The organism is Hymenobacter saemangeumensis (assembly GCF_039541835.1).
GTDB classification, from domain to species: Bacteria; Bacteroidota; Bacteroidia; order Cytophagales; family Hymenobacteraceae; genus Hymenobacter; species Hymenobacter saemangeumensis.
Genome location: NZ_BAABGZ010000013.1, coordinates 461,373 through 573,997, shown reverse-complemented (window position 1 = coordinate 573,997; position 112,625 = coordinate 461,373). Strand labels below are relative to the sequence as shown.

The window sequence follows — 112,625 nt, the reverse complement described above, 5'->3', positions numbered from 1 at the left end:
CATTATTAACGATAGCGGGCTTTTTCCTGCCGCGACAGGTACACGTAGAACGCTCGCTGACGATAAAGGCCGCACCGGCAGCAATTTTCACGGAAATCAACACCGTGCGCAGCTGGCCCCGCTGGTCGCCCTGGCACGGGCTCGACCCGCAGATGCAGGTTATCTACAGCGGACCGCCTTCCGGGGAAGGCGCGGGGTACTCCTGGACCAGCGCCAACTCTAATGTGGGCAACGGCACGCTGACGGTAACGCGCAGCCAGCCCTTTGAGCGCATTGACATCAGCATGGACTTCGATGAAAACGGCACAGCCACCGGCAGCTACCTGCTGCGGCCTGCGGGCCAGGGCACCCGCCTTACCTGGACCATGGATACGGACCTCGGGGCCAACCCCCTGGAGCGCTACCTGGGGCTGTTTCTGGACAAGCTGGTGGGCGCCGACTTCGAGAAAGGCCTTGCCAACCTGCAGAAGCTGGTTGAGGCTCCGGCTGCTACGGCGCAGCGCTAGCCCATCCGCATTGCCTTTAAGCCAACTGAGTTGCTGGCACTCCATACCCGGAATAGCGCCCCTCTGCTTTGCCCCCATCTATCAAGCTTTTGCACTGCAACTTAGCGGGGATGGCCGGGCAGGCAGCGCCGCTGCTCTATTTTGCTGCTTCAAACCCTGATGCAACCCCGCGGGGCTCCGATACGCAGCTGCGCTGGCGCTCCTATTGCTTCCTTACCAAACAGCTATGTCCGACAAGCGTACCGCGGCCCTGGGCTTCATTTTCGTCACCATTCTGATTGATGCAGTTGGCCTGGGCATCATTATACCGGTGCTGCCTACCCTCATCCAAAAGCTCACCGGCGAAGGGCTGAGCCGGGCCTCGCAGTACGCCGGGGCGCTGATTTTCGCCTATGCCGCGGCTCAGTTCTGCTTTGCGCCCGTGGTGGGCGCGCTTAGCGACCGGCTGGGGCGGCGCCCCGTGCTGCTGACCTCGCTGCTGGGCCTGGGCCTCGACTATGTATTCCTGGTGTTTGCCCCCAGCATCGCCTGGCTGTTTGTGGGGCGCATTATTGCCGGCATCACCGGGGCCAGCTTCACCACGGCCACGGCTTACATCGCCGACATCAGCACGCCGGAGAAGCGGGCCCAGAACTTTGGGCTGGTGGGCGCGGCGTTCGGGCTGGGCTTCATTATCGGCCCGGTCATCGGCGGCTTCTTTGCCGGGTACGGGGCGCGCGTTCCATTCATGGTAGCCGCCGGCCTGAGCCTGCTCAACTTCCTCTACGGCCTGATTATCCTGCCTGAGTCGCTGACGCCGGAGCGGCGCCGGGCCTTTGAGTGGCGCCGGGCCAACCCCATCGGCACCTTGCTGCAGCTGGGCCGCTACCCGGCCATCCTGGGGCTGGTGGCGTCGCTGGTGCTGGTGTACCTGGCGGCTTCGGCTACGCAGTCGGTGTGGACGTTCTACACCATGCTCAAATTCGGCTGGACGGAGAAGCTGGTGGGCTTGTCACTGGCCATGGTGGGCCTGTGCACTGTGGTGGTGCAGGGCGGCCTGGTGCGGGTGGCCATTCCGCGCCTGGGCGTGCGACGGGCCATTCTGGTGGGCATGCTCTGCTACGCCGCTGGTTTTGTGCTGTTTGCGCTGGCCACCCAGGGCTGGATGATGTTTGCCTTTACCGCCCTCTACTGCCTGGGCGGGCTGGCCGGCCCGGCACTGCAAGGTACCATCTCGGGTCAGGTGCCGGCCAATGAGCAGGGCGAGCTGCAAGGAGCCCTCACCAGTCTTATCAGCGCAACTGGGGTTGTGGGCCCCCTGGTGATGACCAACCTGTTTGCCTTTTTCACCAAGCCGGGCGCCCCGGTGCACTTTCCAGGGGCTCCGTTTATGCTGGGTGCCATGCTCACCCTGCTGAGCGTGGTGCTGGCGTTGCGCTCGCTGCGGCGGCACCCGCCGGTGGCCCCGGCGCTGGCTCCGCTGCCGGAAGATGCCGAGCTGGCGCTGACGGCCGGGCACTAAGGCGGCCTGTCGCGCAGTACAGCGAACGCTGCGAGTCCGCGCGGCTGAACGTTCACACGGGCGGACTCGCAGAGTCCACCCTACCCGAATCGTGAGCCCCGAAGCCACTTGGAACCAACCGATTTACATCCCATGCCCGACTGGCTCGACCTGACCTACCTGCAGCGGGGCAGTCCCCGGCAGCAGCACACCTACGCCGTGTTGCAGCGCCTGAGCCTGTGGCCCACGCTGCAGGCCTACGGCCCGGTGCTAACCGGCACCATTCCGCTGGGTATAGACCTGCCCGGCAGCGACGCCGACGTGATATGCGAGGTAGGCCCCCCGGTCCAAACGGAATTTGCGCGGCTGGTACAGGAACGGTACGGCCAACAGCCCGGCTTCCAACTAAGGCAGAAAAACATTGGCGGGCACGACACCATCGTGGCCGGCTTCGTGGCCGACGGCCTGGCGGTGGAGCTGTTTGGGCAGCCGCTGCCTGCCCTCCAGCAGAATGCCTACCGGCACATGCTGGTAGAGCACGCCATCCTGGCAGCGGGCGGCGCGCCCTGGCGGGAAGCGGTTGTCAGCCTTAAACGGCAGGGGCTGAAAACCGAGCCGGCCTTCGCCGCTTTGCTGCAGCTGCCCGGCGACCCCTACCAGGCCCTGCTGGCGCTGGAAAGCCTGTCGGCATCAGCGCTAGCCGCGCGGCTGGCCGGCCGCGAGCTGCCGGCCGGCTAATCCTTTCGACCCACTGGCGCGTAGTGACCAGGCTCCACCTGCCCAACCTGCCATGCCCCTGCACGCCCAGCTCGACGCTAAGCTCCGCAAGCTTTATGAGCCTTCCACCAGCATCGACGACGTGTTTCGGGGGCACGACATTACCTTCGTGACCAACGAGGCCGGCGAGCCGGTTACCCTGTTTATCGGCCAGCGCAAGCCCAACGGCCACATTGCCGGGCAGCGCTACGTGCGCACCATCAAGCGCGCCCCTGATGGCGGGGTGCTGTCCAGCCACTGGGACCTGAAAGGCACTTCGCGCGGCTAAAAAGCAGGGAACGAGGCCCGTCGAAAATATGCTTCGCCTGGTAAACCCTTTCGGGCCAGCCGAACTTATTCGCTTATCCACGGGGTTAAAATCCCTGCTACTCTCTTTTTCCCACCATTACCGTCTTCTATGACCAACCGCAAGTACTTGTTGCTCGCTGCCGGCGCCTTCGCAGGGCTGTTCAGCGGCTGTGCCACTAGCTCGGCACCGACCACAGCTACGGCCCCGGCCCCTCCCTCAACTCCCGTGGCTGCCGCCCCCGCCAGCATGCCCGGCATCGGCCTCGACCCGGAAAACATCGACAAGTCGGTGTCGCCCTGCGACGACTTTTTCCAGTACGCCTCCGGCACCTGGCTGAAGAACAACCCCATTCCAGCGGCGGAGTCGCGCTGGAGCTCCTGGAACACGCTCATCAACCAGAACGAGGCCGTGATGCGCGGCATTCTGGAGGAATCGGCAGCTGAAACCACGGCCCCCAAAGGCAGCAACCTGCAGAAGGTGGGCGACTACTACGCCACGGCCATGGATTCGGCTGCTATCGAAAAGGCGGGGCTGAAGTTTCTGCAGCCCGAGCTGGCCCGCATTACGGCCGTGAAAGACCTCAAGAGCCTGCAAAGCCAGCTGGTGCGCCAGCAGCTGCTGCAAACCCGCTCGGTATTCAACATGGGCGTGGCCCAGGACCGCAAGAAGAGCGACGAGTACGCGCTCTACCTGTCGCAGGGCGGCCTGACGCTGCCCGACCGCGACTACTACCTGAAGGACGATGCCCGCAGCCAGAAAATCCGCACGGCCTACACGTCCTACCTCACCAACATGTTCCGTATGCTGGGCGACAGCGAAGCGGCTGCTTCGAAAAATGCCGCCGCCGTGCTGCGCCTCGAAACCCGCCTGGCCAAGGCCAGCAAGGACCGCGTGGCCCTGCGCGACCCGCTGGCCAACTACAACAAGATGAGCGTGGCCGATGCCCACAAGCAGTACCCCAACCTGGGCCTGCCCGGCATGCTGACGGCCCTGGGGCTGAGCACGGCCAAGCAGGTGATTGTGCGGCAGCCCGAGTTCCTGAAGGAAGCCAGCGCGGCCCTGAAGCAGGAGCCGCTGGCCGACTGGAAAACCTACCTGCGCTGGCACGTAGTATCGTCGCTGGCGCCGGCCCTGCCCAAGGCCTACGTGGATGAGTCGTTCCGCTTCAGCCAGGTGCTGAGCGGCGCCAAGCAGCAGCAGCCTCGCTGGAAGCGCATGCTGCGCTCGACCGACAGCGCCCTGGGCGAGGCCTTCGGCCAGCTGTACGTGGACAAGGCCTTCACGCCCGAAACCAAGGAAAAGGCGCTGGTGATGGTGAAGAACATCAAGGAAGCCATGGGCGAGCACATCCGCGGGCTGGAGTGGATGAGCAAGGAAACCAAAGCCGAAGCCCTGAAAAAGCTGGACGCCTTCACCGTCAAAATCGGCTATCCCGACAAGTGGAAGGACTACTCGGCCCTGAGCATTTCGCGGGAGTCGTACCTGAAAAACGTGCTGGCCTCCCGCGAGTGGGAAACCCGCGACAACCTGCAGCACCTGGGCAAGCCCATCGACCGCACGGTGTGGGGCATGACGCCGCCCACGGTGAACGCCTACTACAACCCGAGCATGAACGAGATTGTGTTCCCGGCCGGCATCATGCAGCCGCCGTTCTTCGACCCCAAGGCCGACGACGCGGTGAACTACGGCGGCATGGGCGCCGTCATCGGCCACGAAATCACCCACGGCTTCGACGACCAGGGGCGGCAGTCGGATGCCGAAGGCAACCTGCGCGACTGGTGGTCGCAGCAGGATGCAGCCGAGTTCACGAAGCGGGCCGACATGGTGGGCTCGCAGTACTCGGCCTTCCAGCCCCTGGACTCGGTGTTTGTGAACGGCAAGCTCACCATGGGCGAAAACCTGGCCGACTTCGGCGGCCTGGCCCTGGCGTTCTCGGCCCTGCAAAAGCAGCTGGCTAATACCTACGGCAACGGCCCCCGCCCCATTTACGACGGCTTCACGCCCGAGCAGCGCTTCTTCCTGGCCTGGGCCCAGGTGTGGCGCACCAACGCCCGCCCCGAGTACCTGCGCCAGCAGGTGCTCACCGACCCGCACTCGCCGGCCCAGTTCCGCACCAACGGCCCGCTGATGAACATGCCCGAGTTCTACAAAGCCTTTGGCTGCCAGGACGGGCAGAAAATGGTGCGCAAAGACGCGGAGCGCGCCAAAGTGTGGTAGGCTGCCCGGTTATTTTTTAGTTAAAAGTGAAAAGTGAAGAGTTAAAAGGCAGAACGTCTTTTTAACTCTTCACTTTTCACTTTTAACTCACTACCCTACTCCTGCCAGCGCCCGAACAGGCCGGCCTGGTAGTCCCGGTACGCCTGCTGTATCTCGGCTTCGCTGTTCATCACGAACGGCCCGTAGGACACCACCGGCTCATTGAAGGGCAGGGCGTGGCCCAGCAGCAGCACGCTGTCGGCCAGGGCTTCAATCGGCAGCGCGTCGCCGTCGTTATTGAACTCGACCAGCTGCCGCGACTGGGCCTCGGTGCCGTTCACGCGGAGCTTGCCGGCCACCACGTAGAAGAAGATATTTCGCTCGGCTGCGATGGGCAGGGTGATAAGGCTGTTTGTGCGGAACTCCAGCCAGGCCAGCTGTACGTCGGCCAGGGGCTGAATGGCTCCTGCGGCTCCCTCCCACTGGCCCGAAACGGCGTGGATGACCACGCCCTCCTGGGCCCAGACGGGTATGTCGTCGCGCTGCAGGCCAATGTAGCGCGGCTCGGTCAGCTTGTCCTTGGCGGGCAGGTTCACCCAGAGCTGCAGGATTTCGAGCGGGCCGCCTTGCCGCTTAAAGTTGTCGGAAGACACTTCGGCATGAATCAGGCCCCGGCCGGCCGTCATCCACTGAATGCCGCCGGCCTCGATAACGCTTTCGTGCCCGCTGCTGTCTTTGTGCAGAATGTCGCCCTCCAGAATAAAGGTGACGGTTTCGAAGCCCCGGTGCGGGTGGGGCCCGAAAGGCAGTCCATTGTTTTTCGGCGGGTACGTCTGCGGCCCGTGGTGGTTGAGAAACAGAAACGGGTCGATGTGCTCGACGGAGGCCGTGGGCAGCGCCCGGTAGGTAATCAGGTCGGCAATGGGGGCGCTGATGGCGCGGTGCTGCTTCTTAACGGTGCGCATAAACGGCAAAGGCTGGTACGGTACTTTGGTGAGGATACGGATTACGGAGAACTTTAACCGGGAAAACGCGACGGATTCATGCCAAGCCTGCTGGCAAAGTAACTGCCGCCGGCTGCCGGCAGTACCACCTGCTGCCATAACTCGTACCACCATACCGCAGTTTAGCGTTTCTACTCGTTTGCTACCCCTTCTATGTCGGCCCTTTTCCAACCCCTTACCCTGCGCAGCCTGACGCTGAAAAACCGCATCTTCGTGTCGCCCATGTGCCAGTACAGCAGCGTCGATGGATTTGCCAACGACTGGCACCTGGTGCACCTGGGCAGCCGCGCCGTGGGCGGGGCGGGCCTCATTATCTGCGAAGCGGCGGCCGTATCGCCCGAAGGCCGCATCAGTCCCGACGACCTGGGCATCTGGCAGGACGCCCACATAGGCTTTCTGCAGCGCATCACCGCCTTTATCGACGCCCAGGGCAGCGTGGCCGGCATTCAGCTGGCCCATGCCGGGCGCAAGGCCAGCACCTACAGCCCCTGGAAAGGCCGCGGCGCCGTACCCGCCAGCGCAGGCGGCTGGCCGGTGGTAGGCCCCGGCCCCCAGCCTTTCGACACTTCCTACCCCCAGCCGCAGGCCCTGACCCTGGACGGCATCCGGCAGGTGGTCGACGACTTCCGCGCGGCAGCTCGCCGGGCCCGGCAGGCCGGGTTTCGGGTAGTGGAGCTGCACGCCGCCCACGGCTACCTGCTGCACCAGTTTCTGTCGCCGCTCAGCAACACCCGCACCGACGCCTACGGCGGCTCGTTCGACAACCGCACCCGCCTGCTGCGGGAAGTGGTAGCGGCTACCCGCGAGGTGTGGCCGGCCGAGCTGCCCCTGCTGCTGCGCCTCTCCGCTACCGACTGGACCGAAGGCGGCTGGACCGCCGACGACTCTGTGCGGCTCTGTGCCCAGCTGGGCAAGCTGGGGGTCGACTTTATCGACTGCTCCACGGGCGGCAACGTGCCCCAGGCCTCCATTCCGGTGGGCCCCGGCTACCAGGTGGCCTTTGCCGAGCGCATCCGCCGCGAAGCCGGCCTGCCCAGCGGCGCCGTGGGTATGATTACCAGCCCGGCCCAGGCCGAAGCCATTGTGGCCAGCGGCCAGGCCGATGCCGTGCTGCTGGCCCGGGAGTTTCTGCGCGAGCCCTACTTCCCACTGCTGGCGGCCCAGGAGCTGGGCGAGGAAATGCCCTGGCCGGTGCAGTACGAGCGGGGCCGGCCGCGGTAGCCGGGCCGGGTAGCGACGGGGCTTTACGGGGCGGCCTGCAGCACCCGCACCGTTACCAGCAGCTGGCCTACGTGGCGCATGGTGTGCTCGGCGGCGTGCGTGAGCAGGCCAATGTGCGTGGACGGCACCTGGGCGCGACCCACGCCCCGCACTTCGGTGAGCGTGGCCTCGGAAGTGCCGCGCAGCTGCGCCAGCGCGGCTTCTACCTCCCGGCTGAAGCGCTGCACCAGCTGCGCCCCCGCGTCGGGGCCGGCTACGGGCTCGTTTTCGGCTTTGAACTGCGTGAGCTGCGCTTCGCTGAGCGTCTCAGCCCGGGCATAAGTCAGCAGCCGGTTGAGCACGCCGCTGAGGTGCTGCAGGTGAAAAGCCGGGGATGCCAGCCCGGCGGGCTGCTCGTTGAGCTTTTCCTCGGGGAAGCCGGCCATCAGGGCCTGCACCTCTTCGCGGGCTTGCAGCAGGGCGTGGGCAACGGGCTGGAGCAGGGGCGGCACCGCGGGCACCGGCCCGCGCAGCCATACTTCGAGAAGCGGAGCAGAAGACATGAGAAGAGCAGAATGGACTGAGCCTGCGGCTAACAATCCGGCGGCTGGTAATGATTTGCAGCCAAAATAAGACCGCGGAACACTCATCTGCACCCTCCGGTTTTTTACCCCATGATTTTCCTTTTGTACGCGCCGGCTAGTGTTTGTACTCCCTATTGAACTTTTTATACCATCTGGACAGAGTATAACTAGAGCTGGGGCTACGGCAAGGGCGGTTTCGGCCCGTGCGCACATGGGCTGGCAATGATGCTGCCCTCGCCTTTTTTGCCGAACAGCGGGGGCACTAAACCGCGCCGGTTTTGTTTATAGCCCTCCGGCCGGTGGCCGGGGCTACTTTTGCGCTATGAATTCACCTATTGCTCAAGCCCTCCGGGACGCAGCCGCGCAGTTCGGCACCCCGCTTTATGTGTACAATGCCGAGACAATAACGGGTCAGTATAAAAAGCTGAAAGCGGCCTTCGGTGGCCACCCCACCCGGTTTTTCTACGCCTGTAAAGCCCTGAGCAATGTGTCCGTTCTGCGCCACATGCGCGCGCTGGGCGCGGGCCTCGACTGCGTGAGCATCAACGAAGTGCGCCTGGGCCTGCACGCGGGCTTTGCACCCGACGACATCATCTTCACGCCCAACGGCGTGGGATTCGACGAGCTGCTGGCCGCCAAGGAGCTGGGCGTCAACCTCAACATCGACAACATCTCGCTGCTGGAGCGCTTCGGTGCCCGGTTTGGGGGCTCCTACCCGGTGTGCATTCGCCTCAACCCCCACATTGAGGCCGGCGGCAACTACAAGATTTCCACTGGCCACATCGACAGCAAGTTTGGCATCAGCATTCACCAGCTGCGTCACCTCGAGCGCGTGGTGAAGGGCACCGGCCTGCAGGTGCGCGGCCTACACATGCACACAGGCTCCGAAATCAAGGACGTGGGCGTGTTCCTGCGCGCCCTCGAAGTGCTGTTCGACGCCGCCGGCCGCTTCCCCGAGCTCGACTTCCTGGACCTGGGCTCGGGCTTCAAGGTGCCCTACAAGCCCGGCGACCCCGAAACCGACGTCAGCTCCCTGGGGGAGCAAGTGGCGGCGGCGTTCAAGGGCTTTGAGCAGGAGTACGGCCGGCCGCTGGAATGCTGGTTTGAGCCCGGCAAGTACCTCGTCAGCGAGAGCGGCTGGCTGCTGGTGCAGGTGTCGGTGGTGAAGCAAACCACGGCCACGGTGTTTGCCGGCGTCAACTCGGGCTTCAACCACCTTATCCGGCCCATGTTCTACGACGCCTACCACCACATCAGCAACCTGAGCAACCCCGACGGGCCGGAGCGACTGTATACCGTGGTGGGCAACATCTGCGAAACCGACACCTTTGCCTGGGACCGCCTGCTGCCCGAAGTGCGCGAGGGCGACCTGCTGGCCTTCCACAACGCCGGCGCCTACGGCTTCGAGATGAGCAGCAGCTTCAACTCCCGGCAGCGCCCGGCCGAAGTACTGCTCGAAGACGGACAAGCCCGCCTCATCCGCCGCCGCCAGACCTTCGAAGACCTGCTGGCCGGGCAGGAATAATGTTTTTCAGTGAACAATGAGCAATGAACAGTAAGCAAGGCCTCTCTGCTTGCTCACTGTTCATTGCTCATTGTTCACTCAATTACTTCTGCGCCAGCAGCCAGGCGATGGCCTCGTCTTCTTCTTCAAAGTTGTGATACTGGTGCTTTAGGTCGCGGGTGGCCAGCACCACCTTGCTCATGGCCAGCCGGGCAAATACGTCGTGGGCCAGCAGCACGGCACCGTAGCGGTAGCCGTTCTCGTTTACCGCCGCCGGCAGCCATTCATTTACCATCCATTCGGTTTCGCGGGGCGTGAAGCTGCTCATCAGCCGCTGGTTGACCAGGGCCCGGTTCCAGCCGCGACGGCTCATGGCCTGGCGCAGGTGGTTGAGCAGCGCCCGGAAGTCGGCTTCGGCGCGGTGGCCGGGGTTATAGTCCAGCCGCAGGTAGCCGGCCGGCACTTCCCAGATGCGGCCTGCGCCATTTTCGAAGTAAACCGTGCGGGGGGACTCGGCCATCAGCAGCTGCGCAATATAAAATAAATGGGACCCGGTGGGTGCGGCCGGACGGTGGCAGCGCCCGCCTGCCGGGCAGTTGGCGCTAGCAACCGCTATGCCCGGTGGGATGTTTTTGGCTGGAAAAAAGTGAGGCCGGCACTTATGCGCCAGCTGCCGGGTTTGGGGGCCGCTGGCGATTACTGCCGCTCTGGTAGCTTTGCCGCCCTTGTTCCCACTTTTTTCACGCGCGCTCTTGCTTCGACTTCTTCCCATCTTACTGCTGGCCTTCTCGGCGGCCTCCCCGGCCTTTGCCCAGGCTGTTACCCCCATTGGCACTATTCAGGGGAGCGGCGGCACGGCCACGGCCGGCCCCTACACCATTGAAGCGGTGGTGACCGGCGTGTACCCCGACCTGAGCCCGGCGGGCTTCTACGTGCAGAACACTGCCGCCGACTCCGACAACGACCCCAGCACGTCCGATGCCCTGTTTGTGGTGCTGTCCACGCCCGGCGTGGCGGTGGGCGACCGGCTCAGCATCTCGGGCACGGTACAGGAAAACGGGGCCGCTCCCTCCTACGGGCAGGCAGTGCTCCACAGCCCCAGCATCACGCTGCTCTCCAGCGGCAACGCCCTGCCGCCCTTTGCGCTGCTCAGCAACCCCACGCTCACCGGCCTGGCAGCCGAGCGCTACGAGGGCATGCTGGTGGAGTTTGCCAGCCCCCTCACGGTGGCCAACGTGGACGGCCTGCGCAGCCGCGGCGAAGTGACCTTATCCACCGATGGACTGGTGTACCACCCCACGCAGGTAGTGGACCCCAACGACGACCCGGCCAGCGGCACCGGCAGCAGCGGCAGCAGCAACGTGCCGGCCGTGGTGGCCTACGCCACCGCCAACGGGGCCAAGTCCATTCTGCTCGACGATGGCAGCTCGCTGCCCCTGCCCTTCCCTGTTCCTTACCTCGACGCCGCTACCCAGACCCTGCGGGTGGGCAGCACCACCACGGGCCTGCGCGGCATCCTGGGCTATGGCTTCAGCCGCTACCGCCTGCAGCCCCTGCCGGGGGCCAACGCTCCGGCGTTTCAGGTGCTGCGCCCGGCGGTGCCCACCTTCAGCGCCATCGATGTGAAGCTGGCCAGCTTCAACGTGCTTAACTACTTCAACGGCGACGGGGCCGGGGGCGGCTTCCCCACCTCGCGCGGGGCCGCCACGCCGGTCGACTTCGAGCGGCAGCGCAGCAAAATCATCACGGCCCTCACCCAGATGAACCCCGACGCTGTAGGCCTGATTGAGATTGAAAACGACGGCGTGGGCCCGGCTTCGGCCATTCAGGACCTGGTGAACGGCCTGAACCAGGTGCTGGGCGCGGGCACCTATGCCATCATCAACGACGGCGCTGCGCGCCAGGCCAACACCAGCGACCTTATCCGCTGCGCCATCGTCTACAAGCCGGCGGCGCTCACGCCCGTGGGCAACGTCATGCTGGGCTCCGGCCCGTTTGAGCGGGCCCCCATTGCCCAGCTGTTCACCGTGAACCGCACCGCCGCCCAGGACACCTTTGCCCTGGTGGTCAACCACTTCAAGTCCAAGGCCAGCGGCAGCGGCCTCAATGCCGACCAGGGCGACGGCCAGGGCCTGTCGAACTACCGCCGCAAAACCCAGGCCACGGGCCTGCTGCAGTTTATCAACACCATGGTGCTGCCAGCCGGGGTGCGCCACGTGGTGAGCGTGGGCGACTACAACGCTTACTTCGAGGAAGACCCCATGGACATCCTGCGGGCCGGCGGGCTGATGGTGATGGGCAGCGCGGCGGGCAGCTCCTACGTGTACGACGGCCGCAGCGGCTCGCTCGACCACGCCGTGCTCTCGCCCAGCCTGCTGGGCCACGCGGCGGTGGAGAAGTGGCACATCAATGCCCAGGAGCCCAGCTTCCTGGAATACAGCGTAGCCGGCGCGGCCACCGATGTCAACAGCCCCTTCCGCTCCTCCGACCACGACCCGGTGCTCATTGGCCTGAACTTCCGCACCACCGTAACCGGCACGGGCCCGGCAGCAAGCCGCCCCAGCCTGGCCGTGTACCCCAACCCCGCCGAGGGCGGCTTCGGCCTGCAGCTGAGCGGCATCGCGGCCGCTGCTCCATTAGCCGTGGAGATACTATCAGCCCAGGGCCGGCCGGTGCTGCGGCTGCAGGGCAGCGCCGCTGAGCTGCAGCACGAGCTAACCCGGCGTTCGGCCACGCTGACGCCCGGCATGTATCTGCTGCGCCTCAGCGGCGCCGGCCATCGGCTGAGCCAGCGGGTAGTGAAGCTGTAGCTTTGGGGTTGCTGGCTTCTGGTTTCTTGTTGCTAGTTTCTTGTTGCTGGTTGCTTGTTCTTGATTATTGTTTTTCTACGTTGACCTGCTGCTTTTTTCATTAAGCATACTCACCCCACGTGAAGACCATCACAGCCACCATTCAGCACAACCAAAAAAACAAGAAACCAGCAACCAGCAACAAGAAACCATCCCCATGAAGCCCCGCCGCAAAACCGCCTTTGCCGCCCTCACCAAGCCGTCGCGCTTTCCGGCCAGCCAGGAAGTGGAAGGCTGGGACACGGCGCGCCTGCTGGCCGAGGGCAGTGAGTTTGAGCAGTACCGCTTCGTGGGCTGTGACTTCGGCGACGCCAACCTGTCGCGCTTTCTGTTTGCCGACTGCCTGTTTGAGCGCTGCAACCTTTCCTCGGCCCAGCTGAGCAATGCGGGCTTGCAAAACGTGGCTTTTGCCGAGTGCAAGCTGCTGGGCGTGCAGTTCAGCGCCTGCCGCGACATGCTGTTTGGCGTGCATTTCGACCACTGCAACCTGGGCTACACCTCCTTCGCGGGCAAGAAGATGCCCGGCACCCGCTTCGCCCACTGCAGCCTGCCCGAAGCCGACTTCACCAATGCCGACCTCAGCGAGGCCGTGTTCGCGCATTGCAGCCTGGCCAACGCCACCTTCCACGACACCCAGCTGACGGGGGCCGACTTCAGCACGGCCGGCGCCTTCACCATCGACCCTGAGGCCAACCAGCTGCTGCGGGCCCGCTTTGCCCTCAGCGGCCTGCCCGGCCTGCTGGCCAAGTACGGCCTGATAGTAGAATAGCCAGCCCGGCCCTCACCAGATAAGCCACTGGTCGAAGTCGAGGCAGTGGCATTTTGCCTCGCCCATGCGCATGCCCAGGTACATGCCGGGGTTGGAGCTGTAGGTGCCAATAAAGGCGGTAGCCGCCGCGCAGATATCCATGCCGGCAAATAGCTTCAGGTGCTGCCGGTACTTATGCTGCGGGCTCTGCCGCACGAAGTCGCGGTGAAAGTAGCCGCGCTCCGTCGGCTCGCACAGCGTGTGAAACTGCCAGCCGGGGTACTGGGCCCGCAGCTGCTCCAGCACGGTGTAGTCGTCGGTGAGCACGAAGGCCTGCCGTCCGGGAGCCAGTTCGGCCGCCGGCCCCATGTACTCACGGAAGTCGTACAGCTGCGCCTCCGTGAACTTGTCGCCGGCCCGCACGTGCAGGGCCACGTACGCCGCCGGCAGCGCGACCGACTCCCGAAATTCGGCCACCAATGCCGCACTCTGCGCATTGTAGCGCCAGAACGCCCGGATAAGGTCCTGCGCTGCCGCCAGCAGGGGCGTATCCTGCCAGCCCAGCTCGGGCAGGTCGAAGCGCGCCTGCGCAAAGGCCGGGTCGCGGTGAAAGGCCCACAGGTCCTGGGTGAGGTAGTCGACCCTGGCCAGGGCCTTATAGGCGGCCACGATGCCGCGGTACTTCACCAGCTTCTGCAGCCGCGGCTCGGTGCTCTGCCCGATGATGTAAGGGCGCAGGTTGTAGTCGCGGTGCAGCCGGAAGGTGGTGGCGGCGGGAAAGGCCTCGAAAAAGTCGTTCCAGCCGTCGCGCAGGGCAAAGTGCGTGCGGTCGGAGTAAAGCACGAACCGGATGCGCTGCTGCAGGCAATACAGCATGGCCAGCACCATGTTGTTGTACTCCGAGAAAAAGCCCGAGTCGACGCCCAGCCGGAACACCAGCTGGGGGCTAAACGAATTATTGAGCTTGGTATAGGCTTGCCGCCAGGCCTCGTCCGTCATTGCTCGGAATGGTTAGGCCTGGTTAGCGCATCAGCTGCCATTTCGTGCGGGTGTAGGCCACCCGGAAGCCCTGCTTCTCGGCGTTGCGCTGCGACTGCGAGCCGGGCAGGGCGCCCATGCAGGCGATGCCGCAGCCCCGGGCCGCCGCGTGCCGCAGGCGCGCGTCCAGCAGGGCCGCCTGGGCGCCCTGCCCGCGGGCTTCGGGCACGGTGCTGGCCCCGGCCAGCAGGGCCACGCCGTCGTGCATAATCAGGGCGCCGGTGGCCACGGGCCGGCCTTCGTGCTCGGCCAGAAACGACAGGGCGCTGCGGGCGCTTATCTGGCCGAAGTCGAAGATGAACTCGGCCAGGTCGGGGCCTTCGGTGCTCCAGCCGGCCGCGGCGGTGCGGGCCCACAGCTCGGCCTCCTCCGGGCCGGCGATGCGCGTGCGCAGGGCAGCAGCTTCGGGCACGGCGGCCATTTCGGCCGCGCTGATGGACTGAAAAAGCAGGGTGGTGTACTCGATGGGCTGGTAGCCGCGCGCGGTCAGCAGGGGCAGCAGCGAGGGGGCGGCCAGCGGGCTTACCTCGTGCAGCACCGGGGCGCCCCGCTCCTGAAAAAAGGCCTCCAGCTCCTGCAGGTGCCCGGCCGTAACTTCCTCAAACACGCCCAGCCCAAACGTCTGGGTCAGGGGCGAGTCGGGGCCGTCGAACATGGCGTAGGCCCCGGCCACTTCCCGCCAGCAGGCGCCGCTTTCAGGCAGCAGGCGGGCACGGGTTTCTACAAAAGCCGCGTTGCCACGGGCTTCGGTGCGCTCCAGTTTTTGGGCTAAGCTCAGGTCGGCATACAGCATCGCAGTGGCGCGGCCGCTTGGTGAGGCCGGCGCAGCGCAAAAGTAATGGGCAGGCCGGCCGCTGGCCGGGCTGACTTGGCCGGCCGGGGCATGCCGAAACGCATTAGCAAGAAAAGCTAAAATTATTAGCCGCCATAAACCGGTTTATTCGTATCTTTCGCGCAGGTTTTACTCTTCTGTTCCGCCCGCTATGACAGACGCCGCCACCCTGGTTCGCAACTACCTCACCCTGCTCGAAACCTGCGACCCCAACCCGGCCCGGTACTCCGACCTGCTACACCCCGAAGTAGCTGAAAGCGAGTACGCCTACCAGCTCACGCAGCCCGAGCGCCATGGCGTGCAGCTGGCGGCCCAGGCGTTTAGCCTCGAGCACCTGCATACCTGCGCCAACGACACCGTAGTAGTAGAAGCCCGCTGGTGGGGTGAGGTGGGTGCCGATGCCGCATCCTTCACCCGCGGCCAGCAGCTCACGGCCCACTTCTGCATGGTGTTCGAGCTGCACGACGGCAAGATTTACCGCCAGCGGCAATACGATTGTTGATGAGGTGATGAGGTGATGAAGCAATAGAACGTCATGCTGAGCTTGTCGAAGCATCTTGCCTGCGGCAGTAATCCTTTTTGTTTGGGTTTACTGCTGCGGGCAAGATGCTTCGACTTCGCTTTGCTCCGCTCAGCATGACGTTCTTCTTTTTACTTCTTCACTCCATCACTTCCTCACCTCATCACCACATTGAGACTCACGGATTCGTCGACCACATGCCGGCTTCTTTGATGAAGATGCGGCGGTTGAGCTTGAGCTGGGCGACGATGATTTCGGCCAGGTCTTCGGGCTGCATCACCTTGTCGGGGTTGCCGTCGGTGAGGTTGTTGCTGATGGCCAGCTCGGTGGCCACAGTGCTGGGCGTGAGCGCCGACACGCGGATGTTGCTCTTGCGCACTTCCTGCATCAGCGACTCGGTGAGGCCCATCAGGGCAAATTTGGAGGCGCTGTAGGCGCTGCTGCCGGCGGCCGCCCGCTGCCCGGCCGAGGAGGAGATGTTGATGATGTCGCCGGTTTGGCGCACCAGCATGCCCGGCAGCACGGCCCGCGTCACGTAGTACACGCCAAACAGGTTGACGCGCACAATCTGCTCCCAGGTGGCCGGGTCCATGTCCAGGAACTTGGCAAAGGTGCCAATGCCGGCGTTGTTGATGAGGATGTCGATGGGCCCTAGCTCCTCGGCTATACGTGCCACAGCCCGGTTCACGGCTTCCAGGTCGGCCACATCGGCTGCGGCGACGGAAGCCTTTACGCCCAGCGCGGCCGCTTCGTCGGCCACGGCCCGCAGCTGGGCTTCGTTGCGGGCCAGCAGCCCCACGTGTACGCCTTCCTGGGCCAGGGCCAGTGCCACGGCCCGGCCAATGCCTTTGCCAGCGCCCGTAATGAGGGCCGTTTTTCCTTTCAGGTTTTCCATGCGCATCTGTTTTTAAGAGGTAGTAAGGAGGGTTGGCGGTATTAACTGCCAACCAGGGCCTGGGGTTGGGCCGGGCAGCCGATTTCCGCCGCTCTCGCCGGGTCCAATGACTGCATCGTCGCTTTCGTTCACCTACAATAACCCTCGCGTTCGTCGGCGAAAGCCGGTCGCTGGGCCAGAAGCCGGGGAGGGCGTTGGAGGGGCCTTCTACTTTTGAATCATCAACGCCACAGCAAGCCGCCTGACCTCCCCAAAACCCGCCTCTTCCCTCGCCTTTTTTACAATACGCTCCCTCTTCACCACTCTCGCTTCCCTCCTCTTCTTCTGCCTGCTTTCGTTTGGCCACGCCACCTAGACCCGCGGCATCAAGCCCGCTGCCAAGCCGGTGGTAGTGGCCAAGCCGCTGCCGTAGTGGCCCCGGTTGCGCCCAGCGCCCCAAGCTGGTAACTATCAAGGGCATCGTACTGGGTCAGAACGGCCTGGCCCTGCCCGGTGCCAGGGTGTTTGCCGCCGGCACGCTCACCTTCGCCTACGCCGGCCTCGGCGACTGGCAGGTGGGCATGAAAAAGGCCCGGCACGACCCGCTGTTCGTTACCCTGCTTCCCAAAGGCATCTAGGTTCCACCCCCTCCCTGCCTCCTTGAGCCCCGGTCACCCAGCCGGGGCTCTTTTTATGCGCCCGGCTCAGGCACCGGCGGGGGCACCGGAAAAGCAGCGCTGGAAGCCCGACCATGCGGGCTTTTTTGGCGTTGCCGGCCGGCTAAGCTGGGCCCGGGGCGGCATCGGGTGACGGCGCCAGCCGCGCGTACACCAGCGTATCGAAAAACTGCCCGTTGAAGCAGTAGTTTTCCCGCAGATGCCCTTCGCGCTGGAAGCCGTGCTTTTCCAGCAGGCGGCGCGAGGCGGTGTTGTCGGGACTGAGGTTGGCCTCGATGGAGTGCAGCCGCAGGGTGCCGAAGCCAAAGTCCAGCACGGCGGTCAGGGCCTCGCTCATGAAGCCCTGCTGCCAGAGGGCCGGGTGCAGGTCGTAGCCGACTTCGGCCCGGTGGTGGGCCGGCTGCAGGTTCCAGAGGCAGATGCTGCCAATCAGCTGGGGGTGGGGGGGCCGGCAGATGCCCCAGGTGATGCCCTGGTTGCTGGCCAGCTGCTTGTCGAGCAGCTGCAGGTGCTGCTGCACCTGCTCCAGGGAAGTATCCGGCGCCTTTTGAAGGTAGCGCATCACGGCCGGGTCGGAGCGCAGAAAGAGCAGCTCGGGGGCGTCGGTTGGGCTGAGCGCCCGCAGGTGCAGGCGCGGCGTGCGCAGCTCCTGCAGCGGCGTGAGTTGAATATCCAGCATACGGTGAAAACTCTAAATTAGAAGGTTACGGAACGGGCGGGCCGCTCCATCATCAGGGTGGGCTCGCCCTTGTAGGTGGTGCGGGCAAACTCGCGGTAGCCGAACTTCTCGGCCACGCGGCGTGAAGCCAGGTTGTCGGGGTCCATGATGCACACGGTGCGGGCCCCGCCAAAGTGCTGGTCGCCCCAGGCCAGGGCGGCGGCCACGGCTTCGCTGGCGTAGCCCTGGCCGTGGGCCGCGGCTGCCAGCACCCAGCCTATCTCCGGCACGCCCTTGATGGACGGCTCGATGTGGCGCTTGCCGTCGGCAAAGCCCACGGCGCCGATAAAGCGGCCGCTGGCTTTTTCCTCTACAGCCCAGAAGCCAAAGCCCTGCAGGGCCCAGTGGCCCACGCTGCGCAGCATCATGGTCCATACTTCTTCCTCCACCATGGGGCGCGGGCTCAGGTAGCGGTAGAAAGCCGGCGCCTGCCAAATGGCCAGGTAGGCGTCGAGGTCGGCCAGCTGGTAGCCGCGCAGGCACAGGCGCTCGGTTTCCAGAACGGGCGTTTGCTGGTACGGAGGAGCAGGCATAGCGGGCAAGGCGGAGTTGAAAACCAGGCGGTAAAGGTAGGCACCGCCGCAGGGGCAAGCCAAGCGGCTGGGGCTGGCAACGTTCCCGGCAACGTTTGCACAAATAAACCTATGTAGGCGCATCTGAGAAGCCGCCAACAATGCCGAAATATGCTGAATATATGTCCAGAATTCATGCTTATTAAGTTGGAAACCAGCTCTTCTAAAACTGCTTTCGCTGCTGAGCAGCCGCGCTGAATTCTCCTCGGCCAGGGCCGGACTACGCGCCCATTTCCCCTGGCTGCCGTGGGCGCTGCCCGCCGCCCGGCCTTGGCCCCCCCTACGCAAGCCCCGCCGGCCTACGGCCCGCCCCAACGCCTTAAACTCCCACCTACTTCAGCAACAACATGTTTGTCTTTACTTCCCTGCCCGCAGCGGGACTTACCCGCTGGCTGACCGGCAGCTGCCTGGCCCTGGGCCTGCTGGGAGCTGTGCTCCCAGCCCAGGCCCAGCCCACCGTGCTGGGTACCGACCTGCCCGGCGGCAGCTACGGCACCTTCAACCTGAACCCGGTAGGCGGGTTCCGGCAGTACCGGCTGCAGGCCAGCGCCAGCAGCCCGGCCGGCAGCTGGCAGTGGCAGTTTGCCCAGGGCACGGCTGGAGCCGAAGACTACAGCACAAACTGGCGCCCCTATACCAGCGACCAGACGCTGGCAGGCTACAACCAAGTTGTTGACCCGGCCACGCAGGCCGCCTCGGCGCGTTTCAACTCAGGCTTTGGGGGGCAGCCGGGCAAGCTGCCGGCCGTGGTAAGCGGACGCTATTATACGTTTAACGTGACCAGCCTCGGAGCCGGCAGCAACAACAGCATGGCCGTGCTGGAAACGGTGTACAGTCCCGTAGCCATCAGCACGGTGAGCCAGAGCCCGGCCACGCCGGGCCGGCAAAGCCAGGTGCGGGTGACAGCCACGCTGGCGGCCGCGCCCCACGCGGCCGAGTACTTCTACCTGCGCTACTCCACCGACAACTTCGCCACGTCGGCGGCCGTGGCCATGGCCGTGAGCGGCAGCACGGCCACGGCCCTGATTCCCGGGCAGGCGGCCAGTACGGCGGTGCGCTACTACGTGTTCAGCTCGCCCATTGCCACGGTGGCTGGCCTGGGCTCGGGCTACGACATGCTGACCCTGAACCTGAACAACAACAGCGGCGCCAACTACAGCTATACCGTGGCCACGGGCATTGCCGGCAGCTACGGCATCGACAACGTGACGGGCAGCGCGGCGGGCAGCAACGGCGTGTTCGACAGCTTCGCCAACGCCATTACCTTCCTCAATGCCACCACCGTAACCGGCCCCACCACCTTTAACGTGACGGCCGGCCAGACATTTAGCGAAGGCGCCCTGACCGTGCTGCGCACGGGCACGGCCAGCAACGGCATCGCCTTCAGCAAAGCCGGCACGGCCGCCAACCCCGTTATTCTGACCACCGCCACCGGGGCCAGCTCCGCCGCCGTCGACCTGCACGGGGTCAGCTATGTTACCTTCGACGGCATCGACATTGGGCTGGCGGCGGCCAATGCGGCGGGCCCCATCTACGGCTACCGCATCCGCAACCGGGCGGGCACGCCCATCCTGGGGGCCGGCAACAACCTCATTCAGAACGCCACTATCTCGCTGAACCGGGCCACCGGCGGCAGCTACGGCGCCGCCATCAGCAGCAACACCAGCTTCAACGGCACGGCGCCCACCACGACCGGCGGCGGGGCCAGCGCCACCTGCAGCAACAACGTGCTGCGCAACCTGAGCATTCGCAACAGCCAGAACGGCATCCTGCTGGCCAGCGCCAACACCTCGGCCACCCTCACGCTGTCGGACTATGGCAATGAGGTGGCCAACTGCACCGTGGGCGAAGCCGGCACGGCCGACGACCTGGGCGGCAACGGCAGCACGGCCGCTAACTATGGGATTTACAGCCTGAACGAGTACCGCGTCAGCATCCACGACAACACCATTCAGAACGTGACGGGCCGCCAGAACTTCGGGCTGGCCGCCCTCTACTGCTACGGCACCGGCGCCGATGCCAGCACCATCTACAACAACCGCATCAGCAACATCCGCAGCGTGGGGGCCAGCACCAGCAACTTCTCCTACGGCGCCCGCCTGGGCGTGGCCGCGGCATCGGCTTCTACGGCCGCCACGCTCAACTTCTACAACAACATCATCAGCCGCGTGACGGGCAGCACCACCAGCGCCACTACCAGCCGCTCCAGCGTGGGCATCTCGGTGGTAGGCAATGGCTCCAACCCCGCCAGCAGCCAGGTGGTCAACCTCTACTACAACACCGTGGTGATTGACCCCTCCGACGTGTTTGTGTCGGCCACCAACAACGGCACGCTGGGCAGCAACGCCTGCATTGAGCTGGCCGCGCTGATTCAGCCCACCAACATCGTGAATAACATCCTGGCCAACCTCACCAACTACACCGGCACCAGCACCAGCGCCCGCCACTTCTGCATCATCACGCCCGCCAGCAGCGGGCCGGTGGGCGGCGTGGGCTCGGTGTGCAACTACAACGACCTCTACATTCAGTACCTGCAGAACGGCACGCCGGCCAGCAGCGGCTTTATTGGGCAGTACGGCAGCAGCAACTTCCAGACCCTGGCCCAGTGGCAGGGCACGGCAGGTACGCCCGACCTCAACTCCGTGGCCGCCGACCCGGGCTTCAACGCCGTGTTTAAGCCCACCAACACCTCGGCCCTCGACAACAAGGGCACGCCCCTGGCCGGCATCAGCACCGACATTGCGGGCCTGACGCGGGGCGCGGGCGCAGCCGGCAGCAGCACGGCCCCCGACCTGGGAGCCTACGAGTTTGTGCCGGCGGCCATCAGCATCCGGCCCACGGCCCTGACGGCGCCGGCCAGCACCGGCTGCTACGGCACCGACGAGGCCGTGAGCGTAAGCGTGCAGAACAGCGGGGCTGCCACCCTCGACTTCGCCGCAAATCCGCTGACCGTGACGGTAAACGTCACAGGGGCCGTCACGGCCACCGTCAGCACCACCATCAGCACCGGCACCCTGGCGGCGGGCGCCAGCCAAAGCGTGGCCGTGGGCACGCTGAACATGAGCGCCGCCGGCACCTACACCTTCGCCGTGGCCGCCACGGTGAGCGGCGACCAGAACACCTTCGACGACGTGCTGACGCCGGCGCCGGCCGCCATCACGGTTACCCCGCCCAGCATCGGCTCCATTGCCGCCTCCACTACCACGCTGTGCCAGTCGGGCAACGTCACGCTCACGGCCACGGGCGCGGCCGGCGGCACAGTTACCTGGTTCTCGTCGGCCGACGGCTACAGCACGGCTATTGGCACTGGCACCCCTTTGGTAGTCACCGGCGTGGCGGCCACTACCTCCTACCAGGCCAGGGTGGTTTGCGGCGGCAGCGTGCAGTCGGCCTTTTCGAATACGGTGACGGTAACCGTCAACACCCCGGCCCTGACGGGCACCAGCTCGCCGGTGAGTGCCGGCTGCGCGGGCGGCACCGCCACGCTGACGGCCACCGCCAACGCCGGCGCCACCATTTACTGGTACGACAGCAGCAGCTCGGCGCTGGTGCTGGCCACGGGCAGCACGTACGCGCCCACGGTAGCGGCCAGCCGGCAGTACTTCGCAGCCGCCACCGTGCCCGGCGCCGACCAGACGGCCGGCCGCAGCACGGTGCCGGCCTCCACGGCCACCAACGGCAGCCTGGGCAACACCGGCCTGCAGTTCAACGCCCTCAGCGACTTTGTGCTGAAAACGGTGACCGTGTACCCGACGGCCAGCACGGCCACCACCACGACCTTCTACCTGAGAAACAGCGGCGGCACGGTGCTGGCCAGCAAGGAAGTTAACCTGCCGGCGGGCAGCAGCACGGTGGTGACGCCGGTAGTAGTGACGCTGGACTTCGCCATCGCGGCCGGCACCGGCTACCAGCTGCTGCAAACCACCAACCTGAATAGCCTGCTGATTCGGGAAAACACCAGCGTGTTTCCCCTCACCACGGCGGGCGTCGTCACGGTTACCAACGGCATCAACCCCGCCGTGACTACGGGCAGCTACTACTTCTTCTACAACTGGGTGGTGGCCCCCATCTGCAGCAGCCCCCGCACGGCCGTGCAGGTAAACGTGAGCCCCCTGCCCACGGCCACCCTGAGCAGCAGCGGCCCGGTCTGCGCCGGCTCGGCGGCCACGGTGAGCATTGCCCTCACCGGCACCGGCCCCTGGGACTTCACCTACACCGATGGCAGCACGCCCGTGACGGTGACCGGCAGCACTGCCAACCCCTACACGTTTACGACGCCGGCCCTGAGCAGCGCCACCACCTATACCCTTACCAGCCTGAACGATGCCAGCTGTGCCGGGGCCGGCGCCGGCCTGGGCAGCACCACCATCGCGGTAAATACCACCACCACCTTCACCGGGGCGGTCGACGGCAGCTGGCACACGCCCGGCAACTGGAGCAACTGCCTGCCCTCGGCCCTGGTAAGCGCCATTATTCCCAGCGGCGCCACCGTGGAGCTCAGCAGCGGCACGGGCAGCACCAGCAACCTCAGCATTGCCGGTACGGGCAGCCTCACCCTGGCCGGCAGCGCGGTGCTGGACATCAAGGGCAACTTCGCCACGGCGGGCCTGGCTTCGTTTACGGCCGGCCCCGGCAGCACCACCAGCTTCTCGGGCCCGGGCACGCAGAGCATCGGCGCCGGCACCTACTACAACCTCGTCGTGGCCGGCAGCGGCAGCGCGGCCAAGTCGCTGAGTGCCGACATTGTGGTGACCAACAACGTAGACCTGACCAATGGCATGCTCAACAGCAACGGCAACGAGCTGCAGATGAACAGCCTCAGCGGTGCCTTCCTCGGGGCCGGGGCCGGGCACTACGTGGTAACCAACGGCAGCACGGGCCGCGTGCGCTTCAACAACGTAGGGGCCGGCGGCCGCGGCAGCGTCACCTTCCCCATTGGCACCATCAGCTACACGCCGGCCACCCTCGCCAACACCGGCACGGCCGACTACTTCGTGGGCACGGTAATGGACGGCATCAGCCGCCAGGGCACGGCCATCACCTCGCATGTGGTAAACAAAACCTGGAACATCAGCGAAGGCACGGCCGGCGGCTCAGCGGCCGCCCTCACGCTGCAGTGGAACGCCAGCGATGAGCTGGCCAGCTTCGAGCGCAGCAACGCCACCATTGCCCACTACGAAAATGGGGAATGGAACGCGCCCTGCTTTACCTGCTACGGCCCCGCCGCCGGCAGCAACCCCTACCTGCTTACCCGCACCGGGCTCACGTCCTTTTCGCCCTTCGGCGTGGAGGATGCCACCATGCCCCTGCCCGTGGAGCTGACCCGCTTCGACGCCCGCCGCCAGGGCAGCCGCACCGAGCTGAGCTGGGCCACGGCCAGCGAGAAAAACAACCGCGGCTTTGACGTACAGGTCAGCAGCAATGGCCGCGACTTCCGCGCCCTGGGCTTTGTGGGCGCCGCCGGCACCGGCAACCGCCCCCAGGCCTATGCCTACACCGACGACGAAGCCGGCAAGACCGGCCTGCGCTACTACCGCCTGCGCCAGGTAGACCACGACGGCACGGCCAGCTTCTCGCCCGTGCGCAGCGTGCTCTTCGACCAGCCGCTGCTGGGCCTGAGCGCGGCCCCCAACCCCTTCCGCCAGGAGCTGCAGGTAAGCGTGCAGCTGCCCACGGCCCAGGCTGCCTGCCGGCTTACCCTCAGCGATGCTGCCGGCCGGGTGCTGCGCAGGTACCAGCTCGACCTGCCGGCCGGGCTGAGCCAGCAGCGCCTCACCGGGCTGGAAGACCTGCCCAAAGGCCTGTACCTGCTGCGCGTCGCCTTCGATAGCAAGCCCCAGCACCTGAAGGTGGTGAAGGAATAACCCGTACTGCCGTGAATGAAAAGGCCCCGCCGTTGCAACGGCGGGGCCTTTTTGCTGATGCTGTTTTGTCGAAAGTCCGCCGACAGCGCGCCATCACCCGGCAGGGTGAGCCTCAGGAATTGCAGCGCTCAGCTGCCTACCAGGAGCCGCTGTTGTCGTCGCCGCCGTCGAAGCCGCCTCCCCCGCTGTCGCCCGACGACAGGTCGTCGTAGCTGCCGCTGTCGGAGAAATAGTCGTTTGAGGAGTTGTTCAGGGCATCATCGGAGAAATAGTCGGGCGCGGAGCGGTAGTCGCTGCCCTCGTCGTTCAGGGCCGGGAAGCCCGTGCCGGCGCCCCCACCAAAGCCGGCGCCGCCTGCGCCGGCGGCGCCGCCCAGGTGCGAAGGGGGCGTGTCGGCGCCGCCCAGGTTGTGGCCCTGGCTGTCGTGGTCGTGCCCCGACGAGGCCATGCGGTTGCCCAGGTAAGCCCCGGCGGCCGCGGCGGCGCCGGTCATCAGCACGCCGCCCATGCCGCTGCCCATACCGCCGCCCGGCGCCGGGCCATAGCCCGGCCCGGGCTGCTGGTAGCCGCGGCCGTAGCTCCCACCCGGCCCCGGGCCGGGCCCGCCGCCGTTGCCATAGAAGTCGGGTACCGGCGCGGCATTAGCGGAGGCGGCGCTGCGCCGGCGGAACATGCGCAGCAGCAGCCACAGGATGCCCACTACCACCAGCGCCCCCACCAGCAGCGTGCCCATGCCCGGGCCGGAAGGCTCGGGCGCCGAAGCGGGCGCATACGCCGGCTCCGACGCGTAGCCCGGGCCAGTGCCGGGCTCGTTGCCCAGCGCGCTGCTGCCCGCGCCGGAGCTCAGCCCGTCGGCCGGGGCGGTGGCGCCGGCGGCCGCGGTGCCCGCCGTGGCGTCCTGGCTTTGCTGCGGGCGGGAATCGGGGTTGGCCGCCAGCATAATGCTGCTCAGGCCGGTGCGCAGGCCGGCGAAGTAGTTGCCCTGCTTGAAGCGGGGCGTCATTTCCTGGTTGATAACGCGGCTGACCAGCTCGGGCGTGATTTTGTCGCGCACCCCGCTGCCGGCCTGCACGGTCACCTTGCGCTCCTCCTTGCTGAGCAGCACCACCACGCCGTTGTTCTTGTCGCGCTGGCCCACGCCCCAGGCGGTGCCCAGCTCCCGGCCGTAGTCGGCCACGTCGCGCCCGCCCAGGCTGGGCACGGTCACCAGCACTACCTGCGTGCCGGTGTTGTCGGCGTAGCGCCGCAGGCCCGCCTCCAGCTTCTTGGCATCGCCCGCGCTGAGCAGCTGGGCCTGGTCGTTTACAAATTGAAACGGGCTGGGCCGGGGCGGCAGGCCCTGGGCCGAAGATTGAGCCAGGAGCGGGGCCGGGGCGGCCAGCACCCACAGCCATACGAGCAGCAGCAAGCGATACATAGCGCGAAAGGTGAAGTGAGCAAAAAGTTGGAATTGCTACACTTCTACGGCCCCCACCCCGATGTGGCTATGCCGCTCCCGTCCCGGGCCGCTCCAGCAGCACAATGGGATTGTCTTTGTACGTGCTGCGGGCAAACTCCCGGTAGCCAAACTTGGCGGCCACGTTCAGCGAAGCCGTATTGTCGGGGTCGATGATGCACACTGTGCGGGCGTCGGCAAACTGCTCCTGCCCCCAGGCCAGGGCCGCGGCCACGGCCTCACTGGCGTAGCCCTTGCCGTGCGCCGCCGGGGCCAGCACCCAGCCAATTTCCGGTACGTCGTCCATGCGCGGGTCGAGGCCGCGCTTGAAGTCGGCAAAGCCGATGGAGCCGATGTAGGAGCCGCTGGCTTTCTCCTCTATGGCCCAGAAGCCGTAGCCCAGCAGCGTCCAGTGCCCGATGGTGCGCAGAAACTTGCCCCACACCTCCTCGGCCGGCATGGGGCCGGGGCTGAGGTGGCGGTAGAAGTCCGGCTCCTGGCACATGGCCAGGTGCAGCTCAAAATCCGAGGGGTAGTAGCCGCGCAGCCAGAGCCGGGCAGTTTCGAGAACGGGGACGGGGTGCAGGGGCGCAGATAGGGGCTGTGGCACGGCAGGCAGCAGAAAAGGTGAAACGGGCACCAAATATACCGGCGGCCTCAGCCATCCTGCTTCGCCCGCAAGGCTTAGCTGCCCGTGCCCAGCGAAAACTACCGCAGCCAGCGCCGCGCCTCTTCCTGGTTGGTTAAAGCACGCCGGTCACAGCTCAAGTAAGCCGGCCTGCATATAGCAGCAGCCCCGGGTGCCGGCACTACGCCAGCGCCCGGGGCTGCTTGCGTGGGGCCCGGTTCGGGTATTAGCCGGCCGGCTCCACTTCGCGCTCGAAGCTCAGGCGGCCATCGGGCAGGGTTGCGGTTTCGGCAAATCCGTTGCGGCGCAGCACCTGCTGGGCGCCGGGATTGTCGGCAGCCGGCCGGGCCAGCAGCCGCCGTACCATGCCCGTAGCCGCGGCCTGCTGCACCAGCCCGGCTACCAGCTCAGTGGCCAGGCCCTGCCCGCGCCACTCATCGGCCACGGAGTAGTCTATCTCAACCGTACCCGCCGCATCGGGCGGGCCCAGAAAGCCGCCGACGCCGATAAGCGTGCGGGGCGTGCCGTCGTGGGCTTTGCGCAGGGCATACCAGCTGTACCAGCCCGCCGCCGTACGTCCGCCCTCGGTGAGCAGCGCCAGCTGCTGGGGGCGGCTGTCGGGGCCGGTGACCACAGGTGGCCAGACCGCGGGCAGGGCCGAGCCCAGCAGCACCGGGAAGTAGTGGGGCTTGTGCAGCTCGGCCGTGAGCAAGGCGCGGCTGGCCGCAATCAGGGTGAGGCGGGAAGTCTGGGCAATGAGCGGAATCATGGAGCTTATACGGAGGAAGCCGCAGGCCCGACAAGCCCGAAACCAGCCCATTTGTTACTGAAACTAATGTAATTAATAATTGCACATATTCAACAAATCAACACGATTATTTGCACTTTAATAAGCTTGGCTCTTGTATTTTTTTTGCACTCAATACCAAAGCACTATGCCAGCAGCTCGTGCTATTTTAACACTTTGCAAATTATTGTGCAACCTAAATGAAAAATGCACAATAAAGAGAAGGCAACATAGAAATCATGGAAAAACAACCTTAACTTTGCCAGATGTTGCACTTTTATCACTGGCTCCTTTTTTAGCTACATGAAAAAACTTTTTACGCATTCTCTACTACTTGCAATTACCAGTGGCGCTGCCTGGGTAGCTCCGGCGCAGGCCCAGAAAGTTTCGGCACCCGCCGATGCCAGCGCCGCCAATAAATCCACGGCTCCCTGGGCGGCCCTGAATGGCCGCCCCGAGGACGTTCGCGTAACCAGCTCCTACACCGACGAGGCCAGCGGCCTGAACCTGGTGTACGTAGAGCAGCTCTACCGCGGCATCCCCATCTACAACCACGACCTCACCCTGGCTTACTCCGGCACTCGCCTGGTGCATAAAGCCGGGACCATGGTTGCCCACGAGCGCCTGGCCAACCTGCCCGCTACACCTGCCGTAGCCGCCGCCAGCGCCGTGCTCACCGCCGTGCGCCCCTGGATGAAAGCTGGAGTAGCCGCCCCGCAGGCGCGCTCGGCCGCCACCGGTGTGGAAGCCAAGCAAACATTCACCGCCCCCGGCATTTCCCGCCGCGACATTGAAGCCCGCCTGGTATGGGCTACCGACAAGCAAAACCGCCTGCACCTGGCCTGGAACGTGAACGTGGAGCTGCTGGGCTCGTCCGACTGGCTCAACATCCGGGTAGATGCCGCCACGGGCAGCATCATCGGGCAAGACAACTGGACTGTGCACGAGGCGCCTATGGCACTGAAGCGCCACGCCGTGCTGGGCCGCAAGACCGGGGCCTACGCCCCGGCCGCCAGCGCTGCCGTGGCCCGGCCCAGCTCCACTACGGCCGTTACCACCAGCGCCCAGTACCTGGTTATTCCCTACCCCAAGGAAAACCCCATCGGCACCAGCTTCCAGACCGAAACAAACCCCTGGACCAGGGCCGGCGCCAACAACAACGCCACCACCCACGGCTGGCACTTCGATGGCACCACCACCTTTGCCAACACCCGCGGCAACAACGTAAACGCCTACACCGACCTGGGCGGCACCGATCCGACGTCTCCAACGACCTATGCGCCGTCGACCACGGCCGTGCCCTCGCTGACCTTCAGCTACCCGCGCGACTTCAACGTGTCGCCCACCTCCACGGCTGACAACCGTAACAACGCGGTTACCAACCTCTTCTACTGGAACAACATCATCCACGACGTGCTGTACCAGTACGGCTTCAACGAAGCCAGCGGCAACTTCCAGGTTACCAACCTTGGACGCGGCGGCAGCAGCGGCGCCGACGCCGTGCGTGCCGAAGCCCTCGACGGCAGCGGCACCAACAACGCCAACATGTCGACGCCCGCCGATGGCAGCGCCCCCCGCATGCAGATGTTTCTGTGGGACGGCCCGCCCACCACGCGGGTGAACTCGCCCAGCGGCATCGCCGGCGACTACTACTCGGTGGAAAGCTCCTTCAGCACGGCCAACAAGCTGATTAATGTAGGCCCCAAAACCGGCGCCCTGCAGTACTACAATGATGCTACCGGCGGCACCCATGAGGCCTGCACGGCCAACACCGCCAACGTGCTGACCGGCAAGATTGCCGTTATCTACCGCGGCAACTGCGGCTTTACCGTGAAGGTGAAGGAAGCCCAGAACCGCGGCGCCATCGCCGTGCTCATGATTAACAACCAGCCCGGCGAGCCCATCGGCATGGGCGGCACCGACAACACCATCACCATCCCGGCCGTGATGATATCGCAGGACAATGGCGTCATCATCACCAACGCCATGGCCAGCGGCACCGTGAACGTGACGCTGCTGGCTACGCCCCCCATCGATGGCAACCTCGACAACGGCGTGATTACCCACGAGTACGGCCACGGCGTATCCAGCCGCCTCACCGGCGGCCCGGCTCAGGCCGGCTGCCTGGGCAACGCCGAGCAGGGCGGCGAAGGCTGGAGCGACTACCTGGGCCTGATGCTGACCACCGACTGGACCACGGCCCAGCTTACCGACGGCCCCAACCGCCGCGGCATCGGCAACTTCGACGTGGGCCTGCCGGCCGACGGCCCCGGCATCCGGGCCTACCCCTACTCTACCTCCATGACCGTGAACCCCCTTACTTATGCCAGCGTGAGCAGCTCGGCCGGCGTACACGCCAACGGCACGGTGTGGTGCTCGGCGCTGTGGGACATGACCTGGAACATCATTCAGCAGGAAGGCAGCATTACGGGCAACCTCTACAATAGCGCCGCCACCGGCGGCAATATCATGGCCCTGCAGCTGGTGATGCTGGGCATGAAGCTGCAGCCCTGCCAGCCGGGCTTTCTCAATGCCCGCGACGCCATTCTGGCCGCCGATGATGCGCTTTACCAAGGCCGCCACCGCTGCTCCATCTGGCGGGCCTTCGCCCGCCGCGGCATGGGCGTGAGCGCCGTACAAGGCGCCTCTACCAATGCCGATGACCAGACCGCCGCGTATGACGTGCCCAGCGGCGTACAGCTGGAAAAGGCCACCGAGCCCCTGGCCGGCAACACCTTTAACATTACGCTGAAGGCTACCTGCAACTGCGACGCCCCCCTGAACAACTACCGCCTCACCGACGTGCTGCCCACGGGCCTGCAATACGTGAGCAGCAGCGGCGGCACCCTCTCCGGCAACACAGTGACCTTCGCCGACCTGGGCTTCACCACGGCCAATGAGACGCGCACCTTCACCATTCAGGCCCGGGCCGCCAGCGGCGCCGCCTGCGCCCAGACCTTCCCCGTAAACGACACCCGCGAGGGAACGCCCACCGGGGGCTTTGCCTCCTCCGCTACCAGCGGCCAGGTTACGCCCTGGGCACCGTCTACCACCCGCTACTACAGCCCGGGCAGCGCCTGGAGCATCACCGGCGGCGCCCGCACCAGCGACGTGACCCTGACCTCGGCGGCCTTCACACCCACGCCGGCTTCCATCCTCTCCTTCTACCACTACTTCGACTACGAAGCGGGGTACGACGGCGGCAACGTGGAGATTTCGACCAACAACGGCACCTCCTGGACAGATGCCGGCAGCTACTTCCTGCAGAACGGCTACAATTCCAGCACCGCCAATGGAGCCTGCTTCACCGGCGCTTCGGCCAATGGCTCAGCCCCGGCTGACTTCATCAAGTCGAACATCAACCTCTCCTCGTTTGCCGGCAGCTCCGTTCGCGTCCGCTTCCGCTCACGCAGCGACAACTCGGTGGCCAGCGTGGGCTGGACAGTGGATAACATCCTCGTTACCAACGGTTGCGGCGGCTCCCAGCTGGTACGCCTCTATGACCCCGCCAACAACGTTGTATCAACTACCTCGCTGGTGACTTTCCTCACGCCTGCCCCGCTGCCGGTGTCGCTGCTCCGCTTCGACGCCCGCTGGAAGGCTGCCGGCACCGAGCTGAGCTGGGCTACGGCCAGCGAGAAAAACGCCGACCGCTTTGTAGTGGAGCGCAGCCTCGACGGCAGCACCTGGGCGGAAGTGGGCTCCGTAGCCGCGGCCGGCAACTCGGCCCGCGCCCTGGACTACCGCTTCGTTGATGCTGACGCCCTGCGCCTGCCCGCCGGCATGCTCTACTACCGCCTGCGCCAGCTCGACTTCGATGGCACGGCTGCCCTCTCGCCCGTGCGCCTGGTAACGCGCCCCGCCGGCGCCGGCCTGCTGCAGCTCACGGCTCACCCCAACCCCGTGGGCAGCAAAGCCCTGCACCTGACCCTGCAGGCGCCCGACGCCCAGGAAACGGCCACCCTGCGCCTCTTCGACGCCACCGGCCGCGTGCTGTGGCAGGAAAAGGTGACCCTGGTGGGCGGCACTGCTACCCTCGACTGCCCCAAGGTGGCCCAGCTGCCCGCCGGCCTCTACCTGGTGAAGGCCGAGCTGTCCAACGGCAGCACCAGCACGGTGCGCGTGGTACGCGAGTAGCCTCGCCTGAATTTTGCCAACAAAAAGGCCGCTGGAATCTTCCAGCGGCCTTTTTGCTGTCATTAGCAGCCCTCAGTCTTCGTCGAGCACGGCGCCGGCCTTGTACCACTCGTTCATCAGCTGGTTCTGCTCCTCGCTGAGGCGCTGGTACACCTTGTTCATGCGCTCCCTCCCCATTATGAAATACTCGGGGTCTTGCCGGGCCAGGCGCACGGCCTCCTCCCCGGGCTGCAGCACGCCGTTGAACCTGTTCATAAACACGGCGTCCTCCGCTTTGATGAAGTACGCCAGCGCGGCGTACTGCTTCAGCAGCTCGGCCCGGCTCAGGGCGGGGTGCAGGCTGTTTAGCCGGGCCCAGTATACCTGCCGCAGCGCCTGGGCCAGGCGGGCTTTGGGTGCCGGCAGCAGGGCTTCGTCGAGGAAGGCCAGCCCTTCGGCTTGCCGGCGCTGCAGCAGCTGCTCGTAGGGCTGCACCAGCTGCTCGTAGCGGGCCAGGGCTTTGCGCTGCTCCTTTTCCAGCAGACGTTCCTCGTCTTCCTGCACGGGGTGGCGCAGCACGGTGCCATAAAAGCAGGCCGTGGCCGCCACCGCCGACGCCAGGTACCAGGCGCTGTGCACGAACGCCAGGGCGGTGGCCAGGGCCGCCCAGCCCAGCAGCCCGGCCAGCAGCGCCCGCGCCAGCCCCAGCTGCGAGCGGTCCTGGTGGCGACGGCTCAGCACCTTCACCAGCCGGCCGGCCAGCAGCCCCAGTCCCAGCCCCAGGCCCGACAAACCCAGCCAAACCATTACCGATACAAGTCCGTCCATGTGCCCGTGCTACCCCGGGTGGGAGCCACTGCTTGCGCCCCACCGGTGAGCGGCAAAGTAAGCAGGGCGGCCCTCAACTTCCAGATGGGCCCTCCCCGCTTCCGCTTAAGCTCGGCATTATCCTTTTGGCTGGTTAGCCCGTTACCCACCCTGGCCCTTCCGGGCACCCGTATCCTCCTTTCCACTTCCATAACCCTACCTCATGAACCAGCCCATCTCGCGTCAGCAGCACGCTATTCCCGAGTTCACCCTCATCACGGCCTTTGCCGCGGCCCCGGCCGCAGCCGGCTTTACCGACGACAAAACCGCTTCTACCGTTTCCTATGCCATTGCGGGCACAGCCCTGCTTTCCGGCCTCCTCACCCGCGCCGAGTGGGGCCTGGTGAAGGTGATGCCCTACAAAGCCCACCTGGTAATGGACGTGGTGAGCAGCCTCACCGCCCTGGCCGCGCCCTGGCTGTTCGGCTTTGCCGACAACACCCGCGCCCGCAACGCCTTCCTGGCGCTCGGGGCCACGGGTGCCGTCGCCACGGCCCTGTCGCAGCCCGAGGAGATGCCGATGTACTCCCAGGCCAGCAGCCTGCACGAAGCCTCGGTTTAGCCTTCTCGATATGCAAAACCGGCCGCCCCTGTCCTTTGCATGGGCGGCCGGCTGCATCTATTCAATTCCATCGGGGGCTTACGCTTCGCCCATGGTGAGCCCGATAATCAGCAGGCTCCAGCAAACGAAGCACACCGACATCAGGATGAGCTGGCGGGTGTTGAAATAGTCCTGGTCGTAGCCACCGTAGGCAGGCGCCTGCAGCATGGCATCCCGAAACGCCCGGTACCCCGGCACCAGGAAGCCGAAGGCGCCCAGGCTGGCTAGCCACAATGGGTCGGGCAGCCGGCTCAGCAGGCTCACAATGACATAGCCCGTAACCAGCCCCCCCGGATTGGGAATGGGGGTGTAGCCGCCGGAGTGGCAGGCAAACTGATTGATGGTTTTCAGCAGCTCGTTGAGGGTGAACAAGCTGAAAATAGCCCGCGCGGCCGGCCAGGTGTCCGTCTGCTGCCATTGCTTAAAAAACCGCCAGGTTTTGTATTGCCACCATAAGCCATACAAGCCCAGGGTGAACAAGCACAGGGCAATAAACTTACCGGGACTGACGAGGGGATACGCCTCCCAGGTTTCCGCGGGCAGCTGGCTGGTGACCGGAGTAGCAACAGGCTCCATAAAAACGAAATGAGCCGCGGGAAGCGGACAGTGAACGAGCAATATACACCCTCCCCGGCTTGCGGAGCGGGTTTCGAGTCACTTTGGTCGCTGTAGAATGGCAGTGACTGGGGTTAAGCATTTACTTTCTTGCTTCAGCCACCAGAATACAACCAGTAGCCTTACTTATCTCCGCATAAGGCCCGCCTTTGCCCGGGCGCCGCTTCCTAACCACCCAAACCGAGTCGTTTCTTAAGGTAGCAGCTAATGGCTGGCAGTTCTGTAGTTTCCAGCCGTGCTGGGCGTAGATGGGGCGCAGCACAGCCTCTGCTACAGCAACTGCTGTGGCTGCATCCGGTACGTAGCCTTTTTCAGGCATTGCGTCATTGGAGGCGGTTTGCGCGGTAGCTTGGCCTGCTGGCAACAGTAGAGCGAGGAGCAAAAGGGGCTTCATATAGCAAGCTTACTTGAAAACAAACCAGCTGTTGCGGGGCGGCAGCGGCTACCGTCTTTTATATAAGCGCATTACCGCTCCCAACGAATGCACCATCACGAGGCTGTCCCGCGTCAGCTTTTTGATGCGATACTTATCCGGCCCATCCGACTGATAGATAGTAAGGGTACTAGGCGTCAGAGCATATCGAAGCGGCTGGTCCAGAAACTCCACGTAAGTCAGCCGGTTGCCTTTGACCCAGAACACTGCGTTTTCCTCTTCGCTAACCGCCCAGACTCCCTGCAGCAGGGCCGCAGCCGGTGTCACTGGCTTACTGGTTTTGGGCTTGGCCTTTGGGGTTTGCGCCCAGCTGGCGCTTATCGATGCCCAAACCAGCACGGCCATTACAATCTGTTTCATAGGTGGAAGCTAGCTACAACTGTTCCGAAGCGCAAAACAGCCGCTGCAGGGCGGCAGCGGCTGGGGATAGTTGCCATTTTAACGGTGCGTAATCAATGCGGCCCGCGTCAGTTCCACAAAGTAGTTGTGCCGCAAGGCAACAGTTAGCTGCGGGAGCATTGCGCGAAACAGGCCTAATAAGTCGTTGGTGCTGATGTTGCCGGTGGAAATGAGCAGCAGCTTGTAGGGCTGGCTGTGCAGCAGGAAGCTGTTCACGAAGTCCGCGTCTTTGGTGATGACTACCCGCTGCTCAACCATTGACAGCGCGGTGATACTGCCGTCCTGGGTGTGGTTGGCGTCCGGTAGGTCCAGGGTGTGGCGGCAATCGTAGCCCGCATGAAACGCCAGGAAGTCGGCCAAGCGGCGGGGCAGCTGGGCATCAATCAGCACCCGCAGCGGCTCGGGCTGGCTCACGACGCCAGCCGGAAAATGGAGCGCACCTGTAGCATCTCGGCGGCGTAGGCCTGGCAGGCGCGCAGGTCTTCTACTTCCAGGTCTTCGTAGTCGGCCAGGATTTCGGCGTCGCTCATGCCGGATGCCAGCCATTCCAGCACGTTTTGCACCGGGTAGCGCAGCCCGCGCACCGTGGGCTGCCCGTGGCAGATGTGGGGGTCAATGGTTATGCGCGGGTGGGCCGAAGAAGCGGGGGTTTCCATACGGCTAAGATACGAAGGGTAACGGCCGGAAACACCCCAGCCGCTGCGGGGCAGCAGCGGCTGGGGAGCTTAAGATTCTTACTTTAGAGCCTCCCTTTATCTGTCAAAATGAAAAAGCCAAAGAACCCGCTAATGAAGCCATTGTTTGAAGATAGATTCTTTGAGCAATTTACTGGGACACATATTATAAAGTCTCCGAAAGTCGCTATCATGGAGTTGATTGCTAACTCCTGGGATGCGGGCGCTTCAATTGTTAATATCGCATGGCCTGAAAACGATGGTGAAAGGTTCTCGGTAACTGATAATGGACATGGAATGACTGAGAACCAATTCATGTCCATTTTCAGAAAATTGTCATATGACAGAGAAAAAAGCCAAGGGCTTTACGCAGAAATTCCCGCTGATAATGATATAGAAGGCCGAAGAACCGTATTTGGCAAAAATGGAAAGGGCAGGTTTGCTGGGTTTGCTTTTGGGAAAGCATATTTTGTAAAAACTTGGCGAAACGGTGAAGAAAACACGTTCAAAGTCTACACCAAAGATGACAATAGCTTAGTTTTCAAAAAACAGGGAGAGACAAAACCGCGTGAAGGGCATGGCACAGAAGTTTATATCAATTCTGCAAGGCAGGCTATTCTTTCAGAGGAACTGATACGTTCCGAAATCGGAATGCGCTTTCTGGTAAACCCTAAGTTCAGCGTTTTCCTTAATGGAACACAGATTGAGTTCTCCGACATTCCTAAAGATAATGTTGATAAAGTAACCATCACAGTTGACGGTATAGGCCAAATCGAAGTCGTTATTATTGACGTTGGAGAAAGCGACAAGACAACGCAGCAACATGGGGTCGCTTGGCTTGTAAATGGTCGAATGGTTGGTGAGTGCAACTGGAAAGGCGTCGGCTACCAGCATCTTATTGATGGAAGGAGGACTGCTGCCAAGAAGTACACATTTATTGTTAAAGCCGACGCCCTTGACAAATCGAAAGCTATACTTCCTGACTGGACAGGCTTTTATCCTACCAACTCGGACTACCTCAAAGTACATGAGGCAGTTCATAGCTCCATTAAAGAGTATTTACTAGAGTTGACAAAAGATACTCGTCTCAGCTTATTCAAAGACATTAAGCGGGAAAACATCGGAGAGTTGAAGAAGATGGGGCTTGTAGGCCGGCTTAGATGGGAAGAGTTTATACAGGAGGTTCAAAAGGACTGCCCTTCTATTTCAGAATCGGATTTATTTAAGCTTTCCACCATCCTAGCCAAGCTTGAAAATTCATCGTCGCAATACAGTCTCATCAGTCAGCTTTCTGCAATGAGGCCTGACCAACTTGACAACCTAGCTGGCCTCCTTGATAAGTGGAATATTGATGCGGCAAAAATTGTCCTTGATGAGCTTGAATTCCGCCTTCAACTCTTAGAACAACTTAAAATAAAGGTGCTGAAGAACAGTACTGCTGAAGTTGGGGAACTACAGCCACTCTTTCACCGTGGCCTTTGGATATTTGGTCCAGAGTACGAGACAATCGAGTATACTTCCAATGAAACGATGACTCAGGTTATCCAGAAGTTATACGGTGGAGAGATGGCAGGCACGAATATTCGGCCTGACTTTGCCATACTTCCTGACAGCACTATCGGTTTTTACGCATACCAGCACTATGATGAAAATGGCGGTGAGGCAGGTATTGATAGACTCACAATAGTTGAGTTGAAAAAGCCTGGTGTCTCTATTGGTGAAGTAGAAAAGAGCCAAGCTTGGAAGTATGTAAAAGAACTTATCAACAAAGGGCTAATTACAAATGCCCGAGTGACCTGTTTTGTATTAGGAGACGCTCTAGAACCGCTTGAGGCACTTCCAACTAAACAGCGGGATGAAACAGTCGTGATAATTCCTATGTGCTATGACACAGTAATTGCCAGAGCAAAAGGTCGGCTGCTCAAATTGTATGACAAGGTTAAGGGAGTACCCTTTTTGGATAAAGTGAGGGTTGATGAATTTCTCCTTGAGAAATCACGAATTGACTTTGTGCTTCAATAACTCCAAGATTATTGAGCACAAAAAAAGGAGGTGAAATTCACCTCCTTTTTTTGTGCTCAACGCTCCCTTACGACCCGCAGGCCTCGCACCCCTCCGGGTTATCCAGCGAGCAAACCATGTCGCTTTGGTTTTGCGCCGCTACGTTGAGCGGCTCCAGCGTTTCGGCGGCTTGCTTCTGCACCGTGAACTTGATGGCGTCGGCGGCGGCTTTGGTGCGCAGGTAATACATGCCGGTTTTCAGGCCGCGCTTCCAGGCGTGGAAGTGCATGCTGGTGAGCTTGCCGAAGTTCACGTTTTGCACGTGCAGGTTCAGGCTCTGGCTCTGGCAGATGTAGGCCCCGCGGTCGGCGGCCATGTCGATGATGGTGCGCTGGGAGATTTCCCACACCGTCTTGTACAGGTCTTTGATGTGCTGCGGGATGCGCGGGATGTTCTGCACCGAGCCGTTGGCCGCGATGATGTCCTGCTTCATCTGCTCGTTCCAGAGGCCCAGGGCCACCAGGTCTTTCAGCAGGTGCTTGTTCACCACCATGAACTCCCCGCTCAGCACGCGGCGCACGTAGATGTTGGAGGTGTAGGGCTCGAACGACTCGTTGTTGCCCAGAATCTGGGCAGTGCTGGCCGTGGGCATGGGCGCCACCAGCAGGGAGTTGCGCACGCCGTGCTTTACCACTTCGGCGCGCAGCGTGTCCCAGTCCCAGCGGCCGCTTTCGGGCGTCACGTTCCAGAGGTCGAACTGGAACTTGCCCTCGCTCAAGGGCGAGCCCGGGAAGGTCTCGTAGGCGCCGTCCTTGATGGCCAAATCCTTGGAGGCCGTCATGGCCGCGAAGTAGATGGTTTCGAAGATGTCCTTGTTCAGGCCGGCCGCCTCCGCGCTTTCGAAGGGCATGCGCAGGGCAATAAAGGTGTCGGCCAGGCCCTGCACGCCCAGGCCGATGGGCCGGTGGCGGAAGTTGGACTTCTGCGTCTCGGGCACCGGGTAGTAGTTCACATCAATCACCTTGTTCAGGTTGATGGTCGCCTGGTAGGTTACCTCGTACAGCTTGTCGTGGTCGAAGGTGACGTTGCCCTTGGCATCGGTGCTCAGGTAGCGGGGCAGCGCCAGCGAGGCCAGGTTGCACACCGCAATTTCGTCCTTGTCGGTGTACTCGATGATTTCCGTGCAGAGGTTGGAACTCTTGATGGTGCCCAGGTTCTGCTGGTTGGATTTGCCGTTGGCGGCGTCCTTGAACAGCATGTAGGGCGTGCCCGTCTCCGTCTGGCTTTCCAGGATGGCAAACCACAGCTCCTGCGCCTTGATGGTGCGGCGGCCGCGGCCTTCCTTCTCGTACTTCAGGTACAGCTTCTCAAACTCCGGGCCCCAGCTGGTGTCGAGGCCGGGGCACTCGTGGGGGCACATCAGCGTCCAGTCGCCGTTGGCTTCCACGCGCTTCATGAACAGGTCGGGCGTCCAGAGGGCGTAGAACAGGTCGCGGGCGCGCATCTCCTCCTTGCCGTGGTTTTTCTTCAGGTCGAGGAAGTCGAACACGTCGGCGTGCCAGGGCTCGAGGTAGATGGCGAAGGCACCTTTGCGCTTGCCGCCTCCCTGGTCCACGTAGCGGGCAGTGTCGTTGAACACCTTCAGCATGGGCACCAGGCCGTTGGAGTTGCCGTTGGTGCCTTTGATGTAAGAGCCGGTGGCGCGCACGTTGCTCACCGACAAGCCAATGCCGCCGGCCGACTGAGAAATCAGGGCGCAGTTCTTCAGCGTGTCGTAGATGCCCTCGATGGAGTCGTCCTTCATGGTGAGCAGGAAGCAGCTCGACATCTGCGGCTTGGGCGTGCCGGCGTTGAACAGCGTAGGCGTAGCGTGGGTAAACCACCGCTCGCTCAGCATGTTGTAGGTTTTAATAACCGAGTCGATGTCGTCCTTGTGAATGCCCACGCTCACGCGCATGAGCATGTGCTGGGGCCGCTCCACCACCTTGCCGTCGAGGCGCAGCAGGTAGCTGCGCTCCAGGGTCTTGAAGCCGAAGAAGTCGTAGTTGTAGTCCCGGTCGTAGATGATGGCCGAGTCCAGGGTGGCGGCGTGCTTGTGAATCACCTCCCACACGTCCTTGGCCAGCAGCGAGGCATTCTCGCCGTTCTTGGGGTCTTCGTAGGTGTAGAGCCGCTTCATGGTGCTTGAAAACGACTTCGAGGTCACCTTGTGCAGGTTGCTTACCGCGATGCGGGCCGCCAGGATGGCGTAGTCCGGGTGCTTGGTGGTGAGCGAGGCGGCGGTTTCGGCGGCCAGGTTGTCGAGCTCCACGGTGGTCACGCCGTCGTAGATGCCGTCAATCACCTTCTTGGCCACTTCGATGGGCGACACGAAGCTCATGTTCAGCCCGTAGCACAGTTTTTCAATCCGGGCCGTGACTTTGTCGAACTTCACGGATTCGCGGCGGCCGTCGCGTTTAATTACTAGCATACCTATCGGGGTTGAGGTGTTAGGTTGAGATATGAGAATGCCGGTCCGGAAGGAGCCGGGCAGGGGGTTGGTCAGCTTTGAAGAGTAGTTGCAGAAGGGTGTTTAACCCTAGGTTCGGCCCTATCAATTGCGGAAATTACCGCTTGGTTTTGGGCAGGCCAAAGAAAAAACATAGAAGTTTTCCACATAGGGCCTGACGGGGCTGCCCGGCTATATTTCGCCCCGGACAGGCACCGCCCCTGCCTGCTTTTTTTGTCCGGTTCACCGGTTGGCTTCTTGCCCTGCTTTCTTTACCTTGAGGAGCTGCCCTCCTACCGGTGAGAAGCCGCGTCACCCGGCGCGGCCGCGCCGTTCCGGCCCACTGGCACCGCATATCCCAGGTGCAGAAAGCTCAACGGCACGAACACGCCCCAGAACACCGCCGGCGGAATCGGCCCCGCCTCCCAGGGATATGCCCAGGGCGTGTCGCCATCCCGCACAATGTGCGAGAGCAGCGAGGCCAGGAACAGGTAAAATGGCCCCCAGCCCGCGTATCGTGCACGCCAGAGCCGCAGCAGCAGCGCCAGCGCGGCGGCTACCAGCGCCGCCACCAGCAGGCTGTGCCCCAGGGGCCGCCCCGGCAGCGAAAGCATGGCCTTGAAATCGAAGCTGCCGGCCGCAATGGCATGGTCGAGGTCGATGAGCACGCCCACCAGCACCGCCACCGCGCCCACCCAGGCATCCACCACTCCGCGCAAAAACAGGGGCAGCACCAGCAGCAGGGCCACCAGCCCGTGCACCGCCGGGTCGGCCAGCCCGATAAGCAGGGGCATCTGCAGCCAGGGCACTACGTAGGCATGGCCCAGCCACACCAGCCCCCAGCCCAGCGCCAGCAGCAGCCCAATGCTTTTGATGCTGACGTAAGGTGCTTTCATTGGCCTGCTGAAACGATGTAGAGACGCGTACTTGCCCCTCGTTGGTGAACGATGACTGCAGCACGTCCTGGTGGCGCGGTCCCGGAGACGCAAAATATTGCGTCTCTACCTCCTTTATTTTACGCGCTGCCCGCTGGCACCGCGGCCTGCCCCCGCTCCAGCAGGGCAAGGGCGGCTTCCACCCGGGTTACTTTCTGCTCGTCTGCCTCGGCCTCGTCTACCCAGCGCAGCCAGGCTTGCTGCCGGGCCAGCGGCAGCGCCTGAAAAGTGCGTAGGGCGGCCGGCACTTCGGCCAGGCAGTCCGTAAAGTCGGCCAGGGAAATGTGTTCGAGGGCCGCCCTTTCTTCCTGGGCGAATAGCTGCAGCTGTACCACGTCGCCGGCTTGCTTGCCCAGCTGCTTGCGCAGCGCGGCATTCACGGCCAGGAAGCGGCGGCCCTGTCCCATGGGCATGAGGGCGCAGTCGTTCAGCATCACCTCATCGATGCGGCCGGTCACTTTCAGCACGCCAAAATGGGTTTTGGGCGCCTGGGCGAGCACGCCCACGGGCGCGTAGGTCCAGGCACCTTTGCCGGAGAACTTTTCCAGAGTCACTGGGCCATTAAACAGCTCAAGCATGGGACGCAGGCGGGAGATGGGATTCAGCCGCCAAGTTAAGGCCGCTGCATTCTACTCCCAGCGGCGGGGCGCCGGCCGGCAGCTAGCGGCTGGCCGTCGCCGCTGGGGCTGGCGGGCAGGCCAGCACAATGCTCACGTCGATGGTCTTGGCGATGTTGTCGCGCACCAGGGCCGGGATGCGAATCTTGTAGTCGGCCGTTTCTACCGCAAACTTGGACGTGACCACCAGCTCGTTGCCGCGCAGGTACATAATCCCCGGCACCTTCACCTTGCGCGTCACGCCGTGGATGTTGAGCTCGCCCTGCACCTCCACATTCTGGGGGCCCTGGCGCAGCTCCTCCTCGGTGGGCACCCGCAGCAGCGTGCCGCTGAAGCGGGAGCGCGGGTACTTGTCCGACTCGGCGTAGTTCTCATTAAAGTGCTCCTGCATCAGCGGGTTGATAAACTGAAAGCTGCGCATGGGAATGGAGAAGGCCAGCTTGCCGCTGTTCAGCTCAAACACCGCCGACACCTCGCGGTTGAGGGCCTCAATGTCTTCCAGCGGGGCGCTGGAAAAGAACGTCACCTGCCCGCTGTTGGTAAGGTAGCGGCGGGCGCTGGCAGGGGCGGGAGCTGGGGAGGCTGCTGCGGCCACGGGCAGGGCAGCAGCGGTTTGCGCCTCGGCCAGAGGTGCAGCTAGCAACAGGCAGAGGACGAGCGGAAAGAAGGTTTTCATAAGGCAGCTAGACTGATGCGAAAGGCAGGAAAGAACCGGTGCTGGCACGCCAGTGCCGGCTTCATCAGCAACTCTGGAAAACGCCGCAAAGCGTTGCCTGCCCGGCAAAAAGAAGCCGCCCGGCTTTGCGAACAAAGCCGGGCGGCAATTAATGCACTGTCAGATGCTTGTGCAGCTAACAGCTCCTAGAAGTCTTCATCCAGCGAGAACACGTTCTCGTTGCGCTCGCTCATCACGCCGGCTTTCTGGTACTCGGCCACGCGCTTCTCGAAGAAGTTGGTTTTGCCCTGCACCGAAATCATCTCCATGAAATCGAAGGGGTTGGCGGCGTTGTAGATTTTGCTGCAGCCCAGCGACACCAGCAGGCGGTCGGCCACAAACTCGATGTACTGCGACATGGCCTTGGCGTTCATGCCAATCAGGTTCACGGGCAGGGCGTCGGTCACAAACTCCTGCTCGATGCTCACCGCGTCGCGGATGATTTCGTGCACCCGGGCTTCGCTCAGCTTGTTCTGCAGGTAGCTGTAGAGCAGGCAGGCGAAGTCGCAGTGCAGGCCTTCATCGCGGGAAATCAGCTCGTTGGAGAAGGTAAGACCGGGCATAAGGCCGCGCTTCTTCAGCCAGAAGATAGAGCAGAACGAGCCCGAGAAGAAGATGCCTTCCACGGCCGCAAAGGCGATGAGGCGCTCGGCAAAGCTCTCGGAGTTAATCCACTTCAGGGCCCACTCCCCTTTCTTCTGCACGGCCGGCACGGTTTCGAGGGCGTTGAAGAGGTAGTCCTTTTCCTTGGGGTCTTTGATGTAGGTATCAATCAGCAGCGAATAGGTCTCGCTGTGAATGTTTTCCATCATAATCTGGAAGCCGTAAAAGCAGCGGGCTTCGGGCATCTGCACTTCCTGCATGAAGTTGACGGCCAGGTTTTCGTTCACGATGCCATCGGAGGCGGCGAAGAAGGCCAGCACGTGCTTGATGAAGTGGCGCTCGTTGTCGTTGAGGCCGTTCCAGTCTTTCTGGTCCTGCGACAAGTCAATTTCCTCGGCAGTCCAGAACGAGGCTTGCGACTTTTTGTAGTACTCCCACACCTCAGCGTTCTGAATGGGGAAAAGCACAAAGCGGTTGGGATTCTCGGCGAGTAAGGGCTCCATATCGGCGGGATGTTGATGACGGATTGGGGGAGTTGCGGTGGGAGCTAACTGCGGTGGCCCGGCAGATGTTTGCGGGCCCGAACAGGATAAGCTACACCCGGCAGTAAGCCGTTGCAGGTTCAAAGATAGGCCCGCTACCGGCCGGGACGGGTGCAGATTTCGGGTTTTTTATCCATTAATTTTTCGCTACGTTACCGCTGAGCTAAGCCCGGTGCCGCTGCCGATTAGAAGTCGAAGCTGCCTGCCCGGCCGAAATTTTTTGCGGCTCAAAACCAGGGCTTTTCCATGCACTTATCCACATTTTGCCTGTGGATAACCTCGAAAACGTTGGAGTTGTCCACAAAAACATCTATTCGCGGGCACACTTGCGCAATTCCTTAATCCGGCTTTAATCTGTGCTTAACTGCCCTTTCGCTCAGCAATGCTCAGCCAGTCGGGAGCTTCCCACCGCTTGCCAGGGCCGGGCAGCGAATGAAGATTAGTGACTTAGGTTTGGTTTTGTAAAATCAAAGCCGTACTTTTGCCTTCCCATTTCAGAAAATCCCGCGAAAGCTGATGTACGCAATTGTCAATATCGCTGGCCAGCAGACCAAGGTTGAGGCCAACAAATTCGTTTATGCTCACAAACTGGCCGGCAACGTCGGCGACACCGTAGAGCTCGGCAACGCCCTGATGACCGATGACAACGGCACCATCAGCGTTGGCGCCCCTACCCTGAACGTGAAAGTTACCGGCACCATCCTCGCCCATGTAAAGGGCGATAAGGTGCTCGTCTTCAAAAAGAAGCGCCGCAAGGGCTACAAGAAGATGAACGGCCACCGCCAGGACTACACCAAAGTAATGATTAACAGCATCGGCTAGTTTGGTTCCTTGTTGCTGGTTGCTAGTTCCTAGTTGCCAGAATAAAACAAGAAACAAACAACCAGAAACAAGAAACATAAAATGGCACACAAGAAAGGCGTCGGCTCTTCCAACAACGGCCGCGAATCGCATTCCAAGCGTCTCGGCGTGAAAATCTTCGGTGGTCAGCCCCTGATTGCTGGCAACATCATCGTACGTCAGCGTGGCACCAAGCACCACCCCGGCGAGAACGTAGGCATCGGCAAAGACCACACGCTGTTCGCGCTGGTTGACGGCATGGTGCAGTTCCGCAAAGGCCGCAAAGACCGTTCTATCGTGACGGTAGTTCCGGCTGAAGTGGTTTCGGTACCGGCTTAATTGCCCCTCCAGATATTGAAAAAGGCTGCCCCGCAAGAGGCAGCCTTTTTCGCGTTGGCCCTGTTTGTTCGGCTTAGCGCCCGAAGTAAAGGCCCAGATTTAGCAGCAGGGAAGTATTGAGCTGCCGTGCGGTGAAGGTTCTGGAATATGTGTTAGGCACCAGGTTCAGCCCTACTTCGGCATTCATATCAAGCAGGAAGCCATGCCCCAGCCGCCGCTGCATGCCCCAGAGCAGGTTCAGGCTGGGCGTGTACTCCCGGGGCGGCAATGCCGCATCGCCGCCTTTGGACCAGGGCGCGCCCCGGCTGAGGGTTTCCAGCCGGCCCTCGGCGGCAAGGTAGTTGCCCGTGAAGGGGCCGTGCGCCCGGTTTTGCCGGGCCCGGCCGGCCTGGTTGTAGTAGTAGCGGGCACCCAGCCCCAGGCCCGCGGTGGGCAGCACCGCATTCTGCCGAAAATAGCCCGCGTAGGTGGGAATGGCAAAGTCGGCATCGGCCTGCCCGTACAGGGTGAAGCGCGGCGACAGCGCATACTCGGCGCCCACTGAAAGCGGCAGGCGCGCGGCATAGCCAAAATAGCCGCCAAAAGGGAACAGCCGGCCGGCATTGAGGCCGATTTTCAGGAGCAGCCGGTTCGACGAAGTCTCAGCCGGCACCGGCGCAGGGTAGCGGCTGCTGTCGGCCGCCTGGCCCTGGCTGAGGGTGGTGGCGCCAAGCAGGAGCATGCCGGGCAGCACCAAAGAGGTAATACGCATAGGGGTAAACTAATGAGTTGATGTTCATCAGCGGGAGCCCTTTGTAGACTTGGCAGTTGCACGCTGCCGTAAACCTCTAACGGGCGGGCAGCGGGGTAAGCCGGTACAGCACCGGCTTGCTGGGGCTGGCATCCAGCTCAAGGCTAGTCACTTGGATGTTGAGCAGGTAAAGGCCATCGGCTACTTCATTCGGCACAAAAATCAGCTCGGTGATGGTGGCCCCGCAGCGGGGCTGGGCCGGGTAGCGCCAGAAAGCGTGGTGGGCCAGCAGCTGCCCGGCATCTTCTTCGCGGTCTACGCTGGGCAGGTCGAGCAGGAAGTGCTGCACGTTGTTATCGACCAGAAACTGCGCCAGGGCCGGCTCTATATAAGTAGGGTTGGTGCCGGAGTACTGGCGGTGGCGCTTGGCTTCCTCGTTGGGCAGGGTGCGCAGGATAAAGGCTTCGGGCAGCGCTTCCTCGCCCAGGGCCGCCTGCACGTCGGCCAGCATCACCACCAGGTCGCCGTTGGGCTGGGGGCGGGGGGCCAAGCTCACCAGGCGGGCCACAAACAGGAAGCGACGCAGGCACTGGTTCAGCGTCACGGCCGGGTCGGGCGAGATGTGGCCGTAGCACTCGGTGTGGGTGCCGTTGCCGTGGGGCGTGAGGTGCACCCGCTGGTAGTTGGTGCTGCCGCCCAGGGCCACGCTGCCCACGAAGGAGCCCACCCGAATGGTGTCGAACTGCACCGGCTCGGCCCAGAAGCAGTTCACCTGCTCCGGCCCCGGCGCCAGCGGCAGGGAAATATCGAGCGGCGCGGTGGGGTCAAAGGAGTAGCTATGGCCGGCGTGAGGGAAGGTGGCGAGCATGAGTAGTAGTAAGTAGAGAGTAGTAAGTACTCAGACTAAAGGTTGTGGTGCTGCGGATGGAGCCAGGGTATTGCCCGCCAGCTGGTTAAGGATGTGGCTTATCTGGCTGGCGTGGCTCACTATCATAAAATGGCCTCCGCCCGCAATGGGGTAGTCAACGGCGGCCCGGCGGGCGGGCAGCAGCCGGTCGCGGGTGCCGTGGATGCGGATAGCCGCCGGCACGCCGCTGCTGTCCCAGTGCAAAAGGCGGGCAATGGCCCAGCGGGCAAACACCGGGTCAGTGTCCCGAATTATCTGGCGCAGCAGGCTGTACTCGGCTCCGCTGCGGGCGCTGAAAAGCCACTGCGCCAGCCGCGGCAACAGCTGCAGCAGCTGCGGAGGAAGCAGGTGGTGGAGGCCCAGGCGGCGCACCCATTGCAGTGCCGCGGGCAGCTCCCGGGCACTGCCCAGGCTGGAAATCAGCACCACCCGCGCCTGGGGCCGCAGCCGGGCTATCTCCAGGGCCAGGATGCCGCCAAACGACACGCCCACCAGCCAGCAGGGGCCAATGCCTACCCCCGCGGCCAGCCGGGCAGCATACTGCGGCAGGCTTTCCGCCGCTGCCTGGGGCGGCAGCCACTTCAGCACCCGCGCTTCGGCGTGCAGCTCCAGCAACCGAAATACCCGCTCATCGGCTCCCAGGCCGGGAATGAGGTAGAACACCGGGCCAGACGGGGCGCTCATCAGGAGCTGAGCCGCACGTACACACCTTCGAGGTAGAAGATGTTGTGGGGCTGCGGGTCGTCTTCTTCCTCTTCGGGCTCCCCTTCGGCGTCGGGGTCGCTGGCGGGGTAGGTTACCGACAGCTTGAGGGCCACGCTGGGCAGGGCAATGGGCGGCCTCTCCTCGGAGTTATACTCCAGCAGGGCCGGCCACTCGCCGGCCGCCAGGGCGTCGGCTACTTCTTCCTGCAGGGCCTCGGTGCGCTCGGCCGCTACCCGCAGCAGGGTATCCAGGGCTTGAAACGGCAGGGCCAGGTGAAAGAAGTGCGTTTCCTGGTCGAAGTAGGTGGTGGCCCACACGGTTACATCGTCGGTATTGTCGAAGACGATGGCGACGATGTAAATCTGCTCCACAAAAAAGTCGGCATCATCGGCCAGCGTGTCGCTCAGTAGCTTCATAAAATCGCTGATTTTGCTGATTGACGTGATTTCGCTGATTTCGTTCTGGTTTTCTGCCAACGCAGGCTTTCTGTTGGTGGTGGGCAGCCTTCCCTCCCGGCGCCAGCCTAAAGTAGCTGCAACTTAGCGCAAGATGCCTTACCTGCCCTTGCCGATTTCCAACTTTTCAGCCCTCACTCCCCCAAAGACCTGGAAATAAGCCATAAGAACGACACCCACTGGAAAACCCGAACGAAATCAGCGGAATCAACCAAATCAGCGCTAATCAGCGATGAAGAGCTCCAGGGTGATGTGGTCGGCCAGCAGCTTGCCGGCGTCGGTTAGGGTAAGTACATCGCCCTGCAGGCGCGCCAGGCCGCGGGCCGTGAGCTCGGCCAGATAGGGCGCACGGGTGGCGGGCAGGTCCAGGCCCAGCGCATCGCGCAGGTACGCCAGGTCGCAGCCCCGGGCCGTGCGCAGGGTGGTGAGCAGGTACTCGTTGGCCCGGTCGGTGGCGCTGAGCTCATCTACGGTGGCGGGCACCTCGCCCCGCTCCAGCACGGCCTCTACGTAGCGGGGGTTATTGGCCAGGGTAAACTGCCGGTTGCGGCCGTCATAGGAGTGGGCGCTGGGGCCCAGGCCCAGGTAGGGCACGCCGCGCCAGTAGTTGCCGTTGTGCCGCGACTCCCGCCCCGGCTGGCAGAAGTTGCTGATTTCGTACTGCTCGTAGCCCTGCGTGCGCATGCCCGCCAGCAGCAGCTCAAACTGGGTGGCCACGAAGTCGTCGGGCGGCGCAATGAAAGTACCTTTCCTGACGCGGTGCCCGAAAGCCGTACCGGGCTCAATAGTAAGGGCGTAGGCCGACACGTGCGGCACGCCCAGGGCAAAGGCATTGGCCAGGTCGGCCTCCCAGATGTGGTGCCCGGAAGCCGGTACCCCGTAGATGAGGTCGATGGAAATGTTGTCGAAGCCGGCATCCTGGGCCCGCTGCACGGCGGCCGTCGACTCCCCGGCGGTATGGGCGCGGTTCATCAGCCGCAGGTGGGGCTCATGGAAGCTTTGCAGCCCAATGCTGAGCCGGTTGACCGGGGAGGCCGCCAGCTCGGCCAGCTTGGCGGCGCTCAGGTCGTCGGGGTTGGCCTCCAGGGTTATCTCGGCCTGCGTGGCTACCGGGAAGTGGCGGTGAATAGCGGCAAATATTTCCTCCAGCTCCGCCGCGCTCAGCAGCGAGGGGGTGCCGCCGCCGAAGTAAATGGTGTCGAGCGTGGGCGCCGGCCCCAGGTAGTCGCGGCGCAGCTCCAGCTCCCGCACCAGGGCCTGCACCAGCCGCTGCTTCAGCCCCAGCGAGGTGCTGAAGTGGAAGTCGCAGTAGTGACAGGCCTGCTTGCAAAAGGGAATGTGGAGGTAGAGCCCGGGCATAAGAACAGGAGCCGACAAGGGGCTACCGACCACAAAGGTCGTGTTGCCCGCGGCTGCTTTTTACTTTCGGGAAATTAAACGCCGTATTCTGCGTTATTGTCCCCGATGCACGTTCGGAATCTGCTGCGCTGTCTGGGAATGTTGTGGCTGGCGCTCAGCCTGGGCCCGGCCCGGGCGCAGACTGCTCCGGCCGCGGCCGACTCCGTCGGCACGGCGCCAGCCGACTCCCTGCGCGGCAGCCTCCCTCCTGCCCCGGCACCAGTTCGGGCCACGGCGGCGCTGCCCCTGGCCCGGCCCCGCATCATCCGGATTGAAGCCGAAGCGGCCGACCGGCCCTTGCTGCGGCGCTACCGCGTGAAAGCCGCCGTGGCCGACTCCCTTAGCGCCCTGCGCGAGGTGCGCGAGCTGGTGCAGGCCCTGCAGGCCGATGCCTACCTCACCGCCTCGGCCGACGAGCTGCGCTGGAGCCGCGACACGGTGCGGGTACGTTTGTACGTAGGCGAGAAATTCCGCTGGGCCTACCTGCGCAACGGCAACCTCGGCGACGGCCTGCTGACCCGGGCCGGCTACCGGGAGCGGTTTTACCGCAACACGCCCTGGGTGCCGGCCGACTGGGCCCGGCTGCAGGACCGCATTCTGAGCGAAGCCGAAAACCAGGGCTACCCTTTCGCTACCGTCGGCCTGGACTCGGTGCGGCTACAGGGCCACGACATTGCCGGGCGCGTGGTGCTCAAGCGCGGCACGCTCATCGTGTTCGACTCCCTGCAGATTGTGGGCAACACCAAAACCCGCAAACGCTTTCTGATAAAGTACCTGCAGCTGTTTCCCAACCAGCCCTTCAACCAGCAGCGGGTGCGCGCGGCGGCCCAGCTCTTGCGCCAGCTGCCCTACGTGCGCCTGCGGGCCGAGCCGGAGGTGCGCTTTGCCCGGGGCAAAGCCCGCGTGTACCTGCTGCTCGACGAGCGGCCCTCCAACCAGTTCGATGCTATTATCGGCGTAATACCGAAAAGCGGGCCCGGCGAAAGCGGGGTCGACTTCACGGGCGACGTCACCATTCACCTGCGCAACATCAAGGGCGGCGGCAAGCAGGCCGGGCTGCAGTTCCGCAAAACCGACGCCATCTCCCAGCTGCTCGACATTCAGTACATCCACCCCAACTTCTTCGGCACCCCGCTGGAAGTGGCCGCCTCCTTCAACCTTTACCGGCAGAACTACGCCTTTCTCACCACCCGCCCCCGCCTGGAAGTGGCCTACCCCACGGCCAGGTCCGGGCGCGTGAGCTTTTTCACCGAGCAGCGCGGCTCCCGCCTGCTCGACACCCTGCTCCGCCAGCGTACTACCCTCCCCGACAATATCGACTCGCAGTTCAGCTCCTACGGCCTGGGCTACGCCTGGAACAGCCTCGACGACTTGTTTTTTCCGCACCGTGGCTTTTTCCTGACCGGGCAGGGCGCCGTGGGCACCAAAACCATCAGCAAAAACAAAGACCTGAAAGAGAGCCTCTACGAAGGGCTGCCCCTGCGCTCTACCCAGTTCTCCTTTGGCCTGCGGGCCGAGCGCTACTTCCCCCTGGGCCGCAGTGGCGTGCTGCTGCTGCGCCTGCGCGGCGAAGGCCTGGTCAACCCCCGCCTGTTTCAGAACGACCTGTTCCGGGTGGGCGGCCTCAACTCCTTCCGGGGCTTTGCCGAAAACCAGTTCTACGCCAGCTCCTATGGCCTGGCTACCACGGAGTTTCGGCAGTTTATTGGCGCCGACTCCTACGTATTTGTTTTTGCCGACCAGGGCTACCTGCGCCACGATGTGGTCGACAACCGCTTCGACGACCTGCCCACCGGCCTGGGCGCCGGCCTGAGCTTCCGCACGCCGGCGGGCCTGTTCCAGTTTGTGTACTCCGTGGGCCAGTCGCAGCAGGCCGACGAGCGGTTCAACCTGAGCACCTCCAAGGTTCACTTTGGCCTTACCAGCCGGTTTTGATGCCCAGCGGCGCTGGGGCACCATCCTGAAAAAGGCCCATGCAATGGCAAGGATGCCATTTTTTACGCCTCTATTAAGTCTAAAATCCGCGGCGGAGTTCAAAAGCGTGGTGGTGCCACGAATTCCGCGAAGCGGTTCGTGGTACCACTATATTATAGAACGACCCGTCACAGTCCGTTCTATAATATAGTGGTACCACGACCAAAAAGTCGTGGCACCACGGGGTAGACCACCGCCAAACCCGCATTTGCGTCACATTGACACAATCAAATAGAAACCGGGAGTTAAAATCAGTCAATATGGCTGAAAATCAGCTATACTAACCCACAATTCGGATTGGTACATTGTTTGTCTTTAGGGTAGCGAAGCCGACGTGAAACCGGCTATTAGCTATGAAACTTATCAGCCCTGAATTCATCCATAACATTGCGCCCCAGCTCGACCTGCTGAATACCATCGGCGGGGGGGTTGCGCAGGCGCAGATGCGCGTCGACCAGCGCCAGAAAGGCCTTATCCTGCGGGTAGCCGTGCCTTCGCTGCGCCCCGAGAGCTTCCATGTGGTACTCAACAACCAGCGCCTGACGGTGTACGGCGAGTACCGCAACAGCCCGGAAGACGCCATGGCCGCGCCCCTGTTCGTGCAAAACCTGGATTTGCCCCTGAACCTCGACCTGAGCCGCATCGACGCGGTACACGAAGGCCAGGAGCTGCAGATACGCATTCCCTTCAAAAACCCGTCCGACCAGCAGCGCGAAATCGACATCCGCCACAGTTAAGCGGCTTCTACTGCCGCTACTCTATAACGCCGGGACCGACCGGCACCGCAGTCTGTTGATAACGCCGGGACCGACCGGCCAAAACCATGCCTTCGGGCCCCACTCTTGAGCCACCGCCCACAGCGGTGGTTTTGTTTTTTGTTTGAACCTCGTAATTTTGAGATTAACAGGCTTTTGCAGTCGATTTCCAGTTGCACTATACTAGCTTCAATCCGGCTTAGCTCAGCCAAACAGCGGTATCAGCAGCACGAAGCTCATCAACACACCCAGGTAAAACCAGCGCATCACCTGACCCCGGTACTGCCGGGACAGCTGGTTGCTCAGGACCAGCATGGCCACAATTACCAGCCCCAGGTGCAGCAGGACGAAAGTCATGGTTTTCACCCAGTTGCTCACGATGGTGGGCTCCTGCTGGAACTGATTGGCTTCGCCCAGCCCCGAGGTCAGGTAGCGCAGCAGGTAGAAGGCGGCTAGCTCGAAGGCAACAAAGCCCAGCAGCCCGGCCAGCGCCGCCTGTGCGGAAGATTTAGGAGTGTCGTTGGCCATGACGCTAAGGCAGCTTGCGGCCGCGCACCTCCGCGGTGCGGGCGCGGATGTACAGGTCTTCTACCTTGGCGCGAGCCCAGGGCGTGCGCCGCAGAAAGCTCAGGCTTGACTTCACGCTGGGGTTCACAGCAAAGCAGTTCATGCGCAGGCGCTCGTCGAGGCCAGCCCAGCCGTAAGCCGCTACGAGGTACTCGATTATGTGGGCCAACGTGACGCCGTGCAGCTCGCGGATAAGGCGGCCAGACTCGTCGCGGGCTTCGTCGGAGGCGGGAAAAGGCATAACAGAGGAGCTGAAACAGCCGTAAAGTTGGCGAAAAAGCCGGCGGCAAATACGCCGGGCGCGGGACTCTACGTTATTTTTGAACGTCCTTCCGCCTATGTCGCCCCGTACCCGCACCGTTAAAACCAGCCGTACTGCCCCGCGCCCGGGCCTTCCCTGGGGCCGGTGGGCACTGGCTGTCCTGGTGGTCAGCCTCTTGGCGGCGGGGTTTGTGTACCTGCGCCATCAGCGGCAGCTCAACCGCTACGTGCGGCGGGCCTGGGCCACGTTCACCAGCAATGGCCTGACGGGCCGGGAGAGAACGCCGCTGCTGGCCGGCTACTCCGTGCATGGTATCGACGTATCGGCCTATCAGGGGCGCATCGACTGGCCGGAAGTTGCCAAAAACAAGGTGCATTTTGCTTTTATCAAAGCCAGCGAAGGCGAAACCATGCGCGACGCCCGCTTCCAGCGCAACTGGGCGGAAGCACGTAAGGCCGGCATCATGCGCGGCGCCTACCACTACTTCCAGCCCAACCGCGACGGCAAGACCCAGGCCGAGCTTTTCACCAGCCACGTGCCCATCGAGCCCGGCGACCTGCCGCCCGTGCTCGACATTGAGGCCCCGCACTTTCACGACGTGGCCGTGATGCGCCGGGAAATCACGCGCTGGCTGCGCCTGGTGGAAGCGCACTACGGCGTGCGGCCCATCATCTACTCCAACCACAGCTTCTACCGCCGCCACCTGGCCGGGCACTTCGACGACTACCCGCTGTGGCTGGCGCACTACGAAGTGGAAAAGCCGGCTATGCACCGCAGTAAGTGGATAATCTGGCAGCACTCCGACGAAGCCTACGTGCCCGGCATTCGCGGGGTGGTCGACTTCAACGTGTTTCAGGGCAGCTACGACGACCTGCTGGCCCTGCGCGTACCGGCCCCCAAAGCGGCTTCCCCCGCACCCAAACCCAAGCAAGCTTCGTCCCGTCAGGGACGCCGAGGCACTCTGTAGCTTATGCGTCGCACCACCAGTAAACGTAGTTTATTTAAAGCTCCCAGCCTGCTGCTGGTGTTTTCACTGGCCCTGCTCTCGGCTTGTGGGGGCAGCAAGAACGCGTTCACCCAGTCGGGCCAGGGCTCGTACTACGCCGATAAGTTTAAGGGCAAAGCCACGGCCAGTGGGGTGCCTTACCGCCCCGGCAAGATGACGGCGGCGCACAACACCCTGCCCTTCGGCACCAAAATCAAGGTGACCAATGTCAAAAACGGCCGCTCGGTAAAAGTCACCGTCAACGACCGGGGCCCCCACGTAAAGGGCCGCATCGTGGACGTGTCGCGCAAGGCCGCCCGCAAGCTCGACCTGGTAGATGCCGGCGTGGTGCCCGTGCAGCTTAAAGTAGTAAAATCGGCCCCGGCCTCCAGTAAACGTTAGCATCCCTATGACCATTCGCAAGAAAGTCCGCTGGACCTTACCCCCCAACACCGGCCGCTTTGCGGCGCTGGACCTGTTTGTGCGGGCCGCCGAAACCCAGGACTGGACCGATGAGGAAATCCAGTATGTTATGAACGAGGTAGTGGAGGCCGACAACGACGCCGCTGGCCTTGAGGTTCTGAAGTGGTATACGGCAGCCTAGGCCCGCCGAAAAAAAGGGCCGCTGGAGATACTCCAGCGGCCCTTTTTCAGCGCATGCAGCACAACGTGCCTATTATCTCTTGGACTTCTCCTTTTCCTTTTTCTCCTTGGCCTTGGCCTTGGCTTCTTCGCGCTCTTTCTTGTACTTCTCCTTCTTGAGGCGCTCTTCCTCCATCTTCTTGCGCTTGCCTGGATATTTCAGGTCAAACTGCTTGATTTTAAGCAGGCTGTCGGCCTCAACAATGGACTGACGCGAAGTAACGCGGCCAGTCAGCGACACCATGTCGCCTTCACTCATCTGCGTAGAAGTGCCGTCGGGCATTGTCACCAGGCCAGTTGTGGTAATCAGCGTGCCATTGACCAGCTTCTTATCGGCAGTAATGGGGCCGCTTACGCCCATTTCGGTCAGGTAAATGCGGCCTTCCTTCATGGTGAGGCCATCTTTCATGCCGGCCCCCGGGTTAGCCTTGGGCCGGGCTTTGGGTTCTACAGGACCGCGCCGGGCGGGCAGGGTGGCGCTGCTTTGGGCATTGGCGCTACCTGCAAGCATAACGAGAGCAAAAATGCCGCAGAATAGGGTCTTGATATTCATGAAGTCAGTAAAAGTGGGTGGAGCAAAATGGTGGAATTTCTATAAACGCACGCAAGATACGGCTTAAAGACTGTGCTAAAAAATTGCACACGGTCTCTAAGTGCAAAAGCGGGGCCAATCTCATCAGCAGCGTGCTAGCTAACGCTTGTTCCCCGGCAGCCCAACGCGGCTTTAGACAGCGCAGCTGGCCAGGAAACGCACAGCCGGCCGCAAAGGGTTCCAGTTTTTCATCCTACGAATTTCTTAGGCAAAAGATTAACCTCAAACCACATAAGCCATTCTGCAGTTCAGACATACATACTAGAAAAAGGCCCCTTGCCAATGCGCAGGTTTTTCCGTACCAACTCCTGTATTTCACAGGAAAAGACCAGTAGCTTTTAGTCTCTGGAGCAGAGCAAGATGGGCCACCTCTTTTCATATACATTGCAAAACTTGCACTTTAAAAGGAAGACGCGCACGCAGTAACAAGGAAAAATTATTGATGTAATTATTAGATTCATATTTACTCTTCACCGGGCAAGTATGCCAGGCTCAAACGTCGGCTTTCACTCCCCCTCACCGCAAGTGCTCGGAATAATTCGGAGTCTTTGCGGGGCCGGCAGGCATACGCGCAGTGTCGCGGACTCAGCAAGTCCATGTGATTAAACGTTCACACGTGCGGGCTCGCAGAACCCGCATACACAGTTAAAGAAAGCGCTCTGAAGGCAGGAAAGGGCGCCGTCAGGGAAGGCCGCGGCTTACACTTTGAGAAAAAAGGCCAACAGCTTTATGCTGAAAAGCACTGTTGCAAAGAAGGGTGCTTATCTGGCTGTGAACCAAGCCCCCTCTCCCGTGGGTGCAGCGGCTGGGTTTGCCAGAAATTATTTGAGAGCAGGCAGCCAAACACTTCCGCTATAGCGCAAGGCCTTGAGCGCCAGATAATAAAAATCAATGTCATTCTGCTATTCTGCCTGGCCCGGCTTTATTAGCCCCTTGTCGGACGGCAGGTTTCACAACTTTTTTTTGCAGCCGGGGCAACTTCGGGCCAGGGGTCTGCATCAATGTTGCTGTCACCCAAGCGGGACACTCCTTCTTCACTCTTTTCTGCAAAAATTTTATGAAAAACCTGTCAATCCCCACCTGGGGCCAGGCCCTCCTGTTCCTTTTCGTAGCCGGCACTGCCCAGGCTCAATCCACGGCTAACACCTTTGCTGCCAGCAGCAACCACTCGGTTAGCATACATCCCGACGGCAGCCTCCGGGCCTGGGGCCTCAACCTCGACGGCCAGCTCGGCGACGGCACTACCACTTCCCGCACCCAGCCCACCCCGGTAGGCACTCCGGCCAACCTGCGCTGGGCTCAGGTAGCAGCCGGCACGGCCCATACCCTGGCCCTGACCGCCGATGGCCAGCTCTACGCCTGGGGCTCTAACGCCAAAGGCCAGCTCGGCGATGGCACGTTTGCCCACCACCACACGCCCATCAAGGTTGCCCTGCCGGCCGAAGCGGCTGCCACGCAGTGGGCACAGGTGGCGGCCGGCACCTCGCATACCCTGGCGCTGACCACCGATGGGCGCTTGTATGCCTGGGGCCAGAACATCTACGGCCAGCTCGGCGACGGCACCACGCTTACCCGGGCCAACATGGTACAGGTAACGCTGCCCGCTGGCGCGGGTGCCATCAGCCAGATTGTGGCTGGCTCGGGCCACTCCCTTGCCCTCACCAAAGACGGGCAGCTCTACGCCTGGGGCGCCAACAAGCTGGGGCAGCTCGGCGACGGCAGCTTTACCGAGCGCCTCCGCCCCGTGGCCGTAACCAGGCCCCGGCACGCCGGTGCCTGGGCCCAGATTGCCGCTGGCCGCGCCCACACCCTGGCCCTGACCACCGATGGCCAGCTCTACGGCTGGGGCTCCAACGAATACGCTCAGGTGGCTGCTACCTTCCTTGCCTGGCGGGGCCGGCCCACGGCCATTGCCTTGCCCGCTGATGCCAAGCAAACCCGCTGGGCCCAGATTGCAGCCGGCGACTTCTACTCCCAGGCCCTTACGGCCGACGGGCGCCTCTATGCCTGGGGCAACAACACGGCCGGCCAGCTCGGCGACGGCAGCACCATCACCCGCCTGACGCCGGTAGCAGTGGCCCTGCCTCAGGACCTGCCCACCCGCAGCTGGGCCCGCGTAGCCGCCGGCGGGTTCCACACCCTGGCCCTTACCGCCGATGGCCAGCTCTGCACCTGGGGCAACAACACGGCCGGCCAGCTTGGCGACGGCAGCACCACCCAGCGCACGCTGCCGGCCGGCAACAGCCGGGCGCTGCTGCAGCCTACGAGCCGGGAGTCGCATTCCAGCCAGCTGCCCAGCGCCCAGATTGACCCCGTCCTGACCGAGATGGCGCTTATCTGCGAGGCGGCCCTGGAGCCCCTGCACTTCGACCCTGCCAAGGCCTGGGCCAACAGCGCCAAACAATAAGCTTCTCTCCTTTCCCATTTCCCGGCGGGCCGTCCTACATAGGGCGGCCCGCCTTTTTGTGGCCCACCTTTGCAGCTGTGTTTTCCATACGCTCTGCATTCCCTGTGTGCCATGCCTGCTACACTGTACCTGCTTCCCACTCCCCTTGCCGACAACACCGCTGCCCAAGTACTGCCGCCCCAGCTGGTGCAGGCCGTGGCCGCCCTCCCTTACTTCATGGCTGAAAACGCCCGGACGGCCCGGCGCTTCGTGAAGAGCGTGGCGCCCGCCCGGGTAATCGAGGACATTGCTTTCGCCGTTATCGACAAAGACAGCAGCGAAGCCGAGGTACGCGCCGCCCTGCAGCCCCTGCTCCAGCAGGGCATCGATGGTGGCGTGCTCAGCGAAGCCGGCTGCCCCGGCATTGCCGACCCCGGCGCGGCCCTGGTGCGGGAAGCGCATCGGCTGGGACTGCGCGTGGTGCCGCTGGTGGGGCCCTCGTCGCTGCTGCTGGCGCTCATGGCATCGGGACTAAGCGGGCAGCAGTTCGCGTTTCATGGCTACCTGCCCATTGAGAAAGCGCCGCGGCTGGCGGCGCTTAAAACGCTGGAGCGGGAAGCGCTGCAGCGCCAGCAAACCCAGCTGTTTATTGAAACGCCCTACCGGAATGGGGCCTTGTTTGCCGACTTGCTGGCTCACTTGCAGCCGGGCACCCGCCTGTGCGTAGCCGCCGACGTAACCGGCGCTGGCGAATTTATCAAGACGCTGACCGTGCGCGACTGGCAGCGGCTTCCCCCTCCGCAATTGCATAAAATCCCAACCGTGTTTTTGATTGGCCAGTAAAGCCACCGAGCAGGCTAGGCTACCAGCAGGGTTTCGCCGTGCTGGCTGGCATCGAGGCCGTGGGCTTCGTGCTCGGCATTCACCCGGATGGGAATCAAGGCGTTGGTGATTTTGTAGAGCACCCAGGAGCCGCCAAAGGTGAAGCCCGAGATAAAAACCAGGGCGCCCAGGTGGTGCCAGAGCAACGTAGCCGAACCCGTTATCAGGCCGCCGTTCTGGGCGAAGATGGCCGTGGCAATCATGCCCACGATGCCGCCCACGCCGTGGCAGGGAAACACATCCAGGGTATCGTCGAGGGTAGTGCGGTTTTTGAGCGCGACTGCGGCCGTGCTCACGGCCGAGGCCAGCACGCCAATAAACAGGGCCGGGCCGTAGGTGACGTAGCCGGCGGCGGGGGTGATGGCAACCAGGCCCACCACGGCCCCAATGGCCGCGCCCAGGGCCGAGGGGCGCTGCCCGCGTACGGCTTCCAGCATCATCCAGGTGAGCATGGCCGCGGCCGACGCCAGGTGGGTGGTGAAAAACGCCTGCACGGCCAGCACGTTGGCACCCAGGGCCGAGCCGGCATTAAAGCCAAACCAGCCAAACCACAGCAGGCCCGTGCCCAGCAGCACGTAAGGAATATTTACCGGCTGGTGGGCGTGGCCGGCGCGGTGAACATGGCGGCGCCCCAGGGCCAGGGCCCCGGCCAGGGCCGCAAAGCCCGCCGAGATGTGTACCACCGTGCCCCCGGCGAAGTCCAGCACGCCCCAGCGCAGCAGAAAGCCGTCGGGGTGCCAGGTCCAGTGGGCCAGGGGGCAGTAGATGCACAGGCTGAACAGGCACATAAACAGCAGGTAGCCCCAGAAGCGGATGCGCTCGGCAAAGCCCCCGCTGATAAGGGCCGGGGTGATGATGGCGAACTTGAGCTGAAACGCCGCATACAGCACCAGCGGCAGCGTGGGCGCCAGGGTGGGGTGCGGTGCCGTGCCTACGTGGTTGAAAAGAAAGAATGTGGTCGGGTTGCCAATCAGCCCACCGATGCTGTCGCCAAATGCCAGCGAGAAGCCTACCACGTACCACAGCAAGGATATCACCCCCAGCGCTATAAAGCTCTGCAGCATGGTGGAAATGATGCTGCGCTTGCTCACCATGCCCCCGTAGAAAAAGGCAAGGCCGGGCGTCATCAGCAGTACCAGGCCGGAAGCGGAAAGCATCCAGGCCAGGTCGGCTGGATTGAAGGCATCGGCTTTGGCTTCGGGGTGGTGCTGGGGCAGAAAGGCTGCCAGAACTGCCAAGGCAACCAATAGGAAAAGGCAAAGGCTGGCCAGGCGCTGCTTACGTGACATATGACTATAAATTTTAGGGTCTCTTTACACAAAACTACATACAATACTCACCAAGTACCCTTATTTTTTATACCATGTTCTGAAATAATAACACAAAATTCTCATTACTCCCATGTATTCGTACTATTTTTTTCAATTACGCATTTACAAACACTAGTCGTCAAACAAAGTGCGAGGCCCCAATGGGCTCTTCGTAACCGTGTTCAACTCCACCCCCGGCTTGCTACGTACACCAAGGCTAGCCTTAACCTTATTCTTATGATGCTTTGTCGGACCGCCGTTTTTTGCAGCCTGCTGGGCCTGGCTGCCTCTTGCCAGCTGGCGCTCACAGAAAAGCCTGCGGGGGGCACGGCCGCGCTGGCAACGCTCGACAAGCCCGGGGTGGCGCCGCTGCTGAACACCCAATGGGCTTTGCATAAGCTGGGCGGGCAGCCCGTGGGCCCAACCAAACAGGAGCGTTTTCTGTACCTGAGTCGCAACGAAGGGCGGGCCGAGGGCCGGGCCGGCTGCAACCAGTTTGGGGGGCCCTTCACGGTGCTGGCCGAAGGCGAGCTGCGCCTGGGCCCACTGGGCACCACGCGCAAAGCCTGCCCCGACCTGCAGGCCGAAGGGCTGTTCCTGCAAGCCCTGAATCAAACCCAGCGCTACCGGGTGCGGGGCGACACGCTATTGCTGCTCGCTCAGGAGGACTCCCTGGGCAAGGAGCCCCTGGCCGAGCTGCATGCGCTGCGCAAGTCCAGTAAGAAGCGCAGATAGCTGGTACTAAGCACCCGTTAGCTGTACGGAAAATGCCGTGCGGCCAGTGGCCTGGGTAGCCAGGGAGAAGTGGAAGCCGTGCTGCAGCAGAATGTCGCGCACCAGGGTGAGGCCAATGCCCTGCCCGTCGCGCTTGGTGCTGAAGAACGGGGTGAACAGGCGCTGGGCCACCTCGGGCGAAATGCCCGGGCCGTCGTTTTCGAGCACTACCAGGGGCGGCGATAGCGTGGTGCGCACCCATACGTTGCCGTCCTGCCCGATGGCTTCCAGCGCATTCTTGGCGATGTTAAGAAAAGCCTGTTCCAGCTGCTGGGCATCGAGGCTGACGATGAGCGGCTGGGGAGCCAGCTCCCAGTGCCAGTGAATGCGGCGCTGCTCGCTCTGGGGCTGCAGCAGGCGGCAGATGCCCTTGAGCAGGGCATGCAAATCGGTGGGCTGGCGCGAGGGCGGGGGCAGCCGCACGAGATGGGCGAAGTTGGCAATGAAGTTGGCCAGCTGGGTGTTGCGGCCGATGGACACGTCCAGGGCCTCCGTGAAGTCGGGCCGGTCGTCGGCCGACAGCTGGGGGGCGTAGTAGTGGAAGCTGGTGAGAATGGAGTTGATGGCGCCGATGGAGTTGTTGATTTCGTGCGACATCATCCGAATCAGCTTTTCGTAGGCCTGCTTTTCCTGGCGGATAAGGTCCTGGGTTAGCTCCTCTACCAGCAGGAAGCGGCGGGTAAAGCCCCGGTCGAGGAAGTGGGAGCTGTGGACGCGGTAGGTTTGCATGCCCGACAGGCGCAGGGGCTGGGGCTGGCCCTCGGTTGCCAGGGCCAGGGCGCTGCCCCACTCCCCCGGCAGCTCGGCCGGCCGGCGCCCCAGCAGGGACGTGCCGGGCAGGCCCACAAACCGCTCGGCCGCCGCGTTTACGCCTTCGATGCGGCCTTCAAAGTCGAGAATAAGGATGCCGGCCGGCGAAGCCTGGATGATGCGCTCCAACAAAAAGCTTTTCTCGTGCTGGCTGACCCGCTCCTCGCGCAGCTCGTCAATCATGTGGTTGTACACCTCAATCAGCTGGTCCATTTCCCGCTGGCCCACGGGCACGAACTTCATGCTGAAGTCCTTGGCCCGAATGGCCGAGGTGCCGGCGGCAATGAGGTGAAAGGGCCGCACGAAGCCATTGTAGAGCTGCACCGTGAGCACGATGCTGAACAGCAGCAGGGCTTCGGCGGCCAGGAACAATTCCCGGTTGCTGGTGCGCAGCTGGGCAGCCAGCAGTATCAGCACCGCATGAATGGTGACGACGAAGAGAATGAACTTGGTGCGGAGGGTCATTTCTGGGTTTCTGGTTCCTGGTTTTTGGTTTCTTGTTGTCGGTCTGGCGCCAGAATCAGCAACCAGAAACCAGGAACAAGAAACCAGAAACTACCCTATTCTGCCGTGTCGAAGGGGATGCTGTGCTTTTCCAGGCGGCGGTAGAGGGCGCCGCGGCTCAGGCCCAGGGCTTTGGCTACGCGGCTGATGTTGCCCTCGTAGTGACTCAGGCTTTGCTTAATCATCTGGGCTTCCAGCTCATCGAGGGTCATGGTGCCGGGGGCGGGCAGCTCGCCGGGCTCGGGGGCGCGCAGCACCATGCGCTGGCTGTGGGCCTGAAAGTCTTCGGGGCCCAGCTCTTCCTTGCCGCTCACGAGCACGGCCCGCTCCACCAGGTTTTTCAGCTCGCGGATGTTGCCGGGCAGGGGCTGCTCGCGCAGCCAGTGCAGGGCGCGGGTGCTCACCTTCAGGGCGGGGCGGTGGTAGGTGGCGCGCAGGCCGTCCACGAAGTGCTGGGCCAGCAGGGGAATGTCCTGGGCACGCTCGCGCAGGGCGGGCAGGCGCACCGTGATGAGGTTGATGCGGTAGAACAGGTCTTCGCGGAAGCGGCCCTGGGCCACCATCTCGGCCAGGTTGCGGTTGGTGGCGGCAATCACGCGGATGTCGAGGCGCCGCGGCTTGCTGTCGCCCAGCACTTCGTAGGTGCGGTCCTGCAGCACGCGCAGCAGCTTCACCTGGGAGGCCAGCTCCAGCTCGCCAATTTCGTCCAGGAAAATGGTGCCGCCATTGGCCATCTCGAAGCGGCCCAGGCGGTCGGTTTTGGCATCGGTGAAGGCTCCGCGGCGGTGGCCGAACATCTCGCTTTCAAACAGCGACGAGGAGATACCGCCCAGGTTGACTTTCACAAACGGCTGGTTTTTGCGGTGGCTGTTCTGGTGAATGGCTTCGGCAATCAGCTCCTTGCCGGTGCCGCTTTCGCCCTCAATGAGCACCGAGGCATCCGTAGCGGCCACCTGGCCCACGTTGCGCAGCACCTGCAGCAGCTGGGCGTCCTGACCCACAATGCTGCGGAAGCTGTACTGGCGGTCGAGCTGCCGCCGGCTCAGGGCGCTGCTGTCGGCCTCGCCCTCGGCGCTGCTCTCGCTCAGGGTCAGCACCGTGCGGATGGTTTGCAGCAGGGCGTCGTTGTGCCAGGGCTTGGTGACGAACTCCGCCGCGCCGGCCTTCATGCCTTCTACGGCCAGCGTGATGCTGCCCCAGCCGGTGATGAGGATGACCGGCAGCTGGGGGGCCAGCTGCTTTACTTCGCGCAGCAGGGCCAGGCCATCCTGCCCGCTGGTGTCCAGCGAGTAGTTCATGTCCATGAGCACCAGGCGGGGCGGCGCTTCACGCACTACCCGCAGGGCATCGGCGGGCGTGGCCACGCTTTTGGCGGGGTAGCCGGCCTGCTTGAGCAACAGCGAGAGAGAAGTCCGAACCGCGAGGTCGTCGTCGACAATAAGTATCATAACAGTTGATGCGAAGGTAGGAAAGCGGGGCAAGGAAAGGAAGCACATACCCGGCGGCTGGCAGGTGTCCTGGAAAGGCCGGTGCGAAGCGGCGCGCGCCGCCGGACTTTACTCTTCGCGCAGGGCCACGGCGGGGTGAATACCAGCCGCCAGGCGGCTGGGGTGCCAGGCGCAGACGGCCGTGATAAGGTACACCAGCAGCGCCGCCAGCCCAATGGCCGATACGTAAAGCATGGGGGGCATGCCAAAGGCTCCCAGCAGCGGGAACTGCGCTGCCAGCAGCACCCCCAGCAGCACCCCCAGGGTTGTTACCACGCTCATCTCGCCCAGAAACTGCCAGCTGATGCCCGGACCGGTAGCGCCCAGGGCCCGGCGCAGTCCAATCTCGGCCCGGCGCTGGCTGATGTTGTACCACAGCACCCCGAACAGGCCCAGGGCCACGTTCAGAATCAGAAAGCCCCCCACCAGGGCCAGGCCGATTATTGGCGTGAGCGTGTACTTGCGCATGTTGGCCCGGTCGGCTTCCATGGTGCGCACCTCGGTGGTCCACTGGCGGGTGACGCCGGCCACGGTGCGGGCAATTTTCTCCTGCAGCAGGCCGGCCTGGCCGGGAGCTACGCGCACCAGTACGCTGGCCGTTTCCCAGTGGGTGGTGTCGTAGGGAATCAGGCGCTTCCACACAGAGGGCGCCGCGGGCGAAAAGTCGGTATCCGTGCGCACGTTCTCAACCACGCCTACCACCTGGTACTCGTCCTCCGGACCGGGAGCGGGGCTTTTCTCATTGGCCTTGCCCCAGGTGAAAATCTTGCCCAGGGCCGGCTCCTGCCCAAAAAGCGCCTCGCGCAGGTCCTGGGTGATAACGACTGGGCGATGCTTGGTGGCATCGTCGGAGGCCCGGAACCAGCGGCCTTCGCGCAGGTGCAAGCCCAGCGTGTTAGCGTAGCTGTCATCGGCATCGTAATTATTGGTAATGGGAGAGTCCCGGTTTTTGTAATGGTAAAAGCCGTTCATGGTGCTGAAGGTGAACGGCAGGTTGCCGCTGGTGAGGGCCACGTGACGTACCCCGGGCAGGGCTTTCACCTGCCGCAGCACGTCGTCGAGCTCGGGCCGGGGCATCTTTTCCCCCTGCTTAGCGGCGATGGTGAGGCGCCATACGCTCTCGGTTTGAAAGCCCCGCGGGGAATAGTAGTTCTGGGCGAAGCGCAGCAGCATAGCCCCCACCCCGAACAGCACAACAAACGAGAAGAAGATTTCGGTGATGAGCAGCAGGTTGGCCCGCTTGCGGTTCCAAATCAGCTTGAATAAATGACGGAGCATGGTACAGCGTGGTAAGGCGATGAAAGGGCTAATTCCGGTCGGCATTGCCGTGCAGGGCCACGGCGGGGTTCAGGCGCGACATTTTCCAGGCCGGGTACACGCCACTGAGCAAGCCAAAAAATAAGGTGAGCAGCAGGCCGTACCCAAACACGCGCCCGCTGAGGTTGAACTGCGCGTAAGCCACCACGTGCAGGTCGTTGAGCAGGGCCAGCGTCGCGGCGGCCATCAGCAGGCCCAGCGCGCCGCCCAGACAGGCCAGCACCACGTTCTCGACCAGAAACTGCCCTACCAGCGTGCGGCTCGAAGCGCCAAAGGCCTTGCGCACCCCGATTTCCGACGAGCGCTCAAGAATGCGCGTCACGTTCAGGTTTACCAGGTTTAGGGTCGGCAGCAACATGAACAGCAGGCCCAGCACCGAGACTATAAGGTAAAATTTCTCTAATCCGCTGGCTCCTGTTTTGGTGGTGGAATCAAAAAACAGCTGACGGGTAAAGCTGGCCAGCACCGGGTCGGCCCAGGAATAGATTTTCATTACCTCCTTGGGGTTGGGGATTTCCACCCGGCTTATCACCTGGTTGTACTCGGCATACATTTCGTCGACCTTGGCTGCTGAAGGAGCCAGCAGCACCGGAATAAAATCCCCACTGAGCCGGTTGTCGGAAAACACGTTGCGGCTCAGCGTGTAGGGCACCCACACATCGGAATAGGAGTAGATATGGGCGGCCGACACGTTGGGCACCACGCCCGCCACGCGGAAGCGCTTGAGGTCGATTTCGATAATCTTGCCTACCACGCCCACCGCGGTGCCAAAGTAGGCCCGGGCCGTGGCTTCGTTTACCACGCACACCGGCTGGCTCTGCTTTACTTCACTGGCCGTGAAGGCCCGGCCGTCGAGGAAGTCAAACTCCATGATGTTCCAGAACTCGCCGTCGGTATAGCGGATGTCGAGCGGCATAAGCTTGTTGTTGGCAAAAGCCGTGGCGTTGCCTACGCTAGAAGTCAGGGCCACCCGCTCGGGGGTTTTCATGGTGCGCACGTAGGTATCGATAAAGCGCACGCTCATAGGCGAGTTCATCCACCCCTGGTTGTCCTGCATCTCCTGGCGCAGGGAGCTCACGAACAGCATGCGGTCCATGCGCTTTTCGGGCATGTGGGCCCCGGTCAGGTGGTCGAACAAAGCAAACACCACCAGCAGCACCATCAGCGTGAAGCTGATGCCGAACAGGCTGATGAAAGTGAAGAACTTGCGGCGCAGCAGCACCCGCCAGGCGATTTTCAGATAGTTAAGCAGCATATGCTTGGGAGTAAGAAGTAGTGAAACGGGCGGCCGTCAGCTGGCGCTGCAGCTGGGCGCGGGCCTTGGACAGCTGCGACTTGGACGTGCCTTCCGAGATACCCAGCAGGGCCCCGATTTCGGGGTGGGTGTAGCCCTCGATGGCATAGAGGTTGAACACGGTGCGGTAGCCGGCCGGCAGGTCCTGAATCAGGCGCTGCAGGTCTTCGGTGGCCAGCTCCGACTCGGCCTGGGCCGCTACCGAGGCCAGCTGCGGCGTGCAGTCGTCGAGGTCGAGGTGGGCCGGGCGCTTGCTGCGCAGGTAGCTCAGGGCGGTGTTTACCATGATGCGGCGCACCCAGGCGTTGAGGCAGCCTTCCTGGCGGTAGCCTTGCAGGTTTTGAAACACCTTCACGAAGCCCTGCATCAGCACTTCTTCGGCGTCTTCGGGGTGGCGCACGTAGCGCAGGCACACGGCCATCATCTTGGCTGCCAGGCGGTCGTAGAGCACGCGCTGGGCGCGGGGGTTGCCCCGGCGGCACTCGGCCACGAGGTCGGCTTCGGCAAGGGCGCTGGCGGGATGAACAAGGGTTTTCATATCTTTTTTTTGCAGAAGAAGTAGCGCGGAGTTTCACTCCGCGAATGAGTGTAACTAGTAGCAGTGCCGGCGCGGAATGGAATTCCGCGTTACTGCACCTGGCTGCCGTCGAAGAAGCGAATCAGGCGCTGGGTTTTCAGGGCTTGCTGCTCGTCGTGGGTTACCATCACGATGGTGGTGCCTTCCTCGCGGTTGAGGCTGAGCAGCAGGTCCATAATCTCCTCGCCCATCACCGAGTCGAGGTTGCCGGTAGGTTCGTCGGCCAGAATGATTTCCGGCTGGCCCACCAGCGCCCGGGCAATGGCCACGCGCTGGCGCTGCCCGCCGGAAAGCTGGCTGGGGAAGTGGCCGGTGCGCGCACTCAGCCCCACCTTGTCGAGAGCAGCCAGGGCCCGCTGCCGGCGCTCTTTGCCGCCTACGCTGCTACGGTACAGCAGCGGCAGCTCCACGTTGTCGAGCACCGACAAGTCGTTGATGAGGTGGTAGCTCTGGAAGACGAAGCCGATTTTCAGGTTGCGCAGGTTGGCCACCTCCTTATCGGAGTAGGAGCGTACCGGGCGGCCGTCAATTTCGATGGTGCCGCTGGTGGGCTCGTCGAGCAGGCCTATCAGGCTCAGCAGCGTAGACTTGCCGCAGCCGCTGGGCCCCATGATGGACACAAACTCCCCGCGGTTGATGGTGAGGTTTACGCGGTTCAGCGCCACCGTCTCGATGGTCTTGGTCTGGTACACCTTTTCGATGTCGATAAGGCGAAGAATCGGCGCACCAGCCGGGGCCTTGGCCGGGGTGCGTACATCGGTGGGGTGGGCGAGCAGGTTTTCCATGAGAAAAAGGTGAGAAAAGCGCGGGGTGAAGGAGTTGTTCGATTCTGGTCAGCAGGGCACCAGGGCCTACCCTACTTAGCCAAGCGGTGTGCCAAAAACACAACTAACTTAAAATCAGAATCTTTTACACAAATCCTCATTTTGCCCGCCCAAAAAAGATGTTCGGAAACGGACACTGTGTTCGGTAGTGGATAAGGGCGCTGTTCGGTAGTTGCTGCAGCCTTCGCCCGTTTACCCCCCCCGGCCCCGCCGCTTGATGCGCGGAATCCTCCGGGAGAGGGGAGCCTGACGACTCCTTTTCAGAATTTGCCCTTCAGTTGGCGGCGGTAGGCTCTTGCTTTGCAACGCGTCGGACGACTCCTTTAATGGAATTGGCACCCCTCCCCCGGAGGGGAGGGGCCGGGGTGGGGTGAACGGGCCAGGAAGCCATGCTTGGGCTGAACTCGCCAATCTATCCTTCCAAGCTTACCTTATAAAAAAGCCCGGCAGAATTCTGCCGGGCCTTTCCGAGGCTTTACCCAAAGCATTCACTAAAAAGAGAGGGTGGCAAAGTCTTACCGGGCCGGTGCAGCCGAGGCCAGGGGCTGCTGGCGTTCGAAGTCGTACAGCGTGAGGGCGCGCAGGCGGTAGTGGGCCACCCAGCAGGCGCGCAGGGCGGCGATGTAGCCGCGCTTGGCCAGGTCCTTGGCGGCCAGGGCCAGGTTTACATCGTTGAGGCTGATGCGGCCCACGAGGTAGGTAGCGCGGGCAATGTCGTAGCGCTGCTGGGCCAGGGAGTCGGCCCGGGCCGCCAGGCGCAGCTGCTGGCTCAGGGAAGGCAGCTGGCCCGCCTGGGTAAGCACGGTTTGCTCGAAGCTGCGCTCCTCCTGGGCTACGTTGTACTGCACCTGCTCGCGGGCCAGCTCGGCGGTTTTCACAATGGATTTCTGCCGGCCCCAGTCCACGATGGGCATGCTGAAAGCCAGCCGGACCTGCTGCTGGTTTTGCAGGTTGCTGTAGGTAGTGCCCAGGTTCTCGGCCTGGTTTACGTAGCCCAGGTTAGCCGTCAGGGATGCCTGCAGGCCGGTGCTGCCCTTGGCCAGGGCCACGTCGCGCTCGGCCTGCAGCAGGCGGCGGCGGAAGGCCAGGGTGCTGCTGCGGTGCTGGCGTGCCTGCTCCAGGGCCTGGGCCGGTGCTACCGGCGGCAGCTGCGCCGCCGGCGGCACGGCCAGCTGGGGCGCCTCCGTACCGGGCAGCCCGGTGTAGGCCTGCAGGCTAACCGCCGCGTTTTCGGCTTCCATCTGGGCCCGGGCCTGGGCCTGGCGGGCATCCAGCACGTTCAGCTCCAGCTGCAGCAGGTCGCTCTGCGAAAGGCGGCCCAGCTTGAACTTCTCCTGGCCCACGCGCAGCATCTCGGCGGCGGCGCGGGCATTCTGGCCTGCCACATCGGCATTCACCTGCTGCAGCAGCACGTCGAAGTACAGCTCGGCCACGCGCTGGGCAATAGTTTCGCGCTCCTCCACGTACTGGCGCTGGCTTTCCTGGTAGCGCAACGGCTCAATGCGCCGGTTCCAGGCCAGGCCGTTGAACTGCCCCAGGGGCTGCACCACGCCAATGGTAAAGGGCTGGTTGTTGTAGCGCTTCAGCTCGCCGTTGAAATCATCGAAGCGCTGCACCTCCGAGCCCAGAACCAGCTGCCCCCCGGTAAGGCCGATGTTCTGGCTGAGCGTCAGGGCCAGGTTGGAGTTGTTGATGCGCACGGCCCGGAAATCGGTGGTGCCGTCGGGCTGCACCACGGGCGTAATCACCCGGCTGAAGTTGGGCACCGTGCCTTGCAAACCCAGCTGGGGCCGGTAGTTGGCCTGAAACCCGCGCCACTGCCAGTAGCCGGTTTCGCGGTTGGTGTGGGCCTGGTGCCCGGCGGCCGAGTGGCTCAGGGCCTGGTCAATAATGGCCGGCAGCGTCAGCGTAGTGGGCTGGGCGTGGGTGGCCAGGGGGAAGAATAAGGTCAGGGCTAAGAGGGCCAGTCGCCCTCCGCGATGCGCCTCACCCCCGGCCCCTCTCCAAAGGAGAGGGGAGCCTGACGATTGAAGCGGGCGGCTAGGCTTGCTTTTGCAGAAGAAGGACAGATAATGCATTGTCAGCAGGTCTATAAAAGGAGTATCGGCAGAAGTCGGCTGGCTCCCCCTCTCCGTGGGAGAGGGGGCCGGGGGGTGAGGCGCATGTGTGGTCAGGTTGGGGCTATTCCTTCACCGTCAGCTCGGGGGTGTCCTCGTGGTCTTTCATATCCGAAATCACCACCTCTTCGCCGGGGCGCAGGCCACTGGTGACTTGCACGTAGTCGAAGTTGCTGTCGCCGAGCTGCACCACACGGCGGGTGGCCCGCCCATCCTTCACCACGAATACCAGCTGCTCGCGCCCCCCGTGGTAGTAGGGGCCATTCTTGAGCCGCAGCACGTTGTGATGCGACTTGGTTACCACAAACACGTCGGCCCGCAGGTTGGCGCGCAGGGCGGGGTGGTGGTTGTCGTCGAGCTCGGCGAAAAAGGTGACCACGCCTTTCTCCACGGCCGGACTGATGTTGCTGATGTGGCCGCGCAGGTCGGTTTCGTTTACCCGCACCACCACGGCATCGCCGGGGTGCAGCTGCTCGGCGTAGGTGTCGGAGATGGTAGCCCGCACCCGGAAGCTGCTCAGGTCGGCCACGCGGGCCAGGGCGTCGCCGGCCTGCACCGTGCTGCCAATGTTCTCGTTCACCCAGGTAAGTACGCCGGGCTGCTGGCTGCTGATGTCGGCCTGCCGCAGCTTGTCGGCCAGCTCCTTGATGCTGCGCTGCTGCATGGATACGGTGTAGCCCAGCTCGCGCACATCGGCGGCATTTACCCGCTGCTGGTTTTCAATCTGCCGGCGCAGGCGCTCAGCTTCCAGCTGGGCCACGGCCAGGTTCAGCTCGGCCTGGCGCACGCTCTCGGCCGTGCCGCCCCCGATTTTCAGCAGGTGCTGCTCGTCGCGCAGGGTCGACTGCAGGCTGCTCACTTTCACGCGCTGCACCTGCTCCTGGGCCCGCAGGTCGTTGAGGTTGCGCTCCAGGGTGAGCTGCAGCTGGGAGTTTTTGTTCTGGTTGCGCAGCTGCTCGTCGCTGAGCTTGGCCAGGCTGGAGCCGGCCAGCTCTTTGTCCAGCTCCAGAATGATTTGCCCCGGCTGCACCCGGCTGCCTACCGCTACGTTTATGCGCTGAATGGTGCTTTGGATGGGACTGGTAATCACGGCTTCATGCCCCGGCACCAGCACGCCGGAAGCCGTAAGCGCCGCTTCCACGTCGCCGGTTTCGGCCACGGCCGTCAGAATATTATCCCGCTTGATGCCGGGCTTTAGCACCGAGCGGAAGGCAAACAAGCCAGCCCCTACGGCAAGGGCCAGGGCAATGCCCAGCAGCCAGCGGCGGCGCAGGCGTTGGTTTTGAGTGGCAGCAGAAATGGCTCTGTCCATTTTCGAGCAGGAAAAAGATGGTTTCCTACTTCTGAAGCCAAGGCCCGTGCCACTTACATAAAAAAGTGATTATTAGATAAGTACACACAATGCCAGGCAGGAATCTCCGCCAAAACCTGTCCATTACCGGACACTACGTCCCCGTTCGGACAGCCTCTGCCCTTCTGCGCTTCCTCTGCGAAGCTTCCGCGCCCTCTGCGGTGAAAAACCCTACTTCAGCACCTGGTACACCAGCAGGGCCATGGCATACGCCAGCCCGGTCATGTACAGCAGCTGCGCCAGCGGCCAGCGCCAGCTCTTGGTTTCGCGGTAGGTAACCGCCAGCGTGCTCATGCACTGCATGGCAAACACATAGAATACCAGCAGGGAAAAGGCCCGCGCCGGCGTGAAGAACGGCTGGCCCTGCTCATCCCGCTCGGCCCGCAGCTTGTCCTGCACCGTGCCCAGGTCGGCGTCCTGCCCTACGCTATAAATGGTCGACATGGTACCGACAAACACCTCCCGCGCCGCAAACGACGTGAGCAGGGCAATGCCGATTTTCCAGTCGAAGCCCAGGGGCCGGATGGCTGGCTCGATGCTGCGGCCGAAGATGCCGGCGTAGGAGCTTTCGAGGCGGGCCGCCGCAACGCTTCGCTCCAGCTCCGCAGCAGCGGGGCCGGCGGGCTGGGCGGTATACTGCTGCCGCACCTGCTTTTCGGCCAGGTCCTGGCTGTTGCCGGGCCCGTAGCTGGCCAGCACCCACAGCACCACTGAGATGGCCACAATCACCTGCCCAGCCTGCCACACAAAGGCCTTTACCTTCTGCCAGATGGTGATGCCCACGTTTTTCCAGCGCGGCCACTTGTACACCGGAAACTCCATGATGAAGTAGCTCCGCTCCCGCGTTTTGAGAATGGTTTTCAGCACCCAGGCCGAGGCCAGGGCCGTGAAAAAGCCCAGCAGGTACAAGGCCATCAGGGCCACGCCGCGCAGGTTAAGAATGCCCAGCACGGCGCGGTCGGGCACCACCAGTGCCACCAGCACCGTGTACACCGGAATGCGGGCCGAGCACGACATCAGCGGGGTCACGAAGATGGTTATCATCCGGTCTTTCCAGCTCTCGATGGTACGGGCGCCCATAATGGCCGGCACGGCGCAGGCTAGCCCCGAAATCAGGGGCACCACGCTTTTGCCGCTCAGCCCAAATGGCCGCATCAGCTTATCCATCAAAAAGGTAACCCGGGCCATGTAGCCGGTTTCCTCCAGCACCGCCAGAAAAGCAAACAGCAGGGCAATCTGGGGGATGAAAATCAGCACCCCGCCCAGACCGGCCAGCACGCCCTCCGTAAGCAGGCGCACCAGGGGCCCGTCGAAGTTGTTCTGAATGGTGGCGCTCAGGGCCGCGATGCTTTGCTCAATCCAGTCCATGGGGTACTGGGCCCAGGCGAAGATGGCCTGGAAGAGCAGGAACAGGATGCTCAGGAAAATCAGGTAGCCGCCCACGCGGTGGGTCAGCACCTTGTCGATGCGGTTGCTTACCGGCTCGCGCTTCTCAGTGCGCACCACCGTCACGGCTTCCAGCAGTATCTCGTTGATGCGGCGGTAGCGGCCAATGGTTTCGGCCGCCTGCTGGGTGGTGGCGTCGAACTGGTACTGCTGCACCAGCTCCTGAATGTGGGCCTTGTCGTCGGCACTCAGGAAGCCAATCTGCCGGAACTGCTGCGCGTAGTGCAGGGCCAGGTAGTCGTTGTGCAGGTTAAAGTAGTAGCGAATCTGGCGCACCATGGGCAGCAGCTCCTCCGTCGGCTCCCAGAAGCGCACGGGCGGCGCCGCCAGCCGCTGGGCCATCACAATCTTGAGGGCCGCGATGCCGCTGCCGTTGCGGGCGTTCATGGGAATCACGGGCACGCCCAGCTCCTGCTCCAGGGCTGGAATGTCGATGCGCACGCCGCGCCGCTCGGCCACGTCGGTCATGTTCAGGGCCAGCACGGCGGGCAGCTCCAGGTCGGCCAGCTGGCTGAACAGCAGCAGGCTGCGCCGCAGGTTGCTGGCGTCTACCGTTACCACCACAAAGTCGGGGTAGCCCTTGGCCTCCTTGTCGTAGAGCAGGTCGGTTATTACCTTCTCGTCGAGGCTTTTGGGGTAGAGCGAGTACGTGCCCGGCAAATCCACAATCTCGGCCCGCTGCGTGGGCGAGAGCTGGGCAAAGCCCGACTTACGGTCGACCGTCACGCCGGGGAAGTTGCCCACCTTCTGGTTCAGGCCCGTGAGCTGGTTGAACAGCGAGGTTTTGCCGCTGTTGGGGTTGCCAATCAGGGCAATACGGGTCAGGGCCAGGTGGGCTCCGGACTGAACGTCGCCGGTGCCGGCGGCGGTAGCGCCGAGTGGCGCCGTGTCAATAACCGGTGCTGCCATGCCCTGCGCTTAGCCCTTCAACAAAATGGTAGCAGCCTCGCTGGCCCGCAGCGAAAGGGTGTACTCCTCGTCGCCCAGCACCAGCATCAGCGGGTCGCCCAGTGGGGCCCGGCCGCTAAGCCGCACCTGCACTCCGGGCAAGCAACCCATTTCCAGCAGCTTGAGCGCCATCTCGGGGTCTTCGAGGCAGCAGATGGTGCCGCTCTCGCCCACACGCAGGTCCCGGGCCGTGCGGCGCGAGTCCACCACCGGAGAAACAGAACGAGCAGCGCGACGAAACAGACCCAAGGCAGTAAGGAAAATCGGTGAAGGGGGGACGGCTTATTTAGAAAGACTACAAACAAAGGTACTAAGCAGGAAGGTTTCGGGCCGGCTTCCTGCGCTGAAGAAATTTTTTTCTGCGCTGGCTAGCTTCTAGCCCAAGAATTTTATTGTTTCGCCTCTGTCCTATTGCTATGTGCCCACAAAATCCAATAACTTTCAGTCCAAAATTTGTAATTTCGTTTGTTCTACTCCTTCTGCTATGGTCAAACGCTTACTTTTTATTGCATTATTTTTAGGTTCAACTTCAACTGCCGCTTGGGCTCAAACGGCCCAGATTAAGGGGGTAATTGTTGACAAAGACACCAAAGAACCGCTGCCCTTCACGTCCATTGGCCTGAAGGAAGAGCAGATTGGCGCGCTCAGCAACGAGCACGGCCTGTTCATTGTGCCCGCTCCCACCAAGAATGCCCAGGATACCCTGCAGGTAATGGCCCTGGGCTACTACCGCAAAACCATTGTCGTGAAGCGGGGCGTGGCCATCGACAACCTCACCATTGAGGTGCCCAAGCGGGCCGTGGAGCTGGGTGGTGTCACGGTGAAGGCCGGCAAGGTGAAAAACCTGGGCCTGGGCGCCAAGTCCAGCGACCCCGGCGAAGGCATGATTCAGGGCCTGCCCGGCAGCCAGTACGCCTTCTTCGTGAAAAACGAGAAGAACAAGCGCCTGGGCAACGTACGGACGGTGTCGTTCTACATCGGCGAGAACGGCTTCCCCCGCGAGCCTTTCCGCGTGCGCCTCTACAAGGCCGACGGCAACTACAACTCGCCCAACACCGACCTGCTCACCGAAAACGTCATCGTGTCGGCCCCCCAGGGCGGGCAGTGGTACACCGTCGACCTGACGCCCTACAACATCGTGGCGCCCGAGGAAGGCTTCTTCGTGGCCATGGAATGGGTAGTAAGCGGCGACAAGTTCTTCGCCACCAACTTCATGGACGACTACCAGCCCTACGGCCAGATTATGCGCCCCACCTTCGAGTTCAAGGAAAGCCGCACCTGGAACTACACCATGGGCAAGGGCTGGAGCCTCATCACCGCTGCCAACGCCCAGGGCCTGCGCTACAACGCCATGATTAAGGCCGAGGTGGACATGATTAAGTAAGCTGCCGGGCGGAGGTGAGGATTATTGCTTTATTTGCATGCAGTCCGTCTACCTTCTCAGCGTTTCTTATGCGCCTAGCACTTCTTGCCCTGGCTGGCTTTCTATTTACCGGGCAGTGCCGCGCCCAGGCACCCACAGCCAAGTGGGAAGGAGCCATTGTTGACCAGAAAACCAGAAAGCCAATTCCCTACGCCTGGGTAGACATGCAAGGCCAAAAGGCAAGGTTCTTTGCCGATAGCCTGGGCAAGGTTCTTATCGAAGCTCCCGGGCAGTTCCTGCCAGACACGCTTATTGGCATGGGGCTGGGCTATGAGCCGGTTAAGCAAGCCTTCAGCCCTACTGCCACAGCTGAACCCCTCAAGCTGGAGCTTCCAAAAACTGTGATACCGCTTAGCAACCTGGTTCTGCGTAGCGACAAAGCTGTTCCTTATACCTTGGGAGCCCGCTCCCGCCAGCCGGGTGAAGGCCTCATCCAGGGAATGCCGGGCTCGCAGTTCGCCACTTTTATGAAAAATGAAAAGGGCCGCGAAATGATGCATGTCAGGTCGGCAGCCTTTTACATTGCCGAGAGCGGCCAGCCTCGCACCAAGTTCCGGGTTCGGATTTATTCGATTAATCAGACATCGGGAGGGCCCGGCCGCGACCTGCTGCTTGAAAATGTTGTGGTGTCAGCCCCCCGCGGAGGCGGGTGGTTCACGGTCGACCTGACCCCTTACAACATTCCCGCGCCCGAGGCAGGCTTCTTCGTGGCTATGGACTGGCTCCAGCCGCCCAATTTCAAAGCGGCCACCTTCCTGGAAAGCGGCAGCTCCTACGGCCAGGCTTTGCGTCCCACCTTTGAGTTCAAGGAAAGCCGCACCTGGACCTATGTGGCCGGGCAGGGCTGGAACCAGCTACCCCTCGTCAATGCCAACGGCCGGGCTTACAACGCCATGATTAACGCCGAGGTGGACATGATTAAGTAGCCGGCAAGCAAGGATAAACAGCAAGGCCCCGCCCGGATAACGGGCGGGGCCTTGCCATTTGCAAGCAGCTATCTGAAAGAATCAGCGCAATCAATAAAATCAGCGCTAATCAGCGATTTACTTCTTGGCGCTCAACCCCGTAATCCACTCCCGGATAGCTTCCTGGGCTATGGGCGACACAAGGGGCCGCATCTCCCCGTTCAGCAGGGTCCACTCCGTTTTGGGAGGCTGAAACAGGTGGTTGAGGCCCGCCAGGCGCTTGCTGGTGGTGGCTTTGTTCACGCTTTTCAGCTCTTTTTCCAGGGCCGAAAGGTGCAGGTCGGCCGGGGCCTCCAGGTCGTTGGTGCCGTTGAGCAGCAGCACGGGGCACTTCACCTGGTCGAGGCTGGCAATGGGGTCGAAGGCCAGGAAGTAGCGCTGCCAGGGCGTCAGCATCTGGGCGGCTTCGCTCTGGGCGGCGCGGGGGTCCATGCCGTCGCAGTCCTGGCGCAGCATGTTGGCCACAATGGCCTGGGCCTGCTGGGCATTGGTCTGGCGGATGATGTCGTACATGGTGCGCTGGCGCTCATAAGCGGCCTGCACCTTGGCCGGGTCCAGCTTCTGGGCCTTGAGCTGGTCTACCTGCTGCTGCAGCAGGGTTTGCTGCCCGGGCAGGCCGTAGCCGGCCAGCGACACCACAAATGCCGGCGGCAGCGGCTGCCCGGCGGCCAGCAGGGCCACATTGGCGCCCTCGCCGTGCCCAACTACCCCGATGCGGTTGATGTTGATTTCGAGGCGGGCCCGCAGGAAGTTCAGCGCCGCCTGTACGTCGGTTACCAGGGCAGCCGTGGTGGCCGCAGCCGAGCTGCCGCCCGACTGGCCCACGCCGCGGTCGTCGTAGCGCAGCACGGCAATGCCGCGCCGGGTAAGGTAATCGGCCAGGGCGCCCAGCAGGCGGAAATCGTTTACGCTGCCGTCGCGGTCGTGCGGGCCCATGTCGCTCACCAGCACCACGGCCGGGAAAGGGCCGGGGCCGGGCGGAATGGTGAGGGTACCGCCCAGGTTCAGGCGCGAAGCCGGGTTGCTGAACACCACTTCTTCCTCGCGGTAAGGCGGCGTCAGGCGCGTGCCTTTGCCCGAGGCTGTGGGCATGGGCGCGTGGTGCAGCACTACCGGCGAGCTCACCCCGGGCTGGGTCCAGGTACCGCTCAGCTCTTTGCGTACGGTATCAAGCCGGGCCTTGTAGCGGCTTTCGGCCTGGGGCATCCAAAGCAGTACCGAGTCGCCGCGCACGGTTACTTCCACCGGCATGCGAAATACTTTCTGGGCAGGCACATCGAGGGCAGCGAAAAAGGTGCCCCCCGCCAGTGGCACCACGCTGATGGTCATATCCAGCTTACCCCCCAGTACTGGCAGCGGCCCTTTCCACAACCCACCCAAAGGCAAAGGCCGTGGTGGCGCACTTTGTGCTTTTGCGGCCGGCATCGCAGCCGTCCAGCTCAGTACCCCGGCTACCACCCAAGTAAAAAGTCTCATACCTTATTAAAATACCAATTTGGGCAAAAAGAGCCTAAAGTTAGTGATTTCGTCTGCAGTGCCTGCTATCCAAATGGAACAAATCAGTCGACCTAATTAAAAACATTGCTGTCTTAGATGGCCTACATTTCTTATTTTATTACTATTGAGGGGGAAAGTTGCATCAATAAGGCATCCCATTTAAGGAGGGGGTTACTATGTCGTTTTTACCTGTAAATTTGTAGACAAGCCATTTTTTCATTCTCTGTGCTATGCTAAGTCGCTTACTTCTACTCTTCCTTCTAACCTCCTTGTATCCAACTCTGAGCTGGGCACAAGGTGACCGCATCACTGGCCGGGTGGTAGATGCAGAATCCAAGGAGCCAATTCCCTTTGCTTCCATTACCCTGCGTGAGGAAGGTACTGGCGCTCTTACCAATGAGTATGGTTTCTTTCAATTGGCTATGCCGGTACGGAGCATCGACGACTCCATCATTGTAATGGCACTGGGCTTTAAGCGCACGGCCTTAATGGTGCGACGCGGCAAGATGGAAGACCTCATCATCGACCTGCCTCGGCAAACCATCAAGCTGGAAGGCTTCGTGGTAGAAGCCAGCAAAGTGCGTCCTATGATGCTGGGGGCTCGCTCCAACACCCCCGACCAGGGCATGATTCAGGGCATGCCGGGCAGCCAGTACGCCACCCTGATGAAAAATGAGAAGGGCAAGAAGCTGGGCTTTATCCGCTCGGTGTCGTTCTACATCGGCGAGAACGGCTTTCCCCGCGAGCCTTTCCGCGTGCGCCTCTACAAGGCCGACGGCAACTACAACTCGCCCAATACCGACATGCTTACCGAAAACGTAGTGGTGTCGGCCGCCCGGGGTGGTGAGTGGTTTACGGTAGACCTGACGTCCTACAGCATACCCGCTCCGGAAGAGGGCTTCTATGTGGCCATGGAATGGATTGTGAGTGGCGACAAGTTCTACACAACCAACTTCATGGACAGCTATACCCCATATGGGCAGATTTTACGTCCCACCTTCGAGTTCAAAGACAGCCGCACCTGGAACTACACCATTGGCCGCGGCTGGAGCCTTATTACGCTGGCCAATGGCAACTCGCGCTACAATGCCATGATTCGGGCTGAAGTAGACGCTTATAAATAAGCTCTTTCAATAATTTATGGCAGTAAAAACCCGTCGTTTCAGCCGGGTTTTTACTGCTTTACCGGGGCAGCCAAGGTTCACTTAAACCTTCGTGCTCCCTCATCGATTTCCCCTTTATGGGGCCGCTGGTGCCTGTCAGGCCTTTTTTGGGTAAAACCCGCAGGCAGGTCCTATTATTTAAGCATAACGTTCAAATTCTTCTAATTTGGCAGTTATTTGCATTCGTTAGATTACTTCGTGCCTTTGAGAAGTTTAAATGGCGAAAGAGTGGTCTAAAATTTGTAAATTTGCCAGTCTTCAATCAATTATCTTATGACGGCGATGATTAAACGCATACCTTTTCTCGCTTTGATGGTATTTCTGCTGCTGCCGGCTTTGAGCTGGGCACAGGAAAACCGCATTACGGGCCGTGTGGTTGATGCCAAGACCAAAGACCCGATTCCCTTTGCCTCCATCGGGCTGCGCGAAGAAGGCACCGGGGCTCTCACCAACGAATACGGCTACTTTCAGCTGGCCGGCCTGGAGAAAACCAACACCGACTCCCTGATTGTTATGACGCTGGGCTACGAGCGCGCCGGCATCATCATCAAGCGGGGGGCTACCGAAGACCTTATCATCGAGCTGAAAAAGCGAGAAATTAAACTGGAAGGCATCACTATAACCGGCGGCAAGGTGAAAAACCTGGGCCTGGGCGCCAAGTCCAACAACCCCGGCGAAGGCATGATTCAGGGCCTGCCCGGCAGCCAGTACGCCTTCTTCATCAAAAACGAGAAGCAGCGCAAGCTGGGCAACGTGCGGACGGTGTCGTTCTACATCGGCGAGAACGGCTTCCCCCGCGAGCCTTTCCGCGTGCGCCTCTACAAGGCCGACGGCAACTATAACTCGCCCAACACCGACCTGCTCACCGAAAACGTGGTAGTGTCGGCGTCGCGTGGCGGCGAGTGGTACACCATCGACCTGACTTCGTACAACATTCCTGCCCCTGAAGAGGGCTTTTTCGTGGCCATGGAGTGGATTGTGGGCGGCGACAAGTTCTACAGCACCAACTTCATGGACAACTACACGCCCTACGGCCAGATTATGCGTCCCACCTTCGAGTTCAAGGAAAGCCGCACCTGGAGCTATACCATCGGCAAGGGCTGGAACCTGCTCACCCTGGCCAACGGCAACGGGCAGCGCTACAACGCCATGATTAAGGCCGAGGTAGACATGATTAAGTAAATCACTGATTAGCGCTGATTTTATTGATTGCGCTGATTCTCCCTTTATTGAAAAGCCCTGCCTTCCGGCAGGGCTTTTTTTGTAGTGCGGTGGTCCTTTCTGCGCCGAAAGACTTCCGGCGCTTCACCACTTGTTCTCTGCCCGGGAATGGCTTGGCGCTTGCTCCTGCTTTTTTGCTCAAGTGGCAGGCTTCAACTTTTGCTGGGTGCGTACTTAAAGCAAGGACCAACAGAGAGCAGCGAGGCTTGTAACCAGCAGGCTGTTGGTGCGCATAACAGCTGTAGTACTACGGCCCGCACTACAGCTGCTACCGGGCGCCTGGCAGTAGCTGTAGTGCGGGCCGTGGCGCTGCCGGTGCTGGCTCAAAGCCTGGGGAGCGCGGAATGGAATTCCGCGTTACAGCACGACAAGGCGAGCACAGCAAAAAGCCCCACCGAAATTTCGGTGGGGCTTTTGCAATCAATGGGACAGAGCAGGAATCAGCGCAATCAAAAGAATCAGCGCTAATCAGCGATTTATTTTTTGGTCTGGCTCACAATCCATTCACGGATGGCTTCCTGGGCAGCGGGCGAGAAGTTGGGGTGGGGCTGCCCGTTCAGGATGGGCCACTGCCCGGGCTCGGGCTGGAACAGGTGGTTGACGCCGGGCAGCTTCTTTATGGTAACGTTCTTATTCAGCTTCAGCCCCCGGGACAGGGCGTCGAGGTTAGGGTCGGCAGCCACGGACAGGTCGGCGGTGCCGTTGAGCAGCAGCACGGGGCACTTCACGGCGGTCAGCTTTTCCACGGGGTTGAAGGCCAGGAAATAGCGGTACCGGGCCGAGGTCATTTCTGCCGCGCTGGTTTGGGCGGCGGCGTTGTCCATGGTGGCGTTGTTTTGCTTCAGCATGTTAGCCACAATGGCCTGGGCCTGGGCATTATCGGGCGTCTGGCGAATAATCTCGAACATGGCCAGCTGGCGCTTGGTGGCGGCCTCCACCTGGGCAGCTGCCGTGCCTACGGCCCGCAGGGCGGTAGCCTGCTGCTGCACGGCCAGGTCGCGGCCCGTCAGGCCATAGGCGGCCAGCGTTACCACGAAGGCGGGCGGCAGGGGCTGGGTGGCGGCCAGCAGGGCCACGTTGCCGCCTTCCCCGTGCCCAATCAGTCCCAGTTGGGAAAGGTTAATCTCGGGGCGGGTGCGCAGGAAGTTCAGGCCGGCCTGGGCGTCGGTGACCAGGTCGGCGGTGGTGGCGCTGGCATAGTTGCCCTCGGACTTGCCCACGCCGCGGTCGTCGAAGCGCAGCACAGCAATGCCCCGGCGGGTGAGGTAGTCGGCCAGCAGGCCCATGGGACCGAAGTCGCCCACGGTGCCGTCACGGTCCTGGGGGCCGGCATCGGAGACGAGGACCACGGCCGGAAATGGGCCCGGGCCGGCCGGAATGGTAAGCTGCCCGGCCAGGCGCAGGCTGGCCGGCAGGTTGCTGAAGTTGACATCTTCCTCGCGGTAGGGCGGCGTGAGGCGCACGTTTTTCGCCGTGGGCGCGGGCAGGGCCGTGAACGACAGCGTGAGGGGCACTTTGTAGCCCGGCTGCTGCCAGATGCCATTCATCTGCTTGCCATCGGCGGCGATGGTGCCTGAGAAGCGGCTGTTGGCTTCGGCGGCCGTAAGTACCACGGTGTCGCCCTTGGTTTCCACTTTCACGGCCATGCGGCTCACTTTCTGCATCGGCACGTCGAGGGTGGAAAAATATTCATTGTTGGCCAGCTTCACGAAGCGGAAGATGACTTCGAGCTGGCCGCCGGGTACTTTCAGGGGGCCTTTCCACAAGCCATCCAGAGCCGGGGGGGCTGCCGCTGCCGGCTGGGCCTTGGCATTACCTATATTAATGAGGCTCAGCATGGCTATCAGCAGTAAAAAGCCGTTTGCAGAACGAGATAGGCGGGGTGTAGGGAGTGTCATACGTCGGATAAAACGCCACAAATTAAGGCTGTGGCCAGCCCGGGCTACGCCGTGTAACCTGTAAAGTAGCAAAATAAATACCTTGCCAACATTGTCGGACTTGCACAAAAAAAAGAAACCGGGCTTTAAAAGGCTGTTTACCGTCATTTTTTATAGCGCTTGAGCTTACTCCGTTACAAATACGCGCTTCACCCGCTCGCTCACGTTGGTAAGCAGCTCATAGGCAATGGTGCCGATGCGGGCAGCGAGGTCAGGCAAGCCCAGGCCGGGACCAAACACCAGGGCCAGGTCGCCGGCCCGGGCCTGGGGGATGTCGGTTACGTCGACCATGCACATGTCCATGCACACGGAGCCCACCAGCGGCGCGGGCTGCCCGTGAATCAGCACCGTGCCCACGCCATTGCCGAAGCGGCGGTCGTAGCCGTCGGCATAGCCAATGGCCAGGGTGGCAATGCGGCGCTCGTGGGCGGTGCCGCTGCCGCGCCGGCCATAGCCGACGGTCTGCCCCTTGGGCAGCACTTTAATCTGGGAGATGGTGGTGCGCAGGCTGCTTACCGGGCGCAGGGCATCCTGGTCGGTGCCGCCGGCATCCACGCCGTAGAGGCCGATGCCCAGGCGCACCATGTCGAGCTGCGCGTCGGGAAAGCGCAGGATGCCGGCCGAGTTGAGGGCGTGCTTGAGGACGGGGTGGCCAATGGCCTCTTCCAGCACGGCGGCCATGCGGCGGAAGGCCGCCAGCTGCTCGCGGGTGAAGTTGTCGTGGCGGGCTTCGTCGGAAGCCGCCAGGTGCGTCATGAGGCTGGCCACGGGCAGGCGGGCGCGGTGCTCACGCAGCAGAGCGGCCAGCTCGGGCACGTCGCTTTCCTCAAAGCCCAGGCGGCGCATGCCGGTGTCGAGCTTGAGGTGAATGCTAGGTGATGAGGTTAGAGGGTGATGAGGTGAAGAGGCGCCAGGGTGATGCCCCTGCTGGTGGGCAGGCTGCATGGCGGCGCTGGCGCGCAGGTATTCGCGGAGCATGTCGAAGGAGTAGATTTCGGGCTCCAGGCGGTAGCGGCGCAGGGTGTCGAAGGAGTCGGGCGCCGGGTTCATCACCATGATGGGCAGGCTGATGCCGTGCTCGCGCAGGGCCACGCCTTCGTCGGCATAGGCCACGGCCAGGTAGTCGGCCCGCTGAAACTGCAGCAGGCTGGCCACTTCGTAGGAGCCGCTGCCGTAGGCAAAGGCCTTCACCATCACCATGAGGCGGGTGCCGGGCTGCAGGCGCTGCCGGTAGTGCTGCAGGTTGTGGCTGAGGGCGTCGAGGTTTACTTCCAGCACGGTGCCGTGCTGCTGGGCCTGCAGGGCCGCCACAATGCGCTCAAAGCCAAAGCGGCGGGCGCCTTTCACCAGAATGGTTTCCTGGGCGAAGGCGGCCGGGTCGAGGGTGGCGAGGAAGGCTTCGGTACTGGGGTAGAATTCAATGAGCAATGAATAATGAGCAATGAGCAATTTCCTGGCGGGCCTGGTGGCTTCTTGTTCTTCAACCACCGTCCATTGCTCATTGCTCATTGCTAACTGCTCATTGATGTCCGGCCCAATGGCTACCAGCCGGCTTACCCCGTGCGTGGCCAGCAGCCCGGCTACGCGGGCGTAGAGCTCGGGGGCGGGCAGGCCCGACTCGAGCACGTCGCTGAGGATGACGGTGCGGCGGCCGGGGCGCGACTGCCGGCGCAGCGATTCCAGGGCCAAGCCCAGGCCGGCCAGGTCGTTGTTGTAGGTGTCGTCGAGCAGGTAGCTGCCGTGGCGGCCCTGCTTCATTTCCAGGCGCATGGCCACCGGGTGCAGGCGGCTGAGGCGGCGCTGGATTTCGGCGGCTTCCACGCCGCGCTGCAGCAGCACGGCCAGGCAGTGCAGCAGGTTTTCGCGGGTGGGCGCGTCGGGCAGCACCGCGCTGAAGGTGTGGCTGTGGTCGCCGTATTGGGCTTCGATGGTGGCCGGTGCGTTGGCATCCGCCTCATGCAGCACAAACTGCACGGCGGCGCCAGGCGCCCCCTGGCTGGTCCAGCCGAAGCCGGGCAGGCCCAGGGCCGCCACGGCCTCGCGCACGGCGGGCTGGTCGTGGCAGTAGAACAGCCGCTCCAGGCCCGGTCCCTGGAACAGGCGCAGCTTTTCATGCAGCTTCTCGTCGCGGGAAGCGAAGCCGGCGTCGTGGGCCGAGCCGAGGTTGGTAAACAGGCCCTGGGTGGGCTGAATCACCTGGGCCAGGCGCGGCATCTCCCCTACTTCAGAGATGCCGGCCTCGAAAATACCCAGGGTATGGTGGCTGGGGTTGAGCTCCCACACGCTCAGGGGCACGCCCACCTGGGAGTTGTAGGAGCGCGGCGAGCGGCAGATGTCCTCGTCGGGGCTGAGCAGCTGGGCCAGCCACTCCTTTACAATGGTTTTGGCGTTGGAGCCGGTGATGGCCAGCACGGGGCCACTGAAGCGGCGGCGCTGGGCGGCGGCCAGGCCCTGCAGGGCGGCCAGCGGACTGGCTACCTCCATTATGCCGGCTTCGGGGTAGGCCGAGAGGCCGCCGGGAAGGTCGGCGTTTTCTTCTACTACAAACAGGCGCACGCCCTGGGCGTAGAGCTCGGGCAGGTAGCGGTGGCCGTCGTGGCTGGGGCCGCGCAGGGCAAAAAACAGGGCGCCGGCGGGCTGGCCCACCCGGCGGCTGTCGAGCAGGAGGTGGCGCACCTCGGCGGCGTGGGCCGGGGCCTGCAGCAGGCGGCCGGCCAGCAGGGCGGGCAGGGAGTGAAAGGCGAACATGGGCAACACAAAAGTAGCCCACCCGGTTTGTGGTTACCTTAGGGCCTGATTTCGGGCCCTGGCCTTCTACATGCGCATCCCTACCCTCCTGCTTGCCCTGACTTTGCTACTGGCCGGCTGCACCCGCAAGCCGACCCAGATTAGCTTGTCGGATGTGGTCATCAACCACGTGAACGTGGTGGACGTGGAGACGGGTGAAGTACGACCCAACCAGGCCGTTATCATCTCCAAAGGGCAGATTCTGCGGGTAGAGAACTCGGGCAAGGACAGCTTTGCCGCCAAGAAGTACATCGACGGCACCGGGCAGTACCTCATGCCGGGGCTGTGGGACATGCACGTGCATTTCCGGGGCGGCGACACGCTGGCCCAGGCCAACGAGAACCTGCTGCCCCTGTACCTGGCTTATGGCGTGACCACCGTGCGCGACGCCGGCGGCGACCTCACGCCCCACATCCTGCGCTGGCGGCAGCAGCTCGACGCCGGCACGCTGGTAGGCCCGCGCATCTTCACCTCCGGCCCCAAGATTGACGGGCCGGGCGCCTACTGGCCGGGCTCGCTGGAAGTGGAAACGCCCGCCCAAATCCGCCGGGCCCTGGACTCGCTGCAGCGCCTGCCGGCAGACTACGTGAAGCTCTACGACAGCAAGATTTCCGGCGAGGCATTTCTCACCACCCTGCGCCAGGCCCAGAAGCGGGGCCTGAAAACCACCGGCCACATGCCCGTATCGGTGAAGCTGGCCGAGGCTGCCGCGGCCGGCCTCGACGCCACCGAGCACCTGTACTACGTGTACAAAGCCTGCTCCGGCAAGGAAGACAGTCTCACGGCCCTGGTGCGGGCCAGCCAGGGCAGCGCCCAGCCTTTGGGCTTGTTCGACGTGCTGCCCGCCGTGGAGGCCACCTACAGCCCGGCCGCGGCCCAGCGCATTGCCAAACTGCTGGCGCGGCGACGCACGGCCGTGGTGCCCACGCTTTATATCGGCACGGTGCTGGCCGAGCTGGCCACGGCCGACCACCGCCGCGACTCCCTGCTGGCCTTTATCAGCCCGAAAATTGAAGCCACCTATGCGCGGCGCCTGGCCAGCGCCCGGCGCAAGTCGGCGGAGGCCACGGCTTTCAGCCAGCGGCTGGAAAGCCGGTTCCGGGACCTGGTGCCGCAGCTGCAGGCGGCGGGCGTTACCATTCTGGCTGGGTCCGACAGCGGGCCGTTCAACTCCTATGTGTACCCTGGGGCTTCGCTGCAGCAGGAGGTGCTGCTGCTGGCGCAGGCTGGCCTCACGCCCGCCCAGGCCCTGCGGGCGGCCACCATCAACGGCGCCCGGTTTATGGGGGCCGCGGGCCGCAGCGGCAGCATCGCCGCCGGCAAAGACGCCGACCTGCTGCTGCTCAGCGCCAACCCCCTGGCCGACATTAACAACATCAAAAAGATTGAGGCCGTGGTGTCGCGCGGCCGGGTGTATAACCGCCGGGATTTAAGGGAGCTGGTGGAAACGGTGCGGAATAAGTAGTAAAAAAGTAGCCTGCCGACAGTAAGTGTCAGCAGGCTAGCAGGCCAGGCACAGGGAAAGATGTTTCATGCGTGTGAAAGAGAAAGAGTAAAAGGTTAGAGTTTGCGGTCAAAGCGGCCGTCGGTGACGCGGATGGAATCGCAGCCGGGCTTGTAGAGCGTGAAGGAGAACGTGCCGGAGACGATGCCCGCCTGTAGGTCGAGCCTGGTGATGTTCAACTGGCCCCGCCGGTAGGTTGTGGTTCTATCGTCGTTACTCCAATAGCATCTGGTGCGCTGATTTTCAAATGATGCCTGGGTACGCTGGGAGTCAATAAAATTGAATAGGCCGGGCCCTGTTAGTTGATTAGCGAAGAGTATCATGTATTCATAGTCATTAGCGCCGGTTCCCGTATATCGGTAAGCGCGGACATCTAATACCCCCCCTCCTGCTGGAGCTGTGTCATATGCAACACTGTAATTTGAGAACCCATTATTGCCTTTGGGCGTCCAGGGCTGGCCGTTGACAAGGCAGCCGAAGGTGTTGGCCCCGGTCTGCGTGGCCGGCGGCAGCCGGTCGACCGGGTCAGGGTCGTCTTTGCCACAGGCGCTGAACAGCGCGGCAGCGGCGGTGAGAAAAAGTAGCAGCTTGTTCATAGCAGGCAAAGGAGTTAGAGCTTGCGGTCAAAGCGGCCATCGGTGACGCGGATGGAGTCACAGCCGGGTTTGTAGAGCGTGAAGGAGAATGTGCCGGAGACGATGCCCGCTTGTAAGTCCAGGCGGGTGATGGTGAGCTGGCCCCGCCGGTAGGTTGTAGTGCTGTCTCGACTGCGCCAATCACAATTGGTTCTTTGGTCTGCAAACCCAGCAATTGCTGTTTGAGTATTCAAAAAAGAATAGGTTCCGGGACCGTTCATCTGCTTAGTCCATAAGGACAAGAATTGTAAATCATTTGTACCTGAGCCATAGATGCGATAAGTAGCAATTTCCAACAAACCTCCATCGGGAAACACGTCATAGGAGACGGTATAATTGGGGTAGCTGATATTTCCTCTAGGCCCCCAAGGTTTTCCGTTGACAAGACAGCCGAAGGTGTTGGCCCCGGTCTGCGTGGCGGGTGGTAGCTGGTCGACCGGGTCAGGGTCGTCTTTGCCACAGGCGCTGAACAGCGCGGCAGCGGCGGTGAGAAAAAGTAGCAGCTTGTTCATAGCAGGCAAAGGAGTTAGAGCTTGCGGTCAAAGCGGCCATCGGTGACGCGGATGGAGTCACAGCCGGGTTTGTAGAGCGTGAAGGAGAATGTGCCGGAGACGATACCTGCTTGCAGGTCAAGCCGGGTGATGGTGAACTGGCCCCTACAGAAAGTACCAGCATCGATTGAATGAGCTTCACAGCCATTCATCCTATCAACTACACTTGCTCCGTGCCTTCCACGAGGCAGGATTTTGCAAACTCCGGTATGCCTCAAGCTGTCTGAGTAGATTCCTACTATTTGGTAATCATTGGTGCCCTTCCCAACGTAGCGATAAGCGCCGACATTTAATGTTCCATAACGGTAGGCTGGGTCGTAAGACACTGTGTAGTTTGATGTCCCGTTATTGCCTTTGGGCGTCCAAGGCTGTCCATTGACAAGGCAGCCAAAGGTGTTGGCCCCGGTCTGCGTGGCCGGCGGCAGCTGGTCAACCGGGTCAGGGTCATCTTTGCCACAGGCGCTGAACAGCGCGGCAGCGGCGGTGAGAAAAAGTAGCAGCTTGTTCATAGCAGGCAAAGGAGTTAGAGCTTGCGGTCAAAGCGGCCCTCGGTGACGCGGATGGAATCGCAGCCGGGCTTGTACATCGTAAAGGCGAAAGTTCCAGACACAACTCCAGCTTGGAGGTCGAGGCGTGTAATAGTGAGTTGCCCCCGTCGGTAGGTTGTGGTGCTATCTCGACTGCGCCAAACACAATTCCTTCTTTGCTCATTAAAGCGAGCTATCGAATTTTGTGTGTTTTGAAATGAGCGAGTGCCGATGCCATGCAATTCCTTAGTCCATAGTGAAAGACTTTGGAAATCATCGGGGCCTGTGCCATAAATGCGATAGGCGACGATTTCTAGCAACCCTCCATCAGGGAAAATATCATAGGACACCGTGTAATTCGATGTACCATTATTGCCTCTAGGCGTCCAGGGCTGGCCGTTGACAAGACAGCCGAAGGTGTTGGCCCCCGTCTGCGTGGCCGGCGGCAGCTGGTCGACCGGGTCAGGGTCCTCTTTGCCACAGGCGCTGAGCAACACGACGGAAAGGGCGAGGCAGTAGTAAGCGTGTTTCATCGTTGGCCCTGCGGTTGTAAAGGCGGGGTGCGACAAACATCCGGGTATCGCCTGCCCCTGGCAAGCGCATAGATGCCGATAGAGGACATTTACCAGGACCTGGTGCTGTGGCCATAGGCCCCTGTATATGCCTTCGGGCGGCTATTTCTGCCTTTTGAAGTGTTCGGAAAAGGACTTTTCAGCTTCCGCTTGGGCAGGGGGCTGCCAGGCCAGCGGCGGATGTTGCATGGCAAGGGGCCGGCATCTGCTTGCTGGCCTGCTATTCCCTGGCCACTGTGGTTCCAGACCGCTCCCTGGTGGTTCGACACCACTCCGTAGTGGTTCTAGGCCACTCGCTAGTGGTGGTATACCACTCTGCAGTGGTTGCCTGCTACTCGCAAGTGGTTCCGCAGCACTCCATAGTGGCTCCCGACCACCCGCGAGTGGTTCCCGACCACTCGCTAGTGGTGCGCAACCACTACGGCGCGGTTGCGCACCACTACGGGCTGGGGCTAGCTGGCCGGGGAGGGGGCTTTGGCGGCTTTGCGGTAGCCGTAGCGCTTGCGCATCTGCTGGCGGGCGGCCTGAATGGCTTCGGTTTCGCCGTTGTCCTTGCGCATGTCTTCGTAGAGGTCGTCGGCCGTCACCATGATGTCGGCCCCTACTACCCGGAAGGTATCTTCCAGCTTCTGGCTGAGGGGGGCCAGCCTGGCGCGCACGCGGCGCAGCTGGGCGTGCAGGTCCAAGTCTTTCTCGAACTCGGCCAGGTCGAAGGAGCGGCGGGTGAAGGCAGTGCTGGCGCGCACGGCATCGAGGCCGGCCTGGGCGTAGGGAATGCCGTCGAAGCCCAGGTGGCGCAGGCCGCGGCTTTCTTCGGGGCTGAGAGTGAGCAGGAAGGGCAGCTGGCCCTCGATGGTGTCGAGGGCTTCGAGGATTTTGTCGACGGCGGTGTTGGGCAGCGCGGCCGAGATGCGGTTACCTTTCTTCATAGGTAGGGGTAAAAATGAGTTGATGCCCCCGGTGCAGGCCGACCATCGGCGCTGTCGGGTAGCGCCGCAAAAGTGCCGGGGGCCCGCCCCGGGAAAAAAGGAAAAAAGGCGCGTGAATGTGACATCAGCCCACGGCAAAACCCACCCGTAATTGTCCAACACTTCTGGATAATACCCTATTCATTTAGGCGAATTAACCGGCCAACCTGCAGCAACTCCCCGTTAGGGCGCTGCCAGCCCTGTTTTGGCCTCCGCCGAGCTTGCGCAGCAAGGCGCGAATTTGTGATAGTGAGCCGTAGCATGGCCCGGCACGTGGTAGAGACGCCATCCTTGGCGTTTCCCGTCAGAACGATGCTGTTGTTCTATCGGCGCGGTCCCGGAGACGCGAGGGGTCGCGTCTCTACATCGTCCGGGTAAAGCAAAACACTTCGTCAGGAGTATCATTCTTTGGAAGGGCTAATGGTATCACGAATCGCAGTGGTGAAAGGCCGCCTGGAGCAATCCTTCAGAAACCGTGTGATGTAGTGGTACCACGAACCCCTTCGGGGAATTCGTGGCACCACGGCTGGCAGGGGGCTGAAGTAGGGTTCCCGGCCCTGCCGTACCTTCGGGGCACCTTATTGTCTCTTCTAGAATTGCCCCGAATGGCTGCTGTTGCTTCTGCTTCTTCTGTTTCGCCCGCGCCGCTGTGGCAGCGGGCCGTGCCGCACGTGCTGGCCGTGCTGTTTTTCGTGCTGCTGGCCTGCGTGTACTTCTCCCCCATCGTGTTCGACGGCAAGACCCTGGCCCAGCACGACATCACCCAGTTTCAGGGTGGGGCCCACGAGGCCCAGGAGTACGCTAAGGCCACCGGCCAGGAGGCGCTGTGGACCAACTCCATGTTCTCGGGCATGCCCACTTACCTGATTAGCCTGCACTTCCCCGGCGACTGGTCGGTGTACCTGCAAAAGGCCATGACCCTGGGCCTGCCCGCCGTGGTAGCCAACCTGTTTCTGGCCTTGCTCTGCGGCTACATCCTGCTGGTGGCGCTGGGCCTGCGGCCACTGGTGGCGGTGGCCGGTGCCATTGCCCTGGGCTTTTCGAGCTACAACCTGGCCATTCTGGCCGCGGGCCACAACACCAAGAGCCTGGCCATTGCCTACGCCCCGCTGGTGCTGGGCGGCCTGCTGGTAACCTACCGGCGCGACAAGTGGCTGGGTGCGGCCCTGTTTACCGTGGGCCTGGCCCTGAACGTGCGCGCCAACCACCTGCAGATAACCTACTACCTGCTGCTGCTGGTGGCCATCTTCGGCATCATCGAGCTGGTGGGCGCTGCCAAAGCCGGCCGCCTGCCGGAGTTTGCCAAGCGCACGGCCCTGCTGGCATTGGGTGCGGTGCTGGCCGTGGGCGTGAGCTTCGGCCGCCTCTACACCACCTACGAGTACACCAAGCACAGCATCCGCGGCGGACAGGAGCTGAAAACGGCCGCCGCCGGCCAGGCCGGCGCCAAGCCCGAGGAAGGCACGGGCGTCGACCGCGACTACGCTTTCCAGTACAGTTACGGGGTGGGCGAAACCATTACCCTGCTGCTGCCCAACTTCTACGGCGGGGCCAGCTCCATGCCCCTGGGCACTGACTCCAACCTGGCCCAGGCCGGCCTGCCAACCGAGTACCTGAGCGCCATGCCCACCTACTGGGGGCAGCAGAGCTACACGGCCGGGCCGGTGTACATGGGCGCCATCGTGTGCTTCCTGTTTGTGCTGGGCCTGTTTGTGGTGGAGAAGCGCACCCGCTACTGGCTGCTGGCTGGCACCATCCTGAGCATCCTGCTAGCCTGGGGCAAGAACTTCGAGACCTTCAACTACCTGGTGTTCGACCTGGTGCCGGGCTATAACAAGTTCCGCGCCGTGAGCATGGCCCTGGTAATTGCCCAGCTGGCCATGCCCATTCTGGGGGCGCTGGCCTTGAGCCGCGTATTTGGGGTGGGAATTAAAAATGAAAAATTAAAAATTAAAAATGGTGTCGTTCAACCGGAGCAACCGGCACCCGACAACCAATTTTTAATTTTTAATTCTGAATTTTTAATTAAAAAAGTACTCTACGCCGGCGCCATCACGGCCGGGCTGTGTCTGCTGGCCTGGCTGGCCAGCTTCAGCCTGGACTTTGCCGCGCCCATTGACGGGGAGCTGCAGAAGCAGGGCTTCACGCCCCAGCTGCTGGGTGCCCTGCGCGCCGACCGCGCCGACCTGCTGCGCAACGACGTGTGGCGCAGCCTGCTCTTCATCGGCGCGGCCCTGGGCGTGCTCTACTTCTACCTCAAGGGCAAGCTGCAGCTGCTGCCCGCCGCCGCTATTATGGTGGTGCTGATGCTGGTGGATTTGTGGGGCGTGGACAAGCGCTACCTCAGCGAGAAGAACTTCCAGCGCGAAACCATTGCCGCCACCTTCCAGCCCTCGCCCGCCGACCAGATGATTCTGCAGGACAAGGACCTGAGCTACCGGGTGCTCAACATTCAGAACCCCTTCAACGAAGCCCAGACCTCCTATTTCCACAAGAGCATCGGCGGCTACCACGGGGCCAAGCTGCGCCGCTACCAGGACTTGATTGAGCGCCAGATTTCCACCAACAACGCCCAGGTGCTGAACATGCTCAACATGCGCTACCTCATCACCGGCGACCAGAAGCAGCCCGTGCAGCGCAACCCCGAAGCTCTGGGCAATGCCTGGTTTGTGAGCGAGGTGAAAACCGTGAACAGCCCCGACGCCGAGATGGCCGCTCTCGACAAGCTGACGCCCGCCATCACGGCCGTGGTGGATAACCAGAAGTTCCCCGGTGTGAAGGAGGCTACGTACGACCCGCAGGGCAACACCATCGCCCTCACCGACTATAGCCCCAACGCCCTGAAGTACCGCTACAACGCCGCCCGCGACGGCTTTGTGGTGTTCTCCGAAATTTTCTACGCCGACGGCTGGAACGCCTTTATCGACGGCAAGCCCGTGCCCCACGTGCGCGCCAACTACGTGCTGCGCGCCATCCCCGTACCGGCCGGCGCCCACAGCATCGAGTTCCGCTTCGAGCCCAAGTCCTACGCCATCGGCAACAGCGTGTCGCTGGCCTCCAGCATCGCCCTGCTGCTGGTGATGGGCGGCGCCATTTTCTATGCGCTGCGGCGGAAGGGGGATGAGCGGACGCTGGTGGCGGCATAGCCGAGTTCCGCGTAACCCCACCCCCGGCCCCTCCCCAAAAGGGAGGGGAGCCGGTTCCTGTTATGTTTCATTGACCCGTTTAAAGTGAAGAGTCGAAATGCAATACGCCTTTTAACTCTTCACTTTTAACTTTTAACTGCTCCTCAACCCTCAGGCTCCCCTCCCCTGGTGGGGAGGGGCCGGGGGTGGGGTTACGCGGCGCCAGAATTTACCTATGTCCCCCTACCTCCAGGAGTTAGCCGAGCCCGCTGCCCAGACCCAAGGCGTGCGCCTGCTGCTCTGGCGCGACGACCTGGCCCACCCCGAGCTGCCCGGCAACAAGGCCCGCAAGCTGAAGTATAACCTGGCCGCCGCCCGCGAGCAGGGGCACACCACCTTGCTCACCTTCGGCGGAGCCTACTCCAACCACATTGCCGCCGTGGCCACTGCCGGCCGCCTGTACGGCCTGCGCAGTATAGGCCTGATTCGCGGGGATGAAACGCGGCCCCTCAACCCCACCCTGGCGCAGGCCCAGGCCGACGGCATGGCCCTGCACTACCTGGACCGCAGCAGCTACCGCCGGCGCCAGGAGCCCGCTTTTCTACAGGAGGTAATGGCCCGCTTCGGCCCCGCCTACCTGCTGCCCGAGGGCGGCACCAACGCCCTGGCCCTGCCCGGCTGCGCTGAGCTGGTGGCGGAAATCCGCGAGCAGGTGGCATTTGATGCGCTGGCTGTGGCCGTGGGCACCGGCGGCACCCTGGCCGGCCTGCTCACCGGCCTGCGCAAGCCAGAGCAGGCCCTGGGCATTGCGGCCCTTAAGGACGGCGGCTTCCTGCGAGCCGAAGTAGACGCCCTTACCCAGCAGGCTTGTGGGCAAACCTTCACCAACTACAGCCTGCAGACAGATTATCACCTCGGCGGCTACGCCAGCTATTCGGCAGATTTGCTGGCCTTTATCGAGCAGTTTCGGCAGCGGCACAGCATTTTGCTCGACCCGATTTATACCGGCAAGCTGCTGTACGGCGTGCTCGATTTGATTAGGAAAGAGCACTTCGCCCGGGGCAGCACCGTGGTGGCCATCCACACCGGCGGGCTGCAGGCCTGGGCTGGCTGGAACGCCCGTTTTGCCGCCAGAGAGCAGGAAACCAGAACGAAACTCCCCTCCTCAGACGAGGAGGGGACGTCAAGCCGCCAGGCTTGACTGGGGTGGTTGACGTCGTCTGAACGAAAACAGAACGAAACCCGAACAAAGCCCAAGAATAGTTCTGGCACAAGCCGTTCTACCGGCGCGGACGCCCTGACCACCCCCGTTCCAGCCTGCGGCTGAAACATCCCCTCCTTGGTAAGGAGGGGAGCTTTATGCTTAGCCTTCCTTTCCCTGCAGGCTGGCCATTAGCTTCAGCGAGGCCAGCACAAACACTACCGACAGCACCGGAGCCAGAAAGCGCACGTCCCAGTCATCGACAGTGAGCATGACAATGGCCGCCTGCAGCAGGAACACGCCGGCCAGAAACATCCGCGCCGGGCGCCAGATACTACGAAGGCGCGTAGCCCGCGCCGCCAGCCAGTAGGCCGGCCACAGCACCAGCACGCCCAGCGCGCGGTGGGCCAGGGAGTAGTGCGGCTTGAGGTAGCTGATAAACACGAACAGCTTGCCCAGCATGAGCTTGCCCAGGTACACCGGGTTGTGAGCCGCGAAATACAGCACCCGCACCACCGGGCCGGTGCCGGGCGGCGGCATGTCCAGCGGGGTAGCCGCCTGCACCTTCCACAGCTCGGAGCGGAATATCAGCTCGCCGCGCTGGTAGGTGTCCATGAGGTAGTAGGTTTCCAGCTGGTGGTTGAGGGCCTGCCAGAGCAGGGGCGCGGCCAGCACCAGCAGGAGCAGCGCGGCCCGCCAGGCCCGGCGGTTGCGCTGCCGGCGCAGGGCGTCGAGGCCGGCCAGGCCAGCAGCCAGCCCCACCAGGAAGCCGTTGGGCCGGGCCAGGGCCGTGAGCAGCAGCAACAGCAGCAGCAGAGCCCAGTCGCGCCCGCTGCCCCGTCGCATGCGGGTAAAGGCCCAGAACGACAACGCCACCAGGCTGATAAACAAGGATTCGGTGAGCAGGAAGACGTTGAACACCTGAATGTCGGGCCAGGCAATGAACAGCAGGGTAGCCAGCGCGGCAGCTCCCGGCCGGCCGGGCGTGAGCCGCCGCACGCCGGCGTACAGCGCCCGGGTGGCCAGGCCTGCTATGGCCATCTGCCCCGCCACGATGCCCCACCAGCCCAGGCCCAGCTTCAGCCACAGGCTCTGGAACAGCGGGTAGAGCACGTAGCGCAGGTTGTGGCCGGGCTCGAAGTAGCCGCGCTCGGCAATGCCGGCGGCATATTGCAGGTAGCGGGCGCTGTCGTTGGCGAAGTGCGGCCCCTGCTGCCGCCACAGAAACCAGGCCTGCGCCAGCACCCACAGTCCAGCTAAAAAGTAGCCGTGCCGCGGCCATAGTTGGCGGGCGAACGTAGGAATGGATGGGGGCCAGTGCATGCGGCTGCAAAGCTAGCCCGCCCCGTACCTTGCCACGCCTATGAACCTTGCCCGCCTTATCCGCCGCCTGCTGCCACTGCTCTTCCTGCTGGGACTGGGCTGGTTTCTGTGGCGCAAAATCGGCTCCACCCTCAGCAGCATCAACCCGCTGGCCGGCGAGCCGCAGGTAACCGTAACCCACAACACGGTGCTCACCCAGGTGGAAAGCCTGGGCCGCCTGGAGCTGGTGCGCTACCGCTTCAAGGACGTGGTGGAGTACAAGCGCCGCGCCTACCGCTTCCTGCCCGAGTCCAAGGCCGCGCTCATCGTGGGCGGCCAGGCCATCGGCTGCCTCGACCTGCGCAAGCTGCGCCCCCAGGACGTGGTGCTGGAAGGCGACACCCTCGTCCGCGTCTTCCTGCCTCCACCCGAGCTGTGCACCTTCCAGATTGACCACAGCCAAAGCCGCGTCTTCAGCACCGAGAACGGCCTGCTGCAAGATGCCAAGCTGGTGGATGAAGGCTACCGCTACGCCGAAGCCCAGGTGCGCCGCGCTGCCCTGCAATCGGGCATCCTGGCCCAGACCCAGCGCAACGCCGAGCAAATCCTGGCTCCCATGCTGCGTACCCTCACGGGGCGGCAGGTGGTGCTGGCCCAGCGCATGGAGGGGCCAACTCAGGCGCCGAAGCGGTAGTAGACAAACCCAGGAAAACAAGAACGTCATGCTGAGCAAAAAAGAACGTCATGCTGAGCTTGTCGAAGCATCTTGTCCGCGGCAGTAATTCCCTCTCGATTGGGTTTACTCTCGTGGTAGAGATGCTTCGCTCCGCTCAGCATGACGTTCTTTTTCTTTCCTGTCGCACTTCCTACTCCTCGTCCTCCCCCGCCTGACCCAGCTCATCCAGGGCCATTTTAATCAAGTCCTGCTCGTAGCCTTTGCCGGTCAGGAACACCGAAATCTTCTGGCGGCGGGCCCTGGGGTTTTTCTCTTTTTCCTGGCGGTCTTTCTTTTCCAGTAGGTCGAGCAGGTTCTGGTAGTACTCATCGCCGTCAATCTCCTTCATGCCGGCTTTGATGCAGAACTCGCTGATGCCTTTCTGCTTCAGCTCCTGCACGATGCGGCGGCGGCCCCACTTCTTGTGGCGGTAGTGCCCGCGCACAAAGGCCTTGGCAAACCGCTCCTCGTCCAGCAGCTTCTCGCGGCTGAGGCGGATGATGATTTCGCCGGCTTCGTCTTCGTCCAGGCCATACGACTTCAGCTTCTGCTCTACCTCCTTCTGGGTCCGCTCCTGGTAGGCACAGAAAGCCGCAATCTTCTGCAGGGCCTCGCCGGGCGTGTACTGCTTGGGGGTTTTATCAGACTTAAACATTTCGAAGGTGAATGAGCAATTATCGCTGAGTAATAAACAATGTTTCGGCCACTTCGTTACCCCTGCCGGGAGCGGCGGCCCAACATTTATGCTGAAATTTCAGCCAGTTCTCCTTCACGCCCGCTTGCCTGCGCTTACTTGAAAGTTGACCTCACGCCCGGTATTCGCCAGATGCTGCTGAGCACGCTGCTCTTCGCAGCCATGAATGCCTGCGTGAAGCAGCTGGCCCACCTGCCGGCCATGGAAATCATCTTTTTCCGGTCCATCTTTTCCATCGTGGCCAGCTATGTCTCGCTGCGGCAGCAGGGCGTGGCGCCGTTTGGGCACAACTACCGCCTGCTCATCAGCCGGGGCAGCACCGGAGCCATTGCCCTGATGTGCTACTTTTTGTCTTTGCAGCACCTGCCGCTGGCCACCGCCGTCACGGTGCAGTACCTGGCGCCCATCTTCACCGCCGTGCTGGGCATCTGGCTGGTACGGGAGGCGGTGCGCCCCTGGCAGTGGCTGTTTTTTGGGTTGAGCTTTGGCGGCGTGCTGCTGGTGCAGCAGGGCAGCCCGGCGGTAGGCCGGTTAGCAAGCCTGCCGCCTTCCTCGGGGCTGCTGTATCTGGCCATCGGCGTACTGGGGGCCTTTGTATCGGGACTAAGCTACAACGCCATCCGGCGGCTGCGGGGGCGCGAGCACCCCCTGGTTATTGTCTTTTACTTCCCTTTGATTTCGCTGCCGCTGTCGGCCGTGGCCTGCCTGTTCAGCTGGCACTGGCCCCAGGGCTGGGACTGGCTGTGGCTGCTGGGCTGCGGCATATTCACCCAGGGTGCCCAGCTCACCATGACGCGGGCCTATCAGCTGGAGCGCCTGAGCCGGGTGGCGCCGCTCAACTACCTGGGCATGTTTTATGCCCTGGGGCTGGGGTATCTGTTCTTTGCCGAAGCCTTCGGGCTGCTGGCTTACCTGGGCATGGCGCTGGTGCTGCTGGGCGTAGGCCTCAACGCCTGGTACACCAACCGGCTAGACCAGCGGGCAGCCACGGTCCCGCCGGCCGAAGAGGTGGTGGCCTGAGCTACACTGCCATTCCCCGTCAGTAAGCAACCTTTACATTGCTCGTTGCATCAGTCGCCGGGCTGCCTTTACTTTTCCGCTAGCGGCCACCACTCTTCAGCTTATGCCCTTGTCCCTGTTACGCCTGGCTCCGTTACTTTTTCTGCTCAGCCTGTTACCGTTTTCCAGCCAGGCCGGCATCATCAAGGGAACCGTGCGTGGGGCTAACAGCGAAGGGCTGGCCTTTGCCAACGTGGCCGTGCGCGGCAGCGCCACCAGCACCGGCTCCAACGAGCAGGGCCAGTACCAGCTGCGTCTGCCGGCCGGCCGCTACGAGCTGGTGTTTCAGTACGTGGGCTACCGGCCCCAGCTGGAAGCCGTGCGCGTGCTGGGCGGCGACTCCACCACCACGCTCAACGTGAGCCTGCAGCCCGAGGCCTACAACCTGGGCGAGGTGCTGGTGCGCTCCTCCGACCGCGACCCGGCCTACGCCATCATTCAGCAGGCCCAGCAGTGGCGCGCCTACCACAAGCGCGAAGTGGCGGCTTTCCGGGCCCGCATCTACATCAAAAGCCTGGCCCGCCTCACCGACACGCCCAGCAAGATTCTGGGCCTGTTCAAGGCCGGCCCCGACCTGAAGCCGGGCATCTTCTACCTCTCCGAGTCTTTGTCCGACATCTCCTTCACCCAGCCCGACGTGGTGAAGGAGCGCATGATATCGAGCCGGGTGAGCGGCGACGCCAAGGGCATCAGCTTCAACCGGGCCAGCGCCGGGCGCAACCTGATTTTCTACAACAATGTGCTCAAGAGCGGCTTCTCGGAGCGCGGCTTCGTGTCGCCCATTGCCTCCAACGCCATGCTTTTCTACCGGTACGAGCTGGTGGGCAGCACCCGGCAGGACGGCGAGCTGGTGCACAAAATCCGGGTGGTGCCGCGGCGGCGCAGCGACCCCGTGTTTTCGGGCTTTATCTATATCGTGGACGGCTCCTGGCGCATTCACTCCGTAGACCTGGGCCTGGACAAGAACGCCCAGCTCGACTACCTCGACGAGCTGCACATCTCCCAGATTTACGCCCCTGCTCCCGGCCAGCCGCACGTGTGGCTGATACAGTCGCAGAAGCTCACCCTGAGCTTTTCCGCTCTGGGCTTTAAAGGCTCGGGTTACCTTACGGCCGCGTTTACGAACTACGCGAACGTAGTGCCCACCTACCCCACTCCGCCCGAGCCTAAGGCGGCCCCCGTGGTGGCCGAGGCCAAGGAAGATGCGCCCGTGGCTCAGGAAACCGCGGCCCAAATCCGCAAGCGCAAGCCCGACCTGAGCGGGCTCAACAAGCAGGTGCGCAAGCAGGTGAAAAAGGCCGTGCGCGACTCGGTGAAGAACGACCCGTTTGCCCGCATGCCCAAAGGTCAGATTCAGCTGGTGGAAAAAGGCGTGAACGAGCGGGACTCGGCCTACTGGAACGAGGTGCGCCCCATCCCGCTCACCGAGGAGGAGCAGAAAGACTACCACGTGAAGGACAGCACCGAGGTGCTGCGCAACTCCCGCCCCTACCAGGACTCGCTCGACCGCATCCGCAACCAGTTTGAGCCCATCAAGCTGCTGGTGGGCGGCTACACCCGCAGCAACACCTTCCGCAAGCGCAGCGCCACCATCCTGCCCATTGCCCAGATTGTGCAGTACAACACCGTGGAAGGCGTGGTGGTAAATGCCCAGGCGGTGCTGACCCAGCGTACCGAAGACCGCCGCTTTTTCTCCCTCACGCCCACCCTGCGCTACGGCTTCAGCAGCCAGGAGCTCAACCCCAGCCTGGCCTTCAACTGGCAGCTGCACCCCCAGAAGCTCAAGCAGCTCAGCCTGGTAGCGGGCCGCACCGTCGAGAACTTCGACCGCAACTCCCAGCTCACGCCGGCCATTAACACGCTCTACACGCTGTACGTGAACCAGAACTTCGCCAAGCTTTACCGCCGCGACGGCATGGAGCTGAGCTACCTCACCGAGCCGGTAAATGGCCTGAACCTGCGCGGCTTCCTGGGCTTTGCCGACCGGGTGGAGCTGCGGAATAGCACCACCGACCTCATCTACGACGTGAAAGGGCGGCCCTTCACCTCCAACCGGCCCGTCAGTGCCGAGCTGCCCAACACCGGCTTTGGCGTGAGCCGGGCCCTCACCGTGGGTTTGTACATCGACTACAAGCCCGGGCAGAAGTTCATCACCCGGCCCAACGGCAAGTATAACCTGGGCTCCAAGTGGCCCACCTTCAACGTGCAGGGCCGGCACGGCATCCGGGGCGTGCTCGGGGCCGACGTGCGCTACACGCTTTTGCAAGCCGGGCTGCGCCACAGCGTGAAGCTGGGCCTGCTGGGCACCAGCAACTACCGCGTGGCTGTGGGCGGCTTCGTGGGGGCCCAGGAAGGCATGACGTTTATCGACTACCGCCACTTCTCGGGCAACCGCACCGTGCTGACGGGTAACTTCAGCGAGTTTCAGCTACTCGACTACTACCGCTACAGCACCAACAGCTCGTACCTGGAAGCCCACTACGACCACCATTTCAACGGCTTCATCCTCAACAAATTCCCCGTCATACGCCGCCTGAAATGGCAGGAAGTGGCTTCGCTGAACTACCTGCGCACCCCCACCGCCGGCCATTACCTGGAGCTCGGCGCCGGCATCGAGCACATCTTTAAAGTCATCCGCGTCGACTTCTACACCGCCCTGCAAAGCGGCGAAAAGCTGGGTACCGGCTTTCGGCTGGGGTATGGGTTTTAGGGCTTAGGGATTAGGGATTAGAAGCTAGTAACTAAGTTTCAGTACCTAATACCTAATGCCTAATGCCTAATACCTAATACCTAATACCTACTTCACTTCCTCAAAGTCGACGTACTCGCCGCCCTTGAATTCGGTGGGCTTGTCCTGGCCCGGCTGCGGGGGGACGTAGTCGACGCGCACCTGCCCGTGGGCGGGTGGCGGGCCCGGCTGAGGCTGGGGCTGAGGCGGCACCACAAAGCCGCCGTTACGCATCTGCTTGCGCACAAAGGCCTGCAGGGCCCAGCGCATCACGATGGGCAGTACGTAGCGAACCAGGAAAAATATGATGAGGAGGGCGAGCCAGAAACGCATAGTCGAGGGGGTGGAAATGCCGCCGCAAGGTACGACAGCTATAAATGACGGACTTCGCAGCAACATACTTTAGCCGCCCCCGGTGCCCCGGTTACAGCACGCCCTGCCGCCGCCGGCCAGTTGCTTTCCTCTCCCTGGGCTGACTACCGCTGCGCCCGGGCCACAATTCCGGCCACCAGGCCGCCCACCGTGTACCAGGCCACGGTCATGAGCTGCGTTTGGGGCGTGCGGTTGCTGGGAGCCTCCCCCAGCCCCAGGGGGCCGGGGAGCAGCACGCCGCCCACGCCGGCTGCCAACCCCAGGGCTACCCCGCGTGCCACGGCATTGCGGCCGCTGCCCACCAGGCTGTAGTACAGTCCGTTCGATACAATATCGCCGGCCATGGTCAGGCCAAACAGCGTGTCGTCGTCGGGCTGCGGGGCCTCGGCCCGGGCCAGTATCTTACGCAGGGCGCGCATGCCCAGCACGTCCATGCGGGGCGCATCGGCGGGGCGCAGGCGGCGTGCGGTTTCGTGCAGGGCGGTGAGGGCTACGGCGCCGGCCAGGCCAGCGGTCAGGGAAGGCAGGAGTTTCATAGGAAAAGCAGAAAGGACAGAGGTAAAACGCAGCCCCTGCGGCATGGTTGCTAAATTTTTCCGGGCCGCAGGTTGCGTTGCTTTCCACCGCCTTGCTATCTTTGTCATCCCGGGCCGGAATTGCCGGCCGGGAAATCAGCCTTCTTAGCTCAGTTGGTAGAGCAGCTCATTCGTAATGAGCAGGTCGCAGGTTCGAGTCCCGTAGAAGGCTCCACAAGTACAGCAAGCCCCGAAGTCGCTTTCTTTCCGGAAAGCAGCTTCGGGGCTTCTGCTTGTAAACGCCATCAGCTGGCAGCGCTGCCTACCTTTGGGGCCATAAAACCTGCTTCACCTGGCAATGCCCACGGAAGCATAGCTCCTCCCTCACCCATGCCTGCCTTTTCTGCGCCGCCCGCTGATGCTACCAAGAAGTGCCCGCACTGCGGGCAATGGACCCGCTGGCAACAGCAGCCCACCGACCGGTGCGAGCACTGCGGGCAGGTGCTGGAGCCTTACCGGGCTGCCAGCGACGAGGAGCGCCGGAAGCTGGAAGAGAAGCAGGACTACAACCCCATTCTCATCGAAATACAGCCCGACGACAGCGCCGTCGTCCGGTTTTTTAAGCACATCATCCGGGGTGGGCAAATGGCGTTTGCCGCGCTGGTGGCCTTTGTGGTATGGCTGGTGACCGTGATAGCCGGCTAAGCTGGCCCCGGGAGCTGCGCCACCCGCTGTTCCTGGGGGGCGCAGTGCTCTACGGGCTGCTGTTGCTCAACCGGCGCGTGCTGCACTATTACGTCCCGCCGCTGGTCAGGTCCTACCTGGCCGATGTGCTGGCCCTGCCGCTGATACTGTCGCTGGCCCTGGCCTTTATGCGCCGTGTTTACTTTCGCGATGCCCGCTTCTGCCTGCCCCTGAGCTGGGTGGCCAGCACCGGGCTGGTCCTGGCAGTGTGGTTTGAGGGGGTACTGCCGTGGTGGCGCCCGGGCACAACCACTGCCGACCCCTGGGATGCCGTGGCTTATGCGCTGGGTGGCCTGCTGTTCTGGCGCTGGCTAAACCAGCCGGCCTGAAGACTACATGAGGCCTAGCCGCAAGAGCGCAAAAAAGCCCCGCTTCCAGTAGAAGCGGGGCCTTTCCTGTGCTTAGCCCGAAGGCCAGGCGCTATTCAATGCTGCGGTAGTCGTCGCCCGAGCGGTAGCTGTCGGCCGAACGGCTGCTGCTGCCGCTCTGCGAGCTGCGGCTGCCTTCCGAAGTGCGGCTGCCGTAGTCGCTCGACGAGGCGCCGCCGTAGCTAGAGCCAGAGCCACTGGTGCGGCTGCGGTCGCTGCCCTGGTTGGTGCTGTTCTCAAACGAAGGCGAGGTGCTGCGGCCCGTAGCCGAGCTGCGGCGGCTGCTTTCCGGCGACTGGTAGCCATAGCCCGACTTGCGGCCGTAGCTGCTGCTGCCCTGGCGGCCATACACCGAAGGCGACGACTGCTCCGACTTGCCTTTGCGCAAAGCCAGCCAGCCCAGGCCAGCGGCCAGAATGGCGCCGCCTACCACTTTCTGCGTGGTGCTGAGGCTGCCAACGCGCGAGGCGGCACGGGAGCTCCAGTCTTTTACGTTCTGCGGCAGCTGGTTTACGCTGTCGAGCACGTGGGTGTCTTCAATCCATTTTTTGCTGCTTTCCAGGGCCGTGTTCAGGAAGTTGCCTTCGCTTTGCTGGTCTTCCTGGCCGCCTTGCTGACGGTCGGAGCCGCCCTGGGCGCCGGCGCTGCTGCGGGCCGAAGCGCCGCTGGTACCCTGGCCGCTGGCCGAAGCCGTTTTACGCTGCGAGCCGGTGGTAGAACCGGGAGTGCCGGCCGTAGCCTGGCCGGTAGTACTCGAGCTGGTAGTGGCGTTTTCTACGCGGATGTCGGAACCGGACATGGGCGTGCCGGACTGGTTTTGTTGATTATCCATGATGTGGAAAGGAATGAAGGTGGAAAGGAAAGGTAATGCCTGCGCAATGGGTAGGCTGCGCCGCCTTGTATTCGTAATTACCCCCGCGGTTGTTGCATTAAGCCAATATTATTTAGGCCGTCATGCTTAGCCAAGCGGGCACCAGAGCCTGACCTTCTTAATTCAGGACTTATGCGGTGTTGCTTCCTCTATTATGTTTCCCGCAATGTTCGCAGTGAAAAGCGCGCAGTGGACGAAGTGTTATTCTATCAATTTGAATAACCACTGCGTCCACTGCGTGAGACAGGTGCTGCAACAAAGTGGGTAAGTGCTGTTATGAACTCAAGCAGCTTTTAAAACCCGGTCTTTGAACCCAGGTCTTCAGACCTAATCATTGTTGCGCTCCTCCATTACGCGGCGGGCTTCTTCCCGCGCTTCTACCTCATACCGGTTGTTGAAATAGCCCACCCGGGCCGACTCCACGAGGTACTTCCAGAGGAAGGGGAAAAACCCATGCTCCCGGAACTGCCGGATGTGCACTCGTTCGTGCGCCAGCCACTCTGCGTCGGCTAGAAACTCCTGGCGGCTGGCCCCGCTCAGGTGCACGGTGCGGCCGATGACCATGGCTACCCGGCGGGTGCCGAGTACCACCCGGGCAATGCGGGCAAGGGGAGAATGCGTCCAGGTACGAGGGGCTTCCATAATAGCAATACTAGCACAAATTAAGGCGGCGCTTTTACGCATCGCCCTGGGGGGTGGTTGCAAGACAAAAGGAGATTTTACGCCTTTTTCCTTGTAAATATTAAAGAAGTTTAGCCTTTTTCTGACTAAAAGTGCAGGACTTTTAAAAAGTATGGTCTAGCTTTACCCAACGACTGCAGCTATAGCCTGCTAAAAAAGGTCGGTTTAACTTCATTTTTTCACCTTTTCCCAAGCTGCTCGCAGCCTCGCCTATCGCAGAAGAAATAGTACCCCGGCTCTTCCTCCTCACACCTGGAAACCGGATTTCTGCCCCTAACGACGGACAATGAAAAACAGCCTCCTGTATTGCCTCGCCGCTGCCTCGCTGGCCCTCTCCTTCTTCTTCGAACGCCCCGCCGATGCTTCGGCTATGGTTCGCGCCACTGCGGCGCCGGCCGTGGCCGAAGCATCGCTGTTTTCCGCGTTGCTCAACGAAGGTGAGCCGGGCTCTTCGCCCGCCAGCACCCCGGTTAATCCCGCCACTGCCGCCGCCCGCGACTCGCTCACCTACCACTACTACGCCCAAACCCTGGGCCTGCAGCTCGACTACGACGAGAACAAGGAGCTGCTGCGCTCCGTGACCGACTGGGTAGGCACGCCCTACAGCTACGGCAGCAACTCCCGCCGTGGCACCGACTGCTCGGGCTTTGTGACCCGGGTGTTTCAGGAGGTGTACGGCATCACGCTCAAGCGCAGCTCGCGCTCGATGTTCACCACCACCAAGCGGGTGCCTAAAGGCGAGATGCACACCGGCGACCTGGTGTTCTTCCGCCGCGGCAAAGGCCCCATCTACCACGTGGGCATTTACCTGAAAGACGGCAAGTTTGCCCACTCCGCCACCAACGGCGGCGTAATGGTAAGCTCGCTGCGCCAGGGCTACTACCGCAGCCACTTCTATGCCGCCGGCCGCGTAGTGGCTGCCGAGCAGGCCAACGACAGCGAAGAATAATTTTCCGCCCCCTCGCGTAATAAAGGCGCCCGGCTTTCGTAGCCGGGCGCCTTTTTTGGGTTGATGCAGAGAATGAGCCCTCAGGACAGGCGTAGGGAGGAGCGAGGCCAACTCCCTGCGTGCAAGCCCCCTGCCGCTAATACGCGGCAGTAGCCTCTCACTCCTTATATAAAGGAAAACACCCGGCCGCCAATACCGTAGAAGAGCCCACGGGCCGCTGGTCCTTCCACTACTACTCTTTCACTTCATTTCTCTTTACCGAACATGGAATCCAGTCAACTTGAAACGCAGCTCGAGAAAATTATGCCCGAGGACCTGGCGCGCACCTTCGAGAGCGCCTACCACGTGCTGCAGGGCAACCATGACCACATGGACGACCTGCTGCGCCACGGGGGCGTGCTGCTGCGCAAAGCCGCCCAGCGGCTCTCCCCCACCCAGATGGTAGTTGGCATTGCCGCCATTGCCGCCGTGGCCGTGGTTCTCATCAACCGCTCGATGGACGACGATGAGGGCGAAGCCCAGGATGTAAGCACCAAAGACCGTCCGAAGCTCAACCAGGGCCAGGCCCGGGGCGACCAGGGCAAGGACAAGGATAAAAAAGACGCCAAGTAGGCTTGCGCACTTCTACAAAAAAGCGGCCCCTGGAGGGGCCGCTTTTTTTGTGGCTTGCTCCTGCCCGGGCAAGGGCGGGCGGCAGGGCTAGTGCATCTCCACACCTATGGGCACCACGAGGCGCACCGCTACGGGGCGGCCGCGCTGGCTGCCGGGCACGAAGCGCGGCAGGCGCAGCGCCGCCGACAGCACGGCCTCATCGAATTCGGGGCTGATGCTTTTCACCATGGCGGGGCGGGTTACGCGCCCGTCGGGCTCCACCACGAAGCTCAGCTGCCCCTGCCCGGCCAGGGCCCGCTCGGGGTATTCGATGCGCTCCTGCAGCGCGGCCACAATGGCCTCGGTACTGCCTCCCCCTGGCAGCTCGGGCATTTTTTCTACCCGGCTGTAAATCTGGTTTTCGGGCACGGGCTCGGCTACGCCCGCCGGCGGGGGCGGGGGCTGAAACCACACGTTGACGGCCTGGTACATGGCCACGGGCTGGTCGTCGTAGCCCAGGGCGGGCGTCCAGCGGGGCATGCTGCGCACCAGCCGCAAGGCCTCATCGTCGCAGCTGGGGCAGAGCGAGCTCACCACTTCCGTGGCCCCAATCTGCCCATCGGCGCGCAGCACGAAGCGCACCGTGGTGCGGCCGCGCAGGTCGCGGGTCTTCACTTCGTTGGGCGTTTGCAGGTTTTTCTTGATGTAGGCTTCCAGGGCGGCGTCGCCCCCGGGAAACTGGGCCACGCGGCTCACCTCATTGCTCTGGAATACGTGGCGGGGAGAGTAGAACACCACCGGCACGGTAAGCAGCACGGCTACGGGTACGCCGTTGTAGCGGCCGGGCACGAGGCGGGGCAGGCGCTTTACGGCCGCCAGTGCGGCGGCGTCGCAGGCCGGGCTCAGGCTTTGCACCACGGCCGCCTGCCGGGCCACACCGCTCACGCCAATCACCATGCGCACAAACACGCGGCCTTCTACCCGGCCTTCGCGCACCTCGGCCGGCAGCTGCAGCTGGCGCTGAATGGTTTTCACCAAAGCCAGGTTGCCGCCCCCGCCAGGCAGCGCCGGCATCTGCTCCACGTAGCTGAACACGCGGGAGGTATCGGCCGGGTACTGGCTGTAGTACTGGGCAAGGGCAGGCTGGGCAAGCCAGGCCAGGAGCAGCGGCAGCCACAGGGCCCGGAGCGGGAACGGGAGCAAGGCGCGGGTTTTCATGCCGCAAATTTATTATCGGCCGCCGCTAGCGCGCCAGCTAGGGCTTCAACGCCAAGGCGCTGGGCACGCGCGGGTGTTTCTCGGCCGCCGAGCGCAGAAACACCAGCTCGTGCAGCTGCCCGGTGCGCCAGGTTTCCAGCATCTCGTCGTAGTAGGGCGAGCCGGGGTTGCCGCTTTGCCCGCCGGGGTACACGCCATAGCCCTGCACCTGCGGGCCCAGCGAGACCACCATGCGCCAGGAGGGGCCGTTGCGCTCGGAGGTGGCGTTCACGATGCCGGCCCCGCCGCCGCAGTCCACGTCCATGCGGCCAAAGCCGGGGAGCCGGGCCAGGTGCATGATGTCGGTGCTTTTCTGGCTGCCCCAGCGCCATTTGGAGCTGAAGGGCCCAAACTTGCGGGTGAGCGAGTCGGTGGCAAACTTCAGGCTGAGACGGGCCAGCTCGGGCAGGGTTTCGCGGTGCCCGGGGGTGCGGCGGTCGTCAATCCAGCGGCTGCTGTCTTCTTTCAGAATCAGGTTGTTGGTGCGGTCGCGGGCCGGGTAGCGCATTTCGCGCCCGGTGGCTTTCAGGCCGAAGTCGTCGTCCCAGATTCGCTTTACCAGGTCGCTGTACCACAAATCGAAGATGCTGGGTGCAATGGCATCGGCGTCGTACTGGTAGTTCCAGCTGCTCAGCTCTTTGCCCACCAGCCCATCGACAAGCCCGGAAGCGGATTCGCGGTTTGCAGCGCCGCCAGCCGCGGCCTTCCCTACTTGAGCCAGCGCGGGCTTCTGGCCTTGCGCCATCGTCACCAAAGCCAGCATGCGGGGCAGCATGAGCTGGGCGTTGAGGTTGAGGTTGTCGTTCTGCAGCAGGCGCAGGGAGTCGGGTGTGACGTGCGTCATCTGGTCGAGCCGCTGGTTGATGCGGTGCCCGCGCTCGTAGCTGGCGTAAATCCAGTTGAGGTAGTAGGGGTAGTCGGGGCCGGCCGAAAACTGGTTGGCTGAGCTCACGAAGCCCCGGGCGGGATTTTTCACGTGCGGGTTGTGCGCCGCCGGAATCCAGCCCTGCCAGTCGTAGGCCGGGTCGCTGCCGTCGAGAATGAACTTGCCCTGGTCGCGCCACTTCAGCGGGAAACGGCCGTTGGGCCAGATGGCAATGTCACGGTCGTTGCTGGCGAAGATGAAGTTCTGGGCCGGCGCGCCATAATAAGGCAGGGCCGCGGCGTAGTCCTGGTAGCTGCGGGCCCGGTTGAGCAGGTAGAAGGCCTTTACCTCGTTGGCGCCGTCGTGGGCCGTCCAGCGCATGGCGTGGGCGATGGGCGTCTGGGTGTTGAAAGGCTTCTCGGCGCGGTCGTACACCACGGGCCCGTGGTGGGTATATAATATGGTATCGAGGCGGTCGGGCCGGCCCCGCACCCGGATGCGCTCCACCACGCGGCGCAGCGGCTTCCAGCGGCCGTCGTGCCAGTACTCCCGCCGCGTATTGTCCTTAAACTTCAGCTCGTACCAGTCCATCACGTCGGCGGCCACGTTGGTTACGCCCCAGGCCACGCTTTCGTTGAAGCCGATGATGACCGAGGGCGCCCCCGGAATGGTCACGCCGTACACGTTCACGCCCGGCGCGCTAAGCTGCACCTGGTACCAGATGCTGGGCAGGTTCAGCTGCAGGTGGGGGTCGTTGGCCAGCAGCGGGTAGCCCGAGGCCGACTTCACCCCGCTTACGGCAAAGTTGTTGGACCCCAGCTCGGCATCGGGCTCGGTTTCGAGCACCTTGGCTGAGTACGCGGCAGTGAACGAAGGCGGCGTGGGGGGCGCCGGCAGGGGCTTGAAGTCGAGCGGCGTGCCCACGGGCACGATGGGGTCTTCGCGGCTGGGGTAGTCCGGGAACAGGTCCTTCACCACGGCCGCGCCGTACTTACCCAGGATGTTGCTCATGCGCAGGTCGTCGCTGCGCCCGCTCAAGTCCCAGGCCATAAGCTGCAGCAGCAGGGCGCACTTGAGGGGCTTCCAGGGCTCGGGGCGGTAGTCGAGCAGCTTGTACTCGAAAGGCAGGGTAGCGGGCGTAAGCTGGTTGATGTAGGCGTTTACGCCCTGGGAGTAGGCCTCCAGCACTCCCCGCGTGGCGGGGTCAGCCTGCATGGAGCGCAGCGAGTTGGCAGCGCCAAGGGGCAGGCCCATGCGGCGCTGAAACCGGTCGTACTCCAGGGCTTTGTCGCCTACAATCTCGGAGATGCGGCCGGCGGCTACGTGGGTCTGGAACTCCATCTGCCAGAGGCGGTCACGCGCGGTGAGGTAGCCCTGGGCGAAGTAGAGGTCGTGGTCGTTCTGGGCAAATACGTGGGGCACGCGGTGGTCGTCGAAGCGCACCGTCACGGGCTGCTGCAAGCCCGGCAGCTGCAGGCTTTCCTCGGCCGAAGCCGGGCTAACCGGCTCGGCATTGCGCCAGAAGCCGCGGTAAGGGCTCAGCAGCTTGCCAAAAGGAGGAGCGTCGCCGTGCTTGGTGTTCAGGGCCCAGGTCAGCGTGATGCTGAGGGCCAGCAGGAGCAAAGCTTTTATCCAGGAAAACATAGGCGCTACATCAAAGGCTGTTCGGCCTTAAATGTAGCGCAAAACGGCTAGCAGAAAGCGTGTTTCTGCTCAATAACTAAGGTATATCTGGTAGCCGGGGCTCCGGGAGCAACGAAAGACCTGACGCTAAGCAGGGCTTTATAGCAGTTTCGTGGTGGGTGTAGCGTGGACTCTGCGAGTCCGCGCGGTTGAACGTTCATTCGCGCGGACTCGCAGAGTCCACGCTACATATCCCTGACTCCGAAACCACGTTAAGTGCCGGGGATTTCGCGCACCAGGCCTCCTACGCCGTACACGCGCAGCCGTTTTCGCAGGGCTTCGGCCTCGGGGCGGCTGGCGAAGCTGCCCACCAGCACCCGGTTCAGCACACGGCCGTCGATGGTTTCCTGGCTCAGGTTTACGTCCAGCTTGTCGTCGAGCGACTCAATCCTGGCGAGCATGGCCTGGGCGTTGGCGGGGTCGGCAAAGGTGCCGGCCTGTACAATGAAGGTGGAAGCAACTGGCACAATCAGGGTGCCGGTTTTAGCAGGGGCTGCTACTGCGGGGCTGGGGGTGGGCTTGCTGGCCGTGGCGGCTGCGGCGGGCTCATCTTCAGCCGGAATGGTGTAGGTAGCGAAAGCGGCTTCGGGCTCGGGGTCGGCAGCCTGCAGCTGGGCCAGGTCGTCGGGCGCATCGGTGGGGCCCAGCGGGGTAGCTTCGGGCACTACCTCCGCAACAATGGTGATGGCACCCAGCCGGACGATGTCGAGGGGACGGGCGGCTACTTCGGCCAGGTCCAGAATGCGCTGGTGGCGGAAGGGGCCGCGGTCGGATACCCGCACCACCACGGCTTTGCCCGTGCGCGGGTTGGTTACCCGCAGCCGGGTGCCAAACGGCAGGGTGCGGTGCGCGCAGGTGTACTTAAAGCGGTTGAACCGCTCGCCGTTTGTAGTCCGGCGCCCCTGAAACTCACGGCCATACCACGAAGCCCGGCCACGCAGCACCGTTTTTACGGCACCTTTGGCAGCAGCAGATTTTACATTGCTGGGCTTGCCGGCCCGGGCAGGGGCAGCGAGGAAAGTCAACAGCAGAAATAGAAAAGTGGAAAGGACGGAAGTTGAGAAGCGACGAAATACAATCATGCGTAATGGGAGATGGTAAGCGAATCAAAATTACCGGCTCCCTTCCGGGCAAACCCAAAATGTCAAGGACTGCCTCTGTTCGAGACAGCCAAAAATTATCCTTTTTCAAGAAAACTTGCATTTAATTAATTCGCCATCCTCTCGGTTAACCTTTGCCCTGGTGCACGCTGAAGATATATTTTACCGAAATGGCTGTTGGCTATTGCGGGATTCGCAAAATAAGATTATGCGACGGATACAAAATTTTGGCATTGGGAACTCAACCTTGCCGAAAGGCTGGTTGCAAAACCGGGGTTTCTTTTGTAATGCTTAAAGCAGAACTTTAACCGACCCGTTTAGGTCCGGGGGCTGTAATTTCGTACATGGATTTTGGCCGTTTGCCCGACTTGCGCTACGTTGATTTTGGCCTCCCGCCCGACCACCCCGAAACGGCCCGGGTGCTGGCTCAGGCCCGCCCCTCGCAGCCTGCCCCTCCCCTGCTGCACGTGGGCTGTCCCATCTGGACTAACAAGGAATGGGTGGGCAGCTACTTCCCGGCCGGCATCAAAGAGCCCGACTATCTGCATTATTACGCTCAGCAGTTCAATAGCTTAGAGCTGAACACGACGCACTACCGCATTCCTGACGCGCCCACGGTGCGGCGCTGGCGGGCCGCAGTGGGACCGGACTTTAAGTTCTGCCCCAAGCTGCCGCGCAGCATCAGCCACGAGCGGGAGCTGTTTCAGGCCGACGACCTGGTAACGACTTTCAGCCGGGCCATTGAGGAGCTGCAGGACAACCTGGGCTGGGCTTTTCTGCAGCTGCCGCCGCACTTCGGGCCCGAGCACCTGCCGCGGCTGGAGCGCTTCCTGCTCGACTTTCCCGCCTCGGTGCCGCTGGCCGTGGAGCTGCGCCACCCCCGCTGGTTTGCCGACAAGGGCCTGAGCGACGCCGTGTATGCCACGCTGGAAGCCCTGAACAAAACCCTGGTGATAACCGACGTGGCCGGCCGGCGCGACGTGCTGCCCATGCGCCTGACCACGCCGGTGGCTTTCATTCGCTTCAACGGCCACGGCCTGCACTCCACCGACTACCAGCGGGCCGATGCCTGGGCCCAGCGCCTGGCCCAGTGGGTGGCCCAGGGCCTGCACCACATCTACATTTTCATTCACCAGAAAGACGTGCGCCACGCCCCGGTATGGACTACCCATTTCCTAAACCGCATGCGCGAGCTCACGGGCATTAAGGTGGCGCCGCCGTTTATCATCCCCCAGGTGGTGCAGGGGAATTTGTTTGGGTAGGCAGTGAGCAGTGAGCAGTGAGCAGTGAGCAGTGAGCAGTGAGCAGAAAATAACGTGTCATTGCGAACGCAGTGAAGCAACCGAAGGTCGGCGTAGCCAATCCGTCCTCTGGCGCTCATAAACCAGGTAGCCCCGGACCTAAAAAGCCCCAATGCCATTGCTGGCATTGGGGCTTTTCACATTACATGGCCAGTCGCTTGGAGAGGACGGGTTGCTTCACTACGTTCGCAATGACAGAGGCCGCATGCCTCTCCCCTACAGCTACAGGAGTGGCTGAAGCACCTGCCAGACGTTTTCGGCCAGCACTTTCTGGCCGGCGGCGTTGGGGTGCACGCCGTCGGGCAGGTTGAGGTCGCGGCGGCCGAGCACGCCTTGCAGGAGGAAGGGCACGAAGGCCACGCTGTTTTTCTCAGCCAGGGTGCGGAACAGGGCTTTGAACTCGGTGGCGTAGTGGCCCAGCTTGTGCAGGCCCAGCGGGCCCAGGTCGAAGGGAAACTCCAGGCCGGCCAGCACCAGCTGGGCCTGGGGAAACTGGCGCTTCACCTCCGTGATGATGTACTGCAGGTTGTGAGTGGTTTCGCGCACGGGAATACCGCGCAGGCCGTCGTTGGCGCCCAGGGCCAGCACAAACACGTCGACGGGCTGCCGGGCCAGCACGGCCGCCAGCCGCTGCCGCCCGCCGGCGCTGGTTTCGCCGCTGATGCCGTAGTTGAATGCTTTATAAGGAAGCTGCCGCTCGTCGATGCGCTGCTGAATAAGGGCCGGAAAGCTCTCGCTGGCCCGCAGGCCATAGCCCGCGGTAAGGCTGTCGCCGAAGAAAATGATGTTTTTCATGCTTCAGTAGAACAGCGCCGCACTGCCAATGGTGCCGGATACTAATAATTAGAGGTTCATGATTAACGCCGTTCTGATGGGCTGGAACGAGCATTAATCATTAACCTCTATTCATTAGTCCATTACTTCCAGCACGGTGCGGAACGACATGTACTTACCGGCAAAGCGGGCTTCCATGGAGGCGCGCAGCTCGGGGGCACAGAGGTTCTGGTATTGTTCCAGCTGGTCGAGGCTGAGGCAGTAGTACTGGGCGGCGTAGGTAATGCCGTCGTCTTCCTCATTCAGCAGGCGGCAGAGCTGGCTTTTCAGGAAAAAGCCGGTTTCCATCACCTCGGGCATGTGGGTTTCGCGCATAAACTCCAGCCACTCATCGGCTACTTCGGGGTCGATGCTGCTGGTTACGTTGTAGAGTATCATATCCTTGGTTGTCAGTTGTTGGTTGTCAGCTGCCAGTATCGTTCCGGATGCAATTGTTAGAACGACCTGACAACTGACAACCAACAACTGACAACTATAAAATCATACCCGCAGCGGGTCAAACTGAAAGTCGTTAATACGGCTTTGGATGTCCTTGGGGCTGAGTTTTTCGCGGGCTGCGGCCTGGGCCAGGGCCGGCAGCTCGGCATCGCCGGCCAGGCGCAGACTGATGATTTGCTTGAGCGTGAGCTGATTCTCGAGGGTAGCGAAGCGCTGGCCGGTGAGCTCAAAATAGCGCTGCCGCACCTCCAGCCGGATAATACGGTCCTGCAGGCCCAGGGCGTAGTGCTGGCGCAGGGCATAAAGCGCCAGAAACACGACGATGCCCAGCACCATGGCCGTAAACCACAGGCGCGAGATATCGGAGTCGTCGCCGGCCACCTCCACGTAGCGCCGAATGGCATAGCCCATGATAATCAGGCCGGCGGGCAGGAGCACGAAGTGGTGCAGGGGGTAGAATTTCGCAGGGTTTTTGGTGGCCATGGGTTGTTTGATGTGCTGATTTTTGATGGGTTAATGTGCTGATTTTTGGTAGGCTGATGCTCTGTAGAGGATTTGCTGATGCAATGGCGACTCGACGCATCCACTTTAGAGCTAGACGAGAACAGAAAGGATTTATTTGACTTGTCAGAATTGAATGGCGCCAGTATTGTTGCCGCCTCGAAACATCAGCACATCAAAAAATCAACCCATTAATAAATCATTCTTCCACGTAATCCAGGTCTTTGCCATAGCTCTCGGGCAGGGTGCTCACGGCCCAGAAGGCAACCAGCAGCGACAAGGCCCCGAGCAGGGCCGCCCCGTTTACCAGGCCCAGGCGAGGCTGGGCGGCTGGGCCGGAAAAGAACTGAAACAGCGGCACCAGCAGCAGCACCGAGCCCCGGGCGAAGTTGGGCGCCGTGGTGGCCACCGTGGCCCGCAGGTTGGTACCGAACTGCTCGGCGGCCACGGTGACGAACAAAGCCCAGAAGCCTACCGACACGCCCAGTCCGAAGCACACCATATAATAGGTGTTGGGCGTGCTGCCCTTGATACCGTAGAGGTACACGCCCACCATGGCGGCGCAGAAGCCCAGGAAAAACTTCAGGGCGCGGTTGCGGCTGTGCCACACCTGGCTGAGGGCCCCGCTGGCAAAGTCGCCGAACACCAGCCCGAAGTAGCTCCAGAACACGGCCAGCCCGGCCGTGACTTCGCCCGTAAGGCCCAGCGCCCGGCCAAACTCCGGCGCCAGGGTGATGAGAATGCCAATTACAAACCAGAGCGGCACCCCAATGAGCAGGCAGCGCACATAGCGGCTCAGGCGCGGGCCGTAAGTGAAGAGGCTGAAAAAGTCGCCGCGCTTTACTTCCGACTGGGCCTGTACCTGCTGGAACATGCCCGACTCCATGACGCTAACGCGCAGCAGCAGCAAGGCCAGGCCCAGGCCACCACCCACAAAGTAGGCATTGCGCCAGCCCAGCTTCTCCCCTACCCAGTACGCCAACAGGGCCCCGCTCACGCCTACGGTGGCTACTATCATGGTGCCGTAGCCGCGCTTTTCCTTGGGCAGGCTCTCGCTGACCAGGGTGATGCCCGCGCCCAGCTCCCCGGCCAGGCCGACGCCTGCGATGAGGCGC

101 protein-coding genes and 1 tRNA gene (2 of these 102 cut by a window edge) are annotated in these 112,625 nt (G+C 62.6%); 40 read left to right on the top strand and 62 right to left on the bottom strand.

Translation table 11 applies throughout. The annotated features are described in order from the left end of the window. The 5 genes from ABD919_RS06690 to ABD919_RS06670 form a co-directional block, all read left to right on the top strand. Window positions 1-506 carry the 3' portion of an SRPBCC family protein gene (locus tag ABD919_RS06690; RefSeq protein WP_345234980.1) on the top strand. It extends 46 nt beyond the left edge of the window, so 506 of the gene's 552 nt are visible here — the last part of the coding sequence; the start codon falls outside the window, past its left edge; it ends in the stop codon at window positions 504-506. Window positions 507-732: 226 nt separating this feature from the next. Then, window positions 733-2,007 (top strand): TCR/Tet family MFS transporter, encoded by a 1,275-nt coding sequence (locus tag ABD919_RS06685; RefSeq protein WP_345234978.1) that lies wholly within the window; start codon window positions 733-735, stop codon window positions 2,005-2,007. Window positions 2,008-2,139: 132 nt separating this feature from the next. Next, the gene (locus tag ABD919_RS06680) at window positions 2,140-2,724 is read left to right on the top strand and encodes a DUF4269 domain-containing protein (RefSeq protein WP_345234976.1); all 585 of its coding nucleotides are present in this window, start codon (window positions 2,140-2,142) and stop codon (window positions 2,722-2,724) included. A 52-nt stretch (window positions 2,725-2,776) separates the two neighbouring features. Continuing rightward, window positions 2,777-3,031, top strand: coding sequence for a hypothetical protein (locus tag ABD919_RS06675; RefSeq protein ID WP_345234974.1), 255 nt, complete (start codon window positions 2,777-2,779; stop codon window positions 3,029-3,031). Window positions 3,032-3,160: 129 nt separating this feature from the next. Further along, window positions 3,161-5,269, top strand: coding sequence for a M13 family metallopeptidase (locus ABD919_RS06670; RefSeq protein ID WP_345234972.1), 2,109 nt, complete (start codon window positions 3,161-3,163; stop codon window positions 5,267-5,269). Window positions 5,270-5,364: 95 nt separating this feature from the next. Here ABD919_RS06670 and ABD919_RS06665 read toward each other — a convergent pair whose 3' ends face one another. Further along, window positions 5,365-6,213, bottom strand: coding sequence for a pirin family protein (locus tag ABD919_RS06665; protein ID WP_345234970.1), 849 nt, complete (start codon window positions 6,211-6,213; stop codon window positions 5,365-5,367). A gap of 192 nt (window positions 6,214-6,405) precedes the next feature. On the opposite strand from ABD919_RS06665, the gene ABD919_RS06660 reads away from it, so the two are divergent. Further along, window positions 6,406-7,473: an NADH:flavin oxidoreductase/NADH oxidase gene (locus tag ABD919_RS06660; RefSeq protein ID WP_345234968.1), complete on the top strand. Its 1,068-nt coding sequence runs from the start codon at window positions 6,406-6,408 to the stop codon at window positions 7,471-7,473. Between the two features lie 23 nt (window positions 7,474-7,496). On the opposite strand, the gene ABD919_RS06655 is transcribed toward ABD919_RS06660, so the two are convergent. Continuing rightward, window positions 7,497-8,015: a DinB family protein gene (locus ABD919_RS06655; protein WP_345234966.1), complete on the bottom strand. Its 519-nt coding sequence runs from the start codon at window positions 8,013-8,015 to the stop codon at window positions 7,497-7,499. Window positions 8,016-8,358: 343 nt separating this feature from the next. Here ABD919_RS06655 and lysA point away from each other — a divergent pair, with 343 nt between their 5' ends. Next, window positions 8,359-9,561 (top strand): diaminopimelate decarboxylase, encoded by a 1,203-nt coding sequence (gene lysA, locus ABD919_RS06650; RefSeq protein ID WP_345234964.1) that lies wholly within the window; start codon window positions 8,359-8,361, stop codon window positions 9,559-9,561. Between the two features lie 82 nt (window positions 9,562-9,643). Here the strand turns inward: lysA and ABD919_RS06645 are convergent, their stop codons facing one another. Beyond that, on the bottom strand, window positions 9,644-10,060 hold the full coding sequence (locus ABD919_RS06645) for a SpoIIAA family protein (protein ID WP_345234962.1): 417 nt from the start codon (window positions 10,058-10,060) through the stop codon (window positions 9,644-9,646). Between the two features lie 232 nt (window positions 10,061-10,292). Between ABD919_RS06645 and ABD919_RS06640 the strand changes: the two genes are divergently transcribed. Both ABD919_RS06640 and ABD919_RS06635 read left to right on the top strand, forming a co-directional pair. After that, window positions 10,293-12,350, top strand: a complete 2,058-nt coding sequence (locus ABD919_RS06640) for an ExeM/NucH family extracellular endonuclease (RefSeq protein ID WP_345234960.1) — start codon at window positions 10,293-10,295, stop codon at window positions 12,348-12,350. A 196-nt stretch (window positions 12,351-12,546) separates the two neighbouring features. Continuing rightward, complete coding sequence (locus ABD919_RS06635) at window positions 12,547-13,158, top strand: pentapeptide repeat-containing protein (RefSeq protein ID WP_345234958.1); 612 nt, start codon at window positions 12,547-12,549, stop codon at window positions 13,156-13,158. A gap of 12 nt (window positions 13,159-13,170) precedes the next feature. On the opposite strand, the gene ABD919_RS06630 is transcribed toward ABD919_RS06635, so the two are convergent. Together ABD919_RS06630 and ABD919_RS06625 are read right to left on the bottom strand one after the other, a co-directional pair. Further along, complete coding sequence (locus ABD919_RS06630) at window positions 13,171-14,136, bottom strand: O-fucosyltransferase family protein (RefSeq protein ID WP_345234956.1); 966 nt, start codon at window positions 14,134-14,136, stop codon at window positions 13,171-13,173. Window positions 14,137-14,158: 22 nt separating this feature from the next. Then, the gene (locus tag ABD919_RS06625) at window positions 14,159-14,968 is read right to left on the bottom strand and encodes a GNAT family N-acetyltransferase (protein WP_345234954.1); all 810 of its coding nucleotides are present in this window, start codon (window positions 14,966-14,968) and stop codon (window positions 14,159-14,161) included. Window positions 14,969-15,158: 190 nt separating this feature from the next. On the opposite strand from ABD919_RS06625, the gene ABD919_RS06620 reads away from it, so the two are divergent. Continuing rightward, the gene (locus ABD919_RS06620) at window positions 15,159-15,509 is read left to right on the top strand and encodes a nuclear transport factor 2 family protein (RefSeq protein ID WP_345234952.1); all 351 of its coding nucleotides are present in this window, start codon (window positions 15,159-15,161) and stop codon (window positions 15,507-15,509) included. A gap of 196 nt (window positions 15,510-15,705) precedes the next feature. Here ABD919_RS06620 and ABD919_RS06615 read toward each other — a convergent pair whose 3' ends face one another. From ABD919_RS06615 to ABD919_RS06605, 3 genes are all read right to left on the bottom strand, one after another. Then, window positions 15,706-16,422, bottom strand: coding sequence for a 3-ketoacyl-ACP reductase (locus tag ABD919_RS06615; protein ID WP_345234951.1), 717 nt, complete (start codon window positions 16,420-16,422; stop codon window positions 15,706-15,708). Between the two features lie 759 nt (window positions 16,423-17,181). Next, entirely contained in the window at window positions 17,182-17,757 is a 576-nt protein-coding gene (locus ABD919_RS06610) for a GNAT family N-acetyltransferase (RefSeq protein WP_345234949.1), read from the bottom strand. 17 nt (window positions 17,758-17,774) lie between these two features. After that, window positions 17,775-18,329 (bottom strand): GNAT family N-acetyltransferase, encoded by a 555-nt coding sequence (locus tag ABD919_RS06605; protein WP_345234947.1) that lies wholly within the window; start codon window positions 18,327-18,329, stop codon window positions 17,775-17,777. Window positions 18,330-18,715: 386 nt separating this feature from the next. Between ABD919_RS06605 and ABD919_RS06600 the strand changes: the two genes are divergently transcribed. Continuing rightward, complete coding sequence (locus tag ABD919_RS06600) at window positions 18,716-24,232, top strand: Ig-like domain-containing protein (protein ID WP_345234945.1); 5,517 nt, start codon at window positions 18,716-18,718, stop codon at window positions 24,230-24,232. A gap of 136 nt (window positions 24,233-24,368) precedes the next feature. On the opposite strand, the gene ABD919_RS06595 is transcribed toward ABD919_RS06600, so the two are convergent. The 3 genes from ABD919_RS06595 to ABD919_RS06585 all read right to left on the bottom strand — a co-directional run bounded on the left by ABD919_RS06595 (window position 24,369) and on the right by ABD919_RS06585 (window position 27,064). Next, window positions 24,369-25,649, bottom strand: coding sequence for a TPM domain-containing protein (locus tag ABD919_RS06595; RefSeq protein ID WP_345234943.1), 1,281 nt, complete (start codon window positions 25,647-25,649; stop codon window positions 24,369-24,371). A 67-nt stretch (window positions 25,650-25,716) separates the two neighbouring features. Further along, complete coding sequence (locus ABD919_RS06590) at window positions 25,717-26,277, bottom strand: GNAT family N-acetyltransferase (RefSeq protein ID WP_345234941.1); 561 nt, start codon at window positions 26,275-26,277, stop codon at window positions 25,717-25,719. A 244-nt stretch (window positions 26,278-26,521) separates the two neighbouring features. Then, complete coding sequence (locus ABD919_RS06585) at window positions 26,522-27,064, bottom strand: GNAT family N-acetyltransferase (protein WP_345234939.1); 543 nt, start codon at window positions 27,062-27,064, stop codon at window positions 26,522-26,524. Window positions 27,065-27,385: 321 nt separating this feature from the next. Between ABD919_RS06585 and ABD919_RS06580 the strand changes: the two genes are divergently transcribed. Beyond that, on the top strand, window positions 27,386-31,219 hold the full coding sequence (locus ABD919_RS06580; protein ID WP_345234937.1) for a M36 family metallopeptidase: 3,834 nt from the start codon (window positions 27,386-27,388) through the stop codon (window positions 31,217-31,219). 72 nt (window positions 31,220-31,291) lie between these two features. On the opposite strand, the gene ABD919_RS06575 is transcribed toward ABD919_RS06580, so the two are convergent. Then, window positions 31,292-32,026 (bottom strand): hypothetical protein, encoded by a 735-nt coding sequence (locus tag ABD919_RS06575; protein ID WP_345234935.1) that lies wholly within the window; start codon window positions 32,024-32,026, stop codon window positions 31,292-31,294. A gap of 202 nt (window positions 32,027-32,228) precedes the next feature. Here ABD919_RS06575 and ABD919_RS06570 point away from each other — a divergent pair, with 202 nt between their 5' ends. Next, window positions 32,229-32,627 (top strand): hypothetical protein, encoded by a 399-nt coding sequence (locus ABD919_RS06570; RefSeq protein ID WP_345234933.1) that lies wholly within the window; start codon window positions 32,229-32,231, stop codon window positions 32,625-32,627. Between the two features lie 78 nt (window positions 32,628-32,705). Here the strand turns inward: ABD919_RS06570 and ABD919_RS06565 are convergent, their stop codons facing one another. The 5 genes from ABD919_RS06565 to ABD919_RS06545 form a co-directional block, all read right to left on the bottom strand. Next, a complete protein-coding gene (locus ABD919_RS06565; protein ID WP_345234931.1) occupies window positions 32,706-33,242 on the bottom strand; it encodes a hypothetical protein in 537 nt (178 codons plus the stop codon). 121 nt (window positions 33,243-33,363) lie between these two features. Next, entirely contained in the window at window positions 33,364-33,675 is a 312-nt protein-coding gene (locus tag ABD919_RS06560) for an NTF2 fold immunity protein (RefSeq protein ID WP_345234929.1), read from the bottom strand. A gap of 48 nt (window positions 33,676-33,723) precedes the next feature. Further along, window positions 33,724-34,074: a hypothetical protein gene (locus ABD919_RS06555; RefSeq protein WP_345234927.1), complete on the bottom strand. Its 351-nt coding sequence runs from the start codon at window positions 34,072-34,074 to the stop codon at window positions 33,724-33,726. Between the two features lie 78 nt (window positions 34,075-34,152). Further along, window positions 34,153-34,527 carry a DUF5615 family PIN-like protein gene (locus tag ABD919_RS06550; RefSeq protein ID WP_345234925.1) on the bottom strand — a complete coding sequence of 125 codons (375 nt, stop codon included), beginning with the start codon at window positions 34,525-34,527 and terminating at the stop codon, window positions 34,153-34,155. Continuing rightward, window positions 34,524-34,769 carry a DUF433 domain-containing protein gene (locus tag ABD919_RS06545; protein WP_345234923.1) on the bottom strand — a complete coding sequence of 82 codons (246 nt, stop codon included), beginning with the start codon at window positions 34,767-34,769 and terminating at the stop codon, window positions 34,524-34,526. Before ABD919_RS06545 ends, ABD919_RS06550 begins: the two co-directional genes overlap by 4 nt. 108 nt (window positions 34,770-34,877) lie before the next feature. Between ABD919_RS06545 and ABD919_RS06540 the strand changes: the two genes are divergently transcribed. Then, window positions 34,878-36,809: an ATP-binding protein gene (locus ABD919_RS06540; protein ID WP_345234921.1), complete on the top strand. Its 1,932-nt coding sequence runs from the start codon at window positions 34,878-34,880 to the stop codon at window positions 36,807-36,809. Window positions 36,810-36,876: 67 nt separating this feature from the next. Here the strand turns inward: ABD919_RS06540 and ABD919_RS06535 are convergent, their stop codons facing one another. From ABD919_RS06535 to ABD919_RS06515, 5 genes are all read right to left on the bottom strand, one after another. Then, the gene (locus tag ABD919_RS06535) at window positions 36,877-39,258 is read right to left on the bottom strand and encodes a ribonucleoside-diphosphate reductase subunit alpha (RefSeq protein ID WP_345234919.1); all 2,382 of its coding nucleotides are present in this window, start codon (window positions 39,256-39,258) and stop codon (window positions 36,877-36,879) included. Between the two features lie 311 nt (window positions 39,259-39,569). Next, window positions 39,570-40,172: a metal-dependent hydrolase gene (locus ABD919_RS06530; RefSeq protein ID WP_345234917.1), complete on the bottom strand. Its 603-nt coding sequence runs from the start codon at window positions 40,170-40,172 to the stop codon at window positions 39,570-39,572. Window positions 40,173-40,291: 119 nt separating this feature from the next. Then, the gene (locus ABD919_RS06525; RefSeq protein WP_345234915.1) at window positions 40,292-40,789 is read right to left on the bottom strand and encodes a YdeI/OmpD-associated family protein; all 498 of its coding nucleotides are present in this window, start codon (window positions 40,787-40,789) and stop codon (window positions 40,292-40,294) included. An 82-nt stretch (window positions 40,790-40,871) separates the two neighbouring features. Beyond that, on the bottom strand, window positions 40,872-41,504 hold the full coding sequence (locus tag ABD919_RS06520) for a YceI family protein (RefSeq protein ID WP_345234913.1): 633 nt from the start codon (window positions 41,502-41,504) through the stop codon (window positions 40,872-40,874). Window positions 41,505-41,689: 185 nt separating this feature from the next. After that, entirely contained in the window at window positions 41,690-42,649 is a 960-nt protein-coding gene (locus ABD919_RS06515; protein WP_345234911.1) for a ribonucleoside-diphosphate reductase small subunit, read from the bottom strand. A 555-nt stretch (window positions 42,650-43,204) separates the two neighbouring features. Between ABD919_RS06515 and rplU the strand changes: the two genes are divergently transcribed. Next, window positions 43,205-43,510, top strand: coding sequence for a 50S ribosomal protein L21 (gene rplU / locus ABD919_RS06510; RefSeq protein ID WP_345234909.1), 306 nt, complete (start codon window positions 43,205-43,207; stop codon window positions 43,508-43,510). 81 nt (window positions 43,511-43,591) lie between these two features. Then, window positions 43,592-43,867 carry a 50S ribosomal protein L27 gene (gene rpmA / locus ABD919_RS06505; RefSeq protein WP_345234907.1) on the top strand — a complete coding sequence of 92 codons (276 nt, stop codon included), beginning with the start codon at window positions 43,592-43,594 and terminating at the stop codon, window positions 43,865-43,867. Between the two features lie 73 nt (window positions 43,868-43,940). Here the strand turns inward: rpmA and ABD919_RS06500 are convergent, their stop codons facing one another. The 5 genes from ABD919_RS06500 to hemW all read right to left on the bottom strand — a co-directional run bounded on the left by ABD919_RS06500 (window position 43,941) and on the right by hemW (window position 48,023). Then, window positions 43,941-44,618, bottom strand: a complete 678-nt coding sequence (locus ABD919_RS06500) for a hypothetical protein (RefSeq protein ID WP_345234906.1) — start codon at window positions 44,616-44,618, stop codon at window positions 43,941-43,943. Between the two features lie 76 nt (window positions 44,619-44,694). Continuing rightward, window positions 44,695-45,465, bottom strand: coding sequence for a cyclase family protein (locus tag ABD919_RS06495; RefSeq protein WP_345234904.1), 771 nt, complete (start codon window positions 45,463-45,465; stop codon window positions 44,695-44,697). Between the two features lie 30 nt (window positions 45,466-45,495). Then, window positions 45,496-46,188: an alpha/beta fold hydrolase gene (locus ABD919_RS06490; protein ID WP_345234902.1), complete on the bottom strand. Its 693-nt coding sequence runs from the start codon at window positions 46,186-46,188 to the stop codon at window positions 45,496-45,498. Continuing rightward, on the bottom strand, window positions 46,188-46,625 hold the full coding sequence (locus ABD919_RS06485; protein WP_345234900.1) for a hypothetical protein: 438 nt from the start codon (window positions 46,623-46,625) through the stop codon (window positions 46,188-46,190). Before ABD919_RS06485 ends, ABD919_RS06490 begins: the two co-directional genes overlap by 1 nt. A gap of 261 nt (window positions 46,626-46,886) precedes the next feature. Next, the gene (gene hemW, locus ABD919_RS06480; protein WP_345234898.1) at window positions 46,887-48,023 is read right to left on the bottom strand and encodes a radical SAM family heme chaperone HemW; all 1,137 of its coding nucleotides are present in this window, start codon (window positions 48,021-48,023) and stop codon (window positions 46,887-46,889) included. A 105-nt stretch (window positions 48,024-48,128) separates the two neighbouring features. Here hemW and ABD919_RS06475 point away from each other — a divergent pair, with 105 nt between their 5' ends. Both ABD919_RS06475 and ABD919_RS06470 read left to right on the top strand, forming a co-directional pair. Then, the gene (locus tag ABD919_RS06475) at window positions 48,129-49,997 is read left to right on the top strand and encodes a BamA/TamA family outer membrane protein (protein WP_345234896.1); all 1,869 of its coding nucleotides are present in this window, start codon (window positions 48,129-48,131) and stop codon (window positions 49,995-49,997) included. Between the two features lie 392 nt (window positions 49,998-50,389). Then, on the top strand, window positions 50,390-50,773 hold the full coding sequence (locus tag ABD919_RS06470) for an Hsp20 family protein (RefSeq protein ID WP_345234894.1): 384 nt from the start codon (window positions 50,390-50,392) through the stop codon (window positions 50,771-50,773). 222 nt (window positions 50,774-50,995) lie between these two features. Here ABD919_RS06470 and ABD919_RS06465 read toward each other — a convergent pair whose 3' ends face one another. Continuing rightward, window positions 50,996-51,319 carry a hypothetical protein gene (locus ABD919_RS06465; RefSeq protein ID WP_345234892.1) on the bottom strand — a complete coding sequence of 108 codons (324 nt, stop codon included), beginning with the start codon at window positions 51,317-51,319 and terminating at the stop codon, window positions 50,996-50,998. A 4-nt stretch (window positions 51,320-51,323) separates the two neighbouring features. After that, window positions 51,324-51,599, bottom strand: coding sequence for a VF530 family protein (locus ABD919_RS06460; RefSeq protein ID WP_345234890.1), 276 nt, complete (start codon window positions 51,597-51,599; stop codon window positions 51,324-51,326). 97 nt (window positions 51,600-51,696) lie between these two features. Here ABD919_RS06460 and ABD919_RS06455 point away from each other — a divergent pair, with 97 nt between their 5' ends. From ABD919_RS06455 to ABD919_RS06445, 3 genes are read left to right on the top strand one after another with little or no spacing between them, the layout of a single operon-like run. Further along, a complete protein-coding gene (locus ABD919_RS06455) occupies window positions 51,697-52,587 on the top strand; it encodes a glycoside hydrolase family 25 protein (RefSeq protein ID WP_345234888.1) in 891 nt (296 codons plus the stop codon). Between the two features lie 3 nt (window positions 52,588-52,590). Further along, entirely contained in the window at window positions 52,591-53,007 is a 417-nt protein-coding gene (locus tag ABD919_RS06450; protein ID WP_345234886.1) for a septal ring lytic transglycosylase RlpA family protein, read from the top strand. 7 nt (window positions 53,008-53,014) lie between these two features. After that, window positions 53,015-53,209, top strand: a complete 195-nt coding sequence (locus ABD919_RS06445; RefSeq protein ID WP_345234885.1) for a hypothetical protein — start codon at window positions 53,015-53,017, stop codon at window positions 53,207-53,209. A 72-nt stretch (window positions 53,210-53,281) separates the two neighbouring features. Here the strand turns inward: ABD919_RS06445 and ABD919_RS06440 are convergent, their stop codons facing one another. Beyond that, window positions 53,282-53,758, bottom strand: coding sequence for a DUF6799 domain-containing protein (locus tag ABD919_RS06440; RefSeq protein ID WP_345234883.1), 477 nt, complete (start codon window positions 53,756-53,758; stop codon window positions 53,282-53,284). Window positions 53,759-54,896: 1,138 nt separating this feature from the next. On the opposite strand from ABD919_RS06440, the gene ABD919_RS06435 reads away from it, so the two are divergent. After that, complete coding sequence (locus tag ABD919_RS06435; RefSeq protein WP_345234881.1) at window positions 54,897-56,246, top strand: RCC1 domain-containing protein; 1,350 nt, start codon at window positions 54,897-54,899, stop codon at window positions 56,244-56,246. Between the two features lie 111 nt (window positions 56,247-56,357). Continuing rightward, window positions 56,358-57,068 (top strand): SAM-dependent methyltransferase, encoded by a 711-nt coding sequence (locus tag ABD919_RS06430; protein WP_345234879.1) that lies wholly within the window; start codon window positions 56,358-56,360, stop codon window positions 57,066-57,068. 14 nt (window positions 57,069-57,082) lie between these two features. On the opposite strand, the gene ABD919_RS06425 is transcribed toward ABD919_RS06430, so the two are convergent. Then, window positions 57,083-58,396, bottom strand: coding sequence for an ammonium transporter (locus ABD919_RS06425; RefSeq protein WP_345234877.1), 1,314 nt, complete (start codon window positions 58,394-58,396; stop codon window positions 57,083-57,085). 258 nt (window positions 58,397-58,654) lie between these two features. Between ABD919_RS06425 and ABD919_RS06420 the strand changes: the two genes are divergently transcribed. Beyond that, the gene (locus ABD919_RS06420) at window positions 58,655-59,152 is read left to right on the top strand and encodes an META domain-containing protein (protein WP_345234875.1); all 498 of its coding nucleotides are present in this window, start codon (window positions 58,655-58,657) and stop codon (window positions 59,150-59,152) included. 6 nt (window positions 59,153-59,158) lie between these two features. Here the strand turns inward: ABD919_RS06420 and ABD919_RS06415 are convergent, their stop codons facing one another. The 10 genes from ABD919_RS06415 to ABD919_RS06370 form a co-directional block, all read right to left on the bottom strand. Then, window positions 59,159-60,466, bottom strand: a complete 1,308-nt coding sequence (locus ABD919_RS06415) for a sensor histidine kinase (protein ID WP_345234873.1) — start codon at window positions 60,464-60,466, stop codon at window positions 59,159-59,161. Between the two features lie 95 nt (window positions 60,467-60,561). Next, complete coding sequence (locus ABD919_RS06410) at window positions 60,562-61,953, bottom strand: sigma-54-dependent transcriptional regulator (protein WP_345234871.1); 1,392 nt, start codon at window positions 61,951-61,953, stop codon at window positions 60,562-60,564. 108 nt (window positions 61,954-62,061) lie between these two features. Beyond that, on the bottom strand, window positions 62,062-63,270 hold the full coding sequence (locus tag ABD919_RS06405; protein ID WP_345234869.1) for an ABC transporter permease: 1,209 nt from the start codon (window positions 63,268-63,270) through the stop codon (window positions 62,062-62,064). Between the two features lie 28 nt (window positions 63,271-63,298). Continuing rightward, the gene (locus tag ABD919_RS06400; protein WP_345234868.1) at window positions 63,299-64,564 is read right to left on the bottom strand and encodes an ABC transporter permease; all 1,266 of its coding nucleotides are present in this window, start codon (window positions 64,562-64,564) and stop codon (window positions 63,299-63,301) included. Beyond that, on the bottom strand, window positions 64,554-65,141 hold the full coding sequence (locus ABD919_RS06395) for an RNA polymerase sigma factor (RefSeq protein WP_345234866.1): 588 nt from the start codon (window positions 65,139-65,141) through the stop codon (window positions 64,554-64,556). Before ABD919_RS06395 ends, ABD919_RS06400 begins: the two co-directional genes overlap by 11 nt. A gap of 89 nt (window positions 65,142-65,230) precedes the next feature. Next, window positions 65,231-65,899, bottom strand: a complete 669-nt coding sequence (locus ABD919_RS06390) for an ABC transporter ATP-binding protein (protein ID WP_345235202.1) — start codon at window positions 65,897-65,899, stop codon at window positions 65,231-65,233. Between the two features lie 620 nt (window positions 65,900-66,519). Beyond that, complete coding sequence (locus tag ABD919_RS06385) at window positions 66,520-68,082, bottom strand: TolC family protein (RefSeq protein ID WP_345234864.1); 1,563 nt, start codon at window positions 68,080-68,082, stop codon at window positions 66,520-66,522. A 103-nt stretch (window positions 68,083-68,185) separates the two neighbouring features. Then, window positions 68,186-69,433: an efflux RND transporter periplasmic adaptor subunit gene (locus ABD919_RS06380; RefSeq protein ID WP_345234862.1), complete on the bottom strand. Its 1,248-nt coding sequence runs from the start codon at window positions 69,431-69,433 to the stop codon at window positions 68,186-68,188. 210 nt (window positions 69,434-69,643) lie between these two features. Next, a complete protein-coding gene (feoB, locus tag ABD919_RS06375; protein ID WP_345234860.1) occupies window positions 69,644-71,827 on the bottom strand; it encodes a ferrous iron transport protein B in 2,184 nt (727 codons plus the stop codon). A 9-nt stretch (window positions 71,828-71,836) separates the two neighbouring features. Further along, window positions 71,837-72,115: a FeoA family protein gene (locus ABD919_RS06370; protein ID WP_345234858.1), complete on the bottom strand. Its 279-nt coding sequence runs from the start codon at window positions 72,113-72,115 to the stop codon at window positions 71,837-71,839. Window positions 72,116-72,350: 235 nt separating this feature from the next. On the opposite strand from ABD919_RS06370, the gene ABD919_RS06365 reads away from it, so the two are divergent. Both ABD919_RS06365 and ABD919_RS06360 read left to right on the top strand, forming a co-directional pair. Continuing rightward, window positions 72,351-73,250, top strand: a complete 900-nt coding sequence (locus ABD919_RS06365) for a carboxypeptidase-like regulatory domain-containing protein (protein ID WP_345234856.1) — start codon at window positions 72,351-72,353, stop codon at window positions 73,248-73,250. A gap of 68 nt (window positions 73,251-73,318) precedes the next feature. Beyond that, complete coding sequence (locus ABD919_RS06360; protein WP_345234854.1) at window positions 73,319-74,215, top strand: hypothetical protein; 897 nt, start codon at window positions 73,319-73,321, stop codon at window positions 74,213-74,215. A gap of 117 nt (window positions 74,216-74,332) precedes the next feature. On the opposite strand, the gene ABD919_RS06355 is transcribed toward ABD919_RS06360, so the two are convergent. Further along, window positions 74,333-75,583, bottom strand: a complete 1,251-nt coding sequence (locus ABD919_RS06355; protein ID WP_345234852.1) for an alpha/beta hydrolase family protein — start codon at window positions 75,581-75,583, stop codon at window positions 74,333-74,335. Between the two features lie 437 nt (window positions 75,584-76,020). Here ABD919_RS06355 and ABD919_RS06350 point away from each other — a divergent pair, with 437 nt between their 5' ends. Together ABD919_RS06350 and ABD919_RS06345 are read left to right on the top strand one after the other, a co-directional pair. Continuing rightward, entirely contained in the window at window positions 76,021-76,875 is an 855-nt protein-coding gene (locus tag ABD919_RS06350; protein ID WP_345234850.1) for a carboxypeptidase-like regulatory domain-containing protein, read from the top strand. A 351-nt stretch (window positions 76,876-77,226) separates the two neighbouring features. After that, on the top strand, window positions 77,227-78,096 hold the full coding sequence (locus tag ABD919_RS06345; protein ID WP_345235200.1) for a carboxypeptidase-like regulatory domain-containing protein: 870 nt from the start codon (window positions 77,227-77,229) through the stop codon (window positions 78,094-78,096). Window positions 78,097-78,611: 515 nt separating this feature from the next. Here the strand turns inward: ABD919_RS06345 and ABD919_RS06340 are convergent. Together ABD919_RS06340 and ABD919_RS06335 are read right to left on the bottom strand one after the other, a co-directional pair. Then, on the bottom strand, window positions 78,612-79,973 hold the full coding sequence (locus ABD919_RS06340; RefSeq protein WP_345234848.1) for an alpha/beta hydrolase family protein: 1,362 nt from the start codon (window positions 79,971-79,973) through the stop codon (window positions 78,612-78,614). 225 nt (window positions 79,974-80,198) lie between these two features. Then, window positions 80,199-82,820: a bifunctional UDP-N-acetylmuramoyl-tripeptide:D-alanyl-D-alanine ligase/alanine racemase gene (locus tag ABD919_RS06335; RefSeq protein WP_345234846.1), complete on the bottom strand. Its 2,622-nt coding sequence runs from the start codon at window positions 82,818-82,820 to the stop codon at window positions 80,199-80,201. Window positions 82,821-82,890: 70 nt separating this feature from the next. Here ABD919_RS06335 and ABD919_RS06330 point away from each other — a divergent pair, with 70 nt between their 5' ends. Beyond that, the gene (locus tag ABD919_RS06330) at window positions 82,891-84,324 is read left to right on the top strand and encodes an amidohydrolase family protein (RefSeq protein ID WP_345234844.1); all 1,434 of its coding nucleotides are present in this window, start codon (window positions 82,891-82,893) and stop codon (window positions 84,322-84,324) included. A gap of 95 nt (window positions 84,325-84,419) precedes the next feature. On the opposite strand, the gene ABD919_RS06325 is transcribed toward ABD919_RS06330, so the two are convergent. The 5 genes from ABD919_RS06325 to ABD919_RS06305 all read right to left on the bottom strand — a co-directional run bounded on the left by ABD919_RS06325 (window position 84,420) and on the right by ABD919_RS06305 (window position 87,577). Then, window positions 84,420-84,959, bottom strand: coding sequence for a Riean_0653 family protein (locus tag ABD919_RS06325; RefSeq protein WP_345234843.1), 540 nt, complete (start codon window positions 84,957-84,959; stop codon window positions 84,420-84,422). 14 nt (window positions 84,960-84,973) lie between these two features. Then, entirely contained in the window at window positions 84,974-85,510 is a 537-nt protein-coding gene (locus tag ABD919_RS06320) for a Riean_0653 family protein (RefSeq protein WP_345234841.1), read from the bottom strand. 14 nt (window positions 85,511-85,524) lie between these two features. After that, a complete protein-coding gene (locus ABD919_RS06315) occupies window positions 85,525-86,058 on the bottom strand; it encodes a Riean_0653 family protein (RefSeq protein WP_345234839.1) in 534 nt (177 codons plus the stop codon). 14 nt (window positions 86,059-86,072) lie between these two features. Then, a complete protein-coding gene (locus ABD919_RS06310) occupies window positions 86,073-86,609 on the bottom strand; it encodes a Riean_0653 family protein (RefSeq protein WP_345234837.1) in 537 nt (178 codons plus the stop codon). Window positions 86,610-87,100: 491 nt separating this feature from the next. Next, window positions 87,101-87,577, bottom strand: coding sequence for a hypothetical protein (locus tag ABD919_RS06305; RefSeq protein WP_345234835.1), 477 nt, complete (start codon window positions 87,575-87,577; stop codon window positions 87,101-87,103). Window positions 87,578-88,221: 644 nt separating this feature from the next. Between ABD919_RS06305 and ABD919_RS06300 the strand changes: the two genes are divergently transcribed. Beyond that, window positions 88,222-90,762, top strand: coding sequence for a YfhO family protein (locus ABD919_RS06300; protein WP_345234833.1), 2,541 nt, complete (start codon window positions 88,222-88,224; stop codon window positions 90,760-90,762). Between the two features lie 214 nt (window positions 90,763-90,976). After that, window positions 90,977-91,942, top strand: coding sequence for a 1-aminocyclopropane-1-carboxylate deaminase/D-cysteine desulfhydrase (locus ABD919_RS06295; RefSeq protein WP_345234831.1), 966 nt, complete (start codon window positions 90,977-90,979; stop codon window positions 91,940-91,942). Between the two features lie 162 nt (window positions 91,943-92,104). On the opposite strand, the gene ABD919_RS06290 is transcribed toward ABD919_RS06295, so the two are convergent. After that, window positions 92,105-93,265, bottom strand: coding sequence for a hypothetical protein (locus ABD919_RS06290; RefSeq protein ID WP_345234830.1), 1,161 nt, complete (start codon window positions 93,263-93,265; stop codon window positions 92,105-92,107). 40 nt (window positions 93,266-93,305) lie between these two features. Between ABD919_RS06290 and ABD919_RS06285 the strand changes: the two genes are divergently transcribed. Further along, window positions 93,306-93,938 carry a DUF4230 domain-containing protein gene (locus ABD919_RS06285; RefSeq protein ID WP_345234828.1) on the top strand — a complete coding sequence of 211 codons (633 nt, stop codon included), beginning with the start codon at window positions 93,306-93,308 and terminating at the stop codon, window positions 93,936-93,938. 172 nt (window positions 93,939-94,110) lie between these two features. Here ABD919_RS06285 and ABD919_RS06280 read toward each other — a convergent pair whose 3' ends face one another. Next, window positions 94,111-94,614, bottom strand: a complete 504-nt coding sequence (locus ABD919_RS06280) for a regulatory protein RecX (protein WP_345234826.1) — start codon at window positions 94,612-94,614, stop codon at window positions 94,111-94,113. A gap of 138 nt (window positions 94,615-94,752) precedes the next feature. Between ABD919_RS06280 and ABD919_RS06275 the strand changes: the two genes are divergently transcribed. Together ABD919_RS06275 and ABD919_RS06270 are read left to right on the top strand one after the other, a co-directional pair. Further along, window positions 94,753-95,673, top strand: a complete 921-nt coding sequence (locus ABD919_RS06275) for a DMT family transporter (protein WP_345234824.1) — start codon at window positions 94,753-94,755, stop codon at window positions 95,671-95,673. Between the two features lie 103 nt (window positions 95,674-95,776). Further along, complete coding sequence (locus tag ABD919_RS06270) at window positions 95,777-98,422, top strand: DUF5686 and carboxypeptidase regulatory-like domain-containing protein (protein WP_345234822.1); 2,646 nt, start codon at window positions 95,777-95,779, stop codon at window positions 98,420-98,422. Between the two features lie 87 nt (window positions 98,423-98,509). Here ABD919_RS06270 and ABD919_RS06265 read toward each other — a convergent pair whose 3' ends face one another. Then, on the bottom strand, window positions 98,510-98,773 hold the full coding sequence (locus ABD919_RS06265; RefSeq protein ID WP_345234820.1) for a DUF4834 domain-containing protein: 264 nt from the start codon (window positions 98,771-98,773) through the stop codon (window positions 98,510-98,512). Window positions 98,774-98,916: 143 nt separating this feature from the next. Then, the gene (locus tag ABD919_RS06260; protein WP_345234818.1) at window positions 98,917-99,348 is read right to left on the bottom strand and encodes a hypothetical protein; all 432 of its coding nucleotides are present in this window, start codon (window positions 99,346-99,348) and stop codon (window positions 98,917-98,919) included. A gap of 138 nt (window positions 99,349-99,486) precedes the next feature. Here ABD919_RS06260 and ABD919_RS06255 point away from each other — a divergent pair. From ABD919_RS06255 to ABD919_RS06245, 3 genes are all read left to right on the top strand, one after another. Beyond that, window positions 99,487-99,562: transfer RNA gene (locus ABD919_RS06255), tRNA-Thr, on the top strand. A gap of 155 nt (window positions 99,563-99,717) precedes the next feature. Next, window positions 99,718-100,032, top strand: coding sequence for a hypothetical protein (locus ABD919_RS06250; protein WP_345234816.1), 315 nt, complete (start codon window positions 99,718-99,720; stop codon window positions 100,030-100,032). After that, window positions 100,005-100,400 (top strand): hypothetical protein, encoded by a 396-nt coding sequence (locus ABD919_RS06245; RefSeq protein ID WP_345234814.1) that lies wholly within the window; start codon window positions 100,005-100,007, stop codon window positions 100,398-100,400. Before ABD919_RS06250 ends, ABD919_RS06245 begins: the two co-directional genes overlap by 28 nt. A gap of 91 nt (window positions 100,401-100,491) precedes the next feature. On the opposite strand, the gene ABD919_RS06240 is transcribed toward ABD919_RS06245, so the two are convergent. Both ABD919_RS06240 and ABD919_RS06235 read right to left on the bottom strand, forming a co-directional pair. Continuing rightward, window positions 100,492-101,271 carry a hypothetical protein gene (locus tag ABD919_RS06240; RefSeq protein WP_345234809.1) on the bottom strand — a complete coding sequence of 260 codons (780 nt, stop codon included), beginning with the start codon at window positions 101,269-101,271 and terminating at the stop codon, window positions 100,492-100,494. Between the two features lie 366 nt (window positions 101,272-101,637). After that, window positions 101,638-101,952: a hypothetical protein gene (locus tag ABD919_RS06235; protein WP_345234807.1), complete on the bottom strand. Its 315-nt coding sequence runs from the start codon at window positions 101,950-101,952 to the stop codon at window positions 101,638-101,640. Between the two features lie 325 nt (window positions 101,953-102,277). On the opposite strand from ABD919_RS06235, the gene ABD919_RS06230 reads away from it, so the two are divergent. Together ABD919_RS06230 and ABD919_RS06225 are read left to right on the top strand one after the other, a co-directional pair. Next, window positions 102,278-102,940: a C40 family peptidase gene (locus ABD919_RS06230; RefSeq protein ID WP_345234805.1), complete on the top strand. Its 663-nt coding sequence runs from the start codon at window positions 102,278-102,280 to the stop codon at window positions 102,938-102,940. A gap of 264 nt (window positions 102,941-103,204) precedes the next feature. Further along, entirely contained in the window at window positions 103,205-103,552 is a 348-nt protein-coding gene (locus ABD919_RS06225; protein ID WP_345234803.1) for a hypothetical protein, read from the top strand. A gap of 87 nt (window positions 103,553-103,639) precedes the next feature. Here ABD919_RS06225 and ABD919_RS06220 read toward each other — a convergent pair whose 3' ends face one another. The 3 genes from ABD919_RS06220 to ABD919_RS06210 all read right to left on the bottom strand — a co-directional run bounded on the left by ABD919_RS06220 (window position 103,640) and on the right by ABD919_RS06210 (window position 108,361). Then, window positions 103,640-104,749 carry a TonB family protein gene (locus tag ABD919_RS06220; RefSeq protein WP_345234802.1) on the bottom strand — a complete coding sequence of 370 codons (1,110 nt, stop codon included), beginning with the start codon at window positions 104,747-104,749 and terminating at the stop codon, window positions 103,640-103,642. Window positions 104,750-104,786: 37 nt separating this feature from the next. Next, window positions 104,787-107,297, bottom strand: coding sequence for a penicillin acylase family protein (locus ABD919_RS06215; RefSeq protein ID WP_345234800.1), 2,511 nt, complete (start codon window positions 107,295-107,297; stop codon window positions 104,787-104,789). A gap of 251 nt (window positions 107,298-107,548) precedes the next feature. After that, complete coding sequence (locus ABD919_RS06210; protein ID WP_345234798.1) at window positions 107,549-108,361, bottom strand: septal ring lytic transglycosylase RlpA family protein; 813 nt, start codon at window positions 108,359-108,361, stop codon at window positions 107,549-107,551. A 419-nt stretch (window positions 108,362-108,780) separates the two neighbouring features. Here ABD919_RS06210 and ABD919_RS06205 point away from each other — a divergent pair, with 419 nt between their 5' ends. Next, window positions 108,781-109,698 (top strand): DUF72 domain-containing protein, encoded by a 918-nt coding sequence (locus tag ABD919_RS06205; RefSeq protein WP_345234796.1) that lies wholly within the window; start codon window positions 108,781-108,783, stop codon window positions 109,696-109,698. 261 nt (window positions 109,699-109,959) lie between these two features. On the opposite strand, the gene ABD919_RS06200 is transcribed toward ABD919_RS06205, so the two are convergent. From ABD919_RS06200 to ABD919_RS06185, 4 genes are all read right to left on the bottom strand, one after another. Continuing rightward, a complete protein-coding gene (locus ABD919_RS06200) occupies window positions 109,960-110,532 on the bottom strand; it encodes an arylesterase (RefSeq protein ID WP_345234794.1) in 573 nt (190 codons plus the stop codon). 114 nt (window positions 110,533-110,646) lie between these two features. Continuing rightward, window positions 110,647-110,949, bottom strand: coding sequence for a DUF4286 family protein (locus ABD919_RS06195; RefSeq protein ID WP_345234792.1), 303 nt, complete (start codon window positions 110,947-110,949; stop codon window positions 110,647-110,649). A 102-nt stretch (window positions 110,950-111,051) separates the two neighbouring features. After that, complete coding sequence (locus ABD919_RS06190) at window positions 111,052-111,492, bottom strand: DUF6526 family protein (RefSeq protein ID WP_345234790.1); 441 nt, start codon at window positions 111,490-111,492, stop codon at window positions 111,052-111,054. Between the two features lie 217 nt (window positions 111,493-111,709). Next, on the bottom strand, window positions 111,710-112,625 hold the 3' portion of the coding sequence (locus ABD919_RS06185; RefSeq protein WP_345234787.1) for an MFS transporter. Its footprint extends 353 nt past the window's final position; only the last 916 of its 1,269 coding nucleotides appear in the window; its start codon lies beyond the right edge, outside the window; the stop codon is at window positions 111,710-111,712.

Coding starts and splice junctions, on each gene's coding strand:
- ABD919_RS06380 (WP_345234862.1), bottom strand. CDS start 69,433: ATGGACAGAGCCATTTCTGCTGCCACTCAAAACCAACGCCTGCGCCGC.
- ABD919_RS06435 (WP_345234881.1), top strand. CDS start 54,897: ATGAAAAACCTGTCAATCCCCACCTGGGGCCAGGCCCTCCTGTTCCTT.
- ABD919_RS06655 (WP_345234966.1), bottom strand. CDS start 8,015: ATGTCTTCTGCTCCGCTTCTCGAAGTATGGCTGCGCGGGCCGGTGCCC.
- ABD919_RS06665 (WP_345234970.1), bottom strand. CDS start 6,213: ATGCGCACCGTTAAGAAGCAGCACCGCGCCATCAGCGCCCCCATTGCC.
- ABD919_RS06230 (WP_345234805.1), top strand. CDS start 102,278: ATGAAAAACAGCCTCCTGTATTGCCTCGCCGCTGCCTCGCTGGCCCTC.
- ABD919_RS06465 (WP_345234892.1), bottom strand. CDS start 51,319: ATGGCCAACGACACTCCTAAATCTTCCGCACAGGCGGCGCTGGCCGGG.
- ABD919_RS06615 (WP_345234951.1), bottom strand. CDS start 16,422: ATGGAAAACCTGAAAGGAAAAACGGCCCTCATTACGGGCGCTGGCAAA.
- ABD919_RS06235 (WP_345234807.1), bottom strand. CDS start 101,952: ATGGAAGCCCCTCGTACCTGGACGCATTCTCCCCTTGCCCGCATTGCC.
- ABD919_RS06410 (WP_345234871.1), bottom strand. CDS start 61,953: ATGATACTTATTGTCGACGACGACCTCGCGGTTCGGACTTCTCTCTCG.
- ABD919_RS06455 (WP_345234888.1), top strand. CDS start 51,697: ATGTCGCCCCGTACCCGCACCGTTAAAACCAGCCGTACTGCCCCGCGC.
- ABD919_RS06535 (WP_345234919.1), bottom strand. CDS start 39,258: ATGCTAGTAATTAAACGCGACGGCCGCCGCGAATCCGTGAAGTTCGAC.
- ABD919_RS06355 (WP_345234852.1), bottom strand. CDS start 75,583: ATGACCATCAGCGTGGTGCCACTGGCGGGGGGCACCTTTTTCGCTGCC.
- ABD919_RS06250 (WP_345234816.1), top strand. CDS start 99,718: ATGCCTGCCTTTTCTGCGCCGCCCGCTGATGCTACCAAGAAGTGCCCG.
- ABD919_RS06270 (WP_345234822.1), top strand. CDS start 95,777: ATGCCCTTGTCCCTGTTACGCCTGGCTCCGTTACTTTTTCTGCTCAGC.
- ABD919_RS06520 (WP_345234913.1), bottom strand. CDS start 41,504: ATGAAAACCTTCTTTCCGCTCGTCCTCTGCCTGTTGCTAGCTGCACCT.
- ABD919_RS06265 (WP_345234820.1), bottom strand. CDS start 98,773: ATGCGTTTCTGGCTCGCCCTCCTCATCATATTTTTCCTGGTTCGCTAC.
- ABD919_RS06430 (WP_345234879.1), top strand. CDS start 56,358: ATGCCTGCTACACTGTACCTGCTTCCCACTCCCCTTGCCGACAACACC.
- ABD919_RS06385 (WP_345234864.1), bottom strand. CDS start 68,082: ATGCATTATCTGTCCTTCTTCTGCAAAAGCAAGCCTAGCCGCCCGCTT.
- ABD919_RS06320 (WP_345234841.1), bottom strand. CDS start 85,510: ATGAACAAGCTGCTACTTTTTCTCACCGCCGCTGCCGCGCTGTTCAGC.
- ABD919_RS06460 (WP_345234890.1), bottom strand. CDS start 51,599: ATGCCTTTTCCCGCCTCCGACGAAGCCCGCGACGAGTCTGGCCGCCTT.
- rpmA (WP_345234907.1), top strand. CDS start 43,592: ATGGCACACAAGAAAGGCGTCGGCTCTTCCAACAACGGCCGCGAATCG.
- ABD919_RS06540 (WP_345234921.1), top strand. CDS start 34,878: ATGAAAAAGCCAAAGAACCCGCTAATGAAGCCATTGTTTGAAGATAGA.
- ABD919_RS06450 (WP_345234886.1), top strand. CDS start 52,591: ATGCGTCGCACCACCAGTAAACGTAGTTTATTTAAAGCTCCCAGCCTG.
- ABD919_RS06530 (WP_345234917.1), bottom strand. CDS start 40,172: ATGAAAGCACCTTACGTCAGCATCAAAAGCATTGGGCTGCTGCTGGCG.
- ABD919_RS06190 (WP_345234790.1), bottom strand. CDS start 111,492: ATGGCCACCAAAAACCCTGCGAAATTCTACCCCCTGCACCACTTCGTG.
- ABD919_RS06645 (WP_345234962.1), bottom strand. CDS start 10,060: ATGGCCGAGTCCCCCCGCACGGTTTACTTCGAAAATGGCGCAGGCCGC.
- ABD919_RS06280 (WP_345234826.1), bottom strand. CDS start 94,614: ATGTTTAAGTCTGATAAAACCCCCAAGCAGTACACGCCCGGCGAGGCC.
- ABD919_RS06580 (WP_345234937.1), top strand. CDS start 27,386: ATGAAAAAACTTTTTACGCATTCTCTACTACTTGCAATTACCAGTGGC.
- rplU (WP_345234909.1), top strand. CDS start 43,205: ATGTACGCAATTGTCAATATCGCTGGCCAGCAGACCAAGGTTGAGGCC.
- ABD919_RS06425 (WP_345234877.1), bottom strand. CDS start 58,396: ATGTCACGTAAGCAGCGCCTGGCCAGCCTTTGCCTTTTCCTATTGGTT.
- ABD919_RS06400 (WP_345234868.1), bottom strand. CDS start 64,564: ATGCTGCTTAACTATCTGAAAATCGCCTGGCGGGTGCTGCTGCGCCGC.
- ABD919_RS06295 (WP_345234831.1), top strand. CDS start 90,977: ATGTCCCCCTACCTCCAGGAGTTAGCCGAGCCCGCTGCCCAGACCCAA.
- ABD919_RS06610 (WP_345234949.1), bottom strand. CDS start 17,757: ATGCTGGATATTCAACTCACGCCGCTGCAGGAGCTGCGCACGCCGCGC.
- ABD919_RS06440 (WP_345234883.1), bottom strand. CDS start 53,758: ATGCTTGCAGGTAGCGCCAATGCCCAAAGCAGCGCCACCCTGCCCGCC.
- ABD919_RS06260 (WP_345234818.1), bottom strand. CDS start 99,348: ATGAAACTCCTGCCTTCCCTGACCGCTGGCCTGGCCGGCGCCGTAGCC.
- ABD919_RS06660 (WP_345234968.1), top strand. CDS start 6,406: ATGTCGGCCCTTTTCCAACCCCTTACCCTGCGCAGCCTGACGCTGAAA.
- ABD919_RS06395 (WP_345234866.1), bottom strand. CDS start 65,141: ATGAAAACCCTTGTTCATCCCGCCAGCGCCCTTGCCGAAGCCGACCTC.
- ABD919_RS06215 (WP_345234800.1), bottom strand. CDS start 107,297: ATGTTTTCCTGGATAAAAGCTTTGCTCCTGCTGGCCCTCAGCATCACG.
- ABD919_RS06635 (WP_345234958.1), top strand. CDS start 12,547: ATGAAGCCCCGCCGCAAAACCGCCTTTGCCGCCCTCACCAAGCCGTCG.
- ABD919_RS06675 (WP_345234974.1), top strand. CDS start 2,777: ATGCCCCTGCACGCCCAGCTCGACGCTAAGCTCCGCAAGCTTTATGAG.
- ABD919_RS06685 (WP_345234978.1), top strand. CDS start 733: ATGTCCGACAAGCGTACCGCGGCCCTGGGCTTCATTTTCGTCACCATT.
- ABD919_RS06525 (WP_345234915.1), bottom strand. CDS start 40,789: ATGCTTGAGCTGTTTAATGGCCCAGTGACTCTGGAAAAGTTCTCCGGC.
- ABD919_RS06310 (WP_345234837.1), bottom strand. CDS start 86,609: ATGAAACACGCTTACTACTGCCTCGCCCTTTCCGTCGTGTTGCTCAGC.
- ABD919_RS06680 (WP_345234976.1), top strand. CDS start 2,140: ATGCCCGACTGGCTCGACCTGACCTACCTGCAGCGGGGCAGTCCCCGG.
- ABD919_RS06240 (WP_345234809.1), bottom strand. CDS start 101,271: ATGGATAATCAACAAAACCAGTCCGGCACGCCCATGTCCGGTTCCGAC.
- ABD919_RS06575 (WP_345234935.1), bottom strand. CDS start 32,026: ATGGACGGACTTGTATCGGTAATGGTTTGGCTGGGTTTGTCGGGCCTG.
- ABD919_RS06515 (WP_345234911.1), bottom strand. CDS start 42,649: ATGGAGCCCTTACTCGCCGAGAATCCCAACCGCTTTGTGCTTTTCCCC.
- ABD919_RS06420 (WP_345234875.1), top strand. CDS start 58,655: ATGATGCTTTGTCGGACCGCCGTTTTTTGCAGCCTGCTGGGCCTGGCT.
- ABD919_RS06335 (WP_345234846.1), bottom strand. CDS start 82,820: ATGTTCGCCTTTCACTCCCTGCCCGCCCTGCTGGCCGGCCGCCTGCTG.
- ABD919_RS06495 (WP_345234904.1), bottom strand. CDS start 45,465: ATGCTCGCCACCTTCCCTCACGCCGGCCATAGCTACTCCTTTGACCCC.
- ABD919_RS06555 (WP_345234927.1), bottom strand. CDS start 34,074: ATGAAACAGATTGTAATGGCCGTGCTGGTTTGGGCATCGATAAGCGCC.
- ABD919_RS06200 (WP_345234794.1), bottom strand. CDS start 110,532: ATGAAAAACATCATTTTCTTCGGCGACAGCCTTACCGCGGGCTATGGC.
- ABD919_RS06225 (WP_345234803.1), top strand. CDS start 103,205: ATGGAATCCAGTCAACTTGAAACGCAGCTCGAGAAAATTATGCCCGAG.
- ABD919_RS06605 (WP_345234947.1), bottom strand. CDS start 18,329: ATGCCTGCTCCTCCGTACCAGCAAACGCCCGTTCTGGAAACCGAGCGC.
- ABD919_RS06565 (WP_345234931.1), bottom strand. CDS start 33,242: ATGGAGCCTGTTGCTACTCCGGTCACCAGCCAGCTGCCCGCGGAAACC.
- ABD919_RS06330 (WP_345234844.1), top strand. CDS start 82,891: ATGCGCATCCCTACCCTCCTGCTTGCCCTGACTTTGCTACTGGCCGGC.
- hemW (WP_345234898.1), bottom strand. CDS start 48,023: ATGCCCGGGCTCTACCTCCACATTCCCTTTTGCAAGCAGGCCTGTCAC.
- ABD919_RS06345 (WP_345235200.1), top strand. CDS start 77,227: ATGGTATTTCTGCTGCTGCCGGCTTTGAGCTGGGCACAGGAAAACCGC.
- ABD919_RS06595 (WP_345234943.1), bottom strand. CDS start 25,649: ATGTATCGCTTGCTGCTGCTCGTATGGCTGTGGGTGCTGGCCGCCCCG.
- ABD919_RS06545 (WP_345234923.1), bottom strand. CDS start 34,769: ATGGAAACCCCCGCTTCTTCGGCCCACCCGCGCATAACCATTGACCCC.
- ABD919_RS06285 (WP_345234828.1), top strand. CDS start 93,306: ATGAACCTTGCCCGCCTTATCCGCCGCCTGCTGCCACTGCTCTTCCTG.
- feoB (WP_345234860.1), bottom strand. CDS start 71,827: ATGGCAGCACCGGTTATTGACACGGCGCCACTCGGCGCTACCGCCGCC.
- ABD919_RS06205 (WP_345234796.1), top strand. CDS start 108,781: ATGGATTTTGGCCGTTTGCCCGACTTGCGCTACGTTGATTTTGGCCTC.
- ABD919_RS06600 (WP_345234945.1), top strand. CDS start 18,716: ATGTTTGTCTTTACTTCCCTGCCCGCAGCGGGACTTACCCGCTGGCTG.
- ABD919_RS06405 (WP_345234869.1), bottom strand. CDS start 63,270: ATGCTCCGTCATTTATTCAAGCTGATTTGGAACCGCAAGCGGGCCAAC.
- ABD919_RS06500 (WP_345234906.1), bottom strand. CDS start 44,618: ATGCGTATTACCTCTTTGGTGCTGCCCGGCATGCTCCTGCTTGGCGCC.
- ABD919_RS06485 (WP_345234900.1), bottom strand. CDS start 46,625: ATGAAGCTACTGAGCGACACGCTGGCCGATGATGCCGACTTTTTTGTG.
- ABD919_RS06585 (WP_345234939.1), bottom strand. CDS start 27,064: ATGATTCCGCTCATTGCCCAGACTTCCCGCCTCACCCTGATTGCGGCC.
- ABD919_RS06670 (WP_345234972.1), top strand. CDS start 3,161: ATGACCAACCGCAAGTACTTGTTGCTCGCTGCCGGCGCCTTCGCAGGG.
- ABD919_RS06490 (WP_345234902.1), bottom strand. CDS start 46,188: ATGAGCGCCCCGTCTGGCCCGGTGTTCTACCTCATTCCCGGCCTGGGA.
- ABD919_RS06315 (WP_345234839.1), bottom strand. CDS start 86,058: ATGAACAAGCTGCTACTTTTTCTCACCGCCGCTGCCGCGCTGTTCAGC.
- ABD919_RS06625 (WP_345234954.1), bottom strand. CDS start 14,968: ATGCTGTATGCCGACCTGAGCTTAGCCCAAAAACTGGAGCGCACCGAA.
- ABD919_RS06620 (WP_345234952.1), top strand. CDS start 15,159: ATGACAGACGCCGCCACCCTGGTTCGCAACTACCTCACCCTGCTCGAA.
- ABD919_RS06570 (WP_345234933.1), top strand. CDS start 32,229: ATGAACCAGCCCATCTCGCGTCAGCAGCACGCTATTCCCGAGTTCACC.
- ABD919_RS06415 (WP_345234873.1), bottom strand. CDS start 60,466: ATGACCCTCCGCACCAAGTTCATTCTCTTCGTCGTCACCATTCATGCG.
- ABD919_RS06290 (WP_345234830.1), bottom strand. CDS start 93,265: ATGCACTGGCCCCCATCCATTCCTACGTTCGCCCGCCAACTATGGCCG.
- ABD919_RS06245 (WP_345234814.1), top strand. CDS start 100,005: ATGGCTGGTGACCGTGATAGCCGGCTAAGCTGGCCCCGGGAGCTGCGC.
- ABD919_RS06220 (WP_345234802.1), bottom strand. CDS start 104,749: ATGAAAACCCGCGCCTTGCTCCCGTTCCCGCTCCGGGCCCTGTGGCTG.
- lysA (WP_345234964.1), top strand. CDS start 8,359: ATGAATTCACCTATTGCTCAAGCCCTCCGGGACGCAGCCGCGCAGTTC.
- ABD919_RS06325 (WP_345234843.1), bottom strand. CDS start 84,959: ATGAACAAGCTGCTACTTTTTCTCACCGCCGCTGCCGCGCTGTTCAGC.
- ABD919_RS06300 (WP_345234833.1), top strand. CDS start 88,222: ATGGCTGCTGTTGCTTCTGCTTCTTCTGTTTCGCCCGCGCCGCTGTGG.
- ABD919_RS06560 (WP_345234929.1), bottom strand. CDS start 33,675: ATGAAGCCCCTTTTGCTCCTCGCTCTACTGTTGCCAGCAGGCCAAGCT.
- ABD919_RS06470 (WP_345234894.1), top strand. CDS start 50,390: ATGAAACTTATCAGCCCTGAATTCATCCATAACATTGCGCCCCAGCTC.
- ABD919_RS06365 (WP_345234856.1), top strand. CDS start 72,351: ATGGTCAAACGCTTACTTTTTATTGCATTATTTTTAGGTTCAACTTCA.
- ABD919_RS06445 (WP_345234885.1), top strand. CDS start 53,015: ATGACCATTCGCAAGAAAGTCCGCTGGACCTTACCCCCCAACACCGGC.
- ABD919_RS06340 (WP_345234848.1), bottom strand. CDS start 79,973: ATGCTGAGCCTCATTAATATAGGTAATGCCAAGGCCCAGCCGGCAGCG.
- ABD919_RS06305 (WP_345234835.1), bottom strand. CDS start 87,577: ATGAAGAAAGGTAACCGCATCTCGGCCGCGCTGCCCAACACCGCCGTC.
- ABD919_RS06630 (WP_345234956.1), bottom strand. CDS start 14,136: ATGACGGACGAGGCCTGGCGGCAAGCCTATACCAAGCTCAATAATTCG.
- ABD919_RS06360 (WP_345234854.1), top strand. CDS start 73,319: ATGCGCCTAGCACTTCTTGCCCTGGCTGGCTTTCTATTTACCGGGCAG.
- ABD919_RS06195 (WP_345234792.1), bottom strand. CDS start 110,949: ATGATACTCTACAACGTAACCAGCAGCATCGACCCCGAAGTAGCCGAT.
- ABD919_RS06475 (WP_345234896.1), top strand. CDS start 48,129: ATGCACGTTCGGAATCTGCTGCGCTGTCTGGGAATGTTGTGGCTGGCG.